The organism is Streptomyces sp. NPDC001781 (genome assembly GCF_053596035.1).
Map to the genome: position 1 here is coordinate 56,056 of NZ_JBSFFI010000011.1, position 114,814 is coordinate 170,869.

Genomic DNA, 114,814 nt, shown 5'->3' on the forward strand with positions numbered 1-114,814 from the left:
AGGGTGAGCCCGAGCCCGGAGCCGGTGCTGTCCGGGCCGCGCTGGAACCGCTCGAAGAGCCGCTGCCGGGACTCGGCCGGTATGCCGGGCCCCTGGTCGGCCACGACCACCACCGCCTGCTCCCCCGCGCGTCCCACGGCCACCCGTATCCGGGCGACCCCCGCCGGATCGCGGCCGTGGGCGAGCGCGTTGGCCAGCAGGTTGTCCAGCAGCAGCCGCAGCCCCGGCTCCCAGCCCGGCACGGTCACCCCCGGCTCGGCGACCAGAGCGACATCCGCGCCCCGGTCCCGGCGCCGCACCTCGGCCACGGCGGCGTCGGCGAGGTCCCCCAGGTCCACGGCGGCGAAGGTCTCGGCCTCCACCAGATCACCCCGGCCCAGCTCCCGGAGCATCACCAGCAGGTGCAGCAGCCGGGCGTGTTCGAGCCGCAGGTCGGCCAGCACCTCGTCGCGGTCGGGCGCGGGCAGGCCGGGGATGCCGAGGACGTCCAGGTTGGTGCCCATGCTCATCAGCGGGGTGCGCAGTTCGTGCGCGGCGGCCGAGGAGAAGGAGCGGGCGGTGTCCAGGGCCTCGGCGGTGCGGGCGGCCTGTTCGTCGTAGCGGGCGAGCACGGTGCGCAGGGTGGAGCTGAGTTCGTCGACCTCGGTGACGCCGGTCCGCTCCGGTTCGAGCCGTACGCCGCTGGTGCGCGGGTCCAGGCCCGCCGTGCGCCGGGTGAGGCGGCGCAGCGGGGCGCCGGCCCCGGCGGCCAGGGCCCAGGCGAGGGCGCCGGAGACGGGCGCGGCAAGGAGCGCGGTGAACACCACCCGGCGCCGGACCAGCAGGATCTGGGCGCGGTCGGCGGTGTCGGGGGCGAACACCCACAGGGTGCCGCCCCGCACCGGCCGTGCCAGCCCGCGCCAGCTCCGGGCGCCGTCGCGGATGGTCACCGGCACGCCGGTCCGCTCGGGCAGCCGTGCCGAGGGGCCGGGCTGGGGGCCGCCGCTGAAGACGCCGCCCGGTCCCTGGACACGTACGCCGACGTCGAGCGCGGAGCTGAACAGGTGCCGCTCCCGCTGGTCGGCGACGCGGGGACGGTCGCCCACCGAGGCCCGCAGCAGGGCGCGGGCGTCGGGGGCTACGGCGGCGGCACGCCGGCGCAGGTGCTGGTCGCCGGCCCGGTGCAGGTCCCGGGCGACCAGGTGGGTCAGCAGCCAGCCGGAGGCCAGCACCAGCAGCGGGACGGTGCAGCCGACGGCGAGGCCGACACGGGCGGAGAGCCTCACCGCGCCTCCCGGAACACGAAGCCGACCCCGCGCACGGTGTGCACGAGCCTGGGGGCGCCGTCCGCCTCCAGTTTCCGGCGCAGATAGCTGACGAACGTGTCGACGGCGTCGGTGCGGACCTCGAAGTCGTAGCCCCAGACGCGTTCGAGGAGCTGGTCGCGGGTGAGGACGAGCCCGGCGTTGCGCATCAGCACCTCCAGGAGCTGGAACTCCCGGCGGGTCAGGTCGAGTGCGCGGCCGTCGCGCAGGGCGGTACGGGCGCCGGGGTCGAGCTCGATCCCGGCCTCGCGCAGCACCTCCCGGCCGGCGGGTGGGCTGCGGCGCAGCAGGGCGCGCAGCCGCAGCACGAGTTCCTGGAGGGCGAAGGGCTTGACGAGGTAGTCGTCGCCGCCCGCCTGGAGCCCGGCGATCCGGTCGGTGGTCTCGTCCAGCGCGGACAGCATCAGCACGGGCAGTTCGCGGCCCTCGTCGCGGAGCCGGGCGCAGACCTGGATGCCGGTCAGGCCGGGCATCGACACGTCCAGCACCAGCACGTCAGGCTGCTCCCGCCCGACGGCGGCGAGCGCCTCGGTTCCGTCGGCGGCGGTGCGCACGGTGAAGCCGCTCAGCCGCAGGCCGCGCTCCAGGGAGCGGCGGATGGCCGCGTCGTCGTCCACCACCAGGACGGTTCCGGGCCTTGCCGAGTCACTCACGCTTCCTCCTGGTGATCTTTCAAACCCCCGTGCTGGTAATGGAGTTGAGGTTAAGTCGAGTTGCGGAACAAATGGTCCAGACCTATTGACCGCTGGTCCAGACCTTTCCTATTCTCGCGGCAGCATGGACGTGAAGGCTCAGTCATGTCCCCCATGCCTCGTGAAGTTCCCCCGACATCGAGGGAGGCGCACATGCGCTTCAGTCACAGAGTCGCGGCGGGTGCCGTGACCCTGCTGCTCCCCCTGGCCGGCCTCGTCGGCCTCGCCGCCCCCGCCCAGGCGGCCACCAACGTCACCGCGAGCTATGTGAAGTCCCAGGACTGGGGCAGCGGTTTCGAAGGCAAGTGGACCGTCAAGAACACCGGCACCACCGCCATCAGCTCCTGGACGATCGAGTGGGACTTCCCCTCGGGCACGTCCGTCACCTCCGCCTGGGACGCCGACGTCACCTCCTCCGGCACGCACTGGACGGCGAAGAACAAGTCCTACAACGGCTCGGTGGCCCCCGGCGCCTCCATCTCCTTCGCCTTCAACGGCGCGGGCTCCGGCTCCCCGGGCAACTGCAGGCTCAACGGCGACAGTTGCGACGGCACCACGGCGCCCGGTGACGCGGCGCCCTCCGCCCCCGGCAAGCCCACCGCCTCCTCCGTGACCGACACCTCGGTCAAGCTGAGCTGGTCGGCCGCCACCGACGACAAGGGCGTCAGGAACTACGACGTCCTGCGCGACGGCGCCACGGTCGCCACCGTCACCACCACCTCGTACACGGACACCGGTCTCACCGCCGGCACCGACTACTCCTACAGCGTGCGCGCCCGCGACACCGCCGACCAGACCGGTCCGGCGAGCGCCGCCACGGCCGTGCGCACCACCGGCGGCGGCACCAACCCGCCACCCGCCACCGGCGACAAGGTCAAGCTCGGCTACTTCACCGAGTGGGGCATCTACGGCCGGAACTACAACGTCAAGAACATCGTGACGTCCGGCTCCGCCTCCAAGATCACGCATATCAACTACGCCTTCGGCAATGTCACCGGCGGCAAGTGCGCGATCGGCGACTCCTACGCCGACTACGACAAGGCGTTCACCGCCGACCAGTCCGTCAGCGGTACCGCCGACACCTGGGACCAGCCGCTGCGCGGCAACTTCAACCAGCTCCGCCAGCTCAAGGCCAAGTACCCGAACATCAAGGTGCTGTGGTCCTTCGGCGGCTGGACCTGGTCCGGCGGCTTCGGCGAGGCGGCCAAGAACCCGGCCGCGTTCGCCCAGTCCTGCTACGACCTGGTGGAGGACCCCCGCTGGGCCGATGTCTTCGACGGCATCGACATCGACTGGGAGTACCCCAACGCCTGCGGCCTCTCCTGCGACACCAGCGGCTCCGCGGCCTTCAGGAACGTGGTCTCCGCGCTGCGCTCCAAGTTCGGCGCCGGCTACCTGGTCACCGCCGCGGTCACCGCGGACGGCTCCAGCGGCGGCAAGATCGAGGCCGCCGACTACGCGGGCGCGTCGCAGTACCTCAACTGGTACAACGTGATGACGTACGACTTCTTCGGCGCCTTCGACGCCAAGGGTCCGACGGCCCCGCACTCCCCGCTCACCTCCTACAGCGGCATCCCGAAGGCGGGCTTCACCACCGCCGACGCGATGGCCAAGTACAGGGCGGCCGGTGTCCCAGCGAACAAACTGCTCATCGGCATCGGCTTCTACGGCCGCGGCTGGACCGGTGTCACCCAGGACGCCCCCGGCGGCACCGCGACCGGAGCCGCTCCGGGCACCTATGAGGCGGGCATCGAGGACTACAAGGTGCTCAAGGGCTCCTGCCCGGCGACCGGCACGATCGCGGGCACCGCGTACGCCCACTGCGGCAGCAACTGGTGGTCGTACGACACCCCGTCGACCATCGCCGGCAAGATGAGCTGGGCCAAGAGCCAGGGCCTGGGCGGGGCGTTCTTCTGGGACTTCACCGGGGACACCAGCAGCGGTGAACTCGTGACGGCCCTCAGCAACGGCCTTTCGTAGCCGAGTTCAGGGGGCCCAGCCCCCCGGGCGACGCCGACGCTCCCCCGGACCGCGTCCGGTGGAGCGTCACCCGGCGGGTGAACGTGGCTACGCCACATTCACCCGCTGTCCGGGCGGGGCCGCTTCCAGCCAAGCCAGGAATCCGGTCAGCGCGTCCTCGCTCATGGCGAGTTCGAGACGGGTGCCCTGGTGGACACAGGCGAGGATCACCGCGTCGGACAGCAGCGCCAGCTCCTCCTCGCCCTCGGGCAGCCGGCGCCCGGCCACCTCGATGCGCGAGCGCTCCAGCACCCTGCGCGGGCGCAGGGCGTAGGAGAAGACCCGGAACCACTCGATGCGGTCCCCGTTGTAGCGGGCGACGCCGTAGCTCCAGCCCTTGCCGTTCACGCCGGCCTGGTCACCGTGCTCGGCCACGTCCCAGCGCAGCGAACAGTCGAAGGTGCCGCCGGAACGCTGGATGAGCCTGCGGCGCAGGCCGAACAGGAACAGACCCACCACCACGAGCGCGACCACGATTCCGCACACAGTCAGAGCGAGGACCATCGGCACCGACCTCCTCGTCTCCCAGGTAGTGGAACTGCTTTCGGCTCAGGGTAATGAAACCGCAGAGCCAGGTAATGGAACCGGAAAAACACCCGGATTCACCTCAGCCGCGACCGGCACCGGAATGTTCCGGGCCGGCCGCGGCTGAATGATGGTCACACGGCGCGATGATCAGCGAGCGGAGGTCGCCGCCCGCAGACGGACGTCGGCGCGACGCTGGGCGTCCTCGTCGTCGTCGGCCTTCGCTCGCTCCAGCTCGCGCTCGACGCGCTGGACGTCGATCTCCTCCGCCAGCTCGGCGACCTCGGCCAGCAGCGACAGCTTGTCGTCCGCGAACGAGATGAAACCGCCGTGCACCGCGGCGACGACGGTCCCGCCGTCACTGGTGCGGATCGTCACCGGGCCCGACTCCAGCACACCGAGCAGCGGCTGGTGACCGGGCATGACGCCGATGTCGCCGGACGTGGTGCGCGCGACGACCAGGGTGGCCTCGCCGGACCAGACCTGGCGGTCGGCGGCGACCAGCTCGACGTGCAGCTCAGCAGCCAAGGTTGGCTCCTCGGATCACCACCCGGCGGATGTGCCGGGTGTCGGGGTCAATTCTAGGGGGCGTGGCCGAGGGGGCGGGGCGTGCCCGCCCCCCGGCCAGGAGCGCGGGAGTCAGGAGACGCCCAGCTCCTTCGCGTTCTGCTTCAGGTCCTCGATGCCACCGCACATGAAGAACGCCTGCTCCGGGAAGTGGTCGTACTCACCGTCGCAGATCGCGTTGAACGCGGCGATCGACTCGTCCAGCGGCACGTCCGAACCGTCCACGCCGGTGAACTGCTTGGCGACGTGGGTGTTCTGGGACAGGAAGCGCTCCACGCGACGGGCACGGTGGACGACGAGCTTGTCCTCCTCGCCGAGCTCGTCGATACCGAGGATCGCGATGATGTCCTGCAGGTCCTTGTACTTCTGCAGGATGTTCTTCACCCGCATGGCCGCGTTGTAGTGGTCCGCCGCGATGTAGCGGGGGTCCAGGATCCGGGACGTCGAGTCCAGCGGGTCCACGGCCGGGTAGATGCCCTTCTCCGAGATCGGACGGGAGAGCACCGTCGTCGCGTCGAGGTGGGCGAAGGTGGTGGCCGGCGCCGGGTCGGTCAGGTCGTCCGCGGGGACGTAGATCGCCTGCATCGAGGTGATCGAGTGACCACGGGTCGAGGTGATGCGCTCCTGGAGGAGACCCATCTCGTCGGCCAGGTTCGGCTGGTAGCCCACCGCGGAGGGCATGCGGCCGAGCAGGGTCGAGACCTCGGAGCCGGCCTGCGTGAAGCGGAAGATGTTGTCGATGAAGAACAGCACGTCCTGCTTCTGGACGTCGCGGAAGTACTCGGCCATGGTGAGGCCGGCCAGCGCGACGCGCAGACGGGTGCCCGGGGGCTCGTCCATCTGGCCGAAGACCAGCGCGGTCTTGTCGATGACGCCGGAGTCCGACATCTCCTCGATGAGGTCGTTGCCCTCACGGGTGCGCTCACCGACACCGGCGAACACGGAGACACCGTCGTGGTTGTTGGCGACGCGGTAGATCATCTCCTGGATGAGCACCGTCTTGCCGACGCCGGCACCGCCGAACAGACCGATCTTGCCGCCCTTGACGTACGGGGTCAGCAGGTCGATGACCTTGACGCCGGTCTCGAACATCTCGGTCTTCGACTCGAGCTCGTCGAAGTTCGGGGCCTTGCGGTGGATGCCCCAGCGCTCGCCCGTGTACTGCTCGTCGACGTTCAGCACCTCACCGAGGGTGTTGAACACCTTGCCCTTGGTGAAGTCGCCGACCGGCACCGTGATGGAGTCGCCGGTGTCGACGACCGCGGCCTGGCGGACCAGACCGTCGGTGGGCTGCATGGAGATGGTGCGGACCAGGCCGTCACCCAGGTGCTGGGCGACCTCCAGGGTCAGCGTCTTCTTCTCGCCCTCGTTCGCCGGGTCGGCGACCTCGACGTGCAGGGCGTTGTAGATGTCCGGCATCGCGTCGACGGGGAACTCCACGTCGACGACCGGGCCGATGACCCGGGCGACGCGGCCCGTAGCCGTCGCGGTCTCAACAGTGGTGGTCATTAGCGGTCACTCCCCGCGGTCGCGTCGGCCAGGGCGCTCGCGCCACCGACGATCTCGCTGATTTCCTGGGTGATTTCGGCCTGGCGGGCCGCGTTGGCAAGACGGGAGAGCGTGTTGATCAGCTCGCCCGCGTTGTCGGTGGCCGACTTCATCGCGCGCCGCGTGGCGGCGTGCTTCGAAGCGGCCGACTGGAGCATCGCGTTGTAGATGCGGCTCTCCACATAGCGCGGCAGCAGGGCGTCGAGGACGTCCTCCGCCGAGGGCTCGAAGTCGTAGAGCGGAAGGATCTCGTCCTTCGCCTTCTCCTGCGTGCCCGCTTCGCCGGACGTCATGGCGTCGAGGCTGAGCGGCAGCAGCCGCGACCCCTGTGCCGTCTGCGTCATCATCGAGACGAACTCGGTGTAGACGATGTGGAGCTCGTCCACCCCGCCGTCCGCCGTGTCCTTCTCGATGGCCGCGATCAGCGGCGCCGCGACCTTCTTGGCGTCCGCGTACGACGGCTCGTCGGTGAAGCCGGTGAACGACTCCACGACGGTCCGCTCACGGAAGTTGTAGTGCGCGAGACCACGCCGGCCGACGATGTACGTGTCGACCTGCCTGCCCTCGCCCTCGAGGCGCTCGGTGAGCTGCTCCGCCGCCTTGATGGCGTTGGAGTTGAAGGCACCGGCCAGACCGCGGTCGCTCGTGAGGAGCAGGACCGCGGCACGGGTCGGGTTCTCCGCCTCCGTGGTGAGCGGGTGCTTGGTGTTCGAACCGGTACCGACCGCCGTGACCGCGCGCGTGAGCTCGGTCGCGTAGGGGGTGGAGGCCGCCACCTTGCGCTGCGCCTTGACGACGCGCGAGGCGGCGATCATCTCCATCGCCTTCGTGATCTTCTTGGTCGCGGTGACGGATCGGATGCGACGCTTGTAGACCCGGAGCTGGGCTCCCATGAGTCAGGTCCCTTCCTTACGTCACTTGGCGGCAGCGGCCGGAGCGTCCTCGCCGAGCAGCTTGCCGTCGGAGGTCTCGAACTGCTTCTTGAACTCCGCGATCGCGTCGCCGACAGCGGTGAGCGTGTCGTCGGACATCTTGCCGCCCTCGCGGATGGAGGTCATGAGGCCCTGCTCCTTGCGGTGCAGGTACTCCAGGAGCTCGCGCTCGAAGCGGCGGATGTCGGCGACCGGGACCTCGTCCATCTTGCCGGTGGTACCCGCCCACACGGAGACGACCTGGTCCTCGGTGGACATCGGCTGGTACTGGTCCTGCTTCAGCAGCTCGACCATGCGCTGACCGCGCTCCAGCTGAGACTTCGACGCGGCGTCCAGGTCGGAACCGAAGGCGGCGAACGCCTCCAGCTCACGGAACTGGGCGAGGTCCACGCGGAGGCGGCCGGAGACCTGCTTCATCGCCTTGTGCTGCGCGGAACCACCGACTCGCGAGACGGAGATACCGACGTTCAGCGCGGGGCGCTGACCGGCGTTGAAGAGGTCCGACTCCAGGAAGCACTGGCCGTCGGTGATGGAGATGACGTTGGTCGGGATGAACGCCGAGACGTCGTTGGCCTTCGTCTCGACGATCGGCAGACCGGTCATCGAGCCCTTGCCCATCTCGTCGGAGAGCTTGGCGCAGCGCTCCAGGAGGCGGGAGTGCAGGTAGAAGACGTCACCGGGGTACGCCTCGCGGCCCGGCGGACGGCGCAGCAGCAGCGACACGGCGCGGTAGGCGTCGGCCTGCTTCGACAGGTCGTCGAAGATGATCAGGACGTGCTTGCCGGAGTACATCCAGTGCTGGCCGATGGCCGAACCGGTGTACGGCGCCAGGTACTTGAAGCCGGCCGGGTCGGATGCCGGGGCGGCGACGATGGTCGTGTACTCGAGCGCGCCGTTCTCCTCCAGCGACCGGCGGACCGACGCGATGGTCGAGCCCTTCTGGCCGATGGCGACGTAGATGCAGCGGACCTGCTTGTTCGGGTCGCCGGTGCGCCAGTTGTCGCGCTGGTTGATGATCGTGTCGACGGCCAGGGCGGTCTTGCCGGTCTGACGGTCACCGATGATCAGCTGACGCTGGCCACGGCCGATCGGGGTCATCGCGTCGACGGCCTTGTAGCCCGTCTCCATCGGCTCGTGCACCGACTTGCGCTGCATGACCGTGGGGGCCTGCAGCTCGAGGGCACGACGACCTTCGGTCTCGATCTCGCCGAGGCCGTCGATCGGGTTGCCGAGCGGGTCGACGACGCGGCCGAGGTAGCCCTCGCCCACCGCGACGGAGAGAACCTCTCCGGTGCGCTGCACCGGCTGCCCCTCCTCGATGCCGCTGAACTCACCGAGGACGATGGCACCGATCTCGCGCTCCTCGAGGTTGAGGGCGAGGCCGAGGGTGCCGTCCTCGAACTTCAGCAGTTCGTTGGCCATGGCCGAGGGCAGGCCCTCGACCTTCGCGATGCCGTCGCCGGCAAGGGTGACCGTACCGACCTCCTCGCGCGAGGCCGCGTCCGGCTTGTACGACTGGACGAAGTTCTCCAGTGCGTCCCGGATCTCCTCCGGCCGGATCGTGAGCTCCGCCATCTGGGTTCCCTGCTCTCCTTGTTGGGCCCGAAGTTTCACTTTGGGGGGATGTCTGACTCCGGACTCCCCCCTGAACGAGGTGAATCCTCTGCACGGCCCAACCAGGGCCGTAATTACGTCTTGCGTTTTGAGTTCTAGCTCGCCATGCGGCGGGCGGCGTCGTCCAGCCGGTCCGCCAGGGAGCCGTTGATGACCTCGTCACCGACCTGCACCCGGATACCGCCGATCACCTCGGGGTCCACGTCCAGGTTGAGATGCATCCGGCGGCCGTAGAGCTTGGCCAGGGCGTCGCCCAGGCGACGCTTCTGGGTCTCGCTCAGCGGCACCGCCGAGGTGACGGTCGCCACCAGCCGGTCCCGGCGCTCCGCGGCCAGCTTGGACAGGGACTCGAGTCCCGCTTCCAGGCTACGTCCCCGCGGCACGGTGACCAGCCGGGTGACCAGACGCTCGGTGACGGGCCTGGCCCGTCCGCCCAGCAGCCGGTGCACCAGCTCGGCCTTGGCCGCGGTGGACGCCGACCGGTCGGTCAGCGCGGCCCGCAGGGCCGGGTCGGACGCGACGATCCGGCCGAACCGGAACAGCTCGTCCTCGGCCTCGTCCAGCGTGCCGGACTTCTCCGCGGCGGTGAGGTCGGCGGTGTCCGCCAGCTCCTCCAGCGCGTCGACCAGGTCACGGGCCTGCGACCAGCGCGACCGGGCGAGACCGGCCACCAGGTCGGCGGCCGGACCGCTCACCTGGCCGCCGATCAGACGCTGCACCAGCTCGGCCTTGGCCTCGGCGGGCTGCGCCGGGTCGGTGAGGACCCGGCGCAGGCCGGCCTCGCGGTCGAGCAGCGCGGTGACGGCCGCCAGCTCGTCGGCGAGCTGCGCGGCGTCCACGGAGGTGGAGTCCGTCAGCGCGTCGAGACGCTCCCGTGCGGCTGCCAGTGCCTCGCGGCTCGCTCCGTTCATCGCGTGGCCTCGGCCTTCTCGTCGAGCTCGTCGAGGAAGCGGTCGATCACACGGCTCTGCCGGGCGTGGTCCTCGAGGGACTCACCGACGAGCTTGCCGGCCAGTTCGGTGGCGAGCTTGCCGACGTCCTGGCGGAGCGAGGCCGAAGCGGCCTTGCGGTCGGCCGCGATCTGGGCGTGACCGGCGGTCACGATCTCCTCGCGCTGACGCTGGCCCTCGGCCCGCATCTCCGCGATGAGCGTCGCACCCTGCTCCTGAGCCTCCTGGCGCAGCCGGGCGGCCTCGTGACGGGCCTCGGCGAGCTGGGCCTTGTACTGCTCGAGGACGCTCTGAGCCTCGGTCTGCGCGGCCTCGGCCTTCTCGATCCCGCCCTCGATCGCTTCGCGGCGCTCCTCCAGAACCTTGTTGATGTTCGGGAGGAGCTTCCAGGCGAGGAAGCCGAAGACGATGACAAAGGCGATCAGGCCGATGACGAGCTCTGGGATCGGCGGGATGAGGGGGTTCTCGGCCTCCTCAGCCGCAAGCTGAACCAGGGGGCTCATATCAGTGCCTTTCGTCTAATGGGCTGTCGTGAATCCGACGATTACTTGCCGTAGACGAACGGCATGACCAGACCGATCAGGGCGAGCGCCTCACAGAAGGCGAAGCCGAGGATCTGGTTGGCGCGGATCAGGCCGGCAGCCTCGGGCTGGCGGGCGAGCGCCTGGGTGCCGTTACCGAAGATGATGCCGACGCCGACGCCGGGGCCGATGGCAGCAAGACCGTAACCGATGGAGCCGAGGGAGCCGGAAACAGCAGCAGCAAGGGTCTGGGACATGCCAGTTCTTCCTTTTCTGTACGGACCGGTGGGGGTTGGCCACCGGACGAGTAGGGGGAGCGGGACGGGTGCGGGCTCAGTGGTGCTCGGCCAGCGCACCCTGGATGTAGCTGCACGTCAGAAGCACGAAGACGTACGCCTGCAGGGCCTGGATGAAGAGCTCGAACGCCGTCATGACGATGGTCATGATGAACGAGACACCGGAGTAGGCGATGCCGATGCCGTTCAGCATGTACCAGCTCGCGAGCGTGAAGAGCAGCAGCAGGGTGTGGCCGGCGAACATGTTGGCGAACAGTCGCACGGCGTGCGTGAACGGTCGCACCAGCAGGTTCGAGAAGAACTCGATGACCATCGCGAGCGGGAGCACCGGACCGAGCGACTTGTCGTAGCCGGTGAAGTTCTTGAAGGCGCCGACGAACCCGTGCCGCTTGAAGGTCAGGCCGACCCACAGGACGTACACGATCAGGGCCAGGACCGCCGGGTACGAGATGATCGCCGTCACCGGGAACTGGGCGACCGGGATGATCGACCAGAGGTTCATCATCCAGACGAAGAAGAACAGCGAGACGACCAGAGGTACGTACTTCTCGCCCTCCTTCTTGCCGATGGTCTCGTAGACGACGCCGCGCCGGATGAAGTCGTAGCCGGTCTCGGCGACCATCTGGAGCTTGCCCGGGACGACCTTCGGGCGGGCGAAGGCGGCCCAGAAGAAGGCCACGATGACGACGGAACCGAGCAGCGCCAGCAGCATCGTCTTGTTGAAGTACAGGTTGCTGTCCGCGTCGCCCCAGAGCGGCTTGAACAGGAACGAGTGCAGGCCCGGAGCCGGGAAGCCGCACCCGGAGAACAGGTGACAGCTCGTGTCGAAAGCGAGCGTCTGCGTCGGATCAGCACTCACCGCGGGCTCCTTCATCGTGGCGCATGGGTACGGCAACCTCGTTGTGTCGGCGCGGCGTACGGCCGCGGTTCGGCACGGGACTGGTGTTACGGATGTGGGGGCGGCTGGGGGGCATCTAGCCTCGCAGTGGAACAGGCGTCAGCTCGAATGCCCGCGCCCGCGATGCCGCAGTTGGCACCGGACGATAGCAGGATCTCTGCCGCGCCTTTATCCCGGCCCTACCCCTCACGAGGAGCGGCCCGTCTTCTGGGACTTGTCGTCCTTCGGCGAAGCGTCGGGATCGACGTAGAGGATCTTGGCCTTCATGTGGGCGCGCGCCTGGGCGACGATCCACGTGAGGGTGGCCACCACCAGAACGACGGCGAAGGCACGGGGGTTGAACAGGGTGGTGTTCTTGAACAGGCCCACGAAGACGACCAGCAGCAGGAGTTGGGCCGCGTAGAGCAACAGGCCCATCATCTGGAACAGCTGCGGGTACGACCTGGCGGTGCGCTGCAGGACGTAGAGACCGATCCCCATGAAGAGGATGACGATCAGTGTGCCCACGACGGCCCCGATCGCACCCTTGCCGCCGGCGACCACAGCGCTGACGACGGCAGCGATCGCGCCGACGGCAGCCGTGGGCACGGCGGCCTGGGCCAGAATCCGGACGTCATTGGACGGCATGGCGGCAACTCCGCTTTCACAGGGGGCAGGTGTCGTCATGGACGAGCGTAGTCCCGGACCGAGTACGGAAACTCGTACGCCGTCGGACCGTGACTTCACGGTCTCCGGCTCTGTCCTGGGTTCTCGTGAACCGTATCACAAACTATTTGATGAGGTCTTTACCTGGAGGCGTATCGATTGTCACACATGAGAGTGACGACGCGCACAGGTGCAAGAACCGGGTGGGCTTGTCTGGTATTGGGAGACTTTGCTCCCCCACGACTTGGCAATGCTCTAGTCAGATTCTTACCTTGCGACCCTTGGCGGAACGCGTTCGGGCACCGATCGCGGTCGCCCCGTTGACGCCCCGCGCCGCCGCCGCGGCCGAGGCGGTGGTGGCGTCGGTGAGGGCGTCGGTGGACGCTTCGCCGGGCTCGCTCCCCGCGCTCCCACCGTCCTCCCGGGGTTCCGGATAGCGGCGGTAGCGCGGGGGGACGAAGCGCTGGGCCCAGCGGGGGGCGTGGGGGGTGAAGCGCGGCAGGAGCAGCATCACCAGGCCGATGGCGCTGAGGAAGACCACCCCGAGCACGATCCACATCGACGCCGAGTTCACCGAGTAGGCCAGCACGCCGAAGCCGATGAGCGCCGACCAGAAGTACATGATCAGTACCGCCCGGCTGTGCGAGTGGCCGATCTCCAGCAGGCGGTGGTGCAGGTGCCCCCGGTCGGCCGCGAAGGGCGACTGGCCGCGCCAGGTGCGCCGGACGATGGCCAGCACGAGGTCGGCGGCCGGGATGGCGATGATCGACAGCGGCAGCAGCAGCGGGATGTACGCGGGAACCATCTGGTGCACGGTGCTGCGTTCGGAACCGGAGAACAGGTTCAGCCGGTCCGGGTCGATCTGCCCGGTGACGGAGATGGCGCTGCCGGCCAGCACCAGGCCGATCAGCATCGATCCGGAGTCGCCCATGAAGATCCGCGCCGGATGCATGTTGTGCGGCAGGAAGCCCAGACACATGCCCATGAGGATCGCCGCGAACAGGGTGGCGGGAGCGGCCGCCTCGATGCCGTAGCCGTACCAGATGCGGTAGGCGTACATGAAGAACGCGGCGGTGGCGATGCAGACCATGCCGGCGGCGAGGCCGTCCAGGCCGTCGACGAAGTTGACCGCGTTGATGGTGATGACGACAAGGGCGACGGTCAGCAGAGTGCCCTGCCACTGGGTGACGGCGACCAGGCCCACACCGGGCACCGGCAGCCACAGGATCGTCAGACCCTGCACCACCATCACACCGGCGGCGATCATCTGGCCGCCCAGTTTGATCAGGGCGTCGATCTCGAACTTGTCGTCCAGCACACCGATCAGCCAGATCAGCGCCGCCCCGGACAGCAGGGCGCGGGGCTCGTTGGACTTGGCGAAGACCTCGTTGAGGTTCTCCAGGTGGTCCGCGACGAGCAGGCCCGCGCACAGTCCGAAGAACATGGCGATACCGCCGAGCCGCGGAGTGGGCTCCCGGTGCACGTCGCGTGCCCGGATCTCCGGCATCGCTCCCGCCACGATCGCGAACTTCCGCACCGGCCCAGTCAGCAGGTACGTCACCGCGGCCGTGATGAGAAGCGTCAGCAGGTATTCACGCACGGGCATCCCCACAGATCTCGCTGGCCATCACAGCCCCACACCCTAGCGAGGGACACGCAAGGGTAAGGACCGGCGGGGGACGGGGATGGTTCCTCGGGGGGCGTTCCGTACCCGTATGGCACCCCTTCGTATCCGGTTCTCACTCCGGGTGGGGCGGGAAGTCGGCGGTCAGCTCGCGCACCTCGGCCCGTGCGGCGGCCGGGTCCCTGGCACCGCTCACCACCCCGGCCAGCAGCGCGGCGATCCGGGCCATGGCCGGCTCCCCCATGCCCTGGGTGGTGACGGCGGCGGTACCGAGCCTGAGCGCCCGGCCGCCGGTGTGCGCAAGCGCACAGCAGTCCAGGACCAGCCCGGCGGCCGCGAGCCGCCCGCGCGCGGTGCGGCTGTCCACGCCGAGGGGGGCGGGGTCGGCCACGACGAGGGCCGTGTCGGTGCCGCCGGTGACGATCGTGAACCCGGCGTCGGCCAGGTGCCGGGCGAGGGCGTGCGCGTTGGCGACCGTCTGGTGTGCGTAGGCCGCGAACGCGGGGGTGGCCGCCTCGCCGAACGCGACCGCCTTCGCGGCGACGCTGTTCATCTCGGCGCCGCCCTGGGTGAAGGGGAACACGGCCCGGTCGACCCGCCGGGCGAGCTCCGCCCCGCACAGGAGGAGCCCGCCGCGCGGCCCCCGGAGCGTCTTGTGCGTGGTGACGCACACCAGGTCCGCGTAGGGCACCGGGTTCGGCGCCGCTCCCCCGGCGACCAGCCCGGCGGAGTGCGTGAGGCTCACGATGAGATACGCCCCGACCTCGTCGGCCACCTCGCGGAAGAAGGCGTGGTCGAAGTGGCGGGGGTAGGCGATGGAGCCGCACACCAGGGCCTTGGGCCGGTGCTCGCGGGCCAGCCGGCGCACCTGGTCGTGGTCGACGAGCCCGGTGGCCGGGTCCACGCCGTAGCCGACGAAGTCGAACCAGCGGCCGGAGAAGTTCGCGGGCGAGCCGTGGGTGAGATGCCCGCCGTCGTCCAGGCCCAGGGCGAGGACGGTGTCACCGGGGCGCAGCACGGCGGCGTAGGCGGCCAGCATGGCCGACGAGCCGGTGTGGGGCTGCACATTGGCGTGCTCGGCGCCGAACAGCGCCGTGGCGCGTTCCACGGCGACGCGTTCGGCGGTGTCGGCCAGCGCGCAGCCTCCGTGGTACCGGGAGCCGGGGTAGCCCTCGGCGTACTTGTCGGCCAGCGCGGAGCCGAGGGTGGCGAGCACGGCGGGCGAGGCGAAGTTCTCGGCCGCGGTGAGCTGGAGGGTCGTCGACTGCCGGTCCAGCTCCCCGCGCAGGATCTCGGCCATCTCCGGGTCCTGCCGGCTCAGTACGTCCGCTTCCAGCACGGGTGTGACCGACATGACGGGCTCCGGGCGGTCGACGGTGACGTGGGGGGATGCCCCAGGTCTCCAATGTAGGCCGTGCGAGGGCCGGCCGCTCGGCCGCCGGACCCGCCCGGGCGCCGGAGCCCGGCGCGCGTCACGTGCGGGCGGGTACGCCCGTCAGCGCGGTGACGACCGGGTCGAGGGCGTCGCGTATCTCGTCGCCGATGGAGCGGAAGAAGGGCAGCGGGGCCCCGTAGGGGTCGTACACCTCGTCCGCCTCGGCGGTGGGGGCGAGCAGCCAGCCGCGCAGCGCGGCGGCCGCGCGGACCAGGGCGCGGGCGCGCAGCACCACGCCGTCCTCCAGGGGCGGCAGGGTGGCCGGGTCTATCGCGCGGACCAGGCGGGTGAACTCCTTCAGCGTGAAGGTGCGCAGGCCCGCCGAGTGGCCCATGGAGATGACCTGGGCGCGGTGGTCGCGGGTGGCGGTCAGCACCAGGTCGGCCATGATGACGTGCTCGTCCAGCAGTTCCCGCCCGGTGAAGCCGGCCGCGTCCGCGCCGAACTCGGAGAGCACGGTCTCCGCATTCTCCTCCATCCGGGCGCCCTCGTGGCCCCAGGTGCCGGCGCTCTCCACGATCAGGCCGCCGCCGAGCACACCGAGCCGCTCCGCCACGAAGTGCCGGGTCAGCCGCTCGGTGATGGGCGAGCGGCAGACGTTGCCGGTGCTGACGTGGAGGATGCGGAAGGTGTCTCGCGGGAACCCGAAGGTCGTGGTCTGCTCCGCCGGGCGGTCCGCGCCGCCTATGCCGCGCATGGGGTGACCCCCTGCCCGGAGCGCTCGGGCGGGACGTACCGCAGGGGGGCCGTCAATTCGCCACCTCGAGGTCGGGTACGACCTTGCGCAGCTCCTCCGGGGAGACGGCGCCCTGGCGCAGCAGCAGCGGGACGGAGCCGGAGACGTCCACGATGGACGAGGGCACGTTGCCCGGGGTGGGGCCGCCGTCGAGGTAGACGGAGACGGAGTCGCCGAGCATGCGCTGGGCGTCGTCGCAGGTCTCCGGCGCGGGATGGCCGGTGAGGTTGCCGGAGGAGACGGCCATCGGGCCGACCTCGGTGAGCAGCTCGATGGCGACCGGGTGCAGCGGCATGCGCACGGCGACCGTGCCGCGGGTGTCTCCGAGGTCCCACTGCAGGGACGGCTGGTGCCGGGCGACCAGGGTGAGCGCGCCGGGCCAGAAGGCGTCGACGAGTTCCCAGGCCAGCTCGGAGAAGTCGGTGACCAGGCCGTGCAGGGTGTTCGGGGAGCCGATGAGCACGGGGGTGGGCATGTCGCGGCCCCGGCCCTTGGCGGCGAGCAGGTCGGCGACGGCTTCCGAGGAGAACGCGTCGGCGCCGATGCCGTAGACCGTGTCGGTCGGCAGCACCACCAGTTCGCCCCGGCGTACGGCTGCGGCTGCCTCGCGCAGGCCCGTCACGCGGTCGGTGGCGTCATTGGTGTCGTATCGCCGTGCCATGTCTAGCGGGCCTCCTCGTACACGTAACTCTGAAAGTGGTTCTGCGCGGACGTCACGGCGTCGCCTTGCGGGCCGTGGCGAACCGGGGGCGGTTGTTGAGGTCGGGGTGGTCCGCCGCGTCGGCCCAGCCCCGTTCCTCGGTGAAGATCCACGGCACCTGGCCGCCCTGGGTGTCGGCGTGCTCGATGACGACGACACCGCCGGGGCGCAGCAGCCGGTGCGCGGTGCGCTCGATGCCCCGGATCAGGTCCAGCCCGTCCTCGCCGGAGAACAGGGCCAGCTCCGGGTCGTAGTCGCGGGCCTCGGGGGCGACGTACTCCCACTCGGTGAGCGGGATGTACGGCGGGTTGGAGATGACCAGGTCGACCTGGCCGTCCAGGTCGGGGAAGGCGGACAGCGCGTCGCCCTGGCGCAGGTCGACGCGGGAGCCCTCGACGTTCTTGCGGGTCCACCGGAGCGCGTCCTCGGACAGCTCGACGGCGTGCACCCGCGAGCGCGGCACCTCCTGGGCGAGGGCCAGCGCGATGGCGCCGGAGCCCGTGCACAGGTCGACGATGCAGGGCTCGACGACGTCCATGGCGCGGACCGCGTCTATCGCCCAGCCGACCACCGACTCGGTCTCCGGCCGGGGCACGAAGACGCCGGGTCCGACCTGGAGCTCCAGGTAGCGGAAGTAGGCGCGCCCGGTGATGTGCTGGAGCGGCTCGCGCTGCTCGCGGCGGGCGATGACCTCCCAGTACCGGGCGTCGAAGTCGGAGTCCTTCACGGTGTGCAGGGCGCCGCGCTTGACGGCGTGCACGAAGGCGGCCAGCTCCTCGGCGTCGGTGCGCGGGGAGGGCACTCCGGCGTCGGCCAGCCGCTGGGTGGCCTGGGCGACCTCCGCGAGCAGCACGCTGCGGGGGCTCGGGGGTCGCCCCCCGAAGTCTTGCTGCACGCTTCTCCTCCGGTCCTCGTGCGTGGTCCTGCCGGGCGTTCTCAGGCGTTCGCGAGCTTCGCCGCCGAGTCGGCGTCGACGCACGCCTGGATCAGCGCGCTCAGCTCACCGTCGAGCACCTGGTCCAAGTTGTACGCCTTGAAGCCGACGCGGTGGTCGGAGATGCGGTTCTCCGGGAAGTTGTACGTGCGGATCTTCTCGGAGCGGTCCACGGTGCGGACCTGGCTGCGGCGGGCGTCGGCGGCCTCCGCCTCGGCCTTCTCCTGGGCGGCGGCGAGCAGCCGGGAGCGCAGGATGCGCAGGGCCTGCTCCTTGTTCTGGAGCTGGCTCTTCTCGTTCTGGCAGGAGGCGACCACACCGGTGGGCAGGTGGGTGATGCGCACCGCGGAGTCGGTGGTGTTGACCGACTGGCCGCCGGGGCCGGAGGACCGGTAGACGTCGATCCGCAGGTCGCTGGGGTTGATCTCGACGTCCACCTCCTCGGCCTCGGGGGTGACGAGCACACCGGCGGCGGAGGTGTGGATGCGGCCCTGGGACTCGGTGGCGGGCACGCGCTGCACGCGGTGCACCCCGCCCTCGTACTTCAGGCGGGCCCACACGCCCTGGCCGGGCTCGGTCTGGCCGCGGGACTTCACCGCGACCTGGACGTCCTTGTAGCCGCCCAGCTCGGACTCGGTGGCGTCGATGATCTCGGTCTTCCAGCCGACCCGCTCGGCGTAGCGCAGGTACATGCGCAGGAGGTCGCCGGCGAACAGGGCGGACTCGTCGCCGCCGGCGCCGGCCTTGATCTCCAGGATGACGTCCTTGTCGTCGCTCGGGTCGCGCGGGACCAGGAGCAGGCGGAGCTTGTCGGTCAGCTCCTCGCGCTGCTTCTCCAGGTCCTTGACCTCGGCGGCGAAGTCGGGGTCGTCGGCCGCCAGTTCCCGGGCGGTCTCGATGTCGTCCCCGGACTGCTTCCAGGAGCGGAAGGTGGCCACGATCGGGGTCAGCTCGGCGTAGCGCTTGTTCAGCTTGCGCGCGTTCGCCTGGTCGGCGTGGACCGACGGGTCGGCGAGCTTGCGCTCCAGATCGGCGTGCTCGGCGACGAGTTCCTCGACTGCCTCGAACATCTTTCGGCTCCTGTACGGCGGGTGAAGGGCTGGCGGGCGACCAAAAACGCCGGTCCCTGGTCACGCCCCTCGCGGGGCGCGACCGTGGACCGGCGGTTCGGGGCTCGCTACTTCTTGGAGCCGGAAGCCTTGCCGAAGCGGGCCTCGAAGCGGGCCACGCGGCCACCGGTGTCGAGGATCTTCTGCTTGCCCGTGTAGAACGGGTGGCACTCGGAGCAGACCTCGGCACGGATGGTGCCGTCGATGGTGCTCCGGGTGGTGAACGAGGCGCCGCAGGTGCAGCTCACCTGGGTCTCGAAGTACTGGGGGTGGATGTCGCGCTTCAAGGTGTCTCCTAGGTTCCGGGAGGGCGCCGGGTCGCCGCCGCGGGAATGCGGGAGCGTGAACCGGAGCCGACGTACCAGTCTGCCAGGACTGGCGCCATCCCCCAAAACCGGGGGTGGGGCTGTTCTATTCCCCGGCGCCCGCCCCGGGCCCGGAGCCCGGCCCGGGGCGGCTCAGGGGGTGACGACGCCCTTGGCGCCGCCGGTGGCCGAGCCAGCCGTCGCCGAGTCCGGGACCGGCTCGTCGTTCCTCAGCGCCGTCCAGACCTGCCGGGCCCTGGCCCGCTCCAGCAGGACCCGGTTGGGGTCGGCCGGGTCGTACCGCACCGGCACGGTGACCATGTGCATCCCGGAGGCGCTGATGCCCTTGAGGCCGCCCGCGAAGTCCGCGAGGGAGTTGACCGAGCCGAGGTCGGAGTCGGTGGTGACGGTCCGGGTCGCGGTGTCGGCGAGGTCGTACAGCTTCTTGGGGTTGCTCAGCACCCCGACCTGCCTGGTCTGGGCGATGAGGGCCTTCACGAACGCCTGCTGGAGCTGGATGCGGCCGAGGTCGGAGCCGTCGCCGACGCCGTGCCGGGTGCGCACCAGGCCGAGCGCCTGCGCGCCGTCGAGGGTGTGCGTGCCGGCCGCCAGGTTCAGATGGCTGTCCGGGTCCCGGATGGCGCGGGTGGTGGTGACCCGTACGCCGCCGAGGTCGTCGACCAGGCGCTGGAAGCCCGCGAAGTCGACCTCCAGGTAGTGGTCCATGCGGATGCCGCTCAGCGACTCGACGGTTCTGACCGCGCAGGGGGCGCCGCCGGTGGCGTAGGCCGAGTTGAACATGACGTCCTTCGCCGCCGGGTACGTGTGGCCCTTGGTGTCGGCGCAGGCGGGGCGGTCGATGAGGGTGTCGCGCGGGATGGAGACCACGGACGCCTTCCTGTGGCCCTTGTAGACGTGGACGATCATCGCGGTGTCGGAGCGGGCGCCGCTGTCGGCCGCTCCCCCGCCGATCCTCCGGTTGGCGCCGTCGCGGCTGTCGGAGCCGAGTACCAGGATGTTCTGGGAGCCGTCGTCCACCTTGGCGGGCCGGTCGCGGCCGAGCACCTGGTTGATGTCGATGCTGTGGATGTTGCCGTTCAGCTTGAAGTAGACGTATCCGGCGCCCGCACCGGCCAGCACGACCACGCCCGCGGCCGTCCACGCCGTGGCGAGCAGGGCCTTGCGGCCCGCGCTGCTGGGCCTGCGGCGGCGCCCCCTGCCCCGGGGGCGGGGGGCTTGTCCGGTCTCCGGTATGCCGGGCTCCGGCGTGCTCTCGGTGGACACTGCGCTCCTAGGTCTCGTCCGTTCGGTTACCCCCTGCGTTCAGGGTCGGGAGCGGTCATCACCACTCCATCGTCGCTCCGCCTCGTCGGACAGGGAAACTCGGGACAGGCTCGCACAGAGCGCTGCGCCGCCTGGTGGGACAGTACTCACCCTCCGTCACCGCGACACCCGACCGTCTCCCCGCTCACCTGCGCTTTCCGTCAGGGGGTCGTACCACGTCGAGTCGGTACCGAACGTCACACCTGTGGCAAAGGTCTCGCGGCAGCGCCCGGCGCGCAAAAGGGGCCGCCCCCGCCGCGTGTGCGGCGGGGGCGGCCCTTCAGGTCCGAAGCGGGTGGCTCAGCGGGGCTCAGTCACTGTTGCCGGGAGCCGGCGTCGTCTTCTGGATCTGGGTGAGGAACTCGATGTTCGACTTGGTCTGCTTCATCTTGTCGAGCAGCAGCTCGATCGCCTGCTGCTGGTCGAGCGCGTGCAGCACGCGACGCAGCTTCCAGGTGATGGCCAGCTCCTCGTTGCCGAGCAGGATCTCCTCCTTGCGGGTACCGGACGCGTCGACGTCCACCGCAGGGAAGATGCGCTTGTCGGCGAGCTTCCGGTCGAGCTTGAGCTCCATGTTGCCGGTGCCCTTGAACTCCTCGAAGATCACCTCGTCCATGCGGGAGCCGGTGTCCACGAGCGCGGTGGCGAGGATGGTCAGCGAGCCACCGTCCTCGATGTTGCGCGCGGCACCGAAGAAGCGCTTCGGCGGGTACAGGGCGGTGGAGTCGACACCACCGGAGAGGATACGGCCCGACGCCGGGGCGGCGAGGTTGTACGCACGGCCCAGACGCGTGATCGAGTCGAGCAGCACGACCACGTCGTGACCCAGCTCCACCAGGCGCTTGGCGCGCTCGATGGCCAGCTCGGCGACCGTGGTGTGGTCCTCGGCCGGGCGGTCGAAGGTCGAGGAGATGACCTCGCCCTTGACCGACCGCTGCATGTCGGTGACCTCTTCCGGACGCTCGTCGACCAGGACGACCATCAGGTGGCACTCGGGGTTGTTGTGCGTGATCGCGTTGGCGATCGCCTGCATGATCATGGTCTTGCCGGTCTTCGGCGGAGCCACGATCAGACCGCGCTGGCCCTTGCCGATCGGCGACACGAGGTCGATGATCCGGGTCGTCAGCACGCCGGACTCGGACTCCAGACGGAGCCGGTCCTGCGGGTACAGCGGCGTCAGCTTGTTGAACTCCGGCCGTCCACGGCCGTGTTCGGGCGCCATGCCGTTGACGGAGTCGAGGCGGACCAGCGCGTTGAACTTCTCGCGGCGCTCGCCCTCCTTCGGCTGGCGGACCGCGCCGGTGATGTGGTCGCCCTTGCGCAGACCGTTCTTGCGGACCTGGGCGAGGGAGACGTACACGTCGTTCGGGCCCGGCAGGTAGCCGGAGGTGCGGATGAACGCGTAGTTGTCGAGGATGTCCAGGATGCCCGCGACGGGGATCAGGACGTCGTCCTCGTTGACCTGCGGCTCGGCGATCTCGTCGCGGCCACGGCGGCCACGGCGGTCGCGGTAGCGGCCGCGGCGGCCACGGCGGCCGCCCTCGAAGTCGTCGTCGTCCTGCTGCTGGCGGTCCTGCCGGTCCTGACGGCCGCCGCCCTGCTGCTGGCCCTGCTGGCGGTCCTGACGGCCGCCGCCCTGCTGGTCGTCGCCCTTGCCGCGGCGGTCGCGGTCACGGCCGCCCCGGTCGCGGTCGCGGTCCCGGCGGTCGCGTCGGCCGCGGCCCTCGCCGTCGTCGGCCCTGCCGTCGGCCTGCGGCTGCTGCTGGGCGTCGCCCTTCGGCTCGCTCTTGTCGCCCTTGGTCTCGGTGGACTCGGCGGCTGCCGGGCTGCCCGCGTCGGCGGTGGCACGACGGCGGCGGCGCTCGTTCGGCGCGTCCTCGCGCTCGGCCTCGCCCGAACGGGCGGGACCGCCGGCCGGCTGGCCGGGGATGTCGATCTGGGCGGCCTTGTCGGCGGCCGGCTGCGCGGCCTTGTCCGCCTTCGCCTCGCCGGCGGCCTCACCCGTACGGGCCTTGGAGGTGGCGCGGCGCTTGGGCTTGGTCTCCTCGGCGGCCTCGGCCTTGGGGGCGCTTCCCCCGGCCTGGGTCTCCTTGATGACCTCGATCAGCTGGCTCTTGCGCATCCGCGCGGTGCCCCTGATGCCGAGGCCCGAGGCGACCTGCTGGAGCTCGGCCAGCACCATGCCGTCGAGGCCGGTACCACGGCGCCGCCGGGAGCCGGCACCGGTGGTAGGCGCGGAGTCCGTGGCGGGCGCGGCAGCGGTCTCCTCGACACGTGCGCCCATCAGATCGGTGGTGTCGCTCACGAAGGGTCCTTCCCTGGAGCGGACGTCGGCCTGTCTGGCTCGGCGACCGGTTGTGCTGTCCGGCATCGGTGCCATTCGGAAGTACCGAGCCGGGGCGGTGGTCCGCCATGAAGCGGCGGAAGAGAATTTCTGGTGATGGCGCTCCCGCGAGCCGTGACACCCGGTGTCACATGGCGCGGCGGCGCCGATTCCGGAGCGTGCCCGCTGACTCGCTCAGTGCTTCCACGCGACGTACTGCCCAGGTACGGCGCACGGAACACGGAGTGGCTTGGGAGGCTCCCGGAAGAATGTCTGTCCCTGACGGGGACATGAAGCACCGCGCCATGGTGGGGTCGGGTGCAGACTTGAGATTAACACTACCGGATGCAACAAACATTCCCCCTCTCCAAATCCGGCGACCGGGTGTCAGGGCGCGAGCGGCAGCACGCTCGCGCCCTGTGTGTCGAGACTCAGCCGGTTGGCCGCCCAGTCGGCGCCCGCGAGGGCCTGCACCTTGTCGGCGGTGGCCTCGTCGGTGAGCGCCATGACGGTGGGTCCGGCACCGGAGATGACGGCCGCGACGCCGTCCGCGCGCAGCCTCTCCACCAGTGCGGCGCTCTCCGGCATGGCGGGGGCGCGGTACTCCTGGTGCAGCCGGTCCTCGGTGGCGGGCAGCAGCAGTTCGGGGCGCCGGGTGAGGGCCTCGACGAGCAGGGCGGCACGGCCCGCGTTGGCGGCGGCGTCGACGTGCGGGACGGTACGCGGGAGCAGTCCGCGCGCGGTCTCGGTGAGCACGGGCTTCGCGGGTACGAAGACCACGGGGACGATGGAGGGGTGGGGCTCGGTCCGGATGGCGCGGGCGGCGCCCGACTCCAGCCAGGACAAGGTGAATCCGCCCAGCAGACAGGCCGCGACGTTGTCCGGGTGGCCCTCGATCTCGGTGGCCAGCTCCAGCAGCGCGGTGTCGTCCAGACGGGACTCGCCGCCTATCGTCACCGCGCGCGCGGCGAGGATCCCCGCGCAGATGGCGGCGGACGAGGAACCGAGGCCCCGGCCGTGCGGGATGCGGTTGGCGCAGACGATCTCCAGCCCGCGCGGCTGTCCGCCCAGCAGGTCGAAGGCGGTGCGCAGGGAGCGTACGAGGAGATGGCGCTCGTCGCGCGGGAGTGTCTCGCCGCCCTCACCGGCGATGTCGATGTGCAGCCCTGAGTCGGCGACCCGGACGACCACGTCGTCGTACAGCCCCAGCGCCAGGCCCAGGGCGTCGAAGCCCGGACCGAGGTTGGCGCTGGTGGCGGGGGTGCGCACCCGGACGGCGGCGGCGCGGAAGGCGGGACCGGCCATCGCTCGAAGTCTCTCCTTGAGCTGCGTTGACGGACGTGACTGCCGAACGGCCCGTGAGGGGCATCCGGTGCGGACACTCGATGACGTGCAAAGAACCCGTGGGGCCGCTTGGGCCGGCGGCGCCGTGCCACACGCGATGGGCATGTGCGGTGGGCGGGTCCCCCCAGCCTATCGAAGGAAGGTTCTGCCGCGACATAGGGCGCACAGGAGGCGCACGATGCGTGTCGCAAGCCCCCTGTGCACCCTCTCGGGCATGGCGTCAGGCGAGGCCGAGCCGCTCGGCCGCGACGGCCGAGTCGACCGGCACGGTGACCGGCTGCGGGGCGCCGGCCACGGCCCAGTCGGGGTCCTTCAGGCCGTTGCCGGTGACGGTGCAGACGATGGTCTGACCGGGGTCGACCTCGCCCTGTTCGGCGGCCTTGAGCAGACCGGCGACCGAGGCGGCGGAGGCGGGCTCCACGAAGACACCCTCCTGCGCGGCCAACAGCCGGTAGGCGCGCAGGATCTCACGGTCCGTCACCTCGTCGATGCAGCCGCCGGACTCGTCCCGCGCGGCCAGGGCGTGACTCCAGGACGCCGGGTTGCCGATGCGGATGGCGGTCGCCACGGTGGCGGGGTCCTTGACGACCTCGCCGCGCACGATGGGCGCGCTGCCCGACGCCTGGTAACCCCACATGCGCGGGGTGCGGGTGGCCGGGCCGTCGGCGGCGTACTCCCGATAGCCCTTCCAGTAGGCCGTGATGTTGCCCGCGTTGCCGACCGGGAGGACGTGGATGTCGGGGGCGTCGCCCAGCATGTCCACGATCTCGAACGCGGCGGTCTTCTGGCCCTCGATGCGCACCGGGTTGACCGAATTGACCAGCGCCACCGGGTAGTTGTCGCTCAGGGCGCGCGCGAGGTCGAGGCAGTCGTCGAAGTTCCCCGCGACCTGGAGGATCTTCGCGCCGTGCACGAGCGCCTGGCCCATCTTGCCGAGCGCGATCTTGCCCTGCGGGACGAGCACCGCGGAGACCATGCCCGCGCGCACCGCGTAGGCGGCGGCGGAGGCGGAGGTGTTGCCGGTGGAGGCGCAGATGACCGCCTTGGCGCCCTCCTCCTTGGCCCGCGTGATGGCCATGGTCATGCCCCGGTCCTTGAAGGAGCCGGTGGGGTTGGCCCCCTCCACCTTGAGGTGGACCGCGCAGCCCGTGCGCTCGGAGAGCACCTGCGCGGGCACGAGGGGCGTGCCGCCCTCGCGCAGCGACACAACGGGCGTGCTGTCGGTGACCGGCAGCCTGTCCCGGTACTCCTCGATGATTCCGCGCCACTGGTGGGTCATTGCCGCTTACTCCCCTTCAACCCGCATGATGCTGGCGACACCCCGCACGGTGTCGAGCTTGCGCAGCGCCTCCACAGTCCCGGTGAGGGACGCGTCGGAGGCGCGGTGCGTGACGACGACGAGGGACGCCTCGCCGCCCTCCCGTCGTCCGCCGCCACCGTGCTCGACGGCGACCGCGTCGCCGCTGCCCTGATTCTTACCCTGCTGCCTGACCGTGTCGATCGACACCCCGTGCTCGGCGAACACCGTGGCGACCTGGGCGAGGACACCCGGTTTGTCTGCGACGTCCAGGCTGATGTGGTACCGCGTGACGACGTCCCCCATCGGCGAGACGGGCAGCGCCGCGTACGCCGATTCGCCGGGCCCGGTCGTGCCGTTCAGGCGGTTGCGGCAGACGGCGACGAGGTCGCCGAGGACCGCCGAGGCGGTGGGCTCGCCGCCGGCGCCGGGACCGTAGAACATGAGCTGCCCGGCCGCGTCGGACTCCACGAACACCGCGTTGTAGGCACCGCGCACCGAGGCCAGCGGGTGGCTCAGCGGGATCATCGCGGGGTGCACCCGGGCGGTGACCGAGGCGCCGCCCCTGGCCCGCTCGCAGATGGCGAGCAGCTTGATGGTGCAGCCCATCTCCCGCGCCGAGCGGAAGTCGGCCGCGGTGACCTCGGTCATGCCCTCGCGGTGCACGTCGTCGAGGCGGACGCGGGTGTGGAAGGCGATCCCGGCCAGGATGGCGGCCTTGGCCGCGGCGTCGAAGCCCTCGACGTCGGCGGTGGGGTCGGCCTCGGCGTACCCCAGCGCGGTGGCCTCGTCCAGGGCCTCCTGGTAGCCGGCGCCGGTGGAGTCCATCTTGTCGAGGATGAAGTTGGTGGTGCCGTTGACGATGCCGAGCACGCGGTTGACCTTGTCGCCGGCCAGGGACTCGCGCAGCGGGCGGATCAGCGGGATGGCACCGGCGACGGCGGCCTCGTAGTAGAGGTCGCGGCCGTGCTCCTCGGCGGCGGCGTGCAGGGCGGCGCCGTCCTGGGCGAGCAGGGCCTTGTTGGCCGAGACGACGGAGGCGCCGTGCCCCAGCGCCGTGGTGATCAGGGCGCGGGCGGGCTCGATGCCGCCGATGACCTCCACCACCACGTCGATGTCACCGCGCTTGACCAGGGCGGTCGCGTCCGTGGTGACGAGCGCCGGGTCGATCCCGGCCCGCACCTTCGAGGGCCGGCGTACGGCGACCCCGGCCAGTTCGACCGGGGCCCCGATGCGGGCGGCGAGGTCGTCGGCGTGCGTCGTCATGATGCGCGCCACCTCGGAGCCGACCACTCCACAGCCCAGCAGCGCCACCTTCAGCGGACGCGTACGCATCATCCGACCTCGTTTCCTCTCACCGTCTACGGTCCGACCAGTCTCACTCACCGGATGGCGCTTTCCGCCTTTCGTCCGGATCGTGAGACATCCGTTTCGTGTCCCCGGAACGGGGCCCGGGGCGGCCCCGGAACCTCAGCCGACGTCCAGCCGGAGGAGGTCCTCCTCCGTCTCGCGCCGGACGATCACCCGCGCCTCGCCGTCGCCGACCGCGACGACCGGCGGGCGCAGGACGTGGTTGTAGTTGCTCGCCATGGACCGGCAGTACGCGCCGGTCGCGGGGACGGCGATCAGGTCGCCCGGCGCCAGGTCGGCGGGCAGGAACGCGTCCTTCACCACGATGTCCCCGCTCTCGCAGTGCTTGCCGACCACACGGGTGAGCATCGGCTCGGCGTCGCTGCTCCGCGAGACGAGGGCGACGCTGTACTCGGCGTCGTACAGCGCCGTGCGGATGTTGTCCGACATCCCGCCGTCGACGGAGACGTAGGTGCGCAGCCCGTCGAGCGGCTTGACGGTGCCGACCTCGTACAGCGTGAACGCGGTGGGGCCGACGATGGCGCGGCCGGGCTCGACGGAGATACGGGGGACGCGCAGCCGGGCCGCCTCGCACTCGCGGGTGACGATCTCGCTGAGCGCCTTGGCGATCTCGTGCGGCTCGCGGGGGTCGTCGGAGCTGGTGTAAGCGATGCCGAGGCCGCCGCCGAGGTCGATCTCGGGCAGCTCGACGCCGTGCTCGTCGCGGATGTCCTCGAGCAGGCCGACCACGCGGTGGGCGGCGACCTCGAAGCCCGACATGTCGAAGATCTGCGAGCCGATGTGGCTGTGGATGCCGATGAGTTCGAGCCCGTCGAGGGTGAGGGCGCGGCGCACGGCCTCCGCGGCCTGGCCGCCCGCGAGCGGGATGCCGAACTTCTGGTCCTCGTGCGCGGTGGCGATGAACTCGTGGGTGTGGGCCTCGACGCCGACGGTGATACGGATCTGCGCCTTCTGCCGCTTGCCGAGTCCCTGCGCGATGTGCGCGACGCGGGCGATCTCCTGGAAGGAGTCGAGCACGATCCGGCCGACGCCGGCCTCGACGGCGCGGGTGATCTCCTCGACGGACTTGTTGTTGCCGTGGAAGGCGATGCGCGCGGGGTCCATCCCGGCGGACAGCGCGGTGGCCAGTTCGCCGCCGGAGCAGACGTCGAGGTTGAGCCCCTCCTCGTCCAGCCAGCGCACGACGGCGCGGGAGAGGAACGCCTTGCCGGCGTAGAAGACGTCGGCGTCGGTGCCGAACGCGGTGCGCCAGGCGCGGGCGCGGGCCCGGAAGTCGGACTCGTCCAGGACGTACGCGGGCGTGCCGAACTCCTCGGCCAGCTCGGTCACGGTACGGCCGCCGACGCTGACGACACCGTCCTCGCCCCGGCGCACGGTGTGGGCCCACACCTTGGGGTCGAGGGCGTTGAGGTCGGCCGGCGGGGCCGAGTAGTGCCCCTCGGGCAGTACGTCGGCGTGACGGGGCCCGGCGGGGTGGGCGGAACGGCTCATGAGTGGCTCTCTGTTCTCAGAGGTGTTCGGGTGCGTCGATGCCGAGCAGGGACAGGCCGCCGGCGAGCACCGCCCCGGCGGCTTCGGCGAGCGCCAGCCGGGCGCGATGGGCGGCCCCGGGTTTCTCCTCCCCTACGGGAAGCACCTCGGGGAGAAGAGGGAGGAGGGCGTCGGCGACGGTGAGGAGGTGCCGTGCGAGGCGGTCCGGGGCGTGCGTGGCGGCCGCGGTACCCAGGATGCGGGGGTGGTCGGCGAGGGGGGTCTGGAGGGGGTGGGGGGCCTGGACCGGGTGGGGGGTGCCCGCGTCCTGGCGCAGCTCTCCCGGCTCCGCCGCGAAGCCCAGGTCGTGGGCGTTGCGGACCAGGGCGCGTACGCGGGCGTGGGCGTAGCGGATCCGGAAGAGGGGGTTGATCTCGCGCTGGACGAGGTGGTCGGCGGTGATGCGGGGCCGGTCGTGCGGTGCGGGGTGGAGGAGGGCCCAGCGGGCGGCGTCGGGGCCGAGCGGCGCGGGGTCCTCGGGCGCGGGCACGGGCCGCAGCGTGACCGGCTCGGCGTGCTCGATCTCCGCCCGGCCGCCCTGGGTGGCGATGATCCGCGCGACGGCGTCGGCGACGACCTCGGCACGCACCTCGTACGGCACGCGCAGCACGACGGTCCGCCCGGCGAGGGCGTCCCCGTGCCCGTACTCCGTACCGCGCTCGCGGATCTCGCGGACGAGCCCGGTGAGCGGGTCGCCGCCGGCGCGGAGGCTGATGTTGAGGAACCCCGGCCCGGTGACGACGACGTCGCGCACCCCGTCCGCGCCGAGGAGCCGGGCCCGCAGGACGTCGGCGACGTACAGCGGGGGCCGGGCGGCGGGGCGGGCGAGGCGGAGGGCGACGTTGGTCGCGAAGTCACCGCAGCCGCCGGGGCCGGGCTCGGTGAGGACGACCCGCTCCGGCGGAGCCACGTCCAGCTCCCCCGCGTCCACGGCACGGCACACCGCGTCCAGGACGGTACGGGACAGCTCGGCGGGGGTCACGGGACAAGCCTAGGGGAGGCGGGAGGAAGGGCGGAGACGGGTGGCTAGCCGCCGGAGCAGACGCCGTCGCGCCGGTCGCTCCGCTCCAGCAGCCCCTTGACCAGGCGCACCAGCTCGTCGGGCTCGAACGGCTTGGGCAGGAACGCGTCGACACCGGAGTCGAGCCCGCTCTCCACCTCGTACTGCGTGCAGGCGCTGACGATGGCGAGCGGGAGGTCGCGGGTACGGGGGTCGGCCCGGAGGCGGGCGGCGGTACTCAGCCCGTCGAGACGGGGCATGACGACATCGAGCGTGATGACGTCCGGGCGCACCTGATGCACCACGTCGAGACACTCGGCACCATCGACCGCGGTCACCACCTCGAGCCCTTCAAGCTCGAGATTGACCTTGATCAGCTGCCGGATGCCCTTGCTGTCATCCACAACAAGCACCCGGCCGGACGCGCCTGACACAACTCGAGAGTAGGTCGGGGCGGTGGGCCGCGTCCCGGTTTTCCGGAGTTCTCGCTCTGATGGGTGGTGGTGGGATTTGGGTGGACGTGGGGGGGTGGGGACGGGGGCAGCGGCGGGCCTGGGCCCTGTGGCCGGCGTCGGCCGAGGCTGGCCCGATCTTCCGGGGGCGTCGTTGGAGTCGGCGGGGTGGTGTGCCTGGGCGGTGGCGTCGATCGCCGGGGCGGGCGACGCGGTTCGCCCCTAGGGGGCGGACGCTGGGCGGAACCCCAGAGGCGGGCCCCTTGGCCGAACCCGGGGCTACGAGGAGGCGCAACCGCACCGGGGCAGAGGAACGACGGACGCCCACCGCGCACACGACCGAGTCCGGACCGAGCCGCATGACCACCCCTCCGCACGGCGGTCCCCACGAGCCGACCCCGCCTGGGCAAACCCGTTCCTGATCACCCCGCAAGACCTGCTAGGGTTCTACCCGTCGCCGCAAGCGCCCAGCGCAAAGCCCGACACGCCCCCGTAGCTCAGGGGATAGAGCAACGGCCTCCGGAGCCGTGTGCGCAGGTTCGAATCCTGCCGGGGGCACCCAACATGAGGTGCCCAAAGACCCCGTCACCAGCGGAAACGCTGAGGCCGGGGTCTTCGCGTATGTGCAGGCGTATGCGGGTCGGAGCGGCCGTATGTCGGCGTCTGTGGACTATTCGTGGACAGGATCTTGAGACATCTGCCCAGGTCAGCCACGGCAAATGGCAAGGCCCCCGGACAAGCTTGAGTTCTAGCGGTCGTTGCAACACCCCAGTTCAAGGGGTGCGATGGACTTCGAGATCCGCAAGGACCGTATGACCGGGGGCAGGAAGCTGACCGTTGAGCGGGCCGCATACTTCCAGCTCATGGAGCAGGGCTACAGCACTCGGGAAGCGGCCCGGATCGTCGGGATCAACCTCCGCACGGGCAAGCGGTGGCGCAACGGACGCGCCGCCTCGGGCAAGGACAAAGCGGCACCACCGATCAATGCGGTGGTGCCGCTATCCGTTGGGACCACGCCTTTAGTGCCCTCGCGATACCTGGGCGAGACAGAGCGCACCCACATCGCCGACCGGCTGCGTGAGAAGGCATCCATCCGGCAGATCGCCGCCGAGCTGGGCCGCAGCCCCTCCACCATCAGCCGCGAGATACGCCGCAACCGCCGGGCCATGCCCAGGGGAGGATGGACCTACCAGCCCTTCCATGCCCACCGCCGTGCCGAACGGCGCCGCCCCCGGCCCAAGGTGGGCAAGATCGGCCAGAACCCCGAGCTGCGGGACTTCATCCAGGACCACCTGACGATGCGGTGGAGCCCCGAGCAGATCTGCCAGGCTCTGCGGGCACGCTTCCCCGACCGGCCGGAGATGCACGTGACCCACGAAACGATCTACCAGGCCCTCTTCGTCCAGGGCCGCGGTGAACTGCGCCGGGAGCTGACCCGTGCCCTGCGCACCGGACGCGCCATGCGCCGCCCGCACCGCCACGCCGCCAAGCGGATCTCCCGGCCGATCAAGAACATGGTCCTGATCAGCGACCGGCCGGCCGAAGTGCAGGACCGGGCCGTTCCCGGCCACTGGGAAGGCGATCTCATCATCGGCAAGGACGGCCGCTCCGCCATCGGCACCCTCGTCGAACGCTCCACCCGCTACGTGCTGCTCGTGCCTCTGCCCCACGGCCACAGTGCCCTCGCCACCCGCAATGCGCTCGCCACCACCGTCCAGACTCTCCCGCCGCACTTGTGGCGATCCCTGACCTGGGACCAGGGCTCGGAGATGGCCGCCCACCGCGCATTCACCGTCGCCACCGACATCCCGGTCTACTTCTGCAAACCGGCCAGCCCCTGGCAGCGCGGCTCGAACGAGAACACGAACGGCCTCCTGCGGCAGTACTTCCCCAAGGGCACGGATCTGTCCGTCCACCCGCCAGAGCACCTGGAGGCCGTGGCCGCCGAACTCAACAGCCGCCCACGCAAAACGCTCGGCTGGGAAACCCCAGCCGAGCGCCTCGCTAAGCTACTGGATCTAGCCAGCTGACCAGCAGTGTTGCAACGACCCCTCGAATTCGCCCAAGTCCAGGGGCCTGAGAGTCGGTTGATCGGCGGTGCCCCCCGGTAGTCGATCTCGGTCGGCTGACCGACGCGGTGGAGCACAGTGCAGTGGCCACGCCCTGAGGGCAAAAAACAGTCCCCGGTAGTACTGCGCGTGTCCTGAAGCTCCAGCCGTCACTGTCGCCTCGGTATCGCGCCGGCTTGCCGGGGGCCTGAACCACATCCTGTCCAAGTCACTCCGCCGACTAGACGTCCTCATCGACTTTGCAGCTTTTCCGGTGTTATGGCCTACTCACCACGATACCCGCCAGACGTCATAAATCAACAGCTTTTCAGCAAGTTTCGAAGGAAACCTCTGGCGATCACTTTTGACTGCGACCCGAGCTGGTCCCACAACGAGCGAATCCTACCGGGGGCATCCACTGTGAAGTGCCCGAAGACCCCGTCACCAGCGAAAACGTGAGGTCGGAGTCTTCGCGCATATGCATGCCTACGCGGCCCGGAAGGGCGTATGCCGGTGTCTGTGGACGAAGCGTGGGCCGGATCTTGAGACATTCCCACAGGTGATCTAGAACATCGAAGCCAACCAGCTGTGTCCCTCGTTGTCGCCATCCCGGTATTGGATGGCGCCGAGGATGGGAAGCCTGAGCGTTGCTTGGTGCTGCCGCGCCGTCTTCGACCGCCGCGGGGCGGCGGACAGCCAATCGGACGAGGTGGGGGATCTCGTGGACGTGACCACGCTCGCAGTGGCGCTCATCGGCGTCGGAGGAACGCTGGGCGGAACTCTGGGTGGAGCGCTGCTCAGCCAGCGCGTCACCCGGGAGCAGAATCAGCGCGCGGATCGTGAACGAGCGGAGGACCGTAACGATCGAGCGCAGGAGGCCAGACGGGATCTGTACGCCTGCCTGAACACCACGGCACGCGCCTACCGGATCATTGCCCGAGACGCAGTCCGAGCAGCCGAGCGCGGCGAAAACGTCGAACCAGCGATCCTTGATGCCGCGAAGGAAGCCTGGGCAGAGCAGTACTCATTGGCACAGATGGCACTCCCAAAGGATGTCCACGAAATCGCCTCGTCCCTCAACAGGGCGCTCGGAGTCGGGTACTCAGTCGTAAAGCAGTTGCCGAGCGCCCCTGACCGAGTCGAGGCGTACAGCCGGGCCAAAGACTGGTTCAGTGGCGCCCTGTCCGACGGGGTGTATCTACTGCGGGTCACCCTGCGCCATGACCTCGGCGTCGAGGTCGAGCCCGACTTCGAGCACACCCGTACGCGGATGCTCATCGTGCTGGACACAGAACGCAGGAGTCTTGAGCGGCTACTCGCCTCCGAACAGGCCACCAGGCCTGTTTGACAGGCCTGGTAAACGACGAGGCTCTGGGCCTCACGCCACAAACCTCAACGCGAACCGAGGTCATCTCGCCTGCTAGGGGGGCGAGCCTGACTCCAAGCGCGCACGAGTCACGAGCGCGGCAACCATCGACCGTGCTCGATCGTCCTTCAGGTATGCCACACCCGAGCCCTGAACCGCGCCCGACGCTGCCTGGCTGGCCCCACTGTGGCCACGGCACTACCGCGGAGAACACCGTCGGATGCCGCGGGATTCACGCCCCTGGTCACAGCTCATGCCTCGCGCATCTGGCCGACGCCGACCGTGACGCCTACCTGGACGGCCTGATACCCGGCGCCGACATCGACCATCGCGGTACCTCCTTCACCGAACTCCTTCTTGATGCCCTCCTCGAGGCCCTCCTCGATCCCACCACCGGACACCCCCGCATCGGCGAAGCCCGGTTCGACTCAGCGACCTTCCAAGATGACGCCTACTTCGTAAGGGCAACCTTCGAGGGCCACGCGTGGTTCGACTCGGCCACCTTCCAGGGCCTTGCGGGGTTCGACTCGGTGACCTTCCAGGGCCTTGCGGGGTTCGACTCGGCGACCTTCCAGGGCTCCGCCCACTTCGACTCGGCGAGCTTCCAGGGCTACGCCGGGTTCAGATCGGCGACCTTCCACGACCTCGCGTGGTTCGACTCGGCGACCTTTCAGGGCATCACCAAGTTCGACTCGGCGACCTTCAAGCACCTCGCCCGGTTCGACTCGGCGAGCTTCCAGGACGTCTCTTTTGTGCGGGCTGCCTTCCAGGGAGCCGGCCACTTCGGGCAGGTGACCTTCGAGGGCCACGCCTCATTCGGGTCCGCAACATTTCAAGGTGCCGTCCGCTTCAGGTCGGCAATTTTCGAGAGCGACGCTAGATTCGATGAGGCGACCTTCGAGCGGTTGGTCACCCTCGGTCCTTTGGTGTGCGCCGGGCGGTTTGTGCTCTCCGAGGCGACGTTCAGCGGCCCAGCGAGCCTCTCGTTCGCCGCGCGCCGGCTGGAGTGCTTGCGAACCCGCTGGACATCAACGGCCGAGTTGCGTCTGCGCTACGCCACAGTGGACTTCGCCCACGCTGTCTTCGAATACCCCCTCACGATCGCTGCGGCGGCCACCCCCTTCGTACTCCCCGACGGACAGCCGGTGGACGAAGGAGTTCTTGACGACGCGCCAGACGCTGCGGTACGGATGGCCTCGTTGCGCGGGGTGGACGCAGCTCACCTGGTCCTTGCCGACGTAGACCTATCGGGATGCCTGTTCACCGGAACCGTGCACCTAGACCAGTTGCGACTTGAGGGCGCCTGCATCTTCGGCACGGTCCCGCCCGCAGTGCGTTGGCGGGGCTGGCGCCCCGTACGGTTCACCCAGCGCCGCACCCTCGCCGAAGAACACCACTGGCGCGCGAGCGAGCCATCGGCCGTCCGGGGCTGGAACGTGGCCGTGTTCGGCGCCGAGCACGTCGGGCCGTTGCAACTGGCGCCGGTATACCGCGCACTGCGCAAAGCGTTCGAGGATGGCAAGCATGAACCTGGGGCCGCGGACTTCTACTACGGGGAGATGGAGATGCGCCGTCACGCCGACGACATCCCCCGAAGCGAGCGAAGCCTTCTGACCGCTTACTGGGCACTGTCTGGCTACGGTATGCGCGCATCCCGGGCCTTGGGCTGGCTCGCCGCCGCCATGCTTGTCACCATCGTGCTCCTCATGAGCTTCGGCCTCCCCAAGGACGCCCCGAAGCAGGAAGCGACCGGCACCGTCCCCACCGGCGGAGGCACGATCACATTCGAGATCGACAAGGACGAACCGCGCAACCCCACAGGGAATCGATTCACCGGCGAGCGATTCGAGAAGGCCCTGAACGTTACGCTCAACTCGGTGGTCTTCCGCTCCGCCGACCAGGACCTAACCACCGCCGGCACCTACATCGAGATGACCTCCCGCCTAGCCGAACCCGTTCTCCTGGGCCTCGCGGTCCTCGCCGTCCGCAACCGCGTCAAACGCTGACCCCCTGTCACCCGATATTGAATCGCTACTTGCGAACCCATGTGAGCCGTAGCGGTGGCCTTTTCAGTCCCTCCAGGCATCAGCGACCACGAAGGAGACGACCGTTCCACCGAGGTAGCTGGGCCCGGAGTGCCAGGAGTCCGCGATGGCGTCGACCAGGAGCAGCCCGCGCCCGTGGGCGTCGTTCGCCTCCGGGTGCCGCAGCCGCACGTTCGCCGGAAAACCTGGGTTGTGCACCTCGACGCGGAGCGAGGCTCCCTCGCGGAACCACTCGACCCGTACTAGCCAGGGATCGTCCGACTTCCCGTAGCGGATGGCGTTGGTCACCAGCTCCGAGATCATCAGCGTGCAGTCGTCGACCGAACAGGCCGGGTTGTACGGAGTGATGAACTTCCGGAACCAGCGCCGGGCGCGAGGCACGGACTCAGGCTCCGGCTGCAAGGTCATCGCTCCGAGCCGCGGCGAGTCCTCACAGGGGTGGCGGTCGATCATGTAGGCCATGCGTGCTCACTCCTTGCCGCTGCCGTCGCAGTCGAGGCAGCGCCGCTTCGACGTGGCACGGTCGCGGTCGTTAGCCGTGGAGAGCGCCAGCGCCGTTCGGGAGCCGACGCGCTTCCATCCACGCCCCCGACACCCCCGGCAAGCTAACCGCGCACCCTGCACCGGCCGCCGACTCGTCACGTCGTGCCCCCTTCTCCTTAAGTGGCCTTAGCCACTTTCTGGATAGTGGCATTAGCCACTTGAGAGGTGCAAGCGGTTCGCCGGAACTGGCGAGTCGTCGTCAGGTGAGCGGGTAGCCCTGCTCGAACGCCCAGCGGTGCGGCGGGTAGGTGGCTTCGGCGAACTCCAGGGGCCGGTCCTGGAGGTCAAAGACGACGTGATGGACGATGAGGACCGCGGACCCCGGCTCCAACCGCAGGTCGTCTAACTCCTCGTCCGTGGCAGCCCGAGCGCACATCCGGTCTTCTGCGTAACTGCCTTGACGCCCCGTCATCCGCTCGACGTACATGAGCGTCCCCTCCTGGATCCGCTCGGGGTCCAGGAGCTTGGGTGCCCGCTGACCGACATCCGCAGCGAACCACGAAGTGGACAGGTTGATCGGGCCCTCCTGGCTGTTCGTCACCCGCCGACGGTGCACGGCTCGGCGATCTTTCACCAGTCCCAGCGCCTCGGCGACGTAATCCGGAGCCTCCAGCCAACCGGTCGAGGTGATCACCGCATACTCTCCGGGCGTGTAGATCTTCCCGGTCTGCCGTGCGCGTCCGTAGAGCTCCCGTGCACGCCGGTTCACTTCGAGGCTGCGCACGTAGGTCCCCGAGCCCTGGCGCTTTTCAACCAGGCCCTGATGGCTCAGCGCCTCTAGCGACCGCGCAGCCGTGGGCCTGGACACCTTCCAGCCCGCGGCGAGCTGCCGTTCCGAGGGAACCTCGTCCCCCGGCCGCAGGTCCCCCCGAAGGATCTGGTCACGGATGTAGTGGGCGATCTGGAGATACTTCGGCTGGGCCTCTTCGATCTGCGGCATTTCCCCTCCCTCCTCGCCTAAGTGGCTATGACCTTTGGCCACTATAGGGTGAGTGGCCAACACGTGAACCCGTACTCTGAGCCCATGATGCGGTTGATCGTCGCAGCAGGAGGAGGAGGCGACGCAGTCGCCGCCGCCATGCTTCACGCCGCCCTCTACGGCGACGAGGACCAGGTGGTGATCCTCACGTACGCGTGGGACCGCCTCCTGATCGACCCCCTCCCGGGACCACGGGGAGCCGACAGCTTCACGGGACTCGAACCCGTCACTCAGTCCGTCTGGTCGGTGCCGGCCGAGGCCCGGCCGATCGCCCCGGCGGGCTCCACACTCCCCCGACTCGCGGCAGAGCTTCCGCACACCCTGGCCCTGCTCGACCCACAGCACGGCGCCGAGGGCATCACTCGCCAGCTCGAAGAGCTGGTATCCCACCTGGCGCCGACATCGATCGATCTGCTCGACGTCGGGGGCGACATCCTCGCCCAGGGCGACGAACCCACCCTCAAGAGCCCACTCGCCGACGCCCTCACCCTCGCCGCCTGTTGCCAGGTCAACGCCCCGATCCGACTCCTGGTCGCTGGTCCCGGGCTGGACGGCGAGATCTCCCCCGACGACCTGCGCCCTCTGTTCGGCACTCCCGTGCACACCTTCACGACCAAGGACGTGGAGACGATCGGCGGCATCCTGGAATGGCACCCCTCAGAGGCCACCGCCATGCTCGCCGCAACAGCCCGAGGAGCCCGCGGCATCTGCGAGGTGCGCGACGCCGGCCTTTCAGTAGCCCTCACCAACGAAGGCCCCACGGTCCACGAAGTCGACCTGGACGACGCGGTCGGCCGTAACAGACTGGCCCGCGCCATCATGACGACCGCCGCCCTGGACGAGTCCGAGGTATACAGCCGTGAGATCTGCGGCTTCTCGGAGATCGACTACGAACGCAATAAGGCAGCGTGGCTCACTGAGCAGCCACCGACGAAGCTGGACCGCGACGACGTGCTGTCTCGGCTCGACCAGTTCCAGAGTGAGGCCCGAGCCCGCGGAATCACCCACACGACGTTCCGCCACATCACCGAGGCCTTGAACCTCAGCGGCTCCCAGCGCGACGAGCTGCGCCGGCTTCTCATCCACAGCCGACCGGGCCAGTACGACGCCCCACTGTGGAAGATCAGAGCATGAGCGCGTTCGCCAGCGAGCCAGCCCTGGACGACATCCGGGACGCAGCCAGCCACAACACAGAAGTCGACGTAGCCGTACAGCTGCACCACGGCACCGTCAGGCTCCCGATCCTTGGGACACAAGAGATCCTGCTGAACGCCGACGACGCCGACCAGGTGGCCCAGGCACTTCAACGCGCAGCAGAACAAGTACGCAGGATTACAGCAACCAGAGAACCGGACAGGTCAACCAGCACCTGAATCCCACTGAGTTACAACCTTCTCTACGGGTTCAAGGCGGCTCGCTCCGCTCCCCGCGCGCGGCCCGGCCACCGGCCGGGCCTGCGCTCCTGCCTCCGTCCCGCTCCAGCCCGGCCGGCGCCCGTACCGCGCTCATGGCGATCAGTTGCCTAATGCCAGAGAAGGGGTACGTCGCGGCTGGGGCGGTCGGCTCCACGGCTTTACGGAGCCACTTTGGCGCGAGCCTCGAAGATCATGGCCCCGACGTCGTGCTTTACCGGGCAGGCCAACAGACTGCCCGACGCGCCAGAAGCTTACGGGGCCATGATCACTCGCGCCAAAGCAGCGCCACCCCAAAGCCGCTCCACCGACCTTGCGTCAGACTCTCGGTACCCATGGCCCTAGGCCAGAGCCGAGTTCCCGAGAGTAGGCAGTAGGCCATCGTCGGCGTTGATTGCGTCGATGCCCTTGTGCCTGATGAAAGGCACGGCGGACGCTGGCGGCCACACCGAGCGGCTTGCTCACGGCTGAGGCGGGGCAGACCTCGCGGGTGGAGAGCGCCTTCCCGGGGCCGAAGCGGCGGTGGATGACGAAGACCGGCCTTCGCATGCCGGCGACGAAGGTGCAGTTGCGCCGCAGGCCCCGGGCGGCTCCGGCAGCCGGAAGGAGTACCGGCCCAGCATGTTCGATCGCGTTCCAGTCGACTTGCCTGCTTGGGGCCGCTCGGCGGTGCCAAGGGATCACCTGGCGCCGGTCTCGACTGCACAATTCAAACTCGGACGAGCGCCGCTGTGTCGACTGCGTCGATGCGGACGCCCGTCGCACCGACTTTTCGGCCCTTCCACTGTTGCGAGACGCGGACGATAACGTCGGCCACGTCCCGCGAGACCAAGCCAGAAACGGTCACATGCGCGGGCTTAGCGCCGGCCTCGCCAGTCCTGCCTCCGTCCACTGACGTGGTCTGTACGGTCACCCGCGACAAGTGCCCGAGGTTCACGTGTTCCTGAAGCTCAGCAAGTAGCGGGTCCTGCTCACGCAACCGAGCGTCGAGTGAGCCCATTGGCACGCGGAGGCAGGCCTGCTACTACGAGGGGCACGGGTGAAGTCGCTGTCCCGGTGGCTTCCAGTGGTCAGGAGCGCCGACCTCGCCGAGGCGGTAGGCCAATCTCCTTGGTCGCCGGGTCACCGGACGGGACCGAAGGGGGAGCGCAGCAGGTCAGCTGGGTATGGGATGTCAGACCACGGCTTTGCGACGCTCGACAGTTGCCTTGATCTCCCGAGCGGCAATCTCTGGATCTTCGTGCTCCCAGAAGCGGAGCACCATCCAACCCTGGTCCTGGAGCGCGTTTGTGGTGGCTGCGTCGCGGTCACGGTTGTCTTTGATCTTTTTGCTCCATGCCTCACTGTTCTGTTTCGACGGCCGGTAGTGTTCCGGACAGCCGTGCCAGAAGCAGCCATCGACGAAGACAGCCACCTTGGCTTTCGTGAATACAACGTCTGCCGTACGCCTCAATTTCGGGATTGGACGAATACCGACCCGATAGCGGAGGCCCTTGCGGTGCAGAGCCGACCGGAGCAGTAGCTCGGGCTTGGTGTCCGCTCCCTTGTTCGCTGTCATGACCGCGCGGACAGACATCGAGGTAGCGGTGGAGCTCTCAGGAAGTGGCTCATCGACGGCGAGTCCAGCCTCACGGGCCTTGCGCCAGGCATGGGCAAGATTGGCGGCGCGAGTGGCTTCGGCGACATCGCAGACGTAGCGCTCTTCGGTGTGGCCACTGACCGACCAGCGTAGATACGCCCGGATACGCCGAGTCCGTCGATAAAGCCGGAGAGTGATCGAAGCCCGCGCGTATTGGCCTTTCCCAAGCGGAACTGCACGGCGATAGCGTCCGCCTGCCGCTTTATCCTGTTCCGCTGTCCGCTTGTCCCGAGACAGCCCCGACAGCGGCTTATACGCCTTTGCGGGCGGCAATCGATCGTTCCAGCCCCGCTGCGTGCCGACAGCCTCGTGTGTCATGGCTTTTCCAGGGCGCCGACCGAGTTCAGGGCAGCGGCGACTGCGTCCGCGAACACCTTGCCCAGCTTCACCGGCACTGCGTTCCCGAGCTGCCGCATCTTCTCGCCACGCGGGCCAGCGAACGTCCACTCATCGGGGAAGGTCATGACGCGCGCGGTCTCGCGGACCGTCATATACCGATAGCCGCTTCCATCGAACGTGGGGTCGTCCATCATCATCACGGACTCGCCGCCAGGGACGCCATGGACGCCAGCCTTGACAGTCTTAGCGGGCCGGTCAAGGAGGTTGGGGGTGTGTCCCGTGTAGACCCGAGCGCCTGGCCACCCAAAATGGTCGGAGATCACTCCGACCTGTTCCTTATTCCTAACCGCAGCCTCGCTGACGAACGGCAGGGGACGCCCCTCGAACTCGTCAACACCGTGGATCGCATCCCGGAGTGTCCGCCACGGCTGAAGGGGCAGCTTCTCTTTGGTCTTCGGGTCGTCGTAGTTGAGCTTCGGCAGGTTCGCGATGGCGCGAGCCTTCGCTTCTTCTGGTACTTCCCAATGACGGGCCCAGTACTCTCCGCCCTCACGCATTGAGTGGGTGAGCGCCTCGTCGGAGTGCGTGCCCTTCGGTGCGAACCGGGCCCATTTCCCTTCGTCCAGCCCAAGATCCGCGCGAAAGGCCACGATCACGACCCTCTGCCGGATCTGAGGGACACCAAAGTCAGCGGCGTTCACGGGGTGATGCTTCACGATGTAGCGCTCAGAGGTAGGCACCGAGTCGTTGGCGAGCAGCTTCTCCAAAACCTCGTTGTGTTCCTCCCATGTCGCGTCCTTCTCACGCTCGACGAAGGGGAGCCTCATTTCGTTGAGGATGTACTGGAAGTAGGGGTTGAAGGACTTCCGGAGTAGTCCCCGCACGTTCTCGCAGATGACGGCCTTCGGCCGCATCTCCTGGATGGCGCGGAACATCTGTGGGAACATGTTCCGTTCGTCCTCCGTCCCCTTGGCGACGCCGCCCAGGCTGAACGGCTGGCAGGGTGGCCCGCCGGCGAGGACGTCGACCCGGCCTTTCAGTTCCTTGAAGTCGTTCCGCAGCAGGCGAACGTCACCAGGCTTCAGTGGCCACTTCCCGCCACCCGGCATCTCGTTCGTCTGGAGGGTCTCGATGGCCCGCTTGGCGTACTCGTTCACGAGCAGCGGTCGGAAGCCGGCTTTGTGGACGCCCATGGCGAGGCCGCCACCGCCGGCGAACAGCTCGACACAGGTACCCACCTCAGGATGCTTCTCTCGCAGCTCAGACATGGAGAAAGCATACCGCGGAGGGATCGATCAAGTGAACCCCTCCTGGAAACACGGCACCGGGATCCCCAACTTCACCAGATAGAGTGACGGCGATCACTCGTCGCATGCGCAGGAGGCCCTGGTCGTGTCGCTGGAGAACCACGCCGAATTCAAGTTGAGCATCACCAAAGCACTCGGCGACCAGCTCGCGGCGGCGCTGGAGGAACTGACGCCTGCGCCTCTGACTATGGGAAACATCCAGAGGCTCCGCCCCCTGCCCGGCGTGTACCAGATGTACAAGGGCGAAGAGTTGGTCTACGTCGGCAAGGCGGACAAGTCGCTGCCCCAGCGCATCGAGAAGCACTTCCGGAAGATCTCAGGACGAAGGAACATATCCATTGAGGAAATGTCCTTCACCTGCCTATTCGTTGACGAGGACTTCGGTGCCGTCGCCCCCGAACGCCTCCTGATCAACAAGCACCGGGGGCAAGGTGAAGTCCCATGGAACTACAACGGATTTGGAAATAACGACCCCGGCAAACGGCGGGACACCACCGTGGTCGAGGAAAAGCACTTCGACCGCCAGTACCCGATCGACCTGGCATACGCCTTCCCGGACTTCGTAACCGTCGACGGCGCGAGCGAGGGCGAATTGACTCTGGCCAAGCTGCTGACGACCGTTAAGGTGCTCCTCCCCTACGTGTTCCGTTACGAGTCCACCAAGGCGTTTGACGAGATCACCGTCCGGCTCCCCGCCGGGCCCCTCACCGCCGACGAGGCGCTACGCGTCATCTCCGAGCACGTCCCTGCTCCTTGGCAGGTCACCGCCCTCCCGGGGTACGTAATTATGTACGGCAAGACCGAGGACTACCCCAGCGGCATGCGTTACTACCGGGCCGGCCAGGTCATCGACCCAGCCCCGGACGCCTGAGCCTGACAGAACAGACTTCACTCCCTCCTTCCTTCCCTTCGCGGTACGTTCTGCCGACCATGAGCCAGGAAGTCATGACCGCTACATACACCCCCAAGTCGTTCGACCCTCTGTCGACTGAGCAGATAGCGCACACCATTTGTGAGACCTTCGAACGCCAGCCGTTGGTCTCCATGCTCCACGAGATTCCCCGATTTGACGGGGCGGGACTATACGCCCTGTACTACCGCGGCGAGGAGGTGTCTCTCTACTTGCCGTTGAACAAGCTTCAGATCCCCGTCTACGTGGGGCAGGGGCGGTCGAGCAACAGTGCCACGGGTGCTAAGGCCTCGGCGCGATGCCCTGTTTACGACAGGCTCAGGAAACACCGGCGATCGATAGAGGAGGCCAAGCTGCCGCTGGAGGAGTTCAGGTTTCGGGCCCTGTTGCTGCCGGACGTGCACGCCAACCTCGGAGAGAACAGCCTACGCGTCGGTTACCAGCCGGTCTGGAACCACACACTGACCGGGTTCGGCGGCAACGAGCAGGGTTCCTCCACCCGCCAAAGCAAGAAGAGCAAGTGGGACACCGTGCATGACGGGCGAAGTCGCACTCATGGCGGCGTCGTGCACGAGGCGAACGAACTCGTGGCCATCGCCAAGGGGCATATCGCTCAACAGGTCGCCTCCTACGACGATCTGCCTTGGCATCATCCCGTCACGGACACCTACGAAGACCTGGATGGCTGAACCTATCTCCAGCAATCGCCCCTGCCCTCGACTCTACGCCGAGAGTAGGGGCGATGTGGTTGTTACAGGCGCGGCTAGGGTTCGACCAGAGGACCGCGCCTGTTGTCGGCCCCCTTCCGCTTCGCACCGCCCCTCTGACGCGAGAGGGGTTGGACGTGGGGCCATTTCCGGCGATCGGTCCTCGTCTTCTTGCGGGTCTGGCTCATTGAAAATCTCTACGGCTTCCCCGATTTCAGGTTCGATCGAGAAAACGGTCGCCGCAGAGTATAGCTTAATCTTCCCTTTTGGCCTCTGGCGCTGCAGGGATAAATACCGGGCGCCCGGTCGCCGCTATGGAACCAGCACCACCATTTCAGCGCCCCACTTCGTCGAGCGCAAATTGCTGCTGCGGTGCGGCGGTCTTGCGCCGTTGACGTGGACCGTCAGTCCGCCTGCCGGTAGGGGCCCTCGCCGAGGTGCCGGAACCTGGCCTAAGGCCCAGGCTGCGCCACCAACTTAGCTAGTCAGCAGCGATGGGTCAACGAGTCGGGCATATGACCTCTAACGTGATGTGTGAGACGGTTTCGCCGCATACTGCATAGAAGCGTTTCAAATATTCAAAAATGGGATTCCCCTTGCGTGCTGCCGCACCACCGCCCTAGCTTTCTAATCGCTTACTCGGAGAGGGCGGCGAACGGTGTCGTTCCGGGTTCGCGTGATTCTTTTTCGTGCCAAGGGGGAGGGCGTCTTCGAAATGGAAGACGTGATCGATTCATGCGTCGAGGCTCTGCTGGAGGACAGCGAGCGTCTGGGGCGGCTCGAACGCGACCACGTTGTGCAAGTCGCGAGCCGGCGGGGCCTCGATCCGCAGCAGCTCGATCGAGTCATTGCCGTGTTGCGTGGTCACGGGATACTGGGCGACAAAGCGGCCCGCGGTAAATCGTCGGCTTTCCATGAGGCGGCAGCAGCCGAGTCCGTCGGCAGCACCGGGTCCGGCCAGATGGGATACCAGTCGGGCCGGATCGGACGCCACCGCATTCTGAGCGCCGAGGAGGAGGTCGCGTTGGGGAGACGGATCCAGATGGGGCTACGCGCGGCCGAATCCCGGGCGGCCGGGAGGGCATCGGACGAGCTGGCAGAGATGGTCCGCGACGGAGACGCGGCGCGCAGGACGCTGGTCAGGCACAACGTACGCCTGGCGATCGACATCGCGAAGCGCTATCTGCCGGGAGCGGGCGACTTGGAGTTCGACGACCTGATCCAGGAGGGAATTCTGGGGCTCAACCGGGCGGCCGAGAAGTTCGATCCGACGATGGGCTATAAGTTCTCCACATATGGAAGCTGGTGGGTACGGCAGTCGATCACTCGGGCTATCGCAAACACCAGTTCTGTGGTAAGGCTGCCAGTGCACATCCGTGAGGATCTGCGGCGTGTGAATCAATACGCGCGAGGCTTCGAGGCGCGCAACGGGCGTCCTCCGACTATCTCGGAGCTCGCCGAGGCCCTCGGAGAGAAGCCTGAGACGATTCAGGCGCTGTTGGACTACTCCGCGCCCATTATCCACCTGGACGTACCGGTCGATGACGAGGGTGGGGCCACGCTCGGTGATCTGTTGCTCGCGTCTAAGACGGAGCAGCCCGAGGACGACACCATCCAGGAGCTGTTGAAGGAGCAAATCCTCAAGACGCTTGACGCGTTGCTCTCGGAGGCGGACCCGCGGTTGATGCGCCTGCTGGTCGGGCGCTTCGGCCTGGACGGCGAGGAGCCCATGACGCTGGACGCGCTAGGCAAGGAATTCGGTGTCACGAGGGAGCGGGTGCGGCAGCTGGAGAAGAAACTGCTCGAGCGGCTGCGGGGGAGCGGAAGGCTCAGGGAGTTGACGATGGAATTCCTGGCGGTGGAGGCGGCGTGACGACGGACAAGGTGGAAGCCCAGACGCGGTTCGTGTCCTGGCTGGACAGCAGGGTGACGGCCGAGGGCCGAGGGGACGGGGAGAGCGTGCTGGACGCGGACCCGTCGGGCGTCTACTGGTTGGGACGGTTGGCCCCGGAGAGCGACGCGGGGGCGGTCGGACGTGAGAGACGTATGGACCCTTGTGCGGTGGGCATGCGTGTGCGGCCGGAACACACGGGGCCCTGGTCTTTTCGGGTCCGGGTCCGGGCCCTGGCCTGGAACCGCGTGCGCGATTCTGAGGACCCTGGAGAAAAGTGGGAGAAGACCAAGCCGGTTGATGTGGTGGTACGCGTCGACGCGGCGGCGGGTGCCGTTGGGGTCGCCTACGGGAGGCAGGAGGTCGCAGAGGCCCTTGACGCTGTGGGGGCCCCGGGGTCGAGCGCCGAGGTGCGGGTGACGGACGAGTCCTGGCGCGGAGATCCTGAACTCGTCGTGGAACTCGTCAACACCACGCCTGAGGGACCGCGACAGCGGGGCGAGCGGCACCTGTTTGAAGTCGAGTTGCGAGTGCTGGACCTCGATACTGTGCCGTTCTTCTTGGAATCACTGCCGGAGAGCTTTCGCTACGATCGGCGTTTGCCGGCTATCGGGATCAACTGCGGTGTTGCGGTTCTCGGGCCTCGGGGGCTCGCTACGACTGATCAGGTCATCGTCGAGCGGCACCGCCCCGAGTACACCTTCGATCGAACCGACGCGGCCGTCTTGCCGTTGACATTCGACCGTCTCTTCGGGGATCCCGTTGCCGCGCTGTCGCGTCTGGTGGATGCCTATGCGGCGTGGGGACGCGACCACTGGTCGCTTGAGCGCCTTCGGAGCCGTGCCCATGACGAGGACTGGCAGCCGGAGATGCTTCGCCAGGCCCAGGAGGCGGCCGAAGAGCACGCGGGAGAGCTGGAGCGACTGCGCGCGGGTGTGGAGGCTCTGAAGCAGGACGCCGAACTACGTCACGCGTTCGAGCTCATGAACCGCGCCATGGCCCTCGCCGCCCGCGGCCGCTACAGCGGATGGCGACCGTTCCAGATCGGCTTTGTCCTGTCCGTACTGCCCTCACTCGTGCGCGAAGGATCGGACTGGGGCACGGTAGAGACGGTGTGGTTCGCCACGGGCGGTGGCAAGACCGAGACTTATCTTGCCTTGCTCGTGCTCGCCGCCTTCTATGACCGCCTGCGCGGCAAGCTCGCCGGCATCACCGCCTGGAGCCGTTTCCCGCTGCGGATGTTGTCCCTTCAGCAGACCCAGCGTTTCGCGGACGCGCTGGCGGCGGCCGAAGTCGTACGCCAGGACCACCACGTGCCAGGGGATCCGATCTCACTCGGCTACTTCATCGGTTCCGGTGCCACCCCCAACGAGGTCCCTACAGCGCCCACCGAACACAACCCCGTCGACGTGGACGACCCCGGTATGGCCGATCGCTACCAGGTTCTCACCGCCTGCCCGTTCTGTGGTTCCGAGGACCTGAAAATGAAGTTCCACCGCGGTGACTGGACCCTGCGCCACGTGTGCAAAGCATCCCAATGCCGCTCCGAGGGACGGCCACTTCCCGTCTACGTCGTCGACCAGGAGATCTACCGGTTCCTTCCCACCGTCGTCATCGGCACCTTGGACAAGGCCGCGCTCATCTCAATGCAAGGCGGCATGCGCGCATTTGTGGAAGGGCCGGCAGGTCGATGCTCCCGCCCCGGCCACGGTTTCACCTATGCCAAGCGCGCCAAGCGGCCGAATGGCTGCCTGGTCCCGGACTGCCCCGGTGAGTCCAGCCCTCTGGCTGCCAGGGAACGAACCCGCTTCGCGCCCTCATTCCGGTTGCAGGATGAGCTACACCTGCTGCGTGACTCCCTGGGAGCGGTCGACTCGCACTACGAGTCCCTGTTGGACGCCCTCCAGCTTGAACTCACCGGTACCACTCCCAAGATCATCGCGTCGTCGGCGACCCTAACGGGATTCGAGCGACAGGTGCGCGTCCTGTACAACCGGCCCGGGCGGGTCTTTCCCGTTCCGGGTCCCTCCGCTCGCGAGTCGTTTTGGACACGGGATACCAGCAACCTGCTGCGTAGATTCGTCGCGGTGTGGCCGCGCGGCGTCACCCTGGAGTGGGTCTCAGACCGCACCACCACCATCCTGCAGCAGTCCGTCCGCCGTCTGGTTGATGAGCCTCAGCGTGTATGCGCCGAGGCTGACATCGACCCCTCCCACGTGCCCATGCTGCTGGACCTCTACGGTACCCACGTCGTGTACGGCAACACCGTGCGGGACGTCGAAGCAGCCCGTCGATCCCTGGGTACGCAGGTACCCGTCACTCCGCTTAATGCGGCGCAGCTCACCGGTCAGACCCCGTTCGAGGAAGTCCGTGAGACCCTGCAACGTCTTCTGCGGCCAGAATCTGATTTCGACGACCGCCTTCATGTCGTGACCGCCTCCTCCATGATCTCCCACGGGGTCGACGTCGACCGCTTGAATGTCATGACGGTGCTCGGCGTGCCACTGACGACCGCAGAGTTCATCCAGGCCACCGCCCGGGTGGGACGGTCGCATCCAGGGCTGGTCTATGTCATCCACAAGGTCGGCCGCGAGCGCGACGCAGCCGTGTTCGCCCACTTCACTCCGTTCATAGAGCAGGGCGACCGGTTCGTGGAACCGATCCCCGTGACGCGTTCCAGCCGCCGCGTACTGGAATTGACCACCAGTGCGGCGATCGAGGCCCGCCGCTTGTTCGTCCACGAACCACGCTCTGCGTGGGGTCGGCTGACCACTGTCGACATGCTGCGTAAGTATGCCGCCCAAACCAGCCTGGGAGCGAGCGAGGAGGCACGGGCCTGCGCTGCGGCCTTGGGAGTCGAGGAACAGCACCACCTGGCTTTCGGCGACGTGAACCGACAGCTGGAAACGTATTTCATGCGCCTCGAAAACCCGGGCGACGGAGCCAAGTGGCCCCAGCAACTGTTGGCCCGCCCGCCCATGCGCTCGCTTCGTGACGTCGAAGCCCAGATCCCCGTCAGCGACGACTGATCGAACCGGGAGAGAGCAGATTATGAAAGACCAGCGCAGCGGATCGCAGATCCTCTACGGCTTCCTCCCGCAGCAGACCGCCGACCTAAAGGGGGGCATCTGGCTGACCACCGAGTGGAAGGACCCACGCCCAGTCGACGTGGACGACTCGATCATCCGCGCGCGACTGATCGCCGAACTCCAGGGTTGGGTCGCGCACGGCATGGACCCCGGCGCGGTCAACTTTCTTCGTTCTGGCGGCGCAGTCGAGGTCGTGGCGGTCAACCCTGAGCGCGGCGTGCGCGTCGAACGCTACCCCCAGGTGTGGGTGTGTCGTATGTGCCGACGGGTGGAGACCGGCACGCCGAAAGCCTGCCTCTGCGGCAACAACCGCTGGCAGCAACTGCACTTCGTCGGATTCCATGACTGTGGACTCCTCGAACAGCCAGTGATCCCTACGTGCCGTGAGCACCACCAAGTTCGCATGCCACACCAGTCCAGCATGGACGCCTCGCGGATCCGCTTTGAGTGTCCGGTGTGCCACCGTGAGATTCAGAAGGGTTTCGGATACCGCAAGTGTCCCTGTGGGCGTAGGTACTCTGATGCCAGAAACAGTGAATACCTGCGGTACAACGTCCACCGCTCCGCCAGCGTTTACACGCCCCAGACCTTCACGCAGATCAACCCAGCCAGCCGGGCCGCGATGCGCCGGGTTACCGAGTCTGGTGGCCCGCGACGGGCGTTGCTTTGGGCGTTGGGCGGCTTCGAGGACGCCGAGCCGGGGGCCGGACGGCGGACGCAGGCGGCGCTAGTCGACCAATTGGTCGCCTCGGGGCTTACGCGCGCGGTGGCCGAGCGTATGGCTGCCGTGGCCAGCGCAGCTGGTGAACTAGGGGCCGAGGAAGACCTTGGTGCTCTCGCGAACGCCAACGTCGACCAGATCGAGGCTGCGGAGCGTGAGGCAGTCGATGTCGCCCTCGCCGCAACTGAAAAGGGCTCCCGCCGACGGGTTGACGACTTGATCACGCCCTCGACACCGAGCGACGCGCTCACGCGCTACCGGCATGATTACCCAATCGCGCTGGGACGGGCGGGTCTGGCCGGAGTCGACCTCTTCACTGACTTTCCCGTTCTGAAAGCCGTCTATGGCTATACCAGGGGCAGCGGCGAACCGGGGGCCTCCCGTCTGAGTTTGTACACCGGCAAGAGCGGCCGGCGGGTGTACGCGGACTTGCGCGCCACCGAAGCGCTTTTCTTCCGCCTTGATCCGTTGTTGGTGCACGCCGCCCTGCGAAGCCGTGGCCATTTGTTGCCAGATGTGACCGACGCGCGCGAGGCCCGTGCCGTTCTCGCCGCGCATGTGAATCCGCCGTCCCGCTTCAGCGACCCACAGGACGCGGACCCCCTGGGCCGTGACCTGCTAACCCTGATTCACTCCTATGCCCACCGTGCCATCCGCCAGCTCGCGGTTTTCGCCGGCGTTGACCGCGAAGGCCTGGGTGAATACCTCGTCCCCCGGCACAACGGGTTTTTCGTGTTCGCTGCCAGCCGAGGCGACTTCGTGCTCGGCGGACTGCAGGCCGTGTTCGAGAACGATCTACACCTGCTGCTGGCAACCATCGCGGGCGCCGAATCGCGGTGTGCCATGGACCCAGCCTGCGAACGAAATGGTGGGGCGTGCCACGCCTGCCTGCATCTCGGGGAGCCAGCCTGCGACCACTTCAACCGGTACCTGAACCGTACCGCTCTCTTCGGCCCGGACGGGTTTCTTGCCGCGGCAACGCAGATCATGAAGTGACGGTCCCAGATCGAACAGCAGGGCAGGGGGAAGGATCACTTCTGTCGCCTCCGCGCTTCGCCTCTACCGCCGCACGCGTCGGACATGGTGGCCAACAAGGGGGGCGACAGGAAGCCGGAGCTCCTGCTCCGTTCGAGCCTGCACCGTGGGCTCTGCGGTACCGCGTGAACGTGCAGCCGCTGCCCGAGCTCTGCCGCACGGCCGATCTCCTCGTCCCCAAAGCCCACGTCGCCCTCTTCGTCGTCGGCTGCTAATGGCACGGGGGTGCTCCGACTACTACCGTCCCGCCATGAAGCGCTCCCGATTCTGGCGAGAAAAGGTCCAGGGTCTGGGAGTACGAAGCCCCGAACGCCGCTGCCGAGAAGGTCGTAGCGGCGCCCAAACAACGGTGAACGATGCCCGTCGCGGCCACCGTGGCAGGCTGTGGGCATGCTTCGGGAACCCACACAGCTGACCATCGGCGATGACGGACAGATCCAGCTGCCCCTCGGCCTCTTGGCGGAGGCCGGCCTGAGTCCTGGTTCCGAGATCCTGGCCTACAGCATGGGAGATGGTCGCATCACTCTTCGCCGAGCCGAGGATGCGATCGGCGAGCTGCTTTCCACGGGAGATCTCACGTAGGCGGGCCCCGTCTGGGGGGTGGTCGTTCAGAGCGGCCCTTCTTCGAACGCACCGATTCACAGCTTCTGATTTCGCAGTGATTCACGGAAACGTTGGGCCGACCACTCGCACTGACAGGTGCGGGGGCTTCGTGGGATCGGTGGACCGGTGTCCCTACGCGGTGGCCGCCTCAACGGAGGCCTGTTGGGGGATCGCGGTCATCGGCGTCTGCGCACGGTGCATGTCCCAGTGCTTAGTCAGCCACTTGAGGTGATCGGCCGTCATGGTCACGGTCAGCGGAGCGCCGTCCAGCCTGGCGTAGTCCGGGTACTCCTTGAGAGTGTTGGCCAGGTTCAGGGTCTTGGTCCGGGGGTTGACAGAGATCAGCCCGAGATCGAAGAGCCGGTGCAGGTCACGACGCAGCAGCAGACCACCGCCCTTGTGGTGTTTGCCGTTGGCCGCGTAGCTGTACAGGTGCGCCGCTTCCAACGCCTGGACCGGGGCCGGCCCGGTGAATGCGCATACCTCGCCGAACACGTCCAACAGGTACTTGCGGAAGGCGGGCTGCCCTTTACGTACGCGGATGGTCGCGGTCCCGTGCCCTTCGGCGATCATCTGCTGGGTCGTGTCGATGACGCCCAGCGGCAGCGGCACGCCGCCGTGGGTGAGGGCGTGCTGGAAGTCGTCCCAGCGTAGTTCGCGCAGGCTGTTCTGAGACGCGCGTTGCACGCACAGCATGCGCAGCTCGGGAGCGGTTAGGGTGCCGCGTGCGTCAATCCAGCCGGCCTCGTGCCGGCTGCGGTAGGTGGTGACCTGCTTGCGTTTCCGACCGGCCTGGTCGGATTCGTGCTTGCACTTCTGGTTCCAGCACACGAACCGGGGCAGCTTCTTCTTTCGCTCGGCCACATCGGCCTTGCCGCACTTGAGACAGTACGGGGTTTCCTTCTCGGCCTGCCCGACCTCGATGTCTTCGATCACCGACAGCCCCAGCAGCTCGGTGGCGTCCCACAATACGATCACGTCACCGACTTTCAGCTTGGCGTGGTTGTTCACCGTGTTGTCCCAGCTGTAGTGGGTAGCGGGGTTGTCGTCGTACCCCTCGCTCACCCGCTTGCTGCCAGCCTTCGCCAGCACCAACCACGCCGTCATTGCGCCCTCCCCAAGCAGATCCAACCAAGGTGGCCCCATGCCGGAACGATGCCGCACGAGCGCCTGGAGCAACATAGCGGGCTGCACTGACAACCCCCTCTCGGCCTCCTGGCAGAGGTCCGTCTGAGGTTTGGCCCCAGTTAGATCCACGACTGTCCCTGCACCCACACTCTCCCGTGCATGCGCTCGACGTTTTACTGGGAGACCGTCACGGATGACGGCGGGTGTATACCTTTGATTCCATTTCCCATTTCCTCCGAATCAGGGCTGGCTTTAGCCAAGGAAGGCCGGCCCGGCCTGGTGCTGTAGCTCTTGACGAAGCAACCCGTGTCAGTGCGCTAGTCATCTAGAGAAGGAGGGCGGGGCGAAATCTAGACGTCCATACTTTTTGGCCAAACGGAGATGGCCGCATGAAGCAGCGTTTCCATGCGTTCGTTGGCGACCGCATTACCCCATGCGCCCAGACCGATTTGTCGATGCAGAACGAGGTCGTTACCATTCGCCCACTGCACCAGCTTGGACGCCTTACTCGGGAAGTCGGAAGGTAGTGCGCTATTCACTTCCATGGGTAGAAGCATGAGATTACCCAGCTTCCCTACCCAGAAATTTTGATTTGAATTGATTGATTTAGCCCCCTGAGGTTCGATATGCTCAAGAGTAATGCTATGGTGGCGTCCGAGTTTCGACGAGCCCCAAAATTCATCAATCTTTTCTAGCGTATATCGAACGCGGTGAACGTCTTGTGGGCGCTGAGTAAAGTAAGTTAGCTTTTTAAGTCCATCTCTAAACTGCGCGTCAGTAGGCATGAGGACATTCGCGTCACGCTTGAATTGCTGAAGGGCTTCCCTTGTGTCATTCGCCGTGATTGCAGCATCCACCGAGTAGGCGGCCCGCCGGTACGCGCGGCGGATCGTTGAGGTGGATGGGCGCTGGGAAATAGACCACCTGAACTGCAAATTTTCGATCGCACTCAGGAAGTCAATCAACCGAGCATTTGAAATCGTGCGACGAGGATTATGAATGTAGTTCCTAAGCAAGGAAAAGAGGAGATTCAACGGCAGATTTGAGCCCGGTACCAGGCAGCCAAACAAGGAGTGGTCGACCGCTGCGAATCGATCAGGCCGCCAACGTCCCGCAGGAACCACTCGTTCCCAATGTTTTCCATTGGGCGATGCGAGACACTCGTCGAACTCCTTGAAGATCTCTGCAGTCTCACTAAAGAGGCGGATGAATTCTCGCGCGCCCTGCTCCATGTTTGCTCGGCTGCGCATAAAGGAATCAACAGATCGGCGAATCCTGTTTACTGCGACAATTTCGTCGTCCTGTTGATGTGAAGTTGAGTTCCAAGTGTAACCAAGGAAATCCTCCACCTTAACCTTCGACCACGAAATGGATTCAATATTCCTCACGCTATTTCCCCAGAGGTGCTCCTCCTCCTGGGCCGCCGTTGCAGTAATGGATGAAATTACTTGATTCTTCACCAGGTCGACCTGATTGAGGCTCTTTCCGCGATCATTGAGAGTCTCAAAAATTCTGAATGCATCTTGGCGATCATCGACTCGAACGTAGACCACGCTTGAGCGGATAAAGCGATCGCGGATCGCATCGATAGCTTCAGCACGAGGGATTGCAGACTTATTTACTTCAGCCTCGATGTGTTTAGCGAAAATCTCATAGGCGGCATACTGTGCTTTGTCCGCACTGCTTTCTGGTTTTGCTTGCCGAATTGCTGATTCGGGCTCCGAAAATAGACCCAAGTGCAGGAATCCGGATTTGGTTCGATATTTAAGCCGAAAGGCCGCATTACCGGACAGGTCGACGCGCTGCAAATAATTCGACAGTCCTTGTGCCCTTCCTTTCTCTCCGATTTTTTCGTACGCGTCCTTAATTGCCCTGATTGCAATCAGTACAGTCGTGAGACGCTGCTGGCCATCGACGAGGTCCCAGCTGTCGCTACCCGAGGGATGAACAACCATGTTACCGAGGAAATGCCCTTCGGGATTGTCTCTTAGGTCATTCCAGAGGTCCAACACGTTCTCTTCGTCCCATGCGTACGGCCTTTGATAACGGGGGACAACATGTTCCCCGATGAGAACGATCTCCCCGATCGTGCGTTGAACCGCATCGAAACCCAATTCTGGTCCCCTCTTTGGTGAATTTTCACTCAGCACTCTACGGACAGGGGCCTTGTAGGTTACCTATCCTGCCGCTCTCGACGCCTCGCGCGAGGGCGTTAAGTCATCACGATACGGATCGGCACCCACGTGAGTGACCATTTTCGTCAACTTCCGTAAGCCAGTGGCTACTTGCGGAGATGGTGCATCTACGGAGGAGTGGCGCTTTTGCGCTCGCAGCAGCAGTGCTGGGGGCAGCCACGGGGTGATGTATGGCTACGCGAACCGTGAGCTCGGACGGCCAGCCGGACGGGAGCGGCCGGCCAGGGGCAGGAGCGCCGGCCAGGGGAGCGGAGCAGCTGCCGGTGATGAAGCAGTAGCTCGCAACACCCCTCAGGCCGTGAACGTCGCCTCCCTTCGGCATGATCGCCTCGTTGTGGTTGACCGGCAACTAGGAGTAACCGTGGAAGACTTGAAGCGACTCATGGTCGAGCAGATGCTGTTTCCTCCAAAGGCGTTTTCAACAGCTCCTGGCCTCTCGCGCGCGCTGACCAACTTCCCCTCCGTGGACCATTCGTGGACGGAAGTGGGCCGTGGCCGACCCAGAACAGCTCTAACCAGCACAGATGCCAGACACCCAATCGCCCTCCGGAGCCGTGTGCGCAGGTTCGAATCCTGCCGGGGGCACCCAACATGAGGTGCCTAAAGACCCCGTCACCAGCGGAAACGCTGAGGCCGGGGTCTTCGCGTATGTGCAGGCAGATGCCGCCGGAACCAGCCATCTGCCACCTCTCACGTAATGATCTTGATGAGCTTCGCAGCAGGGCAGAGCACGTTTCGCGAGGCTGCACGCGTGGCCGTGTCGACCACCTGTGGACAGACCGAAGCCCCGGGCTCCTCACAGCCCGGGCACCGCATTCGATCGATCATGTCGGAGACGCCGTTGGAGGTGAGGGCGAAAGAGTTCTTGATCTGCTCGCGGGCAAGACGCACCAGGTCATCGGTGACGTTGTCGAACCGGCACCGCACCAGGACGTCAACCCGAGAGTCCGCACTGCTTGAGGCCGCGCCGAGGTCGGCCCCGCCCCTTGGCCGAGCCCCACGCGCACAATCCATATCCTCGGGCCATGAGACTCTTCCGACTGCGCGCCAAGCGGACGACTGAACCCCCTGTGTCGCGGGCCATGGCCCTGTACACGGCCGGGCGCTACGCAGATGCGGTGACCGAAGCCCGTGCCGTGGCCCGGTCGCTGCCGCACGATGACACGTACACACCGCTGGCCCTGAGCATCGCCGCAAACGCGACGGGCGCCCAGGGCCGCCACGCTGACGCTCTCGCCATTTACGACGAAGTGCTGCCGGCCGTCGGAAAATCCTTTGGAGCTGATCACTGGCAGACCCTGAAACTGCGCTCCGACCGCGCCCAGACGCTGGCCGCGCTCGGTCGGTACGCCGAGTGTGAGGCAGAGTGTGTGGCCGTCGCCCAGACCGCGAGCCGCGGTACAGGAGAGTCGCAAAACGTAGTAAGGGCTGCCAGTAATGGGCTGGTCTTCGCTCTCAGCGCGCAGGAGCGTCACCCTGAGGCCGAGGCACGCGCCCGCGAGACCCTGGCCGCCTATCCTGAACCAGACCGGTTGACTCTGGCATTGAGGCTCGGCCTGGCACGCAGCCTCAGTGGCCAAGCACGCTACGAGGAGGCCCTTGCCGAGGCGGAGCGCGCCCGTGAGCTGCGCCGCAGCTTGCCCGGTGGACAGAGCCGCGCAGAGACCGGCGCCATCGAGTTGGCCGTGGCCACTGCCCTCCTGGGACTACACCGCGGCATCGAAGCTCGCCTTCAGGCCGTAGCTGCCCACGATGCCTGTCTGGCCTCATTCGGCCCGGACCATCGCCGCACAGTCGAGGCTCAGGCTCTGCTGGACCGAATAGAGGGCGCTTGATCGGACGCGCATCGCAGCTCCGAACAGTGGTGTCCCAGGTGTCCGACTGTCCGATCAAGGCCGCCTGACGACGAGCCCCCCGAACCCCCCACCCCGGCACGGGCGGTCACCGTCACCCGAACCTTCCCCCTGACCGCCCCGGCCACCGTAGGCGCCGCCTCCGGCTTCGCGTCTCCGTGACCGTGGCTGTCGCGGTGACCGTGGCCGTGGCCGTAGGCGTCGGTAGGGCCTTGATACCGGCCACCGAGTTCGTCGTGTTCGGCTTCTGGGCGTCGCCCCGGCGCCGGCGCTGCCCCCGCCCAGGATCAACGCAAGCCCCAGAGCGCGGAGTTCGAAGCGCTTGCGGGCTGACTTGGGGGCGGGACGGGACGCGCGCGGCGGAGGCTGGAACGGCGGATGAGCCTCGCAGTAGGCCATGAGAAGCCCCCCCGCGAGTGCGTGAGAGATGAACCCATCAACGCCCGCACCTCACACGCGAGGAACTCGCCCAAGCAGTAACCGAGTTGCGACGACCCAACTCTCAACTACCCCCTCCCCAACCTCACTCCGGCAGCTCCGCCGCCGTCTCCTCGTTCTCGTTCGCCGCGTACGGGTGCACCGGCGACTCCGGTGTGTACGGCGTGAACCACGTGTCCGGGTCCTCCGGGGTCGCCGGGTGGGGCGGGGTCGGGGGGTGGAGGGTCGTGGCGAAGGTCTCCAGGGCCAGGGTGACCTCGTCCGACAGGAGGCTGTAGAGGTCGGCCGTCACCTCCGCCTGGTTCAGCAGCGACTTCAGGAGGAGTTCCTCGGCCAGGCAGGTGGGGTGGTCGAACGGGGGGCGGGTGAGGCGGCCCGTCAGGGTGATCGCGGTGACGGTGAGGCGGCGGGTGAACAGGACCGTGTAGGCGTCCGCCAGGTGCGGGGGGAGGTCGTCCAGGATCATGAACGTCGCGTTGCTGCGGGCGACCGTGGGGCCGTCGTCCTCCAGGGCGGCCAGGTCGGTGAAGAGCTCGTCCACCAGGAGGTCGATCGCGTAGACCACGGCGCCCGCCGCTATCTCCGCCGCCTCTCTGCCCACCTCGCACTCCGGCACCGATTCCTGGTGGCCGAACGCCTCCAGGGTGAACGCGGTGAGTGCCGGGGCGAGTTCGCGCAGCCTCGTGCGCATCGCCTGGCTCTCGGAGTGGCCGGGGCCGTCCACGGGCGCGGGGGTCGTGCCCGCGGCGTGCCGCCTCGCGCGTTCCGCCGGGTCCGACGGCGGGGCGTCCGGGCCGTCGGCCGCGTCGAGGCTCTCCTGGAGGAGCTCGGAGTTCAGTTCCACCGCGCAGCGGGTCAGGCGCCAGTCGGCGAGGGCCTCGGTGCGTTCCATCAGCTCCGTCACCACCTCGCGCGCGGCGTCCTCCGCGAACTCCAGCGCCGGGGCGTCCACGAACAGCTTCAGCAGGGCCCCGCCGGAATGGGCGGCGATCACGTCGTCCAGCAGGTCGACCTCCATGCCGTCCGGGCCCTCGACCGTCTCCAGCGAGTCGAAGCCCTTGCGCAGCAGGAAGATCACTCCCTCCCGGCGCAGGACGTCGAGTTCCGGAGCCCCCTGGGGCGGGGCCATCGCCACGGTCACCACGTATGTCACATGTTCATCGTGCCTGAGGCCGCGCCGTTCGGGGAGGTTAATCCGAGGTACGGAAGGTGAGGGCTCGCACGGGCGGCGGCCCGGCCACGTGAGGGGAAGGGGCGCCGGACGCGGGGAGACCGGCTCCCCGGGGCCCGGCTCACCACCTCTGGCCCCGTCAAGCCGACCGTTTCCCGGAAGCCGCCCTCTTCTTCGCCGGTGCCTTCTTCACCGCGGCCTTCTTCTCCGTCGCCTTCGACGTGGACTTGGCTGCCGTCTTCTTCGAGGTCCCCTTCGCCTCCCCCGCCTTCGACGTCGACTTACGGGCGCTCGCCGTCTTCTTCGCCGCCGTCCTGGACGTGGACTTCCGCGCCCCCGTCTCCTTGGGGGTGCCGCGTCCGTGCAGCCTGCGGACCTCCGCCTCGCTCTCCCCGCCCCGCGACTCGCGGGCCTCGCGGACACTCTTCTCCAGCGCGGCCATCAGGTCGAGGACCTTGCCGTCGCCGGCCGGGGCGGGGGTCGCGGGCGGGGTCTCGCCGGCGGCCTTGGCGGCGATGACCTCCTCGACGGCCTCGCGGTACTCGTCGTGCAGGTCGTCGAGGTCGACCTCGCCCAGGGTGTCCATGAGGGCGTCGGCGAGGTCCAGTTCCTTGTCTCGGACGGTGACGTCCACGTCGGGGGCGACGCCCTCGGGGGCGCGCACCTCGTCGGGCCAGAGCAGGCCGTGCAGGATGATCACGTCGTCGACCACGCGGAGCATCCCCAGCCGCTCCCGTCCGCGCAGCGCGAACTTGGCGACGGCGACCTTGTGGCTGCGCTTGAGGGCCTCGCGCAGCAAGGTGTACGGCTTGGCGGCCGGCGCTCCGGCGGCGGCGATGTAGTACGCCGCGTCCATCTGGAGCGGGTCGATGCGGTCGGCCGGGACGAAGGCGACGATCTCGATCGTGCGGGCGGTGGGCAGCGGGAGGTGGGAGAGGTCGTCGTCGGTGATCGGGATCATCTCGCCGTCGGCGCCCTCGTACGCCTTGCCGATCTCGGACTGGGTGACCTCGCGGTCCTCCAGTTCGCAGACCTTGCGGTAGCGGATGCGGCCGTTGTCCTCGGTGTGGACCTGGCGGAAGGAGACCGCGTGGCTCTCGGTGGCGTTGACCAGCTTGACGGGGATGCTGACGAGGCCGAAGGAGATGGCGCCGTTCCAGATGGATCGCACGTGCCGGGTCCCTTCCGTACGGTGTCGCTTCGTCCGATTCGTCCAGTTTCTGGGATTGTCATCCTATGACGCCAGTGACGGAGGTGGAGGGACGGCGGGTCTCGCTCAGCAATCTGGAGAAGGTGCTGTACCCGGAGACGGGGTTCACCAAGGGCGAGCTGCTGCACTACTACGCCACCGCCGCCGGGGTGCTGCTGCCGCATCTGCGGGACCGGGCGCTGTCCCTGCTGCGGTATCCGGACGGTCCGGGCGGGGAGGTGTTCTTCACCAAGAACGTGCCGCCGGGTACGCCCGACTGGGTCACGACCGCCGAGGTGCCCCGTTCGGCGGGCGCGGCCCGGATGGTGGTGGTCCAGGACCTGCCGAGCCTGATGTGGGCGGCGAACCTGGTGACCGAGTTCCACACCCACCAGTGGCGGGTCCAGGCCCCGGACGAGGCCGACCGGCTGGTGTTCGACCTCGACCCCGGCGCGCCCGCGAGCGTCGTCCACTGCTGCGAGGTCGCCCTGTGGCTGCGGGAGCGGCTCGCGGCGGACGGGATCGGGGCGTACGCCAAGACCGCCGGGTCCAAGGGGCTGCACCTGCTGGCGCCGGTTCGGGGCGGGTCCCCGGCGGAGGCGAGCGACTACGCCAAGGCGCTCGCGGTGGAGGCGGAGCGGGCGATGCCGGGGCTGGTGCTGCACCGGATGACCCGGAGCCTGCGGCCCGGCAAGGTGTTCGTCGACTGGAGCCAGAACGCCGCCCGCAAGACCACCGCCGCCCCCTACACCGTGCGCGCCCGCAGCGCCCCCACCGTCTCCGCGCCCGTCACCTGGGAAGAGGTCGAGGGCTGCCGCGACCCGGCCGGGCTGACGTTCCTCGCGGAGGACGTCGCGCCGAGGGTGGAGCGGTACGGGGATCTCCTCGCGGGCCTGCTGGACCCGCGGCGGACGGCCCCGCTGCCCTGAGGGCCTCCCGTGATCACACCCCTGCCCACGTCCGCCGGTCCCGCGCCCGGGCGTGCAGCGCCTCCACCTCGGTGGGCCGCAAGCCGGCGCCCGGCCGGGCGAGGCCGTCCAGCTCCGTCTCCCGCAGCACGCGCAGATCCCCGGCGTCCCCCGCCACCGCCACCTCGGCCGGTTCGACCAGGACCAGCACCGGGCGCACCCCTGCCGTCAGGGCGTACGCGGCCCGCTCGGCGTCGGCGTGCAGGCGGCGTGGGAGCGGTTCGGGCGGGCGGCGGCCGACCGCGACCAGTGGGCCGACGACCCGCACCCGGCGCCCGCGGGTGTGCAGCGCGCCGAGGACGAAGAGGCCGGCGGGGCCGATGAGCAGGTGCGGGATGCGGCCGCCGCCGGGGAGCGGTACGGAGTGCAGCGCGCGGCAGCCGGCCCCCTCCAGCCGGTCCAGGACCGCGCCGACGATCTGCTCCGCGAGCAGGGCGCGGCGGCGCGGGTCGGCCCGGAACCTGGGGGCGGGCTCGCGGTCGAGGGCGACCAGCAGGGCCTCGCCGGGACGGTTCGGGGCGAGATCGTCGTCCGGGGGCAGGGTCAGCCGGGCGAGTTCGGCGGCGTCGGGGACCGGGGGCGGGCCGAGGGTCACCGGGCCGGTGAGGAAGGGTTTCAGCGCGTCGAGCACGTCCCGCTCGCGCTCCGCGACGAGCAGGCTGACCCGGCCGCTCCCCCGGTCGTACCAGGCGACACGGCCCCCGCCCGCGTCGCACACGTACAGCCGTCCCCGGCTCGGCACCACTCTCAGTCCGCTCATCACACCATCACCCCCCATCCATGGGACCAGCGCGCCCCGAAGGGAGCAAGCACGACCTCCCCGATGGCCCACTGCGGCGCGCCTCCGCGCTCCACGGCTCCTAATGTGGCGGTTAGTCAGTTCCGTGCGCTTTCGGAGGTCTTCCATGTCCCTGCGTTCCGTCCTCTTCCACGGCCTGGCGCTGGCGGCCGTGACGGGCGTGCTGCTCGGCGGGGCCGTGCCCGCCGGTGCCGCGGACGGCCCGGCCGGGGGTGCGCCGGCGGCCCAGCAGGGCGGCCCCGACGGGCACGCGGGCGGGCGCGGTGACCGCGACCCGCGCCGGTACGCGGGTGTGGTGACCGCCAAGGGCGGCATCTGGCTGCACGACCGCCCGGACCGCGGCACCCGCCGCGTCCGCTTCGCGGAGCGGGGCGAGCGCGTGTCGGTCTACTGCAAGGTGAACGGCGACCGGGTGGGCGGCAACCCGCTCTGGTACCTGCTCACCGGCGGCACCTGGGCGTGGGCGTCGGCCCGGTACATCGGCAACGTCGGGTCCGTCCCGCGCTGGTGCTGACCTCCCGCCAGCGGAACACCCGCCGATGATCCAGGCCGGGACCGCGCCGCCCGCCTCCCGCACCGCCGCCCCGCGCCCCCGGCTGCCCCGGCGGCGCGGGGTCGAGCTGGCCCTGATCGTGCTGGCCGTGCTGCTGTCGGTGTACGGCTACTGCGCGGTCGGTCTGGCCCGCACCGGCGCCGTACCGTCCGGCGCGGCGGGGTACGGGGCCGGGCTGGGCGGGCTGGCGCTGCTGGCGCACATCGCGGTGCGGCTGCGGGCGCCGTACGCCGATCCGCTGCCGCTGCCCATCGCGGTGCTGCTGAACGGGCTCGGGCTGGTGCTGATCTACCGGCTCGACCTGCAGACCCCGGCCGACCGGGCGGCGCCGGCGCAGCTGGTGTGGTCGACGCTCGGGGTGGGGCTGTTCATCGTGGTCGTGCTGGTGCTGCGCGACCACCGGGTGCTCCAGCGGTACTCGTACGTGTGCGTGGCGGCGGCGCTGGTGCTGCTGCTGCTGCCGATCCTGTTCCCGGCGGTCAACGGCGCCCGGATCTGGATCAGGATCGCCGGATTCTCCATCCAGCCGGGCGAGTTCGCCAAGGTGCTCCTCGCGGTGTTCTTCGCCGCCTACCTGGCCGCGAACCGCAGTGCGCTCGCGTACACCGGGCGCCGGATCTGGCGGCTGCAGTTCCCGACCGGGCGGGTACTGGGGCCGATCGTGACGATCTGGCTGCTGAGCGTGGGGGTGCTGGTGCTGGAGCGGGACCTCGGCACCTCGCTGCTGTTCTTCGGTCTGTTCGTGGTGCTGCTGTACGTGGCGACGGGGCGGACCGGCTGGATCGCGGTGGGGCTGGTGCTGGCGGTGCTCGGCGCGTGGGCGGTGGGCCATCTGGAGCCGCACGTGCACGGCCGGATCGAGGACTGGCTGCGTCCCTTCGCCACCATCGACGCCGGTCAGGGGCCCAACCAGCTCGCCCAGTCGCTGTTCGCCTTCGCCGCGGGCGGTATGACCGGCACCGGGCTGGGCCTCGGCCATTCCACGCTGATCGGCTTCGCCACCAAGTCGGACTTCATCCTGGCGACAGCCGGCGAGGAACTGGGCCTCGCCGGACTCGCGGCGATCTTCCTGCTGTACGCGCTGCTGGTGGAGCGGGGTTTCAGGGCCGCGCTCGCCCTGCGGGAGCCGTTCGGGCGGCTGCTGGCGGTGGGGCTGGCGTCGATCCTGGCGCTCCAGGTGTTCGTGATCGCGGGCGGGGTGACCGGGCTGATCCCGCTGACCGGCATGGCGATGCCGTTCCTCGCCCAGGGCGGGTCCTCGGTGGTCACCAACTGGGCGATCGTGGCCCTGCTGATCCGGGTGAGCGACTCGGCGCGCAGCCAGTACGACGGCGAGGAGGCCACGTGAGCGGACCCGGCGAGTACGGCGACACCCCCGCCGGCCGCCCGATGGCCCCGTACATCCGGCACGCCCTGGTCTTCTGCGGCCTCCTGCTGCTGGCGCTGCTGGCGAACGCGGCCCGGGTGCAGGTGGTCGAGGCGGGCGCGTACGGCGACAACCCGGCCAACCGCCGCTCGGCCATCGCCCGTTACCAGCAGCCGCGCGGGAACATCCTGGTCGGCGGCGCGCCGGTGACCGGCTCCCGCGACACCGGGGAGCAGCTCCGCTACGAACGCACCTACCTGGACGGCCCGCTGTACGCCCCGGTGACGGGCTTCGCCTCGCAGCGGTTCGGCTCGACCTTCCTGGAGCACACGGAGGACCGGCTGCTGTCGGGCACCGATCCGCTGCTGTCGGGGTTCCCGGTGTGGCACGACACGGCCGACGGGATCGCGCCCGGCGGGAACGTCGTCACCACGCTGGACGCCGGGGCGCAGAAGGCCGCGTACCAGGGGCTGGGGGGCCGCACGGGGGCGGTGGCCGCGATCGAGCCGGCCACCGGCAAGGTGCTGGCGCTGGTGTCGACCCCGTCGTACGACCCGGCGCGGCTGTCGGGGAACGGTACGGACACGTCGGCGGCGTGGGAGCGCCTGAACGCTGATCCGGACAAGCCGATGCTGAACCGGGCGGTGCGGCAGACGTATCCGCCGGGGTCGACGTTCAAGGTGGTCACGGCGGCGGCCGCGCTGGACGCCGGGGTGGTCACGGACCTGGACGCGCCGACCGACTCCCCCGACCCGTACCGGCTGCCGGGCACCACGACCCGGCTGACGAACGAGGCCGACGGCTGCCGGGACGCCTCGCTGCGGGAGGCGTTCGCGTGGTCCTGCAACACGGTGTTCGCCAAGTTGGGCGTGGATGTGGGACTGAGGGACATGGCGGCGACGGCGGGGGCCTTCGGCTTCAACGACACGCGGCTCAGGGTGCCGTTCGCGGTGGCGGAGTCCACCTTCGACACCGTCGTGGACCGGGCGCAGCTCGGGCTGTCCTCCATCGGGCAGTACAACACGCGGGCCACCCCGCTCCAGATGGCGATGGTGTCGGCGGCGGTGGCGAACGGCGGGCAGGCGCGGGCGCCGTACCTGGTGGAGCGCACCACCCGCTCCGGCGGTGAGACGGTCGCGGGCAGCGGCGCGCGTCCGCCGACGCAGGTGATGCGGGCGTCGACGGCGTCCCGGCTGAAGGAGCTGATGCGGGACGCGGTGGAGCGCGGCACCGGCGGCAACGGGGCGATCCGGGGTGCCACGGTCGGCGGCAAGACGGGCACCGCGCAGCACGGGGTCGGCAACACCGGTCTCCCGTACGCCTGGTTCGTCTCCTGGGCGCAGGCGGACGGCTCGCCGGAGCCGGCGGTGGCGGTCGCGGTGGTGGTGGAGGACGCCTCGGCGGACCGGGGGGAGATCAGTGGGGGCGGGGACGCGGCGCCGATCGCCCGGGACGTGATGCGGGCGGTGCTGCGGTCCTCGGGGGCGGGCTGACCCGTCGTCGGTAAAAGTCGTGTGCAGGGCATTGACGCCCTTGCTGACACGCAGTCTCATAAGAGGCGGACGACGACGTACTCCCGGCTGGACGAGGTGACTTAAGGCCATGACGACCCTGACGGAAGCGGACGCGCTCGACGGGCTGCGCGACGCGCTGGGCGCGCTCAAGGACCGGGAGCAGGTGGCCGAGCGACTGCTCGTCTCCTCCGCCAGGCACTCCTTCGACCCGGACAAGGAGCTGGACTGGGACGCCCCGTTCGAGGAGGGCAAGTGGTTCTGGCCCCCGGAGCTGGTGTCGCTGTACGGCACCCCGATGTGGCACAGGATGAGCGAGGAGCAGCGCATCGACCTCTCCCGGCACGAGGCCGCCGCGCTCGCCTCGCTGGGCATCTGGTTCGAGCTGATCCTCATGCAGCTGCTGGTCCGGCACATCTACGACAAGCCGGCCACCAGCGCCCACGTCCGGTACGCGCTCACCGAGATCGAGGACGAGTGCCGGCACTCCAGGATGTTCGCCCGCGTGGTCACCCGCGGCGGCACCCCCTGGTACCCGGTGAGCCGGGCCCACCAGAACCTCGGGCGCCTGTTCAAGACCATCTCCACCACTCCCGGCTCCTTCACCGCCACCCTGCTCGGCGAGGAGGTGCTGGACTGGATGCAGCGGCTCACCTTCCCCGACGAGCGGGTGCAGCCCCTGATCCGGGGCGTCACGCGCATCCACGTGGTGGAGGAGGCCCGGCACGTCCGGTACGCCCGTGAGGAGCTGCGCCGCCAGATGGTGACGGCGCCGAAGTGGTCGCGGGAGTTCACCCGCGTCACCTCCGGCGAGTTCGCGCGGATCTTCTCCGTCGCCTTCGTCAACCCGGACGTGTACACCAACGTCGGCCTCGACAGGCGCGAGGCGGTGGCGCAGGTGAAGGCCAGCGGGCACCGGCGCGAGGTGATGCAGACCGGCGCGGGCCGGCTCACCGAGTTCCTGGACGAGATCGGCGTCCTGCGCGGCGCCGGACGTCGGCTGTGGAAGGCGTCGGGGCTGCTGGCGTAGCGACGCCGCCGGGCAGGGCGGCCGGGAGGGGAGCGATTACGCTGCCCGTCATGACCCCGCAGGCCGCAACCCCCGCCTACCGGCGCCTCAGCGTGGAGCAGCGCCGCAGCCAGCTCCTGGAATCGGCGCTGGCCCTCTTCGCGCACCGCGCCCCCGAGGACGTCTCGCTGGACGACGTGGCGGAGGCGGCGGGGGTCTCCCGCCCGCTGGTCTACCGCTACTTCCCCGGGGGCAAGCAGCAGCTCTACGAGGCCGCGCTGACGTCGGCCGCCGAGGCGCTGCGGCTCTGCTTCGACGAGCCCCGCGAGGGGCCCGCGGTGCCCCGGCTCGCACGGGTCGTCGACCGCTACCTGGCCTTCGTGGACGAGCACGACACCGGGTTCAGCGCGCTGCTCCAGGGCGGCAGCATGGTGGAGACCTCGCGGACCACGGCCATCGTGGACGGGGTGCGCCGGGCCGCCGCCGAGCACCTCTACCGCCACCTGGGGGTGACCGAGCCCGGGCCCCCGCTGCGGATGACGGTGCGGATGTGGATCGCGGCGGTCGAGGCGTCGTCGCTGATCTGGCTGGACGAGGACAAGCGGCCGCCGAGGGACGAGCTGCGGGACTGGCTGGTCGAGCAGTTCACCGCCGTGCTGGTGGTGACCGCCTCGCGCGACCCGCAGACGGCGGCCGTCGTCGCCGCGATCGCCGGGGATGACGCAGACTTGAGGGCGTGAAGAGCCAGGACACCCCCTTCGAGGGCGGACCGATGGACGGCCGGGTGCTGCCGGTGCTGCTCGGCCCGACCGGCCACCCCCCGAAGACGTACCGCATCCCGGTCCCCGACGCGGCCGGCGGCCCGCCCACCGTGCTGGTCTACCGGCGCGTCCCGCGCGGGCACAGCAGGAGGCTGGGGCTGGTGCGGGGGTGGAAGTACGTGCACGACCCCGAGGGCCTCGGCGACGCCGACCGGCTCCGCTGGCCCTGGTCCGGGCCGAAGCGGGACAACACGCCGCACGGCAAGCCGGACGACCCGACCGGGTGACAAGGTTGCGCCGGTCCGCGCACGTTCGGCGCGCAAACCCGCACGGCGCGGCACAAGCTCGGGTACGGAGGCAGGCGGGACGTCCGCCGCCCCGCGCACCGGAGGTGATGTCGTGTCAGCAACCCTGCTGCGCCTGGCCTGTACGGCCGCGATGGCGGCCCAGGTCGCCCTCGCGCCCGCACCCGCCCTGGCCGCGCCCGCGCCGCAGCGCACCGCGGCCGAACTGCTGACGGACCTTCAGCGGCTGTACCGGCAGACCGAGCAGGCCACCGAGAGCTACAACGCCACCGCCGAGAAGCTGACCGCGCAGCGTGCCGAGGTCAAGCGGCTGGACGGCGAACTGGTCACGGCGAGAATGGCGTTGCGGGACAGCCGGGGGGACGCCGGACGGCTCGCCCGGGAGCAGTACCGGAACAGCTCGAACTTCTCCGTCTACGTCCGCCTGCTCCTCGCCGCCGATCCGCAGCAGGCACTCGACGAGGGCCATGTCATCGGCCGCCTCGCCGGTGAACGCGCCGCCACACTGGACCGGCTGACCGGCGCCGAGAAGCGCGCGGAGTCTCTGGCCCGGTCGGCGCGCAGGGCGCTGGACACCAAGCTCACCCTGGCCGAGAAGCAGAAGAAGCAGCGCGACGACGTGACCAGGCGCCTCTCCGACGTGGAGCGGCTGCTCGCGTCCCTGACCCCCCGGCAGCAGACCGAGGTGTCCAGGCTGGAGCAGGACGGCGTGGCCGAGGCGCAGCGGCGGCTCACCGGCTCCGGCGCCCTCGGCGGCGACGACCGGCCCGCCTCCGCGGAGGGCGGCCAGGCGGTCCGCTTCGCCCTGGAGCAGATCGGCAAACCGTACCGCTGGGGCGCGGTGGGCCCCGCGTCCTTCGACTGCTCGGGCCTGACCTCCCGCGCCTGGGCCCGCGCGGGCACTCCCATCCCCCGCACCAGCCAGGAGCAGTGGGCCCGGCTCCCGCACGTCCCACTGAACTCGCTGCGCCCCGGCGACCTGGTGATCTACTTCCCCGAGGCCACCCATGTCGCCCTCTACCTGGGCGACGGCAAGGTGGTCCAGGCGCCCCGGACCGGTGAGAACGTCAAGATCTCCCCCCTGGCGGCCAACCCGGTCCTGGGCGCCGTACGACCCGACGCGGCCCCGCGCCGCCTGTGACAGGCGGGCACGGGGCCAGGAGGGTCGTCTGCGCGTCAGACGCCCGCGGCCACCGAGCCGAGGTACGCCTGCGTCTTGGCGGGGTCGTAGAAGAAGTCCTCGAAGTCGGCCGGGTCGTCGAAGCCGTTGGCGAAGCGGTCGGCGACCGGCTGGAGCTGGCCGGCGGCGCCGAGGAGGTCGAGGATGTGCTCCGGCGGCGGGGCGAGCATGGCGTTGGTCCACTTGGTGACGTGCTGGGCGACGGCCCAGTAGCGGTCGAAGGTGGCCTTCATCCACTCCTCGTCGAAGGGCTGGTCGCCGCGCTCCAGGATGGAGGCGAGGTAGGCGGCGGCGCACTTGGACGCCGAGTTGGAGCCCTGGCCGGTGATCGGGTCGTTGGCCACGACCACGTCGGCCACGCCGAGGACCAGGCCGCCGCCGGGAAGCCGGCCGATGGGGTTGCGCACGGTCGGCGCGTAGCGGCCCGAGAGAGTGCCGCCGGCGTCGGTCAGTTCGACCTTGGTGGCCCGCGCGTACTCCCAGGGCAGGAACTTCTCCATGAGCTCCAGGGTCAGGGAGAGGTGCTCCGCGGGGTCCTTGACGCCGTTGAACACATCGAGCGGGCCGCCGGGTACGCCCTCCCAGAACAGGATGTCGGCGCGGCCGGAGGTGGTCAGGGTCGGCATCACGAACATCTCGCCGACACCGGGCACCAGGTTGCAGCGGACCGCGTCGAACTCCGGGTGCTCCGGCCGCGGACCGAGCCCGTGGACGTACGCCACCGCGAGCGCGCGCTGCGGCTCGGTGTAGGGGGAGCGCTCCGGGTCGCGGCCGAACATCGACACCAGCTCGCCCTTGCCGGCCGAGACCAGCACCAGGTCGTAGGTGCGGGAGAAGTAGTCCAGGTCGCCGACGGCCGCGCCGTGGATGACGAGCTGGCCGCCGCGCTGGGCGAAGGTCTCCATCCAGCCGGCCATCTTGACCCGCTGGTCCACCGACTGGGCGTAGCCGTCCAGCTTGCCGACCCAGTCGATGGCCCGCTGGGAGGGGCCGGGGTCGAAGGAACCGGGGGCGGCGACCGAGACGCCGAGCCCCTCGATCCTCGGGGCCTGGGACTCCCAGAAGTTGAGCTGGAGGTCGCGCTCGTGCTGGAGCGCGGTGTCGAACATGCACTGCGTCGACATGACCCGGCCGGAGCGGATCTCGTCCGCCGTCCGGTTGGACATCAGGGTGACCTCGTAGCCGTGCGACTGGAGGCCGAGGGCGAGCTGGAGACCGGACTGGCCGGCTCCGACGACGAGTATCTTCCGCATGCGGGGGTGTCTCCTGTGAAAGCTCGGGGCTACTCGGGGGTTACGTCGAGCGCGTGGCCCACCAGGGCCAGGAGGGTCTCGATCGCTGAGATCCGGCGCCGCGCGTCCATGATCATGACAGGGATGTGCGCCGGTATGGTCAGTGCCTCCCGCACGTCCTCCGGCCCGAACATCTCGCTGTCGTCGAAGTGGTTGACCGCGACCACGTAGGGCAGGCCGCAGCTCTCGAAGTAGTCCAGCGCCGGGAAGCAGTCCTTGAGCCGGCGGGTGTCGGCCAGGACCACGGCGCCTATCGCGCCGCGCACCAGGTCGTCCCACATGAACCAGAACCGCTGCTGGCCCGGCGTGCCGAACAGGTAGAGCACCAGGTCGTCGTCGAGCGTGATGCGGCCGAAGTCCATGGCCACGGTCGTGGAGGTCTTGTCCGGCGTGGCGGTGAGGTCGTCGGTCTCCTCGCTCGCCTGCGTCATCAGCGCCTCGGTCTGGAGCGGGGTGATCTCCGAGACCGCGGTGACCAGGGTCGTCTTGCCGACGCCGAAGCCGCCCGCCACCACGATCTTCGTGGCGACGGGGGCCCGGCTGCGGTCCTGCTGCCAGGACTTCAGTTCCTCGACGGGCTCGGCCGGGCCGTCGGCGAGGGGAGCGTTTCCCACGGGGGCGGTCGCGTCAGAGACGGCGGAGTCCACTCAGCACCCTTTCCAGCAGCGCGCGGTCCGGACGGCCGGTGCCGTGACCGGTCCCGGTGCCGTAAACACGGATCTTTCCCTGGTCCGCGAGGTCGCTCAGGAGCACCCGGACCACGCCGAGCGGCATTCTCAGCAGCGCGGCGATCTCGGCCACCGTGCGCATACGGCGGCACAGTTCGACGATGGCGGCCATCTCCGGCATCACGCGCGGAGCGGGGCCGTTCGCCAGTTCCTTGCGCTCCTCCGGGGCGTCCAGCGCCGCGGTGCTGGCCACGAACGTCTCCACCAGGAGGACGTGGCCGAAGCGGGTGCGGCCGCCGGTGAGCGAGTAGGGGCGCACCCGGGCGGCCTTGCGGTCGCCGCCGCGCGTGGGGAGCTGCGTCTTCTTTGCGATGGCGCTCATCGGACGCTCCCGCTCGGTTCGGACTCCATGGACATCCGCAGCTCGCTGCGGAGTTCCGGGGTGAGCACATGCCCGGCCCGGCCGACGAAGAGCGCCATGTGGTACGCGATCACGCTCATGTCGCACTCGGCCGAGCCGTGCACGCCGAGCAGCGAGCCGTCGCTGATCGACATGACGAAGAGGCTGCCCTCGTCCATGGCGACCATCGTGTGCCTGACCGAGCCGTAGTCCATCAGCTTGGCGGCGCCCACGGTGAGGCTGCCGATGCCGGAGACGATGGTGGCGAGGTCGGCGGCCGAGCCGCGGGGGCCCTTGGCGGCCGGCCGGTTCTGCCGGTCCGCCTCGGCCCGGTTCGGGTCGGACGACAGCAGGAGCAGGCCGTCGGAGGAGACGACCGCGACCGACTGGATACCGGGTACTTCCTCGACCAGGTTGGTCAGCAGCCAATGCAGGTTGCGGGCTTCACTGCTCAGTCCGTAGGTACTGGGCGTGGTCAACTGCTTGCCTCCTCGGCGTGTCCCCCCGTGGACTCTTCGGCGTTCGCGCTGGTGACGGGCCGCTGGTTCTGCGCCGTGTGCTCGGCGATCTCCGCTTCGACGTCGCGGTACCCGGCCTGCGCGCCCTTGCGGAAGCCGCCGAGCCGGCGGCGCAGTGCCTCGGCGTCGACACCGGTGGCGCGCGGACGGACCGGAGCCTCGGGCGCGGTGATCTTCGGGGTGCGCTTGGGCAGGCCCTTGCTCGTCAGCTTCTCCTCCGTCTCGTCCGGGGCGCGGTCGTGCGTGGCCTCGGCGGGGAGGGGGGCGGCGCGCCCGGGGGCGTCCGCCGTGGTGGCGGTCGTGTCCCCGTCGGCGGGAGCGGCCGTCGGGAGCAGCAGCTCCATGGTGGTCTCGGGGGCCGGCTCCGGCGGCGCGGCGGGCGCCGGCCGGGGCGGCAGCGGGTGGGTGGCCTGGCGCGGGATCACCGCGTCGGAGGCGTCGGCCTGCCCCGCGCTCTCGCTGTCCGCCACGGCCTTCTCGGCGAGGGCGACGAGCGGGTCGGCGCCCTTGGGGCGGCCGCGCAGCACGTTCGAGTTGGACTCGGCGTCGGCGCCGGGCAGGGAGAAGCTCTGCGTGGCGTCGGTGCGGGTGGCGTGGTGCGGGACGGCGGCGGCCGGGGTCTCCGCGAGCAGCGACTGCGGCAGTACGACCACGGCGGCGACCCCGCCCTGCTTCTGCTCCCGCAACTGCACGCGGATGCCGTGCCGGTGCGCGAGCCGGGCGACGACGTACAGCCCGAGGCCGAGGCCGTCCTCGCCCTCCTGCTCGTACGGCGACTCGGCGTCGAAGTCGGCGAGGCGGCCGTTGAGCCGTTCCATGCGCTCGACGGCCATGCCGATGCCCTCGTCCTGCACCGACAGCATGACCTCGCCGGACTCCAGCAGCCAGGCGGAGACCTCGACGGGCAGGTCGGGCGGGGAGAACGAGCTGGCGTTCTCCATCAGTTCGGCCAGCAGGTGGGAGAGGTCGTCGGCGGCGAACCCGGCCACGTGGGCGTGCGGCGGCACCGCGGCGATCCGCACCCGCTCGTACCGCTCGATCTCGCTGACGGCCGCGCGGACCACGTCGACCAGTGGGACCGGGCCGTGGGCGGGCTGGACGTGCTCGGTGCCGGAGAGGACCAGGAGGTTCTCGCTGTGGCGCCGCATGACCGTGGCGAAGTGGTCGAGCTTGAACAGGGTGGCCAGGCGCTCCGGGTCCTGCTCGCGCTCCTCCAGCCCCTCGATGACGGAGAGCTGGCGCTCGACCAGGCCGAGGGTACGCAGCGCGAGGTTGACGAAGGTGCCGCCGATGCTCTCCCGCAGGCGGTCCAGCTGGGCGCTGGAGTCGTTCAGTTCGGCGCGCAGTTCCTCGCGGGCGTCGGCCATCTTCTGGCGCTGGCCCACCAGGTGCTTGCGGTCGGCCTCCAGGGTGGCGACCCGCTCGTGCAGGGCGACGGCGTGCGCGTGCAGGGCGTTCACGGAGCGGACGACCTGGGCGAACTCGTCGTTGCGCCCGGTGAAGGCGATCGGCTCCTGCCCGGCGGGGTCCTCGGCGCCGGCCAGACGGGCCGAACCCCGGCGCAGCACGGAGAGCGGACGGGTCAGGGTGCGGGCCATGGCGGTGGCGACGCCGACGGCGACCAGCATCAGGGCGCCGAGCACCGCGATGCGGATCTCCAGCCCGGTGACGTCGTCGTCCCGCAGGGTGGCGAGGCTCTGGCCCTGGCGCTCGTACAGGGCGGACTCCGCGCCGCGCATCAGGTCGACACGTGCGGACAGCGCGGCGTCCAGCTTCTTGGCGCTGACGGCGAGCTGCCGGTCGCCGAAGGTGGGCTGGGCGGTGAGGAAGTCCAGGTACTTGTCGGCCGAGTTGACCTCCGGCCCGGTGACCGTGGAGTCGTAGGAGCCGACGGCGTCCCTGGGCGCGGTCTCGCGGAAGGCGGCGAGGCCGGCGTCGGCGCGCAGCCGGGCCCGCTGGGCGGCGGTGGTGAGCGCGTCACGCCGCTTGGTGTCGGCCCCGGAGCTGCCGCTGCTGGTGACGGGCAGCCCGGTGACCGGGTTGATCGACGTGCTGGGTGTGGAGGGGACGCTGAGCGCGGCCAGCAGCAGGCCGCGCGCGGCGGCGGACTGCTGGACGGCGGAGTCCAGGCCGGCCAGCGCGTAGGCGCCGGTGCCGGCGCGCGGGGGCGTCCGGTCGGCCAGCTCCTCGGCGAGCCGGTGCAGCTCGGTGATGGTGGCCGAGTACGCCTGGTGGGTGCTGAGCGCGTCGGTCTTGCCGGTCAGCGCGGCGCGGCGGACGGATGCGACGCCGTCCAGCGCGGTGCGCACCCGGGACGGCAGGTCGCTGTCCGCGCGCAGCTCCTCGACCTGGCGGTCGACACGGGTGCCGCGCTGATCGGAGGGCGCCTTCGTCCTGGGGCGTCCGGCGGCCACGTAGGAGGTGACCTCGTCGCGCTCGTCGGCCAGCGAGTGGGCGAGCGCGAGGGCGTCCTGCGTCTCCTCCGCCAGGGTCACCAGCTTCTGGGACTCATGGAGGTCCCCGGAGGCGGTGAGCAGGGCGGGGGCGCCTGCCGCGGCTATGGCGGCGGCCACCACGGCCACGGCGACGATCAGCCGGTTGCGCACGTGGGTGGGGCGTCCAGCGCCCACGGGGTTCTGCTCGGCGGTCCCCTGGGGGGCCGTCTGCCTGCCTGTGCGCCGAGGCCGCTTCTTCTGCACCGGTGCTCGCAATCCTGAACTCGTCTACGGAAGGGCCGGGCGGCGCCCCGTCGTCTCGGTGCCAAGGGGTGCGTCACACCCGGTAGGTGGTTCCCGACCCTCCCAGCGCCGGTGGGCAGGGGCCGCGCATCACCTGACCCGCCACCCGAAGGAGTGAACATCGGAGGAGAGTTGGCGGGCAAGTCGCCGCGGCTCGCCGGACACCCCTGCGCGGCGGGCCGGTTGGACGCGCGGGGCAGCCTTTGGCAGTATTCGCCGCCACGGGTTCCCGGACCATGTCATTTGCCGCCAATTCCGGCGTCCGAGCCGGGCGATCACCCTGATCAGGGGGCGTACCCCGGCCGTTGGCCGCGCTCGTGAAGGGTTCGTGCAGACTGGCCGGGTGCGTACTGATCTCGTCTCGGAACCCGGCACCGCCGACCGGCCCAACGAGGACTTCGCGGGGGTCGGACTGCCCGCCTGCGGTCAGGGCGGTTGCGTGATCTTGCTGGACGGGGTGACACCGCCGCCGGACCCGCCGGGCTGCTCGCACCCGGTGCCCTGGTTCACCGCCCGGCTGGGCGGCGCGCTGACCGAACTGACCGTTTCCCACCGAGATCTGACGCTGGCGGAGATTCTCGGCCGGGCGATCACCCAAACGTCCGAGGCCCATCTGACCACGTGTGACCTTTCTCACCCGCGTACGCCCCAGGCGACGGCGGCGCTGGTCCGCTGGTCCGCACGGACGGTGGAGTACCTGGTGCTGTCGGACTCCGCGCTGCTGCTGCGCGCCCCGGACGGCACGGTGACCCCGGTGCTGGACGACCGGCTGGCCCGGCTGCCGCGCGGGGCGCTGACCAGCGCGGAGCGGGTGGACGCCGAGCTGCGCAACAAGGAGGGCGGCTTCTTCACGGCCGCCGCCGACCCGTCGGTGGCCCGGTACGCGGTCACCGGCTCGGTGCCGCGCGCCGAGGTGCGCTCGCTGGTCGCGCTGACCGACGGCGCGGCCCGCTGGACGCAGACGTTCCGCGAGGGCGACTGGACGGCCCTGTTCGACCTGGTCGCCGGGGAGGGCACCCGTGCCCTGGTGGAGCGGGTACGGGAGCTGGAGCTGGCGGACCGCGAGGAACGGGCGTTCCTGGGCCGCGGCAAGACGCACGACGACGCGACGGCCGTCCATGTGGAGCTGTGAGGGCTCCGGGACCGCCGGCTACTTCTCCGCGATGTCGTTCAGCTGGTGCAGCAGCCGGGCGAGCGCGGCGACCTCGCGGCGGTCCCAGTGGGCGAGCTGGCTGACGTAGCGGGCGCGACGGGCCTCCCTGACCCGGCCCACCCGGCCCCGCCCCTCATCGGTGAGCGTGACCAGCCAGGCGCGGCCGTCGGCCGGGTCGGGCTCGCGGGCGATCAGGCCGAGGTCCTCCAGGGCGCGCAACTGGCGGGACATGGTGGCCTTGCCGACGCCGATGTAGGCGGCCAGATCGGTGGCCCGCTGGGCGCCCTGCTCGTCGAGCCGGATGAGCAGCCCGTACGCGGCCGGTTCCAGGTCGGGGTGGACCTCGCGCGCCATCTCCCCCTGGTTGGCCCGGGCCCGCCGCAGCAGCACGGTCAGTTCACGCTCCAGCGCCAGGAATTCCTGGTCGGCACAGCGCGGCGCCACGGGTGTGATGGCCGCGCCCGTACCGTTGTTCCCGTCCTCGTGCACCTCTGTACCCCTGCCCGGTCTCGCCGTCTGAAACTTTCTGCCGGACCCCGTCATCGCCGCAGCTCCGCCAGTATTTCGCAGGCGTGGACCTACGGCGGCACCCGGATCCCCTTCCCACCCCCGCATCTGAGTGCGGAGCTTCCTGGACGGGCCGCTCGCGGCGGCCCGGCGCAACAGGCTCGCCGGTCTTTTCTCCCCCACTTCTCATGACGGAAGGCCACGCCATGCCCGTGCACAGACCCGGCTCCGCCCGCCCGCGCCCGTCCTCCTGGGCACGGCCCTGTTCGGCGCGCTCAGCCTCGTCCCCGGTGTCCTCTTCGCCGCTCCCGCGCAGGCCGCGCCCCACCGCGGCGACGCCTACGCTTCCGGCGGGCTGGGGCGTCCAGACCATGCGGCGGTACACCTCCTCCGGCCCGACGGCCGGCGACCACGAACGGTTCGACGGCGCCCTGGACCGGGTGCAGGCGCTCGCAGGCGGCTGAGCCCCGGGTACGCCGGAGGCCCGGGCCCCTCGCGGAAGGGGGCCCGGGCCTTCGCCACGCTCAGGCCGCGACCGGCTCCTCGGCCGCGGTGGCGGCGGGCGTGAGGGCCAGCTCCAGCACCTGGCGGACGTCGGTCACCGGGTGCACGTCGAGCTTCTCCAGCACCTCGGCCGGGACGTCGTCGAGATCGGCCTCGTTGCGCTTGGGGATGATCACGGTGGTCACCCCGGCGCGGTGCGCGGCGAGCAGCTTCTGCTTCACCCCGCCGATCGGCAGCACCCGCCCGGTCAGCGAGACCTCACCGGTCATCGCCACGTCCGTGCGGACCGGCCGGCCGGAGAGCAGTGAGGCCAGCGCGGTGGTCATCGTGACGCCCGCGCTCGGCCCGTCCTTGGGGACCGCGCCCGCCGGGAAGTGGACGTGCACACCCCGGTCCTTGAGGTCGGCCACCGGCAGCTCCAGCTCGGCGCCGTGGCTGCGCAGGAAGCTCAGCGCGATCTGCGCCGACTCCTTCATCACGTCACCGAGCTGCCCGGTCAGGGTCAGCCCCGCCGCGCCCGTCTCCGGGTCGGCGAGCGACGCCTCGACGTACAGCACGTCGCCGCCGGCGCCGGTGACCGCGAGTCCGGTCGCCACACCGGGGACGGCGGTACGGCGCTCGGCCGGGTCCTGGGCGGACTCGGGCACGTGGTGCGGGCGCCCGACCAGACCGCGCAGGTCCTCCTCGCCGACGGTGAACGGCAGTTCCCGCTCGCCCAGTTCGTGCTGGGCCGCGATTCTGCGGAGCAGCCGTGCCACGGTCCGCTCCAGGGTGCGCACGCCCGCCTCGCGGGTGTACTCGCCGGCGAGCCTGCGCAGCGCGCCCTCCTCCAGCGTCACCTCGTCGGCCGTGAGACCGGCGCGCTCCAGCTGGCGCGGGAGCAGGTGGTCGCGGGCGATGACGACCTTCTCGTCCTCGGTGTAGCCGTCGAGCCGGACGATCTCCATCCGGTCCGCCAGCGCCTCCGGGATCGCCTCCAGCACATTGGCGGTGGCGAGGAAGACCACGTCGGACAGGTCGAGTTCGACCTCCAGGTAGTGGTCCCGGAAGGTGTGGTTCTGCGCCGGGTCCAGCACTTCGAGCAGGGCGGCCGCCGGGTCGCCCCGGAAGTCCGAGCCGACCTTGTCGATCTCGTCGAGCAGCACGACCGGGTTCATCGACCCGGCCTCCTTGACCGCGCGGACGACACGGCCGGGCAGCGCGCCGACGTAGGTGCGCCGGTGGCCCCGGATCTCCGCCTCGTCGCGGACTCCGCCGAGCGCGACGCGGACGAACTTGCGCCCCATCGCATGTGCGACGGACTCCCCCAGACTGGTCTTTCCCACGCCGGGCGGGCCCACCAGGGCCAGCACGGCACCGCCGCGCCGTCCGCCGATCACGCCGAGGCCGCGCTCACCGCGCCGCTTGCGCACGGCGAGGTACTCGGTGATGCGCGCCTTCACGTCGTCCAGACCGGCGTGCTCGGCGTCCAGGACCTCCTTGGCGCCCTGGATGTCGTACGCGTCCTCGGTCCGCTCGTTCCACGGCATCTCCAGGACGGTGTCCAGCCAGGTGCGGATCCAGGAGCCCTCGGGCGACTGGTCGGAGGAGCGCTCCAGCTTCTCCACTTCCTTGAGCGCGGCCTCCCGGACGTGTCCGGGCAGGTCGGCGGCCTCCACGCGGGCGCGGTAGTCGTCGGACTCCTCGGCCGCGTCCGGGCCGTCGCCGTTCAGCTCGCGCAGCTCCTTGCGGACCGCTTCGAGCTGGCGGCGCAGCAGGAACTCGCGCTGCTGCCTGTCGACGCCCTCCTGGACGTCCTTGGCGATGGTCTCGGCCACGTCCTGCTCGGCGAGGTGGTCGCGGAGCTGCTGGGCGGCGAGCCTGAGCCGGGCCACCGGGTCGGTGGTCTCCAGCAGCTCGGTCTTCTGGTCGGTGGTGAGGAACGGCGAGTATCCGGAGTTGTCGGCGAGCGCGGAGACGTCGTCGATGGCCTGGACCCGGTCCACCACCTGCCAGGCGCCGCGCTTGCGCAGCCAGGTGGTGGCCAGTGCCTTGTACTCCTTGACCAGGTCGGTCACCTGACCGGGCAGCGGGTCGGGCACGGTCTCCTCGACCCGGACGCCCTCGACCCACAGCGCGGCGCCGGGGCCGGTGGTGCCCGCGCCGATGCGCACCCGGTGTCGGCCCTTGACCAGCGCGCCGGGGTCGCCGTCGGCGAGTCTGCCGACCTGCTCCACGGTGCCGAGCACGCCGGTCTTCGCGTAGGTGCCGTCGATGCGCGGGACCAGCAGCACCCTGGGCTTGCCGGACTCGGCGCGCGCGGCGGACTGGGCGGCCTCCACGGCGGCCCTGATCTCGGCGTCGCTCAGGTCGAGCGGCACGACCATGCCGGGCAGCACGATCTCGCCGTCGAGCGGCAGCACGGGCAGAACGAGCGTGGCCTCCATGGACTCACCCGACTCAGCAGCCATGATCTCCCCTTCGGCAGTCAACTTGAGTAACACTGGCTCAATGCTCCTGAGTGGTTCAATGTTCCCCGAACATCGTTCGCTGTCGGCGAACGCAGACCCGCCGGGCGGACGGGGCAGGATGACCGCATGACTGGCACGCACGACGGCGCCGCGGACACGGAGGTCCTGGACCGGCGCGTGGGACCGTACGGGGAGGTGGCGCTGCGCCGCAGCGGGGCGCTGCTCCAGATCATCGCCAACGGATGCTTCCTGATGGACACCTCCGACGGCCGCTCGGAACGGCTGCTCGTGGACGCCGCGCGGGACGCGCTGGACGACCGGCCGGCGCCGGAGGTGCTGATCGGCGGGCTCGGCGTCGGCTTCTCACTGGCGCACGCCGCCGCCGACCCCCGCTGGGGACGCATCACCGTCGTCGAGCGCGAGCCCGCCGTCATCGACTGGCACCGCGACGGCCCGCTGGCCGCGATCTCCGCCGGGGCGACGGCCGACCCGCGCACCCGCGTCGTGGAGGCGGATCTCGTCGGCTACGTCAATGAGACATCCGACACGTTCGACGCGCTGTGCCTCGACATCGACAACGGACCCGGCTGGACGGTGACGGAGGGCAACCAGGGGCTCTACACGCCCGACGGACTGGCTGCGTGCGCAAGGGTGTTGAGGCCCGGCGGAGTACTGGCGACCTGGTCTGCGCAGCCCTCCCCGGAATTTGAAGGAACCTTGCGGAATGCCGGGTTCCGACAGGTGCGTACCGAAGAGGTCCCCGTTGCCCGTGGCGTTCCCGACGTGGTCCATCTCGCCGTCCGACCTGGATAGCGACGGCCCGGCGTGTCCCCGTAATGTGCAGCGTGACGCGGATCATTCAAGCGTCAATCGCAGTCATGGGATCACCCCCACGGATTCCGGAAAGCAACAGGGGCGGGCGATGGAGCAGACACACACCTCCCAGACCGGTGCGGCGACGACCTCACAGGGCGCGCAGCGCCGGGTACTGGTCGTCGAGGACGACCCCACGATCGTCGACGCCATCGCGGCCCGGCTCCGCGCCGAGGGATTCCTCGTGCAGACGGCCGGTGACGGTCCGTCGGCGGTCGACACGGCCGAGGCCTGGCAGCCCGACCTGCTGATCCTCGACATCATGCTGCCCGGCTTCGACGGCCTGGAGGTGTGCCGCCGCGTGCAGGCGTCCCGCCCGGTGCCGGTGATGATGCTGACCGCGCGCGACGACGAGACCGACATGCTGGTGGGCCTCGGAGTCGGCGCCGACGACTACATGACCAAGCCGTTCTCCATGCGGGAGCTGGCCGCACGCGTGCACGTCCTGCTGCGCCGCATGGAGCGCGCCGCGCTCGCCGCGACCACGCCCCGCTCCGGGATACTCCGGCTCGGCGAGCTGGAGATCGACCACGCCCAGCGCCGGGTGCGCGTGAAGGCGGACGACGTCCACCTGACGCCCACCGAGTTCGACCTGCTGGTGTGCCTGGCCAGCACCCCGCGCGCGGTGCTCTCCCGCGAGCAGCTGCTCGCCGAGGTCTGGGACTGGGCGGACGCCTCCGGCACCCGGACCGTGGACAGCCACATCAAGGCCCTGCGCCGGAAGATCGGCGCCGAGCGCATCCGCACGGTGCACGGGGTCGGTTACGCGCTGGAGACGCCGACGCCGTGAGCCGGGGACGGGAAGCGGGGCGCCGGCGCTCCGGGGACGGACCCTGGGGCGGCGTACGCCCGTTCTCGATCAAGACGAAGCTGGGCGCGCTGGTCGTCATCTCGGTGCTGATCACCACCGGTCTCTCCATGATCGCGGTGCACACCAAGACCGAGCTGCGCTTCATCACCGTCTTCTCGATGATCGCCACGCTGCTGATCACCCAGTTCGTGGCCCACTCGCTCACCGCGCCGCTGGACGAGATGAACGCGGTGGCCCGCTCCATCTCGCACGGCGACTACACGCGCCGGGTGAGCGAGGGCCGCCGCGACGAGCTGGGCGACCTCGCCGTCACGATCAACGTCATGGCGGACGAGCTGGAGGCCCAGGACCTCCAGCGCAAGGAGCTGGTGGCGAACGTCTCCCACGAGCTGCGCACCCCCATCGCCGGCCTGCGCGCCGTGCTGGAGAACATCGTCGACGGTGTCACCGAGGCCGACCCGGAGACCATGCGCACCGCGCTGCGCCAGACCGACCGGCTCGGCCGGCTGGTGGAGACCCTGCTCGACCTCTCCCGCCTCGACAACGGCGTGGTCCCGCTGAAGGCCCGCCGCTTCGAGGTGTGGCCGTACCTGTCCGGGGTGCTCAAGGAGGCCAACATGGTCGCCTCCGCGCGCGCCGGCATCGCCTCCGGCTCCGGCAGCCACACCCGTACCGACGTGCATCTGCACCTGGACGTGTCCCCGCCGGAGCTGACCGCGCACGCCGATCCCGAGCGCATCCACCAGGTCGTGGCGAACCTCATAGACAACGCCGTCAAGCACAGCCCGCCGCACGGCCGGGTGACGGTGAAGGCCCGGCGCGGCTCGCGCCCGGAGTCGCTGGAGCTGGAGGTGCTGGACGAGGGTCCGGGCATCCCCCGCTCGGAGTGGCACCGCGTGTTCGAGCGGTTCAACCGGGGCGCGGTGACCCGCCCGCACGGTCCGGGCAGCGACGGCGGCACCGGTCTGGGGCTGGCCATCGCCCGGTGGGCGGTGGATCTGCACGGCGGCCGGATCGGTGTGGCCGAATCCGAGCGGGGCTGCCGAATCATCGTCACCCTTCCAGGGGTCGATCCGGCGTCGAGTTGACGCTCCGGGCCCGCATGGGGTTCAGTCGGATGATCAAGATCACAATCGTTCGCCGCGGCGGACACGTGTGATCAGGCACGGGCCGGCGCGATGCGCGGAGCGAGGGCGCTCAGGGCCCCCGTCAGGCGTGCCGGCAATCCCCCGCCCGCATCCGGAACCCCGCTTGTTTCCCGCCATTTCGCGGCCCGAAACACGGTTCTCGATGTGACTTGCGCGACGATGGACGGGCCCGACCTGACCTTCCCCCTCCGGGAGGCGTAGCCTTTATTCCCGCTGTCCATCACCTTGTGAAGCGGAAGAGGGCGGTTACCGCCGTGTCGCCACAGTCCCCCAGTAACTCGAACGTCTCCACCGACGACCAAGCCGGGAAGAACGCCGCCGCGGCGTTCGGACCGAACGAGTGGCTCGTCGACGAGATCTATCAGCAGTACCTCCAGGACCCGAATTCGGTAGACCGTGCCTGGTGGGACTTCTTCGCCGATTACAAGCCGGGGGCGCCCGCCGCCTCGGCTCCGGCGGGTACCGCGGCCGCGGGGGCCGCGGGCACCACCCCCACCGCTCCCCCGGCCCAGGCCGCCCCGGCTCCGGCCGCGCCCGCCCAGGCACCGGCCACGCCCGCCCAGGCACCGGCGCAGGCGCCCGCGGCCAAGGCCGCCCCGGCCGCGCAGGCACCTGCGAAGCCGGCCCCGGCGCCCGCCGCCAAGCCGAAGGCCGCCGCCGCGCCCGCCACCGAGGCCCCCGAGGGCCCCGAGTACGTGACGCTGCGCGGCCCGTCCGCGGCCGTGGTGAAGAACATGAACGCCTCCCTGGAGCTGCCGACCGCCACCTCGGTCCGCGCGGTCCCGGTGAAGCTGCTGTTCGACAACCGCATCGTCATCAACAACCACCTCAAGCGCGCCCGCGGCGGGAAGATCTCCTTCACGCACCTCATCGGGTTCGCCATGGTGCAGGCCATCAAGGCCATGCCGGCGATGAACCACTCGTTCGGCGAGAAGGACGGCAAGCCGACCCTGGTCAAGCCGCCGCACGTGAACCTCGGTCTGGCCATCGACCTGGTGAAGCCCAACGGCGACCGCCAGCTCGTCGTCGCGGCCATCAAGAAGGCCGAGACGCTGAACTTCTTCGAGTTCTGGCAGGCCTACGAGGACATCGTCCGCCGCGCCCGCGAGGGCAAGCTCACGATGGACGACTTCACCGGTGTCACGGTCTCCCTGACCAACCCCGGCGGCCTCGGCACCGTGCACTCCGTGCCGCGCCTGATGCCCGGCCAGTCCGTGATCATGGGCGTCGGCTCCATGGACTACCCGGCCGAGTTCCAGGGCACCAGCCAGGACACCCTGAACAAGCTCGGTGTCTCCAAGGTCATGACGCTCACGTCGACCTACGACCACCGGGTCATCCAGGGCGCCGCCTCCGGCGAGTTCCTGCGCCAGGTCGCGAACCTGCTCCTCGGCGAGAACGGCTTCTACGACGACATCTTCGAGGCGCTGCGCATCCCCTACGAGCCGGTCCGCTGGCTCAAGGACATCGACGCCAGCCACGACGACGACGTCACCAAGGCCGCCCGCGTCTTCGAGCTGATCCACTCCTACCGGGTCCGCGGCCACGTCATGGCCGACACCGACCCGCTGGAGTACCAGCAGCGCAAGCACCCCGACCTGGACATCACCGAGCACGGGCTCACCCTGTGGGACCTGGAGCGCGAGTTCGCCGTCGGCGGCTTCGCCGGCAAGTCGATGATGAAGCTGCGCGACATCCTGGGCGTGCTGCGCGACTCGTACTGCCGCACCACCGGCATCGAGTTCATGCACATCCAGGACCCCAAGCAGCGCAAGTGGATCCAGGACCGCGTCGAGCGCCCGCACTCCAAGCCGGAGCGCGAGGAGCAGCTGCGCATCCTGCGCCGCCTGAACGCCGCCGAGGCGTTCGAGACGTTCCTGCAGACCAAGTACGTCGGCCAGAAGCGGTTCTCGCTGGAGGGCGGCGAGTCCGTCATCCCGCTGCTGGACGCGGTCATCGACTCGGCCGCCGAGTCGCGCCTGGACGAGGTCGTCATCGGCATGGCCCACCGCGGCCGGCTGAACGTGCTCGCCAACATCGTCGGCAAGTCCTACGCGCAGATCTTCCGGGAGTTCGAGGGCAACCTCGACCCGAAGTCGATGCACGGCTCCGGCGACGTGAAGTACCACCTGGGCGCCGAGGGCACCTTCACCGGCCTGGACGGCGAGCAGATCGCGGTCTCCCTGGTCGCCAACCCCTCGCACCTGGAGGCGGTCGACCCGGTCCTGGAGGGCGTCGCCCGCGCCAAGCAGGACATCATCAACAAGGGCGGCACGGACTTCACCGTGCTGCCGGTGGCGATCCACGGCGACGCGGCCTTCGCGGGCCAGGGCGTGGTGGCCGAGACCCTGAACATGTCGCAGCTGCGCGGCTACCGCACCGGCGGCACGGTCCACATCGTCATCAACAACCAGGTCGGCTTCACCGCCGCCCCGGAGTCCTCGCGCTCGTCGATGTACGCCACCGACGTGGCCCGCATGATCGAGGCGCCGATCTTCCACGTGAACGGCGACGACCCGGAGGCCGTTGTGCGCGTGGCGCGGCTCGCCTTCGAGTTCCGCCAGGCGTTCAACAAGGACGTGGTGATCGACCTCATCTGCTACCGCCGCCGCGGTCACAACGAGTCGGACAACCCGGCCTTCACCCAGCCGCTGATGTACGACCTGATCGACAAGAAGCGCTCGGTGCGCAAGCTGTACACCGAGTCCCTGATCGGCCGCGGTGACATCACGCTGGAGGAGGCCGAGCAGGCGCTCCAGGACTACCAGGGCCAGCTCGAGAAGGTCTTCACCGAGGTCCGCGAGGTCACCTCGCAGCCGGCGCAGGGCGAGGTCCCGCCGCCCCGGGACGGCTTCCCGGCCGCGGTGCCGACCGCGATCTCCGCGGAGGTCGTCAAGCGGATCGCCGAGTCGCAGGTCAACGTCCCGGACAACATCACCGTCCACCCGCGGCTCCAGCCGCAGCTCCAGCGCCGCGCGGCGATGGTGGAGGACGGCACGATCGACTGGGGCATGGGCGAGACCCTGGCCGTCGGCTCGCTGCTGCTGGAGGGCACCCCGGTCCGCCTGGCGGGCCAGGACTCCCAGCGCGGCACCTTCGGCCAGCGGCACGCGGTGCTCATCGACCGGGAGACCGGCGAGGAGTACACCCCGCTGCAGTACCTGTCCGAGGACCAGGCGCGGCTGAACGTCTACAACTCCCTGCTCTCCGAGTACGCGGCGATGGGCTTCGAGTACGGCTACTCGCTGGCCCGTCCGGACGCGCTGGTGATGTGGGAGGCGCAGTTCGGTGACTTCGTCAACGGCGCGCAGACGGTCGTCGACGAGTTCATCTCCTCGGCCGAGCAGAAGTGGAACCAGACCTCCGGTGTGGTCCTGCTGCTGCCGCACGGTTACGAGGGCCAGGGCCCGGACCACTCCTCGGCCCGTCCGGAGCGGTTCCTGCAGCTCTGCGCGCAGAACAACATGACGGTCGCCATGCCGACCTCGCCGGCGAACTACTTCCACCTGCTGCGCTGGCAGGTCCACAACCCGGACCACAAGCCGCTGATCGTCTTCACCCCGAAGTCGATGCTGCGTCTGAAGGCGGCGGCCTCGAAGGCGGAGGAGTTCACCTCCGGCGAGTTCCGTCCGGTCATCGGCGACGACACGGTCGACCCGGCCGCCGTCCGCAAGGTCGTCTTCTGCTCCGGCAAGGTCTACTACGACCTGGAGGCCGGCCGGCAGAAGCGCGGTGCCACGGACACGGCGATCATCCGCATCGAGCGGCTGTACCCGCTGCCCGGCGCCGAGGTCCAGGCCGAGGTCAACAAGTACCCGAACGCCGAGAAGTACCTCTGGGTGCAGGAGGAGCCGGCGAACCAGGGTGCGTGGCCGTTCATCGCGCTCAACCTGATCGACCACCTGGACCTGGCCGTCGGTGCCGACGTCCCGGCGGGCGAGCGCCTGCGCCGTATCTCTCGCGCGCACGGCTCCTCCCCGGCGGTGGGCTCCGCCAAGCGCCACCAGGCGGAGCAGGAGCAGTTGGTCAGCGAGGTCTTCGAGGCGTGACCTCGGCCCGCTGAGCGGCGGCTCTGCCGGCCGACGCCGAGAAGGGCCCGGCCCCCGGATCTGATCCGGGGGCCGGGCCCTTTTCCGTGTCCTCAGCTCGCCTGCGGCTCGAAGTCCCAGTAAGGGCGGTTGCGGGAGCGGGCGGAGACGGTGTGGACGTGCTGGGGGCCCAGGGTGGCGGCGAGGTCGGACAGGGCCTCCTGTTCGACCTTCTCCGCCTGCTGGCGGTCGCGCAGGGCGCGCAGGTCGGCCGCGTAGGCCACGCGGGCGGTCAGGGTGAGGGGGTGGGTGCGGCCGAGGGTGTCGGCGGCCCGCAGGATGGTGGTCCGGCTGAGGTCGGCGGCGCCCTCGGGGTCCCCGACGAGGTTGCGCAGCGCGGCCGCGTTGACGGCGCAGCCCAGCGCGTACGGGTGGGTCTCCCCCAGCGCGGCGGTCATGCCGGCGAGGCTCCGCTCGATCAGCACGTGGGCGTGGTCGCGTTCGCCGACGCTGCGCAGCACCAGCGCGTGGTTGGCGCGGGCGCCGATGATGAAGGGATGCCCCTCGGGCAGGAGCAGCTCGTAGCGGGCGAGGACGGACTCGCTCGCCTCGCGGGCCTGGTCGATGTCGCCGTGTTCGCGGGCGAAGCAGCTCTGGCTGACGGCGGCGGCCAGGGTGTGGGTGTGGCTGTCCCCGAGCTTGCGCTCCAGGCCCTCCAGGACGCGGGTGAGCAGTTCTCCGGCCCCGGTCCGGTCCCCGCCGCGCAGCCGGCACAGGGCGAGGTTGTGCTCGGCGCGCAGGGTGTCCTGGTTGTCCGGGCCCATCACGATGCGGTACTCGCGGACGTTCCTGGTCTGGATGGACTCGGCCTCGGAGTACCGGCCCAGCAGGCGCAGGTCGACCGCGTAGGAGACCTCGGAGAACAGGGTCCAGGGGTGGCGGCCCTTCAGGAGCTGGCGGCGGGCCTCCAGGGTGCGGGTGTCGTAGCCGCGGGCCTGCTCGTAGCGGCCGAGGAGGCGCAGGGTGAAGCCGAGGTTGTTCTGGGCGTTGAGGGTGCGCGAGTCGTGCTCGCCGAACAGTTCGCGGTAGGTGGGGTAGAGCCACTCGTCGAGTTCGAGGGCGGCGTCGTACTGGCCGAGTTCGCGCAGGTCGGCGGCGAGTCCGCCGGCCATCCTGAGGTGGTCGAGGTCGTGTTCGCCGCGTTCGGCGAGGAGTTGCTCGCGGGCGGCCCGGTCGATGGCCTCGGTCTCCTGGAAGCGGCCGGCCGAGCGCAGCAGGTTGGCGTAGTGGTAGGTCACCTCCCAGACGCGGGGGTGGGACTCGCCCAGCAGCTCGCGCCAGATGGCGAGGGCGCGGCCGCCGAGGTTGACGCCGGCGGTGTACTCCCCCGCGAAGAGCATGTAGCGCAGGCAGTTGAGCACCAGCCCCTGCACCCGGCGGTCCTTGCTGCGCAGCACGTCGGCGTACTTGAGGTGCGGGACGATCTCGGCGTACGCGTCCCAGTTGCGGGTGTCGGTGGGGCGGCCCGGGTCGGCCTCGGCGAGGGCGCGGCGGACCACCTCGATGAACTCCTCCCGGTCGCCCTCCGGCATGTCCTTGTGCACGATCTGGTGGACCATCCGGTGCAGGTACACCGACTCTCCGGAGGCGGCGGCCTCGTCCAGCATCGCCTCGTGCGACTCCAGCCGGACCACGGAGTACTGGCGGAGCTGGTTGACGGCCTTGTTCCACAGCAGCGGGTCGTCCAGCAGCCCGGCGAGCTGTTCGGGCAGGTCGTCGTGGTTCATCTCCTTCAGCAGCCGGACCGGGATGAAGCCGGGGGCGAAGAAGGTGCACAGCCGGAGCAGGTCGACGGACTCGGGGACGGTCTCGCGGAGCTTGTTCAGCAGTATCGACCAGGCGGTCTGGAAGGCGAGCGGGAAGTCCGCGGACACCTTGACCACGTCCTGGTCGATCCCCCCGTCCAGCAGGGCGATGTACTCCTCCACCGAGAGGTCTGAGTCGTTGAGCCAGCCCGCGGTCTGGTCCAGGAGCAGCGGCAGGTCCTCCAGCGCCCGGGCGAGCTGGTCGGCGTCGGACTCGGTGAGCCGGGGCGCGCGGCGCCGGATGAAGGCGACCGACTCGTCGCGGCCGTAGACGGGGACTTCCAGGAGTTTGCTGTTGTGCTCGCCCCACTCGGGGTTGCGGGAGGTGATGAGGACGTGGCCGGGGCCGGTGGGGACGAGGTCCCAGATCTGGTCGGGTTCGTCGGCGCCGTCCAGCACGAGCAGCCAGCGGGAGTAGGGGGTGCCCCGGCGCAGCGCGTCCCGGACGGCGCGCAGCCGCTCGCCGTACTCGGCGCCGGTGGACAGCCCGAGTTTGGGGGCGAGTTCGGCGAGGAGGCGGCGGTAGCTGACGCGTTTCTCGGCGTTGACCCACCACACCACGTCGTACTCGGAGCCGAAGCGGTAGACGTACTCGGCGGCGAGCTGGGTCTTTCCGACGCCGGACATGCCGTGCAGGGTGAGGACGCCCGCGCCGGGGTCGCTGCCCTGGAGCAGGTGGTAGGCGTCGTTGAGCAGCGGTTCGCGGCCGGTGAAGCGGGTGTTGCGGCGCGGTACCCCGCCCCACACGTCGGGCATGGCGGCCGGGAAGCGGGGCGCGGGGCGGGCAGCGTCGTCGCCCTGGCGGGGTCCGTGGGGCAGGTCGAGGCGGTCCAGCAGGCGGCGTTCCGCCTCGTCGGCGCCCATGTTCGTGAGGTCGACGGGGGCGAGCGCTGCCACGGCGGAGGGCAGCGGGGCGTTGGTGACGGAGACGGCGGCGAACCGGCCGGGATCGGCGCCGACCACCTCGCGCAGGGCCGCGTTCCACTCGTCGTGGGTGCGCGGGCCGAGCTGGAAGTACCACTCGCTGACCACGATCAGGGTGCGGCCCTCGGCCAGGGTGAGGTCGCCCAGCAGATCGGTGAGGGGCTGGTCCGGGGGCGCGTCCCAGCGCAGGTAGACCACTCTGACGCCCCGCCGCTCCAGCCGGTCGCCGATCCAGGCGGCCCAGGCCCGGTTGAACCCGGCGAAGCTGATGGTGACGGTCCGCCTCGCGGCCCCGTTCCCGCTCGGTGCCGGCGTACGGGATTCAGACATGCGGCGGCCTCCAGCACGTAGACAGGAAATCGTAGAGCCTCGGCGCGGCCCTGGGGGAGTGCGGCGACCGCCGGAGACGAACGCCTCGGTGCGCCGATCTTCGCGCAGCGGGGGGTGCGAAGTCGGCATTTCACCGGTTCGGGATCGGCGGCGTGGGGGGCTGTCGCTGCGCCCAGAGGGTACGCACCGCCTTGACGTACGCCTGCGCGCGCGCCGTGTGCCCCGGTGGTGCGGGGCGGGCGGAGAGCCGTTCGTGGGCGGCGGCCATGGCGTCGACGAAGCGGCGGCCTGCCGGGGTGAGGTCGGGCGAGGCGACGAGCGCGGGCAGCGCGGCGGCGACCTGCGCGTGGTAGCGGGCGTGTTCGGCCCAGGCGGCGTCCCGGCGGGCGGGCTCGGCCAGCGCTGTGCGCTGGAAGTGGTCGGCCAGCGCGAGATGGGCGTAGGTGCCGTGCAGCAGCCCGTCGTAGGGGCGGGGGTCGGGGCGCCAGGGGGCGAAGTAGCGGGCCTCGGGGCCGGCGCGGTGCAGTTCCACCAGTTCGCCGAGGGCGGCGAGTTTGGTGTGCTGCATCTCGTGGACGAGGGTCGCGGCCAGCGCGGTCGGGCCGGCGGGTGTGGTGCTGAGCAGCGCGCCGAACGCCTCGCGCCGGGTGCCGCTGGAGCTGCCCCGGCCGTCCGAGCCGGGCGGGGGCGCGAGCGGGACGAGGCAGCGCAGCAGGGCGAGGGTCTCGGTGAGCCGCTGTTCGCCGCCGGTGCGCAGCGCCTGCGCCGCGCCGGACCACGCCTGCAGCCAGCGCTTGCGCTCGGCGTGGTCGGGTCCGCCCGCCCCGCCGAACGCGAACCGGCCGGGCTCGCGGGGCGGGGTGCGGTACGGGTCGAGGTCGTCCAGCGGCACCGGGGCGGTGCCGGGCAGCAGGCCCGGCAGGGCGTGGGCGGGGGTCCAGGCGGGGGCGCCGGACCAGGCGCCGACGCCCTGCTCCAGCCGGACGTGCACGTCGGACGCGCCGCGTCTGCGCAGGGTCAGGCGGCCGTTCCTGTGCCGTACCTCGATGGCGGCGGAGCCGGTCCGGCCGGTGCGCAGGACGCCGAGCGAGGGCAGGCAGAGCAGGCCGTCGCGGGCGGTGAGTCCGGTGGTGAACGGCAGATCCGCGCGGGCGGCGGCGGCTGCCGCGAGGGCGCTGAAGTAGGACAGTTCCAGCGGGAGTTCACCGGTGCCGCCGGGTGCGGTGAGCGCGGTCAGGCAGCGGCGGGCCCAGGGGCCGGTGAGGGGGTAGGTGAGCCGGGTCCGGGCGGGCGAGCGGGGTCCGTCCGCGGCGCGGTCGGCCTCGGCCAGCAGGGCCCAGTCCTCGCGCAGCCGGCGCTTGGCGGCGGGCGGGCAGTCGGCGGGGGCGGCTCCCTCGGCGGCGTCGAGGACGGCGCGCAGCAGCAGCATGCGCCGCGTGTCCTGGTCGCGGACGAGGAGGGCGAGGGTGTCGGGGCCGCCCCCGGTGTGGCCGAGTTCGGCGAGGGCGCGGTCCAGCGGTGCCGTCACGGGGCGCCTCCTTCCTCGGCGAGCCGTGCGGCCACGTGCCGGATGAGGCGCTGGAGGTCGGCGCAGTACACCGACGGGTTGCGGAAGCCGTGGCCGGCGCGGTACCGGTGCGCGTAGTGCCCGCCCCCGCACACCGCGACCAGCGGGCAGGACCGGCAGCGCCCGGCCAGCCCCGCGAGCCCGGCCTGCCGGGCGGCGACGCCGGGGTGGGCGAGGGCCTGGTCGAAGTCGTGCCGGAACACGTCGAGGCCGGTCTCGGCGGCGCCGTCGTAGGCCGACTTCAGCGAGTCCACCTGCTCGATGGAGCCGTCGGTCTCGACGACCACGGCGTCGAAGGGGGCGAGCCCCAGGGACTCGGTGGCGGCGGGCAGGCCGAGCAGCAGGGCGAGGCACTCCTCGAAGAGCCGTACCCGCGTTTCGCGGCGCCCGGCCGAGAACCACCGGTCGAAGACGCGGCACAGCCAGTCGCCGTACCGCTCCCCGCCCCAGTGCGGAGGCGGGGCCGACCAGTTGCCGTGGGGCAGCAGCAGGTCGAGCGCGGGCGGGCGGAGGGTGAGCAGGGACTCGTAGGTCCCCACGGGATCGGTGGTGGGGTCGACGACGGTGAGGACGCCCGCGTACGCCTCGGGGAAGTGGTCGGCCACCAGGCGGGCGCCGCGTGCGGCGGCGGGCCAGGAGGGGCGTCCGGAGTGGTCGACGCGGCGGTGGTTGAGGGCGGCGGTCCCGCCGTCGAGGCTGATGCCGACGCGGATGCCGTGCCGGGCGAGGAGGGCCATCCGGTCGTGGCTGAGCAGGGTGGCGTTGGTCTGCACGGTGGCGTGCACGGCGCAGCCCTCGGGTACGCGGGCGCGGACGGTGCCGGTGAACCCGGCGAGGGTGCCGGCGCCGGCCAGCAGGGGTTCGCCGCCGTGCAGGACGAGGGAGAGTGCGGTGAGGGCGTGGTCGCGGGCGTGCCGGGCGATGCGGTCGGCGGTGCGGTCGAGCACCTCGGCGGAGGCGGCGGCGGGCCGGGTGCGCCAGGTGCGGTCGGGGCCCTCGTAGAGGTAGCAGTAGCGGCAGGCGAGGTTGCAGCGTCCGTGCGCCTTGACGATGAACTGGCGGAAGGGGCGCGGTCGCGCCCGCGTCGGGGCGGCGGTCGTCCCGGACATCCCGTACCCCCGTACCGCGATGCGGGCGCGGCTCGTTCGCCCGTGTGTTCGGGGGCGTTCCCGGTCGTGGCCCGGAGCCAAACGCACGACGGCGGAACTTGCCGGTTTCCGCCGTCGGATGACCAGGAGCAGCCGGATCAGAGGCAGTTGTTGAATCCCCAGAGCATCTCGGCGGGCCTCGCTGCCCGTTCGGTGAGCGTGTCCAGGACCTCCCGGAGCACGGGGTGGTCCAGGGTGCGCAGTTCCTCCAGGTCGAGTGTGAGCAGGTCCGGCAGTGGCTCGCCGTGCTCCGGTACGGGCGTCCCGTTCCCCGCGTTCGTCATCGCTGTCTCCCCTGGTGTTCCTCGGTGGATGCCGGTTAGCCGAGTCCGGCGAGCCGGGCGGCGGTGTCCTCGGCGGTCGGGGCGCCGGTGCCGAGGCTGTCCTCGGGCAGCCGCGCCCACTCGGCGCGGGCCGCGCGGTACGCGTCGCGGGCCGCGCGCGGCCGGGCGGCCGCCTCATAGGACATACCCCGCCAGTGGTGCGCCTGCGCGCCCAGTTCGACGGCGATCCGGCGGTCGCGGTCGAACTCGGCAGCCGCCTCGGCCTCCCGCGCAGACTCGGCCGCCGCCCGGAAGGCGTCCACCGCGTCGTCCAGCCGGGTCGGCCGGCCCAGGCTCCGGTACGCCTCGTACTGCGTCCGTCCCAGCTCCAACGAGCAGCGGGCGGCCAGCAGCGGGTCGTCCGCCTCGGCCGCGGCCAGCCCGAAGAGGTGCTCCGCCTCTCGCAGGTCCACCCGGTCGCCGCGCAGCCGGTAGCGCCGGATCAGGGCGCGGCCCAGCATCAGCAGGCGGTACGCGGTGTGCGGGCTGCCGGTGTGGGTCTCGCGCCGGCAGTCCCGCAGGACGCGGATGGCCTGGACGAGGGTCTCCCAGGACCGCTCCCCGCTCTCGGCGTCGGCCCGGCGCAGCAGTGCCTCGCCCCACTCGGAGAGGACGTCGGGGTAGTCGGTGGCCTCCCTGGAGGTGTCGGCGGCGGCGCGGGCGAACGCGTCCGCCGCGTCGCGGAGTTCGCGCGGGTCGCCCGTCTCGGCGAACCGGGCCACCCCGATCCTGCCTGACCGGACGTGGAGGCGGGCCCGCGTGGCGCGTCCGGTGGTCGTGGCGAGCGCCGCGTCCACGCGTTCCTGCGCCTCGACGAGGTCACCGCCCGAGCGCAGGAGGGCGTCGACCAGGTCCAGCCCGATGAGGACGAGTTCACGCCCCGCGTCCTCACCGGCCGCGAGCGCGTCACGGAGCGAGCCTGCCGCCTGTGCGGCGTGCCCCCTCGCCTGTACGGGGTCGCTGGTGGCGTCGGCCAGGCGCAGCAGGAGTCTGCCGTGGGCCAGGGGCAGTTCGGGCGGGCGCTGTCCGCGGTCGGGCCAGATGTCGGCGAACGCCTCCAGCATGCCGACGGCGCCCTGGAGCAGCGCGCTGTCCCCGCCGAGCCGCCACTGCGACTCCAGCGCCCCCACCCGCTCCAGCGTCAGCCGGAGCGCCTGCGCCGGCTCCAGCTCGGGGGCGGCGCAGGCGACGGCGTACTCCCGGTCGGCGCGGCGCAGCAGGTCCAGCGCGGCCGGCCGGTCGCCGCGCCGTCTGCGGTCGGTGGCGGCCGCGCGCAGCACCCGGGCCAGCGCGGCCCGCTCCCGCTGGGCGTGCGGATGCGCCACCGCCCGCTCGGCGGCGGCCGCCGCCTCGGCCAGCAGCGCGGAACCGCCCTGCACCTCCCACAGCCGCAGCGCGGCGAGCGCGTACTCGGCCCACAGTTCCGGGTCGGTCCCGGCGGGCCGCTCGTTCTCGGTGGCGCCGCGCAGCAGCTGGACGGCGTCGATCACGTCCTGCACCATGCCGTCGGCGTCGAACCGGGCGAGCAGCGTGCGGGCCCGGACCACCGCCGGATGCGTGGGCCGGGGTCCGGCGGCGGTGCCGGGCCGGGTGCCGTAGAGCCGGAACTGCTCCGGCAGCGGCATGAAGCGCTCCAGCACCCGCGCGGCGACCTCGGCGAAGGGCTGGGGGACGAGGGTGGCGTCGCCGTTGTCGGCGGGGTCGGCGCCGAACAGGCGGGCCATCGCTGGTCCCTCCTCATCCTGCGCCGGGTGGGCGGTGCCGCCGAGCTGCGCGAGGGCGAGGGCCGGGAAGTTGGCGCCGCCCTTGCCGAAGCGCTGCTCGATGTACTCTGAGCAGTGCTTGAGGACGAGCAGTGCCTCGTCCCGGCCGAGCGTGGACAGCAGCGCCTCGCGCACCTCCGGCTCCATCTCGTACCACTGCCCGGCCTCCGGCCCGTGGTCCTCCCCCGCCCGCCGGACGAGACCGCCGAGCAGCACCTCGGCGAGTTCGGCGGGGCCCGAGCCGGGCAGCATGGTGCGCTGCACCAGCCGCATCACCGGCAGGCAGAGCGGGGCGGCGGCGAGGTACACGGCGAGGCGGCCGGCGGCCGGCGACGCGGCGGAGCGGAACCTGCTGACCCGCTCCATCGACGTCGGCCTGCGTCCGCCGCGCGCCTGCGGCACGGGCCGCTGGTCGGCCCGGACCCAGCCCACAGCGCCGGACACCTGCCCGGCACCGGCCCCGGCGAGCAGCCGCGCCCAGGCCCCGAGTGCCACGGGTTCGGGCGGCAGTACCGGCACGGGCAGCACTCCGGGCGGCGGCACGACGGGCGCGCCGTCGGGGGTGCGGACGCGCAGCGCGGTGCCGCCGGGGGTGTCGCCACAGGTCAGTTCGCCGTAGGTGACCGGCAGCCGGGTTCGGCTCCACAGGCGCTGCGGGAGCGGCTGGAGCACGGCCACGGGGGCGAGCCGGGCCAGCCGGTGCAGCAGCCGGTGCGCACCCCCGGACCGCCACAGCGGGCCCGCGCAGTCACTGACCAGCAGGGTGATCCGGCGCCCGGTGGGATCGCTGAGCCGGTCGACGGTGTGCTGCGGCGCCCCGCGCGGATCGGCACTGGCACTGACGGTCGCCTCGCCGTCGGGCCCGGTGTGCAGGTGCGCGATCCGGATGTCCCCGAAGGCACCCAACTGCGCGAATACCTCTTCGAGTTCGGCGAAGAGCCGGTCCCACACCCGCATCGAGGGCGCTGCGTCCAGCACCAGTTGCAGCCGGGCGTCCCCCCGCCGCACCCGGCGGTGCACCGGAAGGATCAGTCCGCCCGCCCGGGCGCTGAGTTCGGCGGTCGCGGTCTCGTCCAGCTCGCGGCGGAGCGGGGGCGCGGCGCTGCGGTACGCCTGCAGGGGCCGCAGGGCGCGCTGGAGTTCCAGGGTGGAGGGCAGGGCGGGGGCGGCCGGTACGCCCACCGGGAGCGCGGTCAGCCGGGCGCCGGGCCCGACCCGGGGCTGACCGCCGCGGGGAGCCGGATAGAGCGGGACACCGCGGTCGGGGCCGGCGGTCAGCACCTCTGGCTCCCCTGTCGTGGGCGGGAGCTGGGGCTCGGGCGGGGCCACGGGCGGGGGCGCGGGGACCTCACGGGCCCGCTCGTCCACGCCGGCCGGCTCGCGTTCACCCGTCCACCGGGCCAGCCACAGGGCGTCGCTCAGACCTTCGACGTCCGGTTCCAGCCCGGCGCCCCGCAGCTGGAGAACGAGGGCGGCGAGCGGGTCGGGGGTGTCGGGACCGTGTCGTGCCGGTGCGTCGGGCATCGGCTCCTCACCTCGGGCGGTCGAGTCGCTGGATGAGCAGGTCGGCCAGGCGCTCCCGGCTCGGCGGGGCGGCCGCGTCGGTGAGGTAGAGGGCGTTCAGCAGCTGGTCGGTGGCGAGGAGTTCGCTGCGCGAGCGTTCCAGGAAGCGGGCGATGAGATCGTCACCGGCCCGCGCGGCCTCGTCCCCGAGGTGTGCGCGGACGAAGGTGGCGAGCCGGTTGTGGTCGGGGCGGCCCAGTTCCAGGTGGATGCAGCGGCGCATCAGCGGGGCGGGGAAGTCCCGTTCGCCGTTGCTGGTGAGCACCACGAACGGGAAGGAGGTGCAGCGCACCCGGCCGTCGCGCACCCGCACCTTGGTGCCGTCGGCGGTCAGCACCTCGGCCTCGCCGTCGGGCAGCCGGTCGGCCAGGCGGCGCAGCTCGGGTATCTCGAACTCGCCCTCCTCCAGCACGTTCAGCAGGTCGTTGGGCAGGTCGATGTCGCTCTTGTCGAGTTCGTCGATCAGCAGCACGCGCGGCGTGTCCGAGGGCAGCAGGGCGGTGCCGAACGGGCCGAGCCTGATGTAGCCGCCGATCGCCTCGACGGAACCGGGGCTCCCGGCCGCGCCGCCGTACCCGCCCTGCGCGGCGATCTGCACGTCCTGGAGGCGGGCGATGGCGTCGTAGTGGTAGAGCCCGTCCTGCAGGGTGGAGCGGCTCACGATGGACCAGCGCAGCACCTCGCCGAGCCCCAGTTCGTACGCCACCGAGTGTGCGAGCGTGCTCTTGCCCGCGCCGGGGCTGCCGGTGACCAGGAGCGGGCGGCGCAGATACAGCGCCGCGTTGATCATCTCCAGCTCCTCGGCGCCGGGCCGGTGCAGCTCGGCCAGGTGCCGGTGCGCGCCGAGCCTGCGGTCGCGCGAGCCGTCGCCGTCCTCACCCGGCTCCGGGGCGGTGCCGGCGCCGCGTGCGGAGAAGTCGCGCCAGGGCGGGGGCGGGGGCAGCCTGCTCATCCCGTCGTGGGGTTCCCCGGCGCCTCGGTAGATGAGCCACTCGCTGGATTCGGTCATGTCCGGGCCTTCTCGCTCGTCGCCGGGGCGTCCTTCACGGTATCGACCCGCCGGACGCCCGGTAAGGGGATCAGGGAGGAACCGGCACCCCGGATCACGGGGCCTCCAGCAGGTCCTGGGTGCCGGGCAGGGGGCGGTGCGGGTCGTCGTACAGCAGGGTCGTGCCGTGCGCCCAGAACGACTCGGTGAGCCCGGCGTGCACCTGCTCGCGCAGCCGGTGCAGCGCGCCGGGCAGGGAAAGGGCGCCCTCGCCGTCGTCCACGGCCGTCTTCACGCCCCGGTGGAACTCCCCGCACACGACGTCCGGCCGCCGCCGCCACAGCACCACCCCGAACCCGGCCCGCAGCACCCGGCCGAGCGCGGCGGGGCCGTCGTCCGACCGAGGGTCGCCGGGGCGGCACAGCACCGGCACGGTCTGCGGCGCGAGCCCGCGCAGCGCCGCCGCGTCCGGAACGGGTCTGCGCACGCCGTCGTCGCAGTCCAGCACCTCGGCGTGCGCCGGGTGCGGCCCCAGCCGCCGCCAGCGGTCCCGGCGCTCGGTGTCCGGGTCCTCGTGCGCCTCCCGGGCCGGGTTCTCGTCGGGGAGCTGGTCGCGGTCCGAGCAGCGGACCAGGACCGGGCGTTCGGCGCCGAGCGGGCGGGCGCCGGGGGAGAGCCGCCAGTCGTCCACGGGCAGACCGAGGTGCAGATGCGGCAGGGCCGCGTACAGGGTGGCGGGCCGGCCGGGTTCGTCGCAGTGCCGGAACGCCTCGGCGAGGGGTGCGGCCACATGGTCGGCCAGGCCGTCCAGCGGGGCGCGTTCGCCCTCGTACAGCCGGACCGGTTCCTCGTCGGGACGGCCGCCGACGGAGACCGACCAGTCGCAGTGGTCCGGCTCCCAGCCCCGGCGCAGCACCACCAGCAGCACGGACGGCTCGGGCCGCGTGCCGGGCGGGGTCCGTACCGGCTCCGGTGCCGCGTCGCCGCCTTTGCCGCCGAGGGGGGTCCGCCGGTGCGCCACCCGGGGCCGGCCGAGCAGCGCGGTGCGCCGCTGGGCCAGGGCGTGCCGGTAACCGCTGTCCAGGCCGGTCGCCGCGTGCCGCACCCACTCCCACAGGGCGCGTTCGGCGACGAGGGCACTGGGGGTGGGCGGGCGGTCGGCGGACAGCACGCCCATCGCGTAGTCGAGCACCAGCTTCAGGGCGCCGTCCTGGCGGGCGTGTTCGTAGAGCAGCCCGAGTCCGTCCCGCCAGCCGCGCGGGGCGGGGACGAGGGACGGTACGCGGAAGTCGGGAAGCGCGCGGAGCACGTCGAGCAGGCCGCGGGTGCTGAGCGGCGGGGGCAGGTCGGCGAGCAGGCCGAGCAGCTCGCCGCGCTGCTGCGGGGTGAGGGTGCGGCCGGGGCGGGCGCCGAGTTGGCCCTGGATGTCGGCCCAGGTGGGGTCGGGCGAGTCGGCACTCTGCTGGCGGTCGCGGTGGTAGCGGTCGTGGGCGTGGAAGACGGACTGGTAGACGTCCCCGCCGTCGGCGGGAAGCCGCAGGGTGCGCAGCCGCTCCACGCCGATGGAGGTGCCGCCGCCCCCGTGGTCCGCGCGGGACTTGAGCACGCCGACGACCTCGCCGCGCACCGGGTCGACCACGGGTCCGCCGGAGACGCCGAAGGGCAGGTCGTTCTGTCCCAGCCGGACCTGTTCCTCGGGCGACCAGGCGCTGATGGTGCCCTGCACGGTGAGCCGGCCGTCCAGGATCTGGAGCCTGCCCCCGGGGGCGGTCCAGCCGGCGTAGAACACCCGGGTGCCGCCGAAGTGCGGGTTGGGGCGCTCGGAGACGTACACACAGGTGTGGCCGACCGGTTCGCGCAGCCGGACCAGGGCGAGGTCGGGCGCGGGCCAACTGCCGGGCACGGGGCGCCCGGTCTGCTCCGGGAGCATCGCGGCGACCCGTCCGGGCACCGGGCGCGGGTCGTCGTAGGGGCTGTTGCGGTACACCACGGTGACCTCGCCCCCCTCCTCGGCGTGAACCACGTGTGCGCAGGTCAGAACCCAGTTCGGCGCGACGAAGAAACCGCTGCCGAGGAAGCTGACGGGCTCGTCGTGGGCATACCCGGCCCCCGCGCGATGAATGCGCACGGTGGCCCCCAGAACGAGGTCACGCAACGCAAGCTCCGCAGCACCGTCCCCCTCCGGTGCGCCCCCGCCGTACCCCACGCTCATCCCGGATGCCCCCACACGCCGGACGACGCTTCGGGCCGGGGGGCCGGTCGGGGTTCGGGTGCGGGGGTGTGCGGGCGGGCACCGGAGGCCGGCGCGCGGCCGGACCGGAAACCGGGGACCGAGGCCCGTGCCGCGGGGCCGATCCCCGTTCCCGGCGCGGTGGGCGCGGGCCCGGCTCCCGGCGCGGGCCCGCCCTGGACGGCACCCGGACCCGCCGCGCCGCCCGCGGGCCCTGCCTCCGGCCCCGCTCCCCCGTCCGGCTCCGGTCCGCTCCCGCCCGCCGTCCGGCCCGCTCCCGGTTCCGGCGGGCCTCCGTTCCAGGTCAGGGTGACCGTCAGTGCAGCCTTGGCCTCCCCGTCCGCGAGGAGGCCGACGACCTTGCCGGCCTTCGCGGTCAGCTCGATGCCGAACTCCACGCTGACCTCGTCGGGCCGGACCGCGCTCAGCGGACCGGAGAGCGAGCGCGCCACCCCGGTGATCAGCGAGTGCAGGCTCTCCACGCTGGCCTCCACCCGCTCGTGGAAGCCGGTGTCGGTGTAGGACAGCTCCCGCGCGTACGCCAGCTCCCCGGCGCCCGAGATCCGGGCCCACACCGGCGTGCCGTCCGGCAGCTCGATCCGCGCGACCCGCGTCGAGTCCCCGTCCATCGGACCCCGTCCTCTCCCCCGCTCGTCCCCGGCGCCGGCGGCCGCGGCCGGCGCCCGCGCGCCACCGGCTGCCCGCCCCGGCCGGGGGCTGCCTATGCTTTTCGTGTCCTCCTCCGGCTCCCCAGCCGGAACAGGCGGCGCCCTCTCCCCTCGCGGTCACGTCCGCGAATGAGGGTTCTTCCCGCCCGGGACCGGCCCTACCCCTGCACAGACCGACGGAGCGTCATCCATGTACTTCACCGACCGAGGCATCGAAGAACTGGAGAAGCGGCGCGGCGAGGAAGAGGTCACCTTCGAGTGGCTCGCCGAGCAACTGCGCACGTTCGTCGACCTGAACCCCGACTTCGAGGTCCCGGTGGAACGCCTGGCCACCTGGCTGGCCCGGCTGGACGACGAGGACGACGAGTAACCGCTCGGGGCGCTTCCCGGAGCGGCGGACCGCTCCGGCCGGCTTGAACCGCGGGCCCGCCCGAAGGGGCAGGGCCCGCTCCGGCATGCCCGGACGCCGTCCAGCCCCTTCGTCCCCCGAAAGGGTGTCTTGACTTCCCGTGGCCACGATATATCGTGAATGACAGGAGACGCGATATGGCGTGAAGGGTGGGCGATGCCCGCTCACCTCGCCTCGCCCAGCTCCGCCCGCCTGTCCGCGTCACGCCCGAGGAGGACCCGTGTCCGAGTGGACCGTCGCCGAACCCCAGAAGCTGAGCTTCGACGCCCCCGTGACCGAGCTGAACGTCCGCGTGGTCAACGGCACGGTGAACGTCGTGGGGACCGAGGAGAGTTCCGCCCGCCTGGAGATCTCGGACATCGAGGGCCCACCCCTGATCGTCACGCACCGGCACGGCACCCTGACGGTGGCCTACGAGGACCTGCCCTGGAAGGGCTTCCTGAAGTGGCTGGACCGCGAGGGCTGGCGCCGCAGCGCGGTGGTCACGCTGGCCGTTCCCGCCAGCACCCGCGTCGAGGTGGGCGTGGTGGGCGCCGCCGCCGTCGTCTCCGGGGTGCGGGGCCCTTCCGTGGTCAAGGGCGTCACCGGCGACACCACCCTGGTCGGCGTCTCCGGCCCGGTCCGCGCGGACACCGTCTCCGGCAGCGTGGAGGCCCAGGCCGTCCGGGGCGACCTGCGGTTCAAGTCGGTCTCGGGCGACCTGACGGTGGTCGAGGGCGCGGGCCCCTCCGTCCGCGCGGACTCGGTCAGCGGCTCCATGATCATCGACCTGGATCCGGACGGCCCCACCGACGTGCGGCTGACCAGCGTGTCCGGCGAGATCGCCATAAGGCTCCCGCACCCTGGCGACACCGACGTGGAGGCGAACACCGCGAGCGGCTCGATCTCGAACGCCTTCGACGGCCTGCGCGTCCAGGGCCAGTGGGGCGCCCACAAGATCACCGGCCGCCTCGGCTCGGGCACCGGCAAGCTCCGGGCCACCACCGTCTCCGGCTCCATCGCCCTGCTGCGCCGTCCGGCCGAGGAGGACGACGACACCGCCCGGGAAGCGGGCCCCGGCCCCGCCTCCCCCGCGGACGGCACGACCGACAAGAAGGTGCTCTGACATGCCCCCCGTCTTCGCCCACGGCCGCCTCCGCCTGTACCTCCTCAAGCTGCTCGACGAGGCCCCGCGCCACGGCTACGAGGTGATCCGGCTCCTCGAAGAGCGCTTCCAGGGCCTGTACGCCCCCTCGGCCGGCACGGTCTACCCGCGCCTGGCCAAACTGGAGGCCGAGGGCCTGGTCACCCACACCTCCGAGGGCGGCCGCAAGGTCTACTCGATCACCGAGGCGGGCCGCGCCGAACTGGCCGACCGCAGCGGTGAACTGGCCGACCTGGAGATGGAGATCGGCGAGTCCGTCGCGGAACTCGCCGCCGAGATCAAGGCCGACGTCCGGGGCGCCGCGGGGGACCTCCGCCGCGAGATGCGCGCGGCCGCCTCCCGCACCCGCGCCGGCGGGACGGGCACCACCGGTCCGGGTTCCCGCGGCGAGTCGGGCGCCCGGAGCGACGCCGAGGCGTGGCGGACCGCCAAGGAGGAGATGCGCCGGGCCAGGCAGGAGTGGAAGGAGCAGGCCCGGCGCGCCAAGGACGAGAGCCGCCGCGCCCGTGAGGAGGCCCAGCAGGCCCGGCGTCAGGCCCAGGAGGCGCAGTCGCGGGCCGACGCCCGGGCCCAGGAGGAGATGCGGCGCCTCGCGGGGCAGGTCCAGGAGCGGGTGCAGGACCACTTCACCCGCGGGGACTGGCCGACCGGCGTCCGCGAGGGCCTGGCCGAACTGGCCCGGGAGTTCGGCGACTTCGGCGACTTCGGCAAGGAGCACGCCCGGCGGACCGGCGCGGCGGGCGCCGGGAGCGCCGAGGCCGAGCCCGGCCCCGAGTACTCCGAGACCCCGCCGGACTTCCCGATGGAGTACGCGCCGGACTGGACCCACGAGCCCCCCACCGGCGACCCGGCCCGCGACCTGGACCGCCTGCTGGACCGCTTCCGGGACGACGTGCGGGACGCGGCGCGCGACCACGGCGTCACCGGGGCACAGCTCCAGGGAGTCCGCCGTCATCTGTCGGCGGCCGCGGCCCGCATCGGCGCGATACTCCACGAACCCGAGGTCTGAGCCGCGTTGGAGGGGTTCCGCGTCAGCAGGCCTGCGCGCTCCCCTCGCCGTACAGGACCCGCCGCAGCGACTCCCGGGTCACGCCGTAGTCGGCGAGCACCTCGGCGGGGACTCCGGGCCGCGCGGTGAGGGCGAGCAGGAGATGCTCCTCGCCGATGCGCCGGTCACGGCGGCCGGCGGCGGCGCGCAGCGCTCCCTGCAGCACGTCCTTGGCGTCCCTCTCGAAGGTCCGGCGGCCCGGTCGGCCGCCCGCGTCCCGGCGGTCGCAAAAGAGGGTACCGGCGCCGTGCGCCTGCTCGACCCTGGAGACGATCTCCGTGACGTCGATCCCGAGTCCGGCGAGGGCGTACGCGTCCGCGCGGGTCGGGCCCGCCCGGCGCCGCGCCTCGGCCGGCGCCTCGCGCACGGATTCCTTGCGTTCGGCGAGTTGGAGCGCGGCGAAGGCGGAGGAGGCCCGGCCGCCCTCGCGGTCGAGAGGGGCGAGCAGCAGATGTTCGGCGCCGGCGGCTCGTACGCCGGCGCGGTCCGCGTGGGTGACCGCGCCCTGCACGACTTCACGGCCGTCCCTGGTGGAGCATTCGAACATCACTGCCTCCCGTATTCGACCAAGGTTGACAAGGAGGTCCGCAAGAAGGCGGGCCCGGGCATCCCGGACCCGCCCGCTCCGAAGAGATGTTCAGGAGTTGCTGAGCACGATCTTGCCGAAGTGATCGCCGGACTCCAGCCGTTCGAAGCCCTCACGGGCGCGGTCCAGCGGGAGGATCTCGTCGATGACGGGACGCACCCCGGTCGTGGCGCAGAAGGCGAGCAGGTCCTCCAGTTCGTCCTTGGTCCCCATGGTGGAGCCGACCACTTTGAGTTCGAGGAAGAAGATCCTGGTCAGCTCGGCGTGCGAGGGGCGGTCGCCGCTGGTGGCACCGGAGATCACGACGGTGCCGCCGGGACGCAGGGACTTGACGGAGTGCGACCAGGTCGCGGCGCCCACGGTCTCGATGACGGCGTCCACCCGCTGGGGCAGCCGCGCTCCCGGCTCCACTGCCTCGACGGCGCCCAGTTCCAGCGCCCGCTTCCGCTTGGCCTCGTCCCTGCTGGTCGCGAAGACCCGCAGTCCGGCGGCCCGGCCGAGCACGATCGCGGCCGTGGCGACACCCCCGCCCGCGCCCTGCACCAGAACCGAGTCACCGGGCCGCACACCGGCGTTGGTGAACAGCATCCGGTACGCGGTCAGCCAGGCGGTGGGCAGGCAGGCGGCCTCGGCGAAGGACAGTTCCTTGGGCTTGGGCAGCACGTTCCAGGTCGGCACGGCGACCTGTTCGGCGAAGGTGCCCTGATAGCGCTCGGTCAGGATGGAGCGGGGTTCACGGGGGCCGACCCCGTGCCCGCTCTGCCCGATGACGGAGTGCAGGACGACCTCGTTGCCGTCCTCGTCGATCCCGGCGGCGTCGCAGCCGAGGATCATCGGCAGCCGGTCCTCGGGGAGTCCCACGCCCCGCAGGGACCAGAGGTCGTGGTGGTTGAGGGAGGCGGCGCGGACGTCGACGGTACTCCAGCCCGGCCGGGCCCCGGGGGCCGGACGCTCCCCCAACTCCAGGCCCGAGAGCGGCTGGTCACGGTCGATGCGGGCGGCATAGGCGGCGAACATGCCGTCGACGATAGATACCGCCCCGCCCCGGCGGAACCGCCCGACGGTGTGACACACACCCTCTTGCGCAGCGACCCTCGAAGGGGCCCGGCACCGGGCGGCGCAGGGAGCGGCCGATGCGGGACGGCGAGCTCACCGGCACCGACCGTCTCCGCCGATACCGCGCCCGGCGCTTCCCGCCTCCCCCGCCCTGACCGGCACCGCGCACAGCCCGCACCCGCCGCTTCCTCGGCCCAGCGGCACCACCGCCGCCCCGAGCATCCCGGCCACCGCCCGGCCCGCCCCACCGGATCGGCGCCCGGCCCGCCTCGCAGCCCGCGTGTGAAACACCGCACACGCCCCCCGCCAAAGGCGCCGCACGGGCGAGCGCCCCCGCAAGCCCGACCCCGCACAGCACGAACGGCCCCGCCCCTCAAGGGGCGAGGCCGTTCCCGTCGAACACTTGCGCGCAGGCTCAGCGTCGGGCGACGCCCTCCGCTCGGGCCGCGGCCGCGACGGCGGCGGTGACCGCCGGGGCGACCCGCTCGTCGAACGGGGAGGGGATCACGTAGTCGGCGGAGAGGTCGTCCCCGACGACGGAGGCGAGCGCCTCGGCGGCGGCGATCTTCATGCCCTCGGTGATCCGGGAGGCCCGCACCTGGAGCGCCCCGGCGAAGATGCCGGGGAAGGCGAGGACGTTGTTGATCTGGTTCGGGAAGTCCGAGCGACCGGTGGCGACGACCGCCGCGTACTTGTGCGCGACCTCCGGGTGCACCTCGGGGTTCGGGTTGGCCATGGCGAAGACGAAGGCACCCTTCGCCATGGAGGCGACCGCCTCCTCCGCGACCGTGCCGCCGGAGACGCCGATGAACACGTCTGCGCCGGCCAGCGCGTCCTCCAGCGTGCCGGTGAGCCGGGCCTTGTTGGTGAAGGAGGCCAACTCCCGCTTGACGTCGGTCAGGTCGGTCCGGTCCGCGGAGACGACGCCCTTGCGGTCGGCGACCGCCACGTCCCCGATGCCGGCCTCGACCAGCATCCGGGCGATGGCGACGCCGGCCGCCCCGGCCCCGGAGATGACGACACGGAGCTGCCCGATGTCCCGCCCGCTGAGCCGGGCGGCGTTGCGCAGCGCGGCCAGCGTGACGACGGCGGTGCCGTGCTGGTCGTCGTGGAAGACCGGGATGTCCAGCCGCTCCTGCAGGCGCCGCTCGATCTCGAAGCAGCGCGGCGCGGAGATGTCCTCCAGGTTCACCCCGCCGAAGGAGGGGGCGAGCCGGACGACGGTCTCCACGATCTCGTCGACTCCGGTGCAGTCGAGGGCGATCGGCACCGCGTCGACCCCGCCGAACTGCTTGAACAGGATCGCCTTGCCCTCCATCACGGGGAGGGACGCCTCGGGGCCGATGTCCCCGAGACCGAGCACGGCCGTGCCGTCGGTGACGACGGCGACGACCGAGGACTTCCAGGTGTAGTCGTTGACCAGCTCCGGCGTTTCCGCGATCGCGGTGCACACGCGCGCGACGCCGGGGGTGTACGCGAGGGAAAGGTCTTCCGTGTCCCGGATCGGCACGGTGGCCCGCACGGCCATCTTGCCGCCGCGGTGCAGCGCGAAAGCGGGGTCGAAGGAGTCCAGGGGCTCGGCCCCGCCCTCCGGTCCGGCACCGCTGTCGCTGCGAGGATTGACGATCTCCGCTGCCACTTTGTCTTACCCCTTAGGTATGCATGGTTGAGGGTCGACCACTCCGGGTGAGGAGTGGGCGGGCACCGCGTACGGCTCGATTGACGGATACGTACGAGCACATACGCGACGGGCGCGCCGCACACGCGCCCTGAGCCCCGGATGAGGGGTGTAAAGAACCTTCATACCGGACGGACGGGCGGACCACGAGTCCATTAGGCGCAAGGTCACATGTCGCCCCGGAATGCCGCCCGGCCCGCCCGGCCCCCCGCGCCCCCCTTGCACGGCGACCCCGCGGGCGCACCTCAGAGGAACCTCAACCGCCCCGCGAATCCCCCGAATCCCCGCACACCGGCCGTCCGGATCGTGAGACCCCCTGCGGATCTTGCGGTGTGAGCAGCCCATTTCCGCAGATCATCCTGCATGAATCGAGTGCTGATGTACCGACCTGATGCGGTTCTCGACCACCCGTTATCCGATTTTGACATTGTGACCGGCCTGAATGGCGTACCCCGAATGGCAGGATGCCGTAAACCCACGAGGTCGCGGCACCCGAAGGTGTGTGTTCTCGTCGACCTCACCGGTACGTCTTCTCTTCCCATCCGCCGGAGGAACCACGATGACCGCAAGCTCCACCCGTCGTACGACCGCACGGTCCCGGATCGCAGCGGCCGGTGCGATCGCGGTCGCAGGCACCCTGATCCTCACCGGTTGCGGCGACCAGACCAAGGGCAAGGACTCCGGCAACGCCTCCTCCACCGCGCCCCTCGCCGACCTGCTTCCCTCCGACCTCCGGGACAAGGGCGAGATCAAGGTCGGTTCCGACATCCACTACGCCCCGGTCGAGTTCAAGGACTCCTCCGGCAAGGTCGTCGGCATCGACCCGGACCTCGCCACCGCCCTCGGCAACCAGCTCGGTGTGAAGTTCAGCTTCCAGGACGGCACGTTCGACGGCCTGCTCACCGGTCTGCGCTCCGGCCGGTTCAACATGGCCATGTCCGCGATGACGGACAACAAGAACCGTCAGGAGGGCGTCGACCCCGACACGGGCAAGAAGGTCGGCGAGGGCGTCGACTTCGTCGACTACCTGACGGCCGGCGTCTCCATCTACACGCGCAAGGGCGAGACCAAGGGCATCACCGGCTGGTCGGACCTGTGCGGCAAGAAGCTCGCCGTCCAGCGCGGCACGGTCTCCGAGGACCTGGCCAAGCAGGAGACCAAGAAGTGTCCGGGCGGCAAGAAGATCAGCATCGAGCCGTTCGACGACGACCAGCAGTCCCAGACCCGGCTGCGCTCCGGCGGCGTGGACGCCGCCTCCTCCGACTTCCCGGTCGCCGCCTACGCGGTGAAGACCTCCGGCGGCGGCAAGGACTTCGAGGTCGTCGGCGACCAGGTCGAGGCGGCCCCGTACGGCATCGCCGTCGCCAAGAAGGACACGCAGCTGCGTGACGCGCTCAAGGCCGCGATGAACGCGATCATCAAGAACGGCGAGTACGCGAAGATCCTCCAGAAGTGGGGCGCGCAGGACGGCGCCGTCAAGGAAGCCGCGATCAACGGCGGCAAGTGATCCGCGGAACCTCAGCGGCCACCGAGAGGCAATTCCTGTGACTGACATCGAGAAGACGGCCGGGGACAAGAGCGCTCCCCCGGCCGCGCCGGAGGCCATCAGGGCCATCCCGGTCAAGCACTACGGACGCTATGTGTCCGCCGTCGTCGCCATCGCTCTGCTCGCGGCGATCGTGTACGCCTTCAGCCAGGGCAAGATCAACTGGGCCGCGATCCCCGACTACTTCTTCGACGACCGCATCCTGACCGGTGTGGGCAAGACCCTGCTGCTGACGGTCCTGTCGATGGTGATCGGCATCGTGGGCGGCATCGTCCTCGCGGTGATGCGGCTGTCGAAGAACCCGGTGACGTCGTCGATCGCCTGGTTCTACATCTGGTTCTTCCGCGGCACCCCGGTGCTGGTGCAGCTGTTCCTGTGGTTCAACCTGGGGCTCGTCTTCGAGTACATCAACCTGGGCCCGATCTACAAGAACTACTGGTCGGACTTCATGACGCCGCTGCTGACGGCGCTGCTCGGCCTCGGCCTCAACGAGGCCGCGTACATGGCGGAGATCTGCCGCGCCGGTCTGCTCGCGGTGGACGAGGGCCAGACCGAGGCGTCCCACGCGCTGGGCATGAGCCACGCCAAGACGCTGCGCCGGGTCGTGATCCCGCAGGCGATGCGCGTGATCGTGCCGCCCACGGGCAACGAAGTGATCAACATGCTGAAGACGACCTCGCTCGTGGCGGCCGTCCAGTATCCCGAACTCTTCCGCTACGCCCAGGACATCGGACAGAACTCGGGCGCACCGGTGGAGATGTACTTCCTCGCCGCCGCGTGGTACCTGATCATGACCTCGATCCTGAGCGTCGGCCAGTACTACATCGAGCGCTACTACGCCCGAGGCTCCAGCCGACAGCTGCCGGACACTCCCTGGCAGAAGGTGAAGGCGAACATGACCTCCCTGGGCCGGCCTCGAGGATCGGTGGGGGCATGAGCGACACGCTGAGCAAGAACGACACCCCGCCGAAGGCGGTCGTGCCGATGGTCAGGTCCGAGGGCGTGCACAAGTCCTTCGGCGCGGTGGAGGTCCTCAAGGGCATCGACCTGGAGGTGAAGCCGGGCGAGGTGTTCTGCCTCATCGGCCCCTCCGGCTCCGGCAAGTCGACGTTCCTCAGGTGCATCAACCACCTGGAGAAGGTCAACGCCGGCCGCCTGTACGTCGACGGCGAGCTGGTCGGCTACCGCCAGAAGGGCGACAAGCTGTACGAGCTGCGGGACAGCGAGGTCGCGCTGAAGCGCCGGGACATCGGCATGGTCTTCCAGCGCTTCAACCTCTTCCCGCACATGACGGCCGCGGAGAACGTCGCCGAGGCGCCCGTGCAGGTCAAGGGCGTCTCCAAGCGGGCGGCCCAGGAGCAGGCGATGCAGCTGCTGGAGCGGGTGGGCCTCGGCGACAAGGCCGGCAACTACCCCTCGCAGCTCTCCGGCGGTCAGCAGCAGCGCGTGGCGATCGCCCGGGCGCTCGCCATGGAGCCCAAGCTGATGCTCTTCGACGAGCCGACCTCGGCGCTCGACCCGGAGCTGGTCGGTGACGTCCTCGACGTCATGCGCGACCTCGCCGAGTCCGGCATGACCATGGTCGTCGTCACCCACGAGATGGGCTTCGCCCGTGAGGTGGGCGACAGCCTGGTCTTCATGGACGGCGGAGTGGTGGTCGAGTCCGGCCATCCCCGGGACGTCCTCACCAACCCCCGGCACGAGCGCACCCAGTCGTTCCTGTCGAAGGTGCTGTAGGCGTCCCGGACGGACCGAGGGGCGGTACGGGTGATCCGTACCGCCCCTTGGCCGTGCGTCACCTCAGTGCCAGCAACAGCGTGTCGGAGGGGGAGCACCACACCGGCCGGGCCTCGCCGAAGCCCTGGTCGCCGAGGGCGCGGGCGTGCCAGGAGGCGGACGGGGTGTCACCGTCGGCGTGTTCGCCGTAGATCTCGAAGCGGCGGGCGGTGGGGCCGGCGAGGGCCGGGTCCTGGGCGGCGAGCTGCCACCACTCGGCCCAGTCGAGTGCGCCGTCCCGCCTGGCCCGGTCCATCCGGGCGTGCCGCTGGGCGCGCTCGGCCGCGTTGATCCGGGGCGTGGACCCGTCCGCCATGTGGTCGGCGTTCATGAACACCCCGCCCTCCCGCACCAGTTCCGCGAGCTGCCCGTACAGCGTGGTGAGCGGCCCGGTGCGCAGCCAGTGCAGGGCGGTCGCGGTGAGCACGGCGTCGTAGGAGTCGTACGGGAGCGCCGCCGGCCAGCCGCCGTCCCTGAGGTCGGCCTCCACGAGCGTGACCCGGTCGTCCCCCGCGAAGGTGCCCCGCGCGATGGCGAGCAGGGCCGGGTCGAGGTCGACCCCGGTGCTGGTCGCCTCCGGGAACCGCGCCAGCAGCCGCGCGGTGATCGTGCCCGTACCGCAGGCGAGGTCCAGCACGCGCGGGGCCGTACCGGCGAACGCCTCCACCATGTCGAGCATGACCCGGAACCGCTCCTCGCGGTCGGGCATGTACCACTCCTGCTGCCGGTCCCAGCTCTCCTGCCAGGCGGCCCAGTCCGTCCCCGTCCCTGCGGTGGTCACGATTTCCCAGCCCCTTCCGCGCACGCGTAATACCCTGGAATCGCGCCCGGCTATTACCCGACCGCGGACACGACCATAGAGCGCTCCCGTAAGGACTACAAGTGGAACTGGCCCATTACTCGGACTATGCCGTACGCCTCGTCAACAGCGAGGAGCCGGGCCAGGGCAAGGACTCCCTGACCTCGGTGGAGGCCGTCCGCGACCTCTTCGGCGTGAACGCTTCCGCGGGCCGCCGCGCCACCGACGCCGATGTCACCCGCTTCCGCTCCGTCCGTGGCAGGCTGCGCGCGGTGTTCGAGGCGGCGGACGAGGGGGACGAGACGCTCGCCGTGGACCTGCTGAACTCCCTGCTGCTGGAGTTCCCGGTGAGCCCGCAGATCTCCGGCCACGACTTCCGCGACGACGACGGCCGCCCGCTGTGGCACATGCACCTGGCCGATCACCCGTCGAACGCCACCGCCGGCTACGCGGCCATCGCCGCGATGGGACTGGCGTTCCATCTGACCGAGTACGGCGTCGACCGGCTGGGCCTGTGCGAGGCCGCTCCCTGCCGGAACGCCTACCTGGACACCTCCACCAACCGCTCCCGCCGCTACTGCTCCGACCGCTGCGCGACCCGCGCGAACGTCGCCGCCTACCGCGCCCGGAAGCGCCTGGCCGCCGACCGGTCCGACAACAGCGGTCTGACCGCGGAGAACGCCCAGCGCACCACCGCCAGCGGCGAGCGCCGCCCGGCCGGCGGACGGTAACGCAGCCAGGCCCGCCCGAGGATCAGCTCGTCGGGTACGACCCCGTAGTCGGTGCTGTCCCCGCCGGCGTACGGGTTGTCGCCGAGCACCCACCAGCCGCCCTCGCGCCGCTCCACCGCACGCTTGACGACCAGCAGATCCTGCTGGAAGGGGTGACGCAGGACGACGATCCCGCCCGGCCGGACAGGGGCGCCGTAGCGCAGCAGCAGGCGGTCCCCGTGGTGGAGGGTGGGCACCATGGAGGGGCCCGTGACCTCGGCGAGCCCGAAGGGCGGCAGTGCCCTGTCCCGCTCGCTCTCCCGCGACAGCTCCGGCATTCCCGGCACCTCCCCGGTCCGTTCCTCCACAGTCCCAGTCTGACCCCGGACTTTTGCCCCGAGCCCTGGGGGGCACTCGGGAAAACCGGTCCCCCAGGGAGTAATGTCCCACCTGAGAAGACGATCACGAGGAAGGAACGCTCCATGCTTTCCCGCCTGTTTGCCCCCAAGGTCAAGGTCAGCGCCCACTGCGACCTGCCCTGCGGTGTGTACGACCCCGCCCAGGCCCGCATCGAGGCGGAGTCGGTGAAGGCCATCCAGGAGAAGATGGCCGCCAACGACGACCCGCACTTCCAGGTCCGTGCCACGGTGATCAAGGAGCAGCGCGCCGAGCTGGCCAAGCACCACCTGGACGTGCTCTGGAGCGACTACTTCAAGCCGCCGCACTTCGAGAGCTACCCCGAGCTGCACACGCTCGTCAACGAGGCCGTCAAGGCCCTCTCGGCCGCCAAGGCCTCCACGGACCCGGCGACGGGCCAGAAGGCCCTGGACTACATCGCCCAGATCGACAAGATCTTCTGGGAGACGAAGAAGGCCTGATCCTCCGGGTCCGGCTTTTCTGGCTGTGTGACCGCACCCGGTCCCTCGCGGGGACCGGGTGCGGTCTTTTGACGGGTACGGGGCATTGCCGGCCCAGGCGCGGGCGCCGCGGCGACATAGGCGGGCCTTCACGGGTTATCCGCCAGGCATGGAGAAATCGCTGAGTGGACTCGGGCCCCGCGACGAGGACGCGTCGGCCGGGCCCGGCACCCGTGTCGGGCCGACGGAGCAGGTGGAGCGGCGGGCGCCGGACTCCCTGACGGATCTGCCCGCCCGTTCCTGGGGTGAGGTGCTGAAGGGCACCCTGAAGGAGTTCCAGAAGGACGAGCTGGTCGACCGGGCGGCGTCGCTGACCTACTACGGCGTCCTCGCGCTGTTCCCGGCACTGCTGGCGCTGGTCTCCCTGCTGGGACTCGCCGGCCGGTCGACGACCCGGAAGGTGCTGGACAACATCCAGCAGCTCGCCCCGGGGCCCGCCCGTGACGTCCTGCGCGCCGCGGTGCAGCAGATGCAGGACAAGGGCGGGATCGGCTCCGTCATGGCGGTCGTCGGTCTGGCGCTCGCGCTGTGGTCGGCCTCCGGCTACGTGGCGGCCTTCATCCGCAGCGCGAACGCCGTGTACGACGTGCCCGAGGGCCGTCCGGTGTGGAAGCTGCTGCCCGTCCGGCTCGGGGTGACCGTGCTGCTCATGGTCATCGCCGTGATCAGCGCGCTGATCGTGGTCCTCACCGGCAGCGTGGCCCGGCAGGTCGGCACCACGCTGGGCATCGGCGACACGTTCCTGACGGTGTGGTCGATCGCCAAGTGGCCCGTGCTCGCCGTCCTGGTCACGATCATGATCGCGATCCTGTTCTGGGCGACCCCGAACGCGAAGATCCACAGCATCCGCTGGATCACCCCGGGAAGCTTCCTCGCCCTGGTCCTCTGGCTGATCGCGTCGGCGGCCTTCGCGCTGTACGTGGCGAACTTCTCCTCCTACAACAAGACCTACGGCGCCATCGCGGGCGTGATCGTCTTCCTGGTGTGGCTGTGGCTCACCAATCTGGCGATCCTGCTCGGCCTGGAATTCGACGCGGAGACGATCCGCCACCGCGCCATCGCCGGCGGCCACCCGGCCGACGAGGAGCCCTACGTCGAGCCCCGCGACACCCGCGCCTGGGACGAGGAGGACCGCAAGCGGCTGGAGTCCTGACCCGAGGGTCCTAACCGGCCGCCTTCCACTGCTGGACGTCCACCACCGCCGACACCGGAACCGCCCCGTACACGTGCGGGAACTCCTCCCCCGTAGGGGGCATCGCCTCGTACTTCAGCGGGGCGTCCAGCAGGGCGGGGTCGACGACCAGGACCACCAGGTCGTCCCGGCCTGGTTCCTCCCCGTACAGGAAGGCGGCCACGCGCGGGAGTTGGGCCCGCGTGGAGAAATGGATGTAGCCGACCTCCTGGAGGGTGCGGCCCCGGGTGGAGACCTCGTAGGAGCCCTGCTCACGGGCCGCTTCCCAGAGGGCGCGTTCGGTGACGTGGAGGATCTCGGGGGGCTGGGTCTCGGACTGCTGGGTCATGGAGGCCACGGTACGGGCCGAGGCACAGGCCGGGTTGTGGCACGGTCCCGGTTTCCACACCGGGACCCACGCGCCCAGCGTCTTGCGGCGGCCGGCGACCACGTCGACGGACTCGCCGCAGGTGGGGCAGACATGAACTTCCCTGTCCATGCACCAAGGGTAGGACGGGTGGGCCCCGCGCGCCGTGGGGATGCGCGGGACCCGGCGGACATGCTCAGCTACTGCGCCGCGTGACGAACTCCGCCAGGGCCAGCAGACCCCCCGCCGCCTCCGGGGCCGGGACCGCCCGGGCCAGCTCCTGGACCGCGCCGGCCATCCGGTCCGCGGCCTCCGCCTGGGCCCAGTCCCGGCCGCCCGCCTGCTCCACCGCGACCGTCGCCCTGGCGATCTCGGCGCCGTCCCCCGCCGTGTGCGGACGGGCGTACAGCGCGGCCAGTTCGGCCCCCGCAGGGGTGCCCGAGGTCAGCGCGGCGACCACCGGCAGGGACTTCTTGCGGACGGCGAGGTCGGCACCGGCGGACTTGCCCGTGCGCCGGGGATCCCCCCAGATGCCGATCACGTCGTCGATGAGCTGGAACGCCAGCCCGGCCTGCCGGCCGAAGGCGTCCAGCGCGTCCACCACCTCGTCCTCCGCGCCCGCGTACAGCGCGCCCAGGGCGCAGGCGCAGCCCAGCAGAGCACCGGTCTTAGCCTCGGCCATGGCGAGCACCTCGGCGAGGGCGACCTCGCCGGGTGCGCGCTGCTCCAGCGCCGTGTCGGTCTGCTGCCCGGCGCACAGCTCGATCACGCACTCCGCGAGCCGGGCCGCCGCCCTTCCGGAGGCCGGGTGCCGGTCGCCGGCGAGCAGCCGCAGCGCCAGGGCCTGGAGGGCGTCCCCGGCGAGGACCGCGTCCGGATCACCGAACACGGTCCAGGCCGTGGGCCGGTGTCTGCGGGTGGTGTCGCGGTCCATCACGTCGTCGTGCAGCAGTGAGAAGTTGTGGACCAGCTCCACCGCCGCCGCGGCCCGCACGGCCGCCGCCCGCGCCTCGCCGCCGCCCAGCGCGGACGCCGCGGCGAGGACGAGAGCGGGACGGATCGCCTTGCCCGCGTTGCCCGCCGCCGGGGTGCCGTCCGCGTGGCTCCAGCCGAAGTGGTAGAGCACGATCCGGCGCAGCTGCGGCGGCAACGACTCGACGGCGGCGCGCAGTTCGGGGTCCACGACACCCCGTGTGCGCTCCAGCAGGATGACCGCCTCGTGCGCCGGAGTGTCCTCCGTCGCCTGTCGTGGCCTGGGGACCGCGTCAGGCGGCACCGGCGCCGGGCATGCCCCGGTCTCCAGGGTGGATTCGCTCATCGTTCCCCCTCACCGGCCTGCACGGTCGCACTCCCGTCCCGGTGTTCGCCGCCGGGACGGGAAGCAGGTGATCGCGTCACCGCCACCGGCCGATCTCCACGTTCTCCAGCACGCCCAGCGCGTCGGGGACCAGCACGGCGGCCGAGTAGTAGGCGGTCACCAGGTAGTTGATGACGGCCTGCTCGTTGATGCCCATGAAGCGCACCGACAGGCTGGGCTCGATCTCGTCCGGGAGGCCGGACTGGCGGAGGCCGATGACACCCTGCTCGGACTCGCCGGTGCGCATCGCGATGATCGAGGTGGTGCGGGCCTCGCTGACCGGGATCTTGTTGCACGGGTAGATCGGCACCCCGCGCCAGGTGGGGATGCGGTTGCCGCCCACGTCGATGGTCTCCGGGACCAGTCCGCGCTTGTTCAGCTCGCGCCCGATCGCCGCGATGGCGCGCGGGTGGGCGAGCAGGAACTTGGTGCCCCGGCGGCGGCTGAGCAGCTCGTCCAGATCGTCCGGGCCGGGGACGCCGTCGTGCGGCTGGAGCCGCTGGTCGTACTCGCAGTTGTGCAGGAGGCCGAACTCGCGGTTGTTGACCAGCTCGTGCTCCTGGCGCTCCTTCAGCGCCTCGACCGTGAGCCGCAACTGCTGCTCGGTCTGGTTCATCGGCTGGTTGTAGAGGTCGGCCACGCGGGAGTGGATGCGCAGCACGGTCTGGGCGATGCTGAGCTCGTACTCGCGCGGACGCGCCTCGTAGTCGACGAAGGTGTGCGGGATGTCGGGCTCGCCGGAGTGGCCGGCCGCCAGCTCGACCTCCTTCTCGCCGTACTTGTTGGTCGGCTGGTCCGGGAGTGCGCGCAGCCGGCCGACGTGCTCGCTCAGGGAGTCGGAGCGCTCGGCTACCTGCTCGAAGTCCGAGCGGCTGAGCACGAGCACCGTGCACGCGGTGGCGGCACGGGCGGTGTACTCCCAGATGGCCTCGGGGTCCAGCAGGGCCTGTTCACCGAAGTAGGCGCCGTCGGCGAGGACTTCGAGCACGGCGTCGTCGCCGTACGGGCCCGTGCCGATCTTCTCGACGCGGCCGTGGGCGAGCAGGTACACCTTCTCGGTGCGGCTGCCGAAGGAGCTGATCACCTCGCCCGCGGCGATCTCGTGCTGCCGGCAGCGCCGGGCCAGCTCGGTGAGCACCTCTTCGTCGTCGTACGAGCGCAGCGCGGGCAGTTCGCCCAGCTCGGCCGGGATGACCTCGACCTGGTCCCCCGTCTTCACGAAGGTGATGCGGCCGTCCCCCACGGCGTACGTCAGCCTGCGGTTCACCCGGTACGCGCCGCCCTGGACGTCCACCCAGGGCAGGTTGCGCAGCAGCCAGCGGGAGCTGATCTCCTGCATCTGGGGTGCGGACTTGGTGGTGGTGGCCAGGTTCCGCGCGGCCGCCGTGCCCAGGGACTGCTGCGGCTTGCCCTGTTCCGTGCGGACCTCTTCGCCTACCGACATAAAGAATTGCCCTCCCATGTATGCCCGTGCCGAGTCTCGCTGGGCACCGGTCTCGGGGCCGAGCCTGTCATCACGGAGTGTGCTCGCACCATTACCCGAAAGAAGGGGAATGGATCATCGGACTACTGGGCAGACTGGGCGATCGTGTCGACCCCGGCGCGGAATTGGCCGGATCGGCTCGCACAGCGAGCGAACGATGTGGTCCCCGCACCCGCACGTCGGTACAAGCACCGTGAGCGGGCCGGTGCAGCCGGCCCGCACGGAACATCCCGGACGGCACGAAGGAGGCGGCCATGTCCCCACCCATGTCCGCGAGCGGGTTTCTGAGCGCGTTGAAGGCCGAGGGCCTGAAGGTCGTGGAGGTAGGCAACTGGCGGACCCACAACCGCAACCACAAGGGCCCCTGGGGCCCGGTGCACGGCGTCATGATCCACCACACCGTCACCAGCGGCAGCGCCCGCACCGTGGAGCTGTGCCGCGAGGGCTACGACGAGCTTCCCGGCCCGCTCTGCCACGGCGTGATCACCAAGGACGGCAAGGTCCACCTGGTCGGCCACGGCCGCGCCAACCACGCCGGCCTCGGTGACGACGAGGTGCTCCGCGCGGTCATCGCCGAGAAGGGCCTGCCGCCCGACAACGAGTCCAACACCGACGGCAACCGGTACTTCTACGGCTTCGAGTGCGAGAACCTCGGCGACGGCGAGGACCCCTGGCCCGAGGCCCAGACGGAGGCGATCGTGCGGACCGCCGCAGCGATCTGCCGCCACCACGGCTGGACGGAACGCTCGGTCATCGGCCACCTCGAGTGGCAGCCCGGCAAGGTGGACCCGCGCGGCTTCACCATGGCCTCGCTGCGCGCACGGATCAAGGCGCGGCTGAAGGACTGAGGTCCCCGCCCGGAAGCTGGGGCGACAATGGCCGGATGACCAGCGCCGACCCCCTCGCCCCGGCACTCCCCTCCCCCCTCGCGGAGGTGCGGGACGACCGCTTCTCCCGGCACGGCGTACGGCTGCTGCTCAAGCGGGACGATCTGATCCACCCGGAGCTGATCGGCAACAAGTGGCGCAAACTCGTGCCCAACATCGAGGCGGCCCGGGGCCGGGCGCTGGTCACGTTCGGTGGCGCGTACTCCAACCACCTGCGCGCCACCGCGGCCGCCGGGCGGCTGCTCGGCCTGCCGACGATCGGTGTGGTGCGAGGCGACGAACTCGCCGGGCGCCCGCTGAACCCGTCCCTGGCCCGGTGCGCGGCCGACGGCATGCGGCTGCACTTCACCGACCGCGCCGCCTACCG

At 70.4% G+C, this 114,814-nt stretch carries 96 protein-coding genes, 1 tRNA gene and 1 pseudogene (2 of these 98 running past the window's edge); 39 read left to right on the plus strand and 59 right to left on the minus strand.

Annotated features, from left to right (window positions below; genetic code table 11):
• Positions 1-1,265, minus strand: partial view of a sensor histidine kinase gene (locus ACWCV3_RS13080; RefSeq protein WP_451222486.1) — the 5' portion only. The gene continues 184 nt to the left of window position 1, outside the view; 1,265 of the gene's 1,449 nt are visible here — the first part of the coding sequence; it begins with the start codon at positions 1,263-1,265; its stop codon lies off the left edge, out of view.
• Positions 1,262-1,957 (minus strand): response regulator transcription factor, encoded by a 696-nt coding sequence (locus tag ACWCV3_RS13085; protein WP_451222488.1) that lies wholly within the window; start codon positions 1,955-1,957, stop codon positions 1,262-1,264. Before ACWCV3_RS13085 ends, ACWCV3_RS13080 begins: the two co-directional genes overlap by 4 nt.
• A gap of 192 nt (positions 1,958-2,149) precedes the next feature.
• On the opposite strand from ACWCV3_RS13085, the gene ACWCV3_RS13090 reads away from it, so the two are divergent.
• Entirely contained in the window at positions 2,150-3,976 is a 1,827-nt protein-coding gene (locus ACWCV3_RS13090; protein ID WP_451222490.1) for a glycosyl hydrolase family 18 protein, read from the plus strand.
• Positions 3,977-4,063: 87 nt separating this feature from the next.
• Here ACWCV3_RS13090 and ACWCV3_RS13095 read toward each other — a convergent pair whose 3' ends face one another.
• From ACWCV3_RS13095 to ACWCV3_RS13215, 25 genes are all read right to left on the minus strand, one after another.
• Positions 4,064-4,519 carry a DUF2550 domain-containing protein gene (locus ACWCV3_RS13095; RefSeq protein WP_164195731.1) on the minus strand — a complete coding sequence of 152 codons (456 nt, stop codon included), beginning with the start codon at positions 4,517-4,519 and terminating at the stop codon, positions 4,064-4,066.
• 171 nt (positions 4,520-4,690) lie between these two features.
• The gene (locus ACWCV3_RS13100; protein ID WP_451222493.1) at positions 4,691-5,068 is read right to left on the minus strand and encodes a F0F1 ATP synthase subunit epsilon; all 378 of its coding nucleotides are present in this window, start codon (positions 5,066-5,068) and stop codon (positions 4,691-4,693) included.
• A 111-nt stretch (positions 5,069-5,179) separates the two neighbouring features.
• Positions 5,180-6,616 (minus strand): F0F1 ATP synthase subunit beta, encoded by a 1,437-nt coding sequence (atpD, locus tag ACWCV3_RS13105; RefSeq protein ID WP_451222495.1) that lies wholly within the window; start codon positions 6,614-6,616, stop codon positions 5,180-5,182.
• Positions 6,616-7,548, minus strand: a complete 933-nt coding sequence (locus ACWCV3_RS13110; protein WP_451222497.1) for a F0F1 ATP synthase subunit gamma — start codon at positions 7,546-7,548, stop codon at positions 6,616-6,618. Before ACWCV3_RS13110 ends, atpD begins: the two co-directional genes overlap by 1 nt.
• Before the next feature lie 21 nt (positions 7,549-7,569).
• Positions 7,570-9,162 (minus strand): F0F1 ATP synthase subunit alpha, encoded by a 1,593-nt coding sequence (gene atpA / locus ACWCV3_RS13115; protein ID WP_451222499.1) that lies wholly within the window; start codon positions 9,160-9,162, stop codon positions 7,570-7,572.
• A gap of 134 nt (positions 9,163-9,296) precedes the next feature.
• Positions 9,297-10,112 (minus strand): F0F1 ATP synthase subunit delta, encoded by an 816-nt coding sequence (locus ACWCV3_RS13120; protein WP_451222501.1) that lies wholly within the window; start codon positions 10,110-10,112, stop codon positions 9,297-9,299.
• Entirely contained in the window at positions 10,109-10,654 is a 546-nt protein-coding gene (locus tag ACWCV3_RS13125) for a F0F1 ATP synthase subunit B (RefSeq protein WP_161189169.1), read from the minus strand. The genes ACWCV3_RS13120 and ACWCV3_RS13125 overlap by 4 nt, the downstream gene beginning before the upstream one ends.
• Positions 10,655-10,695: 41 nt before the next feature.
• Positions 10,696-10,929: an ATP synthase F0 subunit C gene (gene atpE, locus ACWCV3_RS13130; protein ID WP_031181218.1), complete on the minus strand. Its 234-nt coding sequence runs from the start codon at positions 10,927-10,929 to the stop codon at positions 10,696-10,698.
• Between the two features lie 76 nt (positions 10,930-11,005).
• The gene (gene atpB, locus ACWCV3_RS13135; protein WP_451222504.1) at positions 11,006-11,842 is read right to left on the minus strand and encodes a F0F1 ATP synthase subunit A; all 837 of its coding nucleotides are present in this window, start codon (positions 11,840-11,842) and stop codon (positions 11,006-11,008) included.
• A gap of 210 nt (positions 11,843-12,052) precedes the next feature.
• Positions 12,053-12,493, minus strand: a complete 441-nt coding sequence (locus ACWCV3_RS13140; RefSeq protein WP_451222506.1) for a hypothetical protein — start codon at positions 12,491-12,493, stop codon at positions 12,053-12,055.
• A gap of 277 nt (positions 12,494-12,770) precedes the next feature.
• Positions 12,771-14,111 (minus strand): MraY family glycosyltransferase, encoded by a 1,341-nt coding sequence (locus tag ACWCV3_RS13145; protein ID WP_451222508.1) that lies wholly within the window; start codon positions 14,109-14,111, stop codon positions 12,771-12,773.
• 139 nt (positions 14,112-14,250) lie between these two features.
• Positions 14,251-15,489, minus strand: a complete 1,239-nt coding sequence (locus ACWCV3_RS13150) for a serine hydroxymethyltransferase (RefSeq protein WP_451222510.1) — start codon at positions 15,487-15,489, stop codon at positions 14,251-14,253.
• 118 nt (positions 15,490-15,607) lie between these two features.
• The gene (locus ACWCV3_RS13155; protein WP_364814941.1) at positions 15,608-16,267 is read right to left on the minus strand and encodes an arsenate reductase/protein-tyrosine-phosphatase family protein; all 660 of its coding nucleotides are present in this window, start codon (positions 16,265-16,267) and stop codon (positions 15,608-15,610) included.
• Between the two features lie 52 nt (positions 16,268-16,319).
• Positions 16,320-16,967 carry an L-threonylcarbamoyladenylate synthase gene (locus ACWCV3_RS13160; RefSeq protein ID WP_451222512.1) on the minus strand — a complete coding sequence of 216 codons (648 nt, stop codon included), beginning with the start codon at positions 16,965-16,967 and terminating at the stop codon, positions 16,320-16,322.
• Positions 16,968-17,019: 52 nt separating this feature from the next.
• The gene (gene prmC / locus ACWCV3_RS13165; protein WP_217461629.1) at positions 17,020-17,859 is read right to left on the minus strand and encodes a peptide chain release factor N(5)-glutamine methyltransferase; all 840 of its coding nucleotides are present in this window, start codon (positions 17,857-17,859) and stop codon (positions 17,020-17,022) included.
• Positions 17,860-17,942: 83 nt separating this feature from the next.
• Positions 17,943-19,010, minus strand: a complete 1,068-nt coding sequence (gene prfA, locus ACWCV3_RS13170; protein WP_451222514.1) for a peptide chain release factor 1 — start codon at positions 19,008-19,010, stop codon at positions 17,943-17,945.
• Between the two features lie 107 nt (positions 19,011-19,117).
• Positions 19,118-19,336 carry a 50S ribosomal protein L31 gene (gene rpmE, locus ACWCV3_RS13175; protein ID WP_451222516.1) on the minus strand — a complete coding sequence of 73 codons (219 nt, stop codon included), beginning with the start codon at positions 19,334-19,336 and terminating at the stop codon, positions 19,118-19,120.
• Between the two features lie 171 nt (positions 19,337-19,507).
• Entirely contained in the window at positions 19,508-20,638 is a 1,131-nt protein-coding gene (locus tag ACWCV3_RS13180) for an LCP family protein (RefSeq protein ID WP_451222517.1), read from the minus strand.
• A gap of 349 nt (positions 20,639-20,987) precedes the next feature.
• Positions 20,988-22,982, minus strand: coding sequence for a transcription termination factor Rho (rho, locus tag ACWCV3_RS13185; RefSeq protein WP_451222518.1), 1,995 nt, complete (start codon positions 22,980-22,982; stop codon positions 20,988-20,990).
• A gap of 405 nt (positions 22,983-23,387) precedes the next feature.
• Entirely contained in the window at positions 23,388-24,305 is a 918-nt protein-coding gene (gene thrB / locus ACWCV3_RS13190) for a homoserine kinase (protein ID WP_451222520.1), read from the minus strand.
• Positions 24,306-24,564: 259 nt separating this feature from the next.
• Positions 24,565-25,623 carry a threonine synthase gene (gene thrC / locus ACWCV3_RS13195; protein ID WP_451222522.1) on the minus strand — a complete coding sequence of 353 codons (1,059 nt, stop codon included), beginning with the start codon at positions 25,621-25,623 and terminating at the stop codon, positions 24,565-24,567.
• Between the two features lie 6 nt (positions 25,624-25,629).
• Positions 25,630-26,979: a homoserine dehydrogenase gene (locus ACWCV3_RS13200; RefSeq protein WP_451222524.1), complete on the minus strand. Its 1,350-nt coding sequence runs from the start codon at positions 26,977-26,979 to the stop codon at positions 25,630-25,632.
• Between the two features lie 132 nt (positions 26,980-27,111).
• Positions 27,112-28,503: a diaminopimelate decarboxylase gene (lysA, locus tag ACWCV3_RS13205; RefSeq protein WP_451222526.1), complete on the minus strand. Its 1,392-nt coding sequence runs from the start codon at positions 28,501-28,503 to the stop codon at positions 27,112-27,114.
• 16 nt (positions 28,504-28,519) lie between these two features.
• Positions 28,520-29,524, minus strand: a complete 1,005-nt coding sequence (gene nrtL / locus ACWCV3_RS13210) for an ArgS-related anticodon-binding protein NrtL (RefSeq protein WP_451222528.1) — start codon at positions 29,522-29,524, stop codon at positions 28,520-28,522.
• Positions 29,525-29,568: 44 nt separating this feature from the next.
• Positions 29,569-29,976: a response regulator gene (locus tag ACWCV3_RS13215; protein ID WP_343238022.1), complete on the minus strand. Its 408-nt coding sequence runs from the start codon at positions 29,974-29,976 to the stop codon at positions 29,569-29,571.
• A gap of 504 nt (positions 29,977-30,480) precedes the next feature.
• On the opposite strand from ACWCV3_RS13215, the gene ACWCV3_RS13220 reads away from it, so the two are divergent.
• The 4 genes from ACWCV3_RS13220 (at position 30,481) to ACWCV3_RS13235 (ending at position 35,414) form a co-directional block, all read left to right on the plus strand.
• Positions 30,481-30,552, plus strand: a tRNA-Arg gene (locus tag ACWCV3_RS13220).
• 305 nt (positions 30,553-30,857) lie between these two features.
• Positions 30,858-32,024: an IS30 family transposase gene (locus ACWCV3_RS13225; protein ID WP_451222673.1), complete on the plus strand. Its 1,167-nt coding sequence runs from the start codon at positions 30,858-30,860 to the stop codon at positions 32,022-32,024.
• 649 nt (positions 32,025-32,673) lie between these two features.
• A complete protein-coding gene (locus ACWCV3_RS13230) occupies positions 32,674-33,390 on the plus strand; it encodes a hypothetical protein (RefSeq protein ID WP_451222530.1) in 717 nt (238 codons plus the stop codon).
• Positions 33,391-33,542: 152 nt separating this feature from the next.
• Entirely contained in the window at positions 33,543-35,414 is a 1,872-nt protein-coding gene (locus ACWCV3_RS13235; RefSeq protein ID WP_451222675.1) for a pentapeptide repeat-containing protein, read from the plus strand.
• Positions 35,415-35,477: 63 nt separating this feature from the next.
• Here the strand turns inward: ACWCV3_RS13235 and ACWCV3_RS13240 are convergent, their stop codons facing one another.
• Entirely contained in the window at positions 35,478-35,915 is a 438-nt protein-coding gene (locus ACWCV3_RS13240) for an ATP-binding protein (RefSeq protein WP_451222532.1), read from the minus strand.
• A gap of 280 nt (positions 35,916-36,195) precedes the next feature.
• The gene (locus tag ACWCV3_RS13245) at positions 36,196-36,936 is read right to left on the minus strand and encodes a GntR family transcriptional regulator (protein WP_451222534.1); all 741 of its coding nucleotides are present in this window, start codon (positions 36,934-36,936) and stop codon (positions 36,196-36,198) included.
• A gap of 84 nt (positions 36,937-37,020) precedes the next feature.
• Between ACWCV3_RS13245 and ACWCV3_RS13250 the strand changes: the two genes are divergently transcribed.
• Both ACWCV3_RS13250 and ACWCV3_RS13255 read left to right on the plus strand, forming a co-directional pair.
• Positions 37,021-38,109 (plus strand): DUF1152 domain-containing protein, encoded by a 1,089-nt coding sequence (locus ACWCV3_RS13250; RefSeq protein WP_451222536.1) that lies wholly within the window; start codon positions 37,021-37,023, stop codon positions 38,107-38,109.
• On the plus strand, positions 38,106-38,348 hold the full coding sequence (locus ACWCV3_RS13255; RefSeq protein WP_451222538.1) for a hypothetical protein: 243 nt from the start codon (positions 38,106-38,108) through the stop codon (positions 38,346-38,348). Before ACWCV3_RS13250 ends, ACWCV3_RS13255 begins: the two co-directional genes overlap by 4 nt.
• 1,213 nt (positions 38,349-39,561) lie before the next feature.
• On the opposite strand, the gene ACWCV3_RS13260 is transcribed toward ACWCV3_RS13255, so the two are convergent.
• Positions 39,562-40,344 (minus strand): very short patch repair endonuclease, encoded by a 783-nt coding sequence (locus ACWCV3_RS13260; protein ID WP_451222540.1) that lies wholly within the window; start codon positions 40,342-40,344, stop codon positions 39,562-39,564.
• Positions 40,341-41,633 (minus strand): DNA cytosine methyltransferase, encoded by a 1,293-nt coding sequence (locus ACWCV3_RS13265; RefSeq protein ID WP_451222542.1) that lies wholly within the window; start codon positions 41,631-41,633, stop codon positions 40,341-40,343. The genes ACWCV3_RS13260 and ACWCV3_RS13265 overlap by 4 nt, the downstream gene beginning before the upstream one ends.
• A gap of 124 nt (positions 41,634-41,757) precedes the next feature.
• Here ACWCV3_RS13265 and ACWCV3_RS13270 point away from each other — a divergent pair, with 124 nt between their 5' ends.
• The 6 genes from ACWCV3_RS13270 to ACWCV3_RS13295 all read left to right on the plus strand — a co-directional run bounded on the left by ACWCV3_RS13270 (position 41,758) and on the right by ACWCV3_RS13295 (position 50,607).
• Positions 41,758-42,543, plus strand: coding sequence for an Eco29kI family restriction endonuclease (locus tag ACWCV3_RS13270; RefSeq protein ID WP_451222544.1), 786 nt, complete (start codon positions 41,758-41,760; stop codon positions 42,541-42,543).
• 59 nt (positions 42,544-42,602) lie between these two features.
• Entirely contained in the window at positions 42,603-43,271 is a 669-nt protein-coding gene (locus tag ACWCV3_RS13275; protein ID WP_451222546.1) for an Eco29kI family restriction endonuclease, read from the plus strand.
• 733 nt (positions 43,272-44,004) lie between these two features.
• Entirely contained in the window at positions 44,005-45,162 is a 1,158-nt protein-coding gene (locus ACWCV3_RS13280; RefSeq protein ID WP_451222548.1) for a sigma-70 family RNA polymerase sigma factor, read from the plus strand.
• Positions 45,159-48,209: a DEAD/DEAH box helicase gene (locus ACWCV3_RS13285; protein WP_451222550.1), complete on the plus strand. Its 3,051-nt coding sequence runs from the start codon at positions 45,159-45,161 to the stop codon at positions 48,207-48,209. Before ACWCV3_RS13280 ends, ACWCV3_RS13285 begins: the two co-directional genes overlap by 4 nt.
• A 22-nt stretch (positions 48,210-48,231) precedes the next feature.
• Complete coding sequence (locus ACWCV3_RS13290) at positions 48,232-49,986, plus strand: hypothetical protein (protein WP_451222552.1); 1,755 nt, start codon at positions 48,232-48,234, stop codon at positions 49,984-49,986.
• A gap of 429 nt (positions 49,987-50,415) precedes the next feature.
• Positions 50,416-50,607, plus strand: coding sequence for an AbrB/MazE/SpoVT family DNA-binding domain-containing protein (locus ACWCV3_RS13295; protein ID WP_451222554.1), 192 nt, complete (start codon positions 50,416-50,418; stop codon positions 50,605-50,607).
• A 153-nt stretch (positions 50,608-50,760) separates the two neighbouring features.
• Here ACWCV3_RS13295 and ACWCV3_RS13300 read toward each other — a convergent pair whose 3' ends face one another.
• On the minus strand, positions 50,761-51,735 hold the full coding sequence (locus ACWCV3_RS13300; protein WP_451222556.1) for an HNH endonuclease: 975 nt from the start codon (positions 51,733-51,735) through the stop codon (positions 50,761-50,763).
• Positions 51,736-52,106: 371 nt separating this feature from the next.
• Complete coding sequence (locus ACWCV3_RS13305) at positions 52,107-53,870, minus strand: DUF262 domain-containing protein (RefSeq protein ID WP_451222558.1); 1,764 nt, start codon at positions 53,868-53,870, stop codon at positions 52,107-52,109.
• 1,106 nt (positions 53,871-54,976) lie between these two features.
• Here ACWCV3_RS13305 and ACWCV3_RS13310 point away from each other — a divergent pair.
• Positions 54,977-55,786: a tetratricopeptide repeat protein gene (locus ACWCV3_RS13310; RefSeq protein ID WP_451222560.1), complete on the plus strand. Its 810-nt coding sequence runs from the start codon at positions 54,977-54,979 to the stop codon at positions 55,784-55,786.
• A gap of 541 nt (positions 55,787-56,327) precedes the next feature.
• Here ACWCV3_RS13310 and ACWCV3_RS13315 read toward each other — a convergent pair.
• Both ACWCV3_RS13315 and ku read right to left on the minus strand, forming a co-directional pair.
• Entirely contained in the window at positions 56,328-57,395 is a 1,068-nt protein-coding gene (locus ACWCV3_RS13315; protein ID WP_451222562.1) for a hypothetical protein, read from the minus strand.
• A gap of 157 nt (positions 57,396-57,552) precedes the next feature.
• Positions 57,553-58,584 (minus strand): non-homologous end joining protein Ku, encoded by a 1,032-nt coding sequence (gene ku / locus ACWCV3_RS13320; protein ID WP_451222564.1) that lies wholly within the window; start codon positions 58,582-58,584, stop codon positions 57,553-57,555.
• Positions 58,585-58,649: 65 nt separating this feature from the next.
• On the opposite strand from ku, the gene ligD reads away from it, so the two are divergent.
• Entirely contained in the window at positions 58,650-59,531 is an 882-nt protein-coding gene (ligD, locus tag ACWCV3_RS13325; protein ID WP_451222566.1) for a non-homologous end-joining DNA ligase, read from the plus strand.
• A gap of 13 nt (positions 59,532-59,544) precedes the next feature.
• Here ligD and ACWCV3_RS13330 read toward each other — a convergent pair whose 3' ends face one another.
• Positions 59,545-60,330 carry an NERD domain-containing protein gene (locus ACWCV3_RS13330; protein ID WP_451222568.1) on the minus strand — a complete coding sequence of 262 codons (786 nt, stop codon included), beginning with the start codon at positions 60,328-60,330 and terminating at the stop codon, positions 59,545-59,547.
• 145 nt (positions 60,331-60,475) lie between these two features.
• On the opposite strand from ACWCV3_RS13330, the gene ACWCV3_RS13335 reads away from it, so the two are divergent.
• The 7 genes from ACWCV3_RS13335 to ACWCV3_RS13365 all read left to right on the plus strand — a co-directional run bounded on the left by ACWCV3_RS13335 (position 60,476) and on the right by ACWCV3_RS13365 (position 67,015).
• Positions 60,476-60,883, plus strand: a complete 408-nt coding sequence (locus tag ACWCV3_RS13335) for an SH3 domain-containing protein (protein WP_451222570.1) — start codon at positions 60,476-60,478, stop codon at positions 60,881-60,883.
• A 25-nt stretch (positions 60,884-60,908) separates the two neighbouring features.
• Complete coding sequence (locus ACWCV3_RS13340; protein WP_451222572.1) at positions 60,909-62,270, plus strand: FtsW/RodA/SpoVE family cell cycle protein; 1,362 nt, start codon at positions 60,909-60,911, stop codon at positions 62,268-62,270.
• Positions 62,271-62,311: 41 nt separating this feature from the next.
• Positions 62,312-63,781 (plus strand): penicillin-binding transpeptidase domain-containing protein, encoded by a 1,470-nt coding sequence (locus tag ACWCV3_RS13345; protein ID WP_451222677.1) that lies wholly within the window; start codon positions 62,312-62,314, stop codon positions 63,779-63,781.
• A 109-nt stretch (positions 63,782-63,890) separates the two neighbouring features.
• The gene (locus ACWCV3_RS13350) at positions 63,891-64,829 is read left to right on the plus strand and encodes an AurF N-oxygenase family protein (RefSeq protein WP_451222574.1); all 939 of its coding nucleotides are present in this window, start codon (positions 63,891-63,893) and stop codon (positions 64,827-64,829) included.
• Between the two features lie 50 nt (positions 64,830-64,879).
• Complete coding sequence (locus ACWCV3_RS13355) at positions 64,880-65,548, plus strand: TetR/AcrR family transcriptional regulator (RefSeq protein ID WP_451222576.1); 669 nt, start codon at positions 64,880-64,882, stop codon at positions 65,546-65,548.
• Complete coding sequence (locus tag ACWCV3_RS13360; protein WP_451222578.1) at positions 65,545-65,856, plus strand: hypothetical protein; 312 nt, start codon at positions 65,545-65,547, stop codon at positions 65,854-65,856. The genes ACWCV3_RS13355 and ACWCV3_RS13360 overlap by 4 nt, the downstream gene beginning before the upstream one ends.
• 112 nt (positions 65,857-65,968) lie before the next feature.
• Positions 65,969-67,015, plus strand: a complete 1,047-nt coding sequence (locus ACWCV3_RS13365) for an NlpC/P60 family protein (RefSeq protein ID WP_451222580.1) — start codon at positions 65,969-65,971, stop codon at positions 67,013-67,015.
• Positions 67,016-67,050: 35 nt separating this feature from the next.
• Here ACWCV3_RS13365 and ACWCV3_RS13370 read toward each other — a convergent pair whose 3' ends face one another.
• From ACWCV3_RS13370 to ACWCV3_RS13390, 5 genes are read right to left on the minus strand one after another with little or no spacing between them, the layout of a single operon-like run.
• A complete protein-coding gene (locus ACWCV3_RS13370; RefSeq protein ID WP_451222582.1) occupies positions 67,051-68,307 on the minus strand; it encodes a styrene monooxygenase/indole monooxygenase family protein in 1,257 nt (418 codons plus the stop codon).
• Between the two features lie 29 nt (positions 68,308-68,336).
• The gene (locus tag ACWCV3_RS13375; RefSeq protein ID WP_451222584.1) at positions 68,337-68,993 is read right to left on the minus strand and encodes a GTP-binding protein; all 657 of its coding nucleotides are present in this window, start codon (positions 68,991-68,993) and stop codon (positions 68,337-68,339) included.
• Positions 68,974-69,396, minus strand: coding sequence for a DUF742 domain-containing protein (locus tag ACWCV3_RS13380; protein ID WP_451222586.1), 423 nt, complete (start codon positions 69,394-69,396; stop codon positions 68,974-68,976). Before ACWCV3_RS13380 ends, ACWCV3_RS13375 begins: the two co-directional genes overlap by 20 nt.
• Positions 69,393-69,893, minus strand: a complete 501-nt coding sequence (locus ACWCV3_RS13385; protein ID WP_451222588.1) for a roadblock/LC7 domain-containing protein — start codon at positions 69,891-69,893, stop codon at positions 69,393-69,395. The genes ACWCV3_RS13380 and ACWCV3_RS13385 overlap by 4 nt, the downstream gene beginning before the upstream one ends.
• Entirely contained in the window at positions 69,890-72,631 is a 2,742-nt protein-coding gene (locus tag ACWCV3_RS13390; protein WP_451222590.1) for a sensor histidine kinase, read from the minus strand. Before ACWCV3_RS13390 ends, ACWCV3_RS13385 begins: the two co-directional genes overlap by 4 nt.
• 382 nt (positions 72,632-73,013) lie before the next feature.
• Here ACWCV3_RS13390 and ACWCV3_RS13395 point away from each other — a divergent pair, with 382 nt between their 5' ends.
• A complete protein-coding gene (locus tag ACWCV3_RS13395; protein WP_451222591.1) occupies positions 73,014-73,802 on the plus strand; it encodes a hypothetical protein in 789 nt (262 codons plus the stop codon).
• An 18-nt stretch (positions 73,803-73,820) separates the two neighbouring features.
• Here the strand turns inward: ACWCV3_RS13395 and ACWCV3_RS13400 are convergent, their stop codons facing one another.
• Positions 73,821-74,312, minus strand: a complete 492-nt coding sequence (locus ACWCV3_RS13400; RefSeq protein ID WP_451222593.1) for a MarR family winged helix-turn-helix transcriptional regulator — start codon at positions 74,310-74,312, stop codon at positions 73,821-73,823.
• Between the two features lie 359 nt (positions 74,313-74,671).
• Between ACWCV3_RS13400 and ACWCV3_RS13405 the strand changes: the two are divergent.
• Positions 74,672-74,794: pseudogene (locus ACWCV3_RS13405) on the plus strand (lysozyme); the annotation flags it as partial.
• A 60-nt stretch (positions 74,795-74,854) separates the two neighbouring features.
• On the opposite strand, the gene lon reads toward ACWCV3_RS13405, so the two are convergent.
• Positions 74,855-77,284, minus strand: coding sequence for an endopeptidase La (gene lon / locus ACWCV3_RS13410; RefSeq protein WP_451222595.1), 2,430 nt, complete (start codon positions 77,282-77,284; stop codon positions 74,855-74,857).
• A 126-nt stretch (positions 77,285-77,410) separates the two neighbouring features.
• Here lon and ACWCV3_RS13415 point away from each other — a divergent pair, with 126 nt between their 5' ends.
• The 4 genes from ACWCV3_RS13415 (at position 77,411) to ACWCV3_RS13430 (ending at position 84,165) form a co-directional block, all read left to right on the plus strand.
• Complete coding sequence (locus ACWCV3_RS13415; protein ID WP_451222597.1) at positions 77,411-78,097, plus strand: spermine/spermidine synthase domain-containing protein; 687 nt, start codon at positions 77,411-77,413, stop codon at positions 78,095-78,097.
• Between the two features lie 109 nt (positions 78,098-78,206).
• A complete protein-coding gene (locus ACWCV3_RS13420; protein ID WP_451222599.1) occupies positions 78,207-78,947 on the plus strand; it encodes a response regulator transcription factor in 741 nt (246 codons plus the stop codon).
• Positions 78,944-80,056: a HAMP domain-containing sensor histidine kinase gene (locus tag ACWCV3_RS13425; protein WP_451222601.1), complete on the plus strand. Its 1,113-nt coding sequence runs from the start codon at positions 78,944-78,946 to the stop codon at positions 80,054-80,056. The genes ACWCV3_RS13420 and ACWCV3_RS13425 overlap by 4 nt, the downstream gene beginning before the upstream one ends.
• 314 nt (positions 80,057-80,370) lie before the next feature.
• Positions 80,371-84,165, plus strand: a complete 3,795-nt coding sequence (locus ACWCV3_RS13430) for a multifunctional oxoglutarate decarboxylase/oxoglutarate dehydrogenase thiamine pyrophosphate-binding subunit/dihydrolipoyllysine-residue succinyltransferase subunit (RefSeq protein ID WP_451222603.1) — start codon at positions 80,371-80,373, stop codon at positions 84,163-84,165.
• A 92-nt stretch (positions 84,166-84,257) separates the two neighbouring features.
• Here ACWCV3_RS13430 and fxsT read toward each other — a convergent pair whose 3' ends face one another.
• From fxsT to ACWCV3_RS13470, 8 genes are all read right to left on the minus strand, one after another.
• Positions 84,258-87,263 carry an FxSxx-COOH system tetratricopeptide repeat protein gene (fxsT, locus tag ACWCV3_RS13435; protein ID WP_451222605.1) on the minus strand — a complete coding sequence of 1,002 codons (3,006 nt, stop codon included), beginning with the start codon at positions 87,261-87,263 and terminating at the stop codon, positions 84,258-84,260.
• Between the two features lie 130 nt (positions 87,264-87,393).
• On the minus strand, positions 87,394-88,791 hold the full coding sequence (locus ACWCV3_RS13440) for an aKG-HExxH-type peptide beta-hydroxylase (RefSeq protein ID WP_451222607.1): 1,398 nt from the start codon (positions 88,789-88,791) through the stop codon (positions 87,394-87,396).
• Complete coding sequence (locus ACWCV3_RS13445; RefSeq protein ID WP_451222609.1) at positions 88,788-89,939, minus strand: FxsB family cyclophane-forming radical SAM/SPASM peptide maturase; 1,152 nt, start codon at positions 89,937-89,939, stop codon at positions 88,788-88,790. The genes ACWCV3_RS13440 and ACWCV3_RS13445 overlap by 4 nt, the downstream gene beginning before the upstream one ends.
• 137 nt (positions 89,940-90,076) lie before the next feature.
• Positions 90,077-90,262: an FxSxx-COOH cyclophane-containing RiPP peptide gene (gene fxsA / locus ACWCV3_RS13450; RefSeq protein WP_451222611.1), complete on the minus strand. Its 186-nt coding sequence runs from the start codon at positions 90,260-90,262 to the stop codon at positions 90,077-90,079.
• Between the two features lie 35 nt (positions 90,263-90,297).
• The gene (locus ACWCV3_RS13455; RefSeq protein WP_451222613.1) at positions 90,298-93,588 is read right to left on the minus strand and encodes an SAV_2336 N-terminal domain-related protein; all 3,291 of its coding nucleotides are present in this window, start codon (positions 93,586-93,588) and stop codon (positions 90,298-90,300) included.
• 7 nt (positions 93,589-93,595) lie between these two features.
• Positions 93,596-94,636, minus strand: a complete 1,041-nt coding sequence (locus tag ACWCV3_RS13460; protein ID WP_451222615.1) for an AAA family ATPase — start codon at positions 94,634-94,636, stop codon at positions 93,596-93,598.
• A gap of 94 nt (positions 94,637-94,730) precedes the next feature.
• Positions 94,731-96,770 carry a VMAP-C domain-containing protein gene (locus tag ACWCV3_RS13465; RefSeq protein ID WP_451222616.1) on the minus strand — a complete coding sequence of 680 codons (2,040 nt, stop codon included), beginning with the start codon at positions 96,768-96,770 and terminating at the stop codon, positions 94,731-94,733.
• 53 nt (positions 96,771-96,823) lie between these two features.
• Complete coding sequence (locus tag ACWCV3_RS13470; RefSeq protein ID WP_451222618.1) at positions 96,824-97,474, minus strand: CU044_2847 family protein; 651 nt, start codon at positions 97,472-97,474, stop codon at positions 96,824-96,826.
• 229 nt (positions 97,475-97,703) lie between these two features.
• Here ACWCV3_RS13470 and ACWCV3_RS13475 point away from each other — a divergent pair, with 229 nt between their 5' ends.
• From ACWCV3_RS13475 to ACWCV3_RS13485, 3 genes are all read left to right on the plus strand, one after another.
• Positions 97,704-97,883, plus strand: coding sequence for a DUF6104 family protein (locus tag ACWCV3_RS13475; protein WP_003992906.1), 180 nt, complete (start codon positions 97,704-97,706; stop codon positions 97,881-97,883).
• Between the two features lie 259 nt (positions 97,884-98,142).
• Positions 98,143-99,027, plus strand: a complete 885-nt coding sequence (locus ACWCV3_RS13480; protein ID WP_451222620.1) for a DUF4097 family beta strand repeat-containing protein — start codon at positions 98,143-98,145, stop codon at positions 99,025-99,027.
• Between the two features lies 1 nt (position 99,028).
• Positions 99,029-100,075, plus strand: coding sequence for a helix-turn-helix transcriptional regulator (locus ACWCV3_RS13485; protein WP_451222622.1), 1,047 nt, complete (start codon positions 99,029-99,031; stop codon positions 100,073-100,075).
• Between the two features lie 22 nt (positions 100,076-100,097).
• Here the strand turns inward: ACWCV3_RS13485 and ACWCV3_RS13490 are convergent, their stop codons facing one another.
• From ACWCV3_RS13490 to ACWCV3_RS13500, 3 genes are all read right to left on the minus strand, one after another.
• Positions 100,098-100,661, minus strand: a complete 564-nt coding sequence (locus ACWCV3_RS13490) for a Clp protease N-terminal domain-containing protein (protein ID WP_451222624.1) — start codon at positions 100,659-100,661, stop codon at positions 100,098-100,100.
• Between the two features lie 90 nt (positions 100,662-100,751).
• Positions 100,752-101,717 carry a zinc-binding dehydrogenase gene (locus ACWCV3_RS13495; RefSeq protein ID WP_451222626.1) on the minus strand — a complete coding sequence of 322 codons (966 nt, stop codon included), beginning with the start codon at positions 101,715-101,717 and terminating at the stop codon, positions 100,752-100,754.
• Positions 101,718-102,171: 454 nt separating this feature from the next.
• Positions 102,172-103,395: an NAD(P)-dependent malic enzyme gene (locus ACWCV3_RS13500; protein WP_451222628.1), complete on the minus strand. Its 1,224-nt coding sequence runs from the start codon at positions 103,393-103,395 to the stop codon at positions 102,172-102,174.
• A 598-nt stretch (positions 103,396-103,993) separates the two neighbouring features.
• Between ACWCV3_RS13500 and ACWCV3_RS13505 the strand changes: the two genes are divergently transcribed.
• Genes ACWCV3_RS13505 through ACWCV3_RS13515 form a run of 3 tightly spaced genes read left to right on the plus strand, consistent with a single transcriptional unit; the run spans position 103,994 to position 106,717 of the window.
• Positions 103,994-104,941 carry an ABC transporter substrate-binding protein gene (locus tag ACWCV3_RS13505; RefSeq protein ID WP_451222630.1) on the plus strand — a complete coding sequence of 316 codons (948 nt, stop codon included), beginning with the start codon at positions 103,994-103,996 and terminating at the stop codon, positions 104,939-104,941.
• 37 nt (positions 104,942-104,978) lie between these two features.
• Positions 104,979-105,917, plus strand: coding sequence for an amino acid ABC transporter permease (locus ACWCV3_RS13510; RefSeq protein ID WP_451222632.1), 939 nt, complete (start codon positions 104,979-104,981; stop codon positions 105,915-105,917).
• A gap of 47 nt (positions 105,918-105,964) precedes the next feature.
• Positions 105,965-106,717: an amino acid ABC transporter ATP-binding protein gene (locus ACWCV3_RS13515; RefSeq protein ID WP_451222679.1), complete on the plus strand. Its 753-nt coding sequence runs from the start codon at positions 105,965-105,967 to the stop codon at positions 106,715-106,717.
• A gap of 58 nt (positions 106,718-106,775) precedes the next feature.
• On the opposite strand, the gene ACWCV3_RS13520 is transcribed toward ACWCV3_RS13515, so the two are convergent.
• Positions 106,776-107,537, minus strand: a complete 762-nt coding sequence (locus ACWCV3_RS13520; RefSeq protein WP_451222634.1) for a class I SAM-dependent methyltransferase — start codon at positions 107,535-107,537, stop codon at positions 106,776-106,778.
• Between the two features lie 101 nt (positions 107,538-107,638).
• On the opposite strand from ACWCV3_RS13520, the gene ACWCV3_RS13525 reads away from it, so the two are divergent.
• Positions 107,639-108,286 (plus strand): CGNR zinc finger domain-containing protein, encoded by a 648-nt coding sequence (locus ACWCV3_RS13525; RefSeq protein WP_451222636.1) that lies wholly within the window; start codon positions 107,639-107,641, stop codon positions 108,284-108,286.
• Here the strand turns inward: ACWCV3_RS13525 and sodX are convergent.
• On the minus strand, positions 108,172-108,603 hold the full coding sequence (sodX, locus tag ACWCV3_RS13530) for a nickel-type superoxide dismutase maturation protease (RefSeq protein WP_451222681.1): 432 nt from the start codon (positions 108,601-108,603) through the stop codon (positions 108,172-108,174). The genes ACWCV3_RS13525 and sodX overlap by 115 nt on opposite strands.
• A gap of 144 nt (positions 108,604-108,747) precedes the next feature.
• Here sodX and sodN point away from each other — a divergent pair, with 144 nt between their 5' ends.
• Together sodN and ACWCV3_RS13540 are read left to right on the plus strand one after the other, a co-directional pair.
• The gene (sodN, locus tag ACWCV3_RS13535; RefSeq protein WP_451222638.1) at positions 108,748-109,143 is read left to right on the plus strand and encodes a superoxide dismutase, Ni; all 396 of its coding nucleotides are present in this window, start codon (positions 108,748-108,750) and stop codon (positions 109,141-109,143) included.
• Between the two features lie 148 nt (positions 109,144-109,291).
• Positions 109,292-110,335 (plus strand): YihY/virulence factor BrkB family protein, encoded by a 1,044-nt coding sequence (locus ACWCV3_RS13540; RefSeq protein ID WP_451222640.1) that lies wholly within the window; start codon positions 109,292-109,294, stop codon positions 110,333-110,335.
• 10 nt (positions 110,336-110,345) lie between these two features.
• Here the strand turns inward: ACWCV3_RS13540 and ACWCV3_RS13545 are convergent, their stop codons facing one another.
• The 3 genes from ACWCV3_RS13545 to ACWCV3_RS13555 all read right to left on the minus strand — a co-directional run bounded on the left by ACWCV3_RS13545 (position 110,346) and on the right by ACWCV3_RS13555 (position 113,521).
• Complete coding sequence (locus tag ACWCV3_RS13545; protein ID WP_451222683.1) at positions 110,346-110,702, minus strand: DUF952 domain-containing protein; 357 nt, start codon at positions 110,700-110,702, stop codon at positions 110,346-110,348.
• A gap of 214 nt (positions 110,703-110,916) precedes the next feature.
• Positions 110,917-112,038 carry a family 2 encapsulin nanocompartment cargo protein polyprenyl transferase gene (locus ACWCV3_RS13550; protein WP_451222642.1) on the minus strand — a complete coding sequence of 374 codons (1,122 nt, stop codon included), beginning with the start codon at positions 112,036-112,038 and terminating at the stop codon, positions 110,917-110,919.
• Positions 112,039-112,114: 76 nt separating this feature from the next.
• Positions 112,115-113,521: a family 2B encapsulin nanocompartment shell protein gene (locus ACWCV3_RS13555; protein ID WP_451222644.1), complete on the minus strand. Its 1,407-nt coding sequence runs from the start codon at positions 113,519-113,521 to the stop codon at positions 112,115-112,117.
• A 293-nt stretch (positions 113,522-113,814) separates the two neighbouring features.
• Here ACWCV3_RS13555 and ACWCV3_RS13560 point away from each other — a divergent pair, with 293 nt between their 5' ends.
• Positions 113,815-114,408, plus strand: coding sequence for an N-acetylmuramoyl-L-alanine amidase (locus ACWCV3_RS13560; protein WP_451222646.1), 594 nt, complete (start codon positions 113,815-113,817; stop codon positions 114,406-114,408).
• Between the two features lie 35 nt (positions 114,409-114,443).
• Positions 114,444-114,814, plus strand: the 5' portion of a protein-coding gene (locus tag ACWCV3_RS13565; RefSeq protein WP_451222648.1) for a 1-aminocyclopropane-1-carboxylate deaminase/D-cysteine desulfhydrase. Its footprint extends 535 nt past the window's final position; only the first 371 of its 906 coding nucleotides appear in the window; it begins with the start codon at positions 114,444-114,446; the stop codon falls past the right edge of the window.

Bases quoted from the DNA above. Each gene is read 5' to 3' on its own strand.
- ACWCV3_RS13455 (WP_451222613.1), bottom strand. From the start codon at position 93,588: ATGCCCGACGCACCGGCACGACACGGTCCCGACACCCCCGACCCGCTC.
- ACWCV3_RS13545 (WP_451222683.1), bottom strand. From the start codon at position 110,702: ATGACCCAGCAGTCCGAGACCCAGCCCCCCGAGATCCTCCACGTCACC.
- ACWCV3_RS13160 (WP_451222512.1), bottom strand. From the start codon at position 16,967: ATGGCACGGCGATACGACACCAATGACGCCACCGACCGCGTGACGGGC.
- lon (WP_451222595.1), bottom strand. From the start codon at position 77,284: ATGGCTGCTGAGTCGGGTGAGTCCATGGAGGCCACGCTCGTTCTGCCC.
- ACWCV3_RS13265 (WP_451222542.1), bottom strand. From the start codon at position 41,633: ATGTCTGAGCTGCGAGAGAAGCATCCTGAGGTGGGTACCTGTGTCGAG.
- ACWCV3_RS13475 (WP_003992906.1), top strand. From the start codon at position 97,704: ATGTACTTCACCGACCGAGGCATCGAAGAACTGGAGAAGCGGCGCGGC.
- ACWCV3_RS13110 (WP_451222497.1), bottom strand. From the start codon at position 7,548: ATGGGAGCCCAGCTCCGGGTCTACAAGCGTCGCATCCGATCCGTCACC.
- ACWCV3_RS13380 (WP_451222586.1), bottom strand. From the start codon at position 69,396: ATGAGCGCCATCGCAAAGAAGACGCAGCTCCCCACGCGCGGCGGCGAC.
- ACWCV3_RS13140 (WP_451222506.1), bottom strand. From the start codon at position 12,493: ATGCCGTCCAATGACGTCCGGATTCTGGCCCAGGCCGCCGTGCCCACG.
- prfA (WP_451222514.1), bottom strand. From the start codon at position 19,010: ATGTTCGAGGCAGTCGAGGAACTCGTCGCCGAGCACGCCGATCTGGAG.
- ACWCV3_RS13415 (WP_451222597.1), top strand. From the start codon at position 77,411: ATGACTGGCACGCACGACGGCGCCGCGGACACGGAGGTCCTGGACCGG.
- sodN (WP_451222638.1), top strand. From the start codon at position 108,748: ATGCTTTCCCGCCTGTTTGCCCCCAAGGTCAAGGTCAGCGCCCACTGC.
- ACWCV3_RS13225 (WP_451222673.1), top strand. From the start codon at position 30,858: ATGGAGCAGGGCTACAGCACTCGGGAAGCGGCCCGGATCGTCGGGATC.
- atpA (WP_451222499.1), bottom strand. From the start codon at position 9,162: ATGGCGGAGCTCACGATCCGGCCGGAGGAGATCCGGGACGCACTGGAG.
- ACWCV3_RS13515 (WP_451222679.1), top strand. From the start codon at position 105,965: ATGGTCAGGTCCGAGGGCGTGCACAAGTCCTTCGGCGCGGTGGAGGTC.
- ACWCV3_RS13330 (WP_451222568.1), bottom strand. From the start codon at position 60,330: ATGAGCGGACTGAGAGTGGTGCCGAGCCGGGGACGGCTGTACGTGTGC.
- ACWCV3_RS13250 (WP_451222536.1), top strand. From the start codon at position 37,021: ATGATGCGGTTGATCGTCGCAGCAGGAGGAGGAGGCGACGCAGTCGCC.
- ACWCV3_RS13340 (WP_451222572.1), top strand. From the start codon at position 60,909: ATGATCCAGGCCGGGACCGCGCCGCCCGCCTCCCGCACCGCCGCCCCG.
- ACWCV3_RS13505 (WP_451222630.1), top strand. From the start codon at position 103,994: ATGACCGCAAGCTCCACCCGTCGTACGACCGCACGGTCCCGGATCGCA.
- ACWCV3_RS13350 (WP_451222574.1), top strand. From the start codon at position 63,891: ATGACGACCCTGACGGAAGCGGACGCGCTCGACGGGCTGCGCGACGCG.
- ACWCV3_RS13420 (WP_451222599.1), top strand. From the start codon at position 78,207: ATGGAGCAGACACACACCTCCCAGACCGGTGCGGCGACGACCTCACAG.
- ACWCV3_RS13125 (WP_161189169.1), bottom strand. From the start codon at position 10,654: ATGAGCCCCCTGGTTCAGCTTGCGGCTGAGGAGGCCGAGAACCCCCTC.
- ligD (WP_451222566.1), top strand. From the start codon at position 58,650: ATGACGCCAGTGACGGAGGTGGAGGGACGGCGGGTCTCGCTCAGCAAT.
- ACWCV3_RS13200 (WP_451222524.1), bottom strand. From the start codon at position 26,979: ATGATGCGTACGCGTCCGCTGAAGGTGGCGCTGCTGGGCTGTGGAGTG.
- ACWCV3_RS13485 (WP_451222622.1), top strand. From the start codon at position 99,029: ATGCCCCCCGTCTTCGCCCACGGCCGCCTCCGCCTGTACCTCCTCAAG.
- ACWCV3_RS13335 (WP_451222570.1), top strand. From the start codon at position 60,476: ATGTCCCTGCGTTCCGTCCTCTTCCACGGCCTGGCGCTGGCGGCCGTG.
- ACWCV3_RS13495 (WP_451222626.1), bottom strand. From the start codon at position 101,717: ATGTTCGCCGCCTATGCCGCCCGCATCGACCGTGACCAGCCGCTCTCG.
- ACWCV3_RS13555 (WP_451222644.1), bottom strand. From the start codon at position 113,521: ATGTCGGTAGGCGAAGAGGTCCGCACGGAACAGGGCAAGCCGCAGCAG.
- ACWCV3_RS13345 (WP_451222677.1), top strand. From the start codon at position 62,312: ATGGCCCCGTACATCCGGCACGCCCTGGTCTTCTGCGGCCTCCTGCTG.
- ACWCV3_RS13540 (WP_451222640.1), top strand. From the start codon at position 109,292: ATGGAGAAATCGCTGAGTGGACTCGGGCCCCGCGACGAGGACGCGTCG.
- ACWCV3_RS13460 (WP_451222615.1), bottom strand. From the start codon at position 94,636: ATGACCGAATCCAGCGAGTGGCTCATCTACCGAGGCGCCGGGGAACCC.
- ACWCV3_RS13095 (WP_164195731.1), bottom strand. From the start codon at position 4,519: ATGGTCCTCGCTCTGACTGTGTGCGGAATCGTGGTCGCGCTCGTGGTG.
- ACWCV3_RS13295 (WP_451222554.1), top strand. From the start codon at position 50,416: ATGCTTCGGGAACCCACACAGCTGACCATCGGCGATGACGGACAGATC.
- ACWCV3_RS13300 (WP_451222556.1), bottom strand. From the start codon at position 51,735: ATGACGGCGTGGTTGGTGCTGGCGAAGGCTGGCAGCAAGCGGGTGAGC.
- ACWCV3_RS13275 (WP_451222546.1), top strand. From the start codon at position 42,603: ATGAGCCAGGAAGTCATGACCGCTACATACACCCCCAAGTCGTTCGAC.
- lysA (WP_451222526.1), bottom strand. From the start codon at position 28,503: ATGAGCCGTTCCGCCCACCCCGCCGGGCCCCGTCACGCCGACGTACTG.
- ACWCV3_RS13150 (WP_451222510.1), bottom strand. From the start codon at position 15,489: ATGTCGGTCACACCCGTGCTGGAAGCGGACGTACTGAGCCGGCAGGAC.
- ACWCV3_RS13260 (WP_451222540.1), bottom strand. From the start codon at position 40,344: ATGACACACGAGGCTGTCGGCACGCAGCGGGGCTGGAACGATCGATTG.
- thrB (WP_451222520.1), bottom strand. From the start codon at position 24,305: ATGGCCGGTCCCGCCTTCCGCGCCGCCGCCGTCCGGGTGCGCACCCCC.
- ACWCV3_RS13490 (WP_451222624.1), bottom strand. From the start codon at position 100,661: ATGTTCGAATGCTCCACCAGGGACGGCCGTGAAGTCGTGCAGGGCGCG.
- ACWCV3_RS13230 (WP_451222530.1), top strand. From the start codon at position 32,674: ATGGGAAGCCTGAGCGTTGCTTGGTGCTGCCGCGCCGTCTTCGACCGC.
- ACWCV3_RS13560 (WP_451222646.1), top strand. From the start codon at position 113,815: ATGTCCCCACCCATGTCCGCGAGCGGGTTTCTGAGCGCGTTGAAGGCC.
- fxsT (WP_451222605.1), bottom strand. From the start codon at position 87,263: ATGTCTGAATCCCGTACGCCGGCACCGAGCGGGAACGGGGCCGCGAGG.
- ACWCV3_RS13235 (WP_451222675.1), top strand. From the start codon at position 33,543: ATGCCACACCCGAGCCCTGAACCGCGCCCGACGCTGCCTGGCTGGCCC.
- ACWCV3_RS13370 (WP_451222582.1), bottom strand. From the start codon at position 68,307: ATGCGGAAGATACTCGTCGTCGGAGCCGGCCAGTCCGGTCTCCAGCTC.
- ACWCV3_RS13090 (WP_451222490.1), top strand. From the start codon at position 2,150: ATGCGCTTCAGTCACAGAGTCGCGGCGGGTGCCGTGACCCTGCTGCTC.
- sodX (WP_451222681.1), bottom strand. From the start codon at position 108,603: ATGCCGGAGCTGTCGCGGGAGAGCGAGCGGGACAGGGCACTGCCGCCC.
- thrC (WP_451222522.1), bottom strand. From the start codon at position 25,623: ATGACCCACCAGTGGCGCGGAATCATCGAGGAGTACCGGGACAGGCTG.
- ACWCV3_RS13550 (WP_451222642.1), bottom strand. From the start codon at position 112,038: ATGAGCGAATCCACCCTGGAGACCGGGGCATGCCCGGCGCCGGTGCCG.
- ACWCV3_RS13240 (WP_451222532.1), bottom strand. From the start codon at position 35,915: ATGGCCTACATGATCGACCGCCACCCCTGTGAGGACTCGCCGCGGCTC.
- atpE (WP_031181218.1), bottom strand. From the start codon at position 10,929: ATGTCCCAGACCCTTGCTGCTGCTGTTTCCGGCTCCCTCGGCTCCATC.
- ACWCV3_RS13155 (WP_364814941.1), bottom strand. From the start codon at position 16,267: ATGCGCGGCATAGGCGGCGCGGACCGCCCGGCGGAGCAGACCACGACC.
- ACWCV3_RS13245 (WP_451222534.1), bottom strand. From the start codon at position 36,936: ATGCCGCAGATCGAAGAGGCCCAGCCGAAGTATCTCCAGATCGCCCAC.
- fxsA (WP_451222611.1), bottom strand. From the start codon at position 90,262: ATGACGAACGCGGGGAACGGGACGCCCGTACCGGAGCACGGCGAGCCA.
- ACWCV3_RS13255 (WP_451222538.1), top strand. From the start codon at position 38,106: ATGAGCGCGTTCGCCAGCGAGCCAGCCCTGGACGACATCCGGGACGCA.
- atpB (WP_451222504.1), bottom strand. From the start codon at position 11,842: ATGAAGGAGCCCGCGGTGAGTGCTGATCCGACGCAGACGCTCGCTTTC.
- ACWCV3_RS13355 (WP_451222576.1), top strand. From the start codon at position 64,880: ATGACCCCGCAGGCCGCAACCCCCGCCTACCGGCGCCTCAGCGTGGAG.
- ACWCV3_RS13445 (WP_451222609.1), bottom strand. From the start codon at position 89,939: ATGTCCGGGACGACCGCCGCCCCGACGCGGGCGCGACCGCGCCCCTTC.
- ACWCV3_RS13470 (WP_451222618.1), bottom strand. From the start codon at position 97,474: ATGGACGGGGACTCGACGCGGGTCGCGCGGATCGAGCTGCCGGACGGC.
- ACWCV3_RS13120 (WP_451222501.1), bottom strand. From the start codon at position 10,112: ATGAACGGAGCGAGCCGCGAGGCACTGGCAGCCGCACGGGAGCGTCTC.
- atpD (WP_451222495.1), bottom strand. From the start codon at position 6,616: ATGACCACCACTGTTGAGACCGCGACGGCTACGGGCCGCGTCGCCCGG.
- ACWCV3_RS13310 (WP_451222560.1), top strand. From the start codon at position 54,977: ATGAGACTCTTCCGACTGCGCGCCAAGCGGACGACTGAACCCCCTGTG.
- ACWCV3_RS13290 (WP_451222552.1), top strand. From the start codon at position 48,232: ATGAAAGACCAGCGCAGCGGATCGCAGATCCTCTACGGCTTCCTCCCG.
- ACWCV3_RS13280 (WP_451222548.1), top strand. From the start codon at position 44,005: ATGGAAGACGTGATCGATTCATGCGTCGAGGCTCTGCTGGAGGACAGC.